Below are 112,193 nucleotides of genomic sequence, written 5' to 3'. Positions count from 1 at the left end.
GGCGGAGCGGGTGACCTTGACCGGGTCGATGACGCCGGCCTTCACCAGGTCGCCGTACTCGCCGGTGGCGGCGTTGTAGCCCTGGCCGGCCTCCAGCTCGGAGACCTTGGAGGTGATGACGTAACCCTCCAGGCCGGCGTTCTGGGCGATCCAGCGCAGCGGCTCGTGCAGCGCCTTGCGGACCACGGCGACACCGGTGGCCTCGTCGCCCGACAGGCCCAGGCCGTCCTCCAGCACCTTGGCGGCGTGGACCAGGGAGGCGCCACCACCGGCGACGATGCCCTCCTCGACCGCGGCGCGGGTCGCCGAGATGGCGTCCTCCAGGCGGTGCTTGCGCTCCTTCAGCTCCACCTCGGTGGCGGCGCCGACCTTGATGACGCAGACGCCGCCGGCCAGCTTGGCCAGGCGCTCCTGCAGCTTCTCGCGGTCCCAGTCGGAGTCGGTCGCGGCGATCTCGCCCTTGATCTGGGCGACGCGGCCGGCCACGGCCTCGGCGTCACCGGCACCGTCGACGACCGTGGTCTCGTCCTTGGTGATGGTCACGCGGCGGGCGGTGCCCAGCACGTCCAGGCCGACCTGGTCGAGCTTGAGGCCGACCTCCTCGGAGATGACCTGGCCACCGGTCAGGACGGCCAGGTCGCCGAGGATCGCCTTGCGGCGGTCGCCGAAGCCCGGGGCCTTGACGGCGACGGCGTTGAAGGTGCCACGGATCTTGTTCACGACCAGGGTCGACAGCGCCTCGCCGTCGACGTCCTCGGCGATGATCAGCAGCGGCTTGGAGGCACCGCCCTGGAGGATCTTCTCCAGCAGCGGCAGCAGCTCCTGGATGGAGGAGATCTTGCCCTGGTTGATCAGGATGTACGGGTCCTCCAGGACCGCCTCCTGCCGCTCCGCGTCGGTGACGAAGTACGGCGACAGGTAGCCCTTGTCGAACTGCATGCCCTCGGTGAAGTCCAGCTCCACGCCGAAGGTGTTCGACTCCTCGACGGTGATGACACCGTCCTTGCCGACCTTGTCGATCGCCTCGGCGATCAGCTCGCCGACCTGGGTGTCCTGCGCGGAGAGGGACGCGACGGCGGCGACGTCGTCCTTGCCCTCGATCTCGCGGGCGATGGACAGCAGGTGCTCGGAGACGGCGGCGACGGCCTTGTCGATGCCCTTCTTCAGGGCGGCCGGGCCGGCACCGGCGGCGACGTTGCGCAGACCCTCGTTGACCAGGGCCTGGGCCAGCACGGTGGCGGTGGTGGTGCCGTCACCCGCGACGTCGTTGGTCTTGGTGGCGACCTCCTTGACGAGCTGCGCGCCAAGGTTCTCGTACGGGTCGTCCAGCTCGACCTCACGGGCGATGGTGACACCGTCGTTGGTGATGGTCGGGGCGCCGAACTTCTTGTCGATGACGACGTTGCGGCCCTTGGGGCCGATGGTCACCTTGACGGTGTCGGCCAGCTTGTTGACACCGCGCTCCAGCGAGCGGCGGGCGTCCTCGTCGAACTGCAGGATCTTCGCCATGTTCCCTATTCCCTCGGGGCTGCGGCCGGCCCACCGGCCGCCGAACTACGTGAACCAACAACCACGCCCCGGGCCACTGTCACGGAGGACACGGATCCGGGGCGGGTCGGGACGTCTTACTTCTCGATGATCGCGAGAACGTCGCGGGCGGAGAGCACCAGGTACTCCTCGCCCTGGTACTTCACCTCGGTGCCGCCGTACTTCGAGTACAGGACGATGTCACCCACGGCGACGTCGAGCGGCAGACGCTGGCCGTCCTCGAAGCGGCCCGGGCCGACGGCCAGAACGACGCCCTCCTGGGGCTTCTCCTTGGCGGTGTCCGGGATAACCAGGCCGGAGGCCGTGGTGGTCTCGGCGTCGAGCGGCTGGACCACGATGCGGTCCTCGAGCGGCTTGATGGCAACCTTGCTGCTGGTGGTCACGTCCGAGCTCCCCTTCGGAGATTACGGGGTTTTCTAACGGGTAGGGGCGATCCTGCGGGTCTGCCGTCGCGGGGGTCAGACACGCGTCGTCGCGTTAGCACTCTCCTGGTGGGGAGTGCCAAGGACGACCATAGGGCCGTGTTAGCACTCAGTCAACCAGAGTGCCAACGACGCGCCCTGGGGCCCCCGGTTCCACAGGGTGAGTGGCCGCACTCGTGTGCGGTGCGGCCCGCCCCCGCCGTGGGCCTCGTGGTCGCGTCCCTCCCCGCCCGACCGGCGAGAATGGCCCCGTGGACACCGAGAACCTCCAGCCGCTGCTGACCCCCGAGGGCCAGGCCCTGCTCGCCGAGCTGCGCGAGTTCACCCCCGAGGAGGAACTGGCGCTGGCGACGCGCCTGCGGCGGGAGCACCCGGCGGAGCTGGTGTCGGCGGCGTTCGGGCAGGCGCGGCTGCGGCAGCGGGCGCGGGCGAAGTTCGGGGCGGACGCCGACCTGATGTACTTCACGCCCAACGGCGTCGAGCAGTCCACCCGGCGCAGCGTCGCCGAGTGGCGGGCGCGGCGGTTCGCCGACCTCGGCGTACGGCGGCTGGCCGACCTGTGCTGCGGCATCGGCGGCGACGTGCTGGCGCTGGCCCGGGCGGGCATCGAGGTGCTGGCCGTCGACAAGGACCCGGCGGCCTGCGCCGCCACCGCGGCCAACGCCGCCGCGCTGGGCCTGGCCGAGCTGGTCGAGGTGCGCTGCGCGGACGTCGCCGAGGTCTACGTCACCGGCTACGACGCGGTGTTCACCGACCCGGCCCGGCGCACCTCGCGCGGCCGGGTGTTCGACCCGGAGGCGTACGCCCCGCCGCTCTCCTGGGCGATCGAGGCGGGCCGGCGGACCCCGATCGGCGCGCTGAAGGTGGCCCCGGGCATCCCGCACGAGGCCGTGCCCGAGGACGCCGAGGCCGAGTGGGTCTCCGACCACGGCGACGTCAAGGAGGCGGTGCTCTGGTTCGGCACCGGGGCCGCGAGCCCGCACCGCGCCACCCTGCTGCCGCAGGGCGCCAGCCTGACCGGCGGCGACCTGCCCGACCCGCCGGCCGGCCCGGTCGGGCGCTACCTGTACGAGCCGGACGGCGCGGTGATCCGGGCCCACCTGGTGGCCGAGGTGGCCGGGCAGGTGGGCGGCCGGCTGATCGACCCGAAGATCGCCTACCTGACCTCGGACGAGCTGGTCGCCACCCCGTACGCGCACGCCTTCGAGCTCACCGACGTGCTGCCGTTCAACATCAAGAAGCTGAAGGCACTGCTGCGCGAGCGCGCGGTCGGCACGGTGGTGATCAAGAAGCGCGGGATGGCGATCACCCCGGAGGAGCTGCGCCGCCAGCTCAAGCCCTCCGGGCCGAACACCGTCACGGTGATCCTCAGCCGCACCGACCACGGACCGCTGATGATGCTGGGGCAGCCCGTACGGGCCGCTCAGGACGCGGGTGCCTGGATGTAGTCCTCCAGCCGGGCCACCGAGAAGCCCTGCTCCTGGATCCGGGCCAGCAGGTCGCCGAACATCTGGGTCATCGTGGCGCCCTTGAGCTCCTTGGGGCCGCGGAAGTGCGCCAGGATGATGTCGCCGGGCTTCAGCTTCTTGTCCCCCGACTGGTACTGCATGTCGTGGATCTGCATCGACTCGCGCCACAGCACGATCGCCCGCGGGCCGCACTGCTGGACGGAGGTGTTGAGCGTCGGGGTGTTGGCGCCGTCGCCGAACGGCGGGCGGAACAGCAGCGGCGCGGTGCCGTACTGCTGGGTGAGCGCGGACTGCGCGTCGCAGATCTCGGACTTCTGCTTCTCCGCCGGGATCTTGCTCATCACCGGGTGGTCGACGGTGTGGTTCTGGACGTGGTTGCCGAGTGCCTGGAGCGGCTTGAAGTAGCCGTAGTCGTTCTTGACGATGTCCCGGGTCAGGAACATCGATATCGGCACCTTGAGGTCGGTGAGCATCTCGACGAACTTCGGGTCCTTCTCGGCCCCGTCGTCGATGGTGATGAAGACGACCTTGTCGCTCGTCTTCACCTCGCTGAACACCGGTACGGGGCCGGTCCGTTCGAGCTTGATCGGCTTGTCGGCGGGCGGCGCCGGGGCGGGGGCGAGCGGGGTGAGGTTCCACTTGGCCCAGGCCGCCGCGGCCGCTCCCGCCGGGGCGCCGGCCGAGGGGGTCGCGGCCGCGCCGGTCGGCGCCGGCGCGGCGCTCTGGGGTGCGGTCGGCGCGCTCGTGGCGGCCGGGGCGGCGCTGCCGCCGCCCCCGTTGCCGCCGCAGGCGGTGGCGAGGGCCAGCACGGCCAGCGCCCCCACCGCGTACGTCCTGGTCCTGCTCCGCCCGTCCCTGATCACCGCAGCCCGCTCCCGGTTCCCGTTCAGCTTTCTATCAGCTAAGCACGGTAACGACCGGGCCCGCGGTTCCCGACCGGGGGCTACTCGAGGGACTACTCGACGGGCTGCTCGACGTGCTCGCGGGTGAAGGACCAGCGGTGCACCGGCCGGCCGAGCAGTTCGGCCGGCGGGTCGGCGACGGGCACCGGCTCGCCGTTCCACCAGGCGATCAGCAGCACCCTCTCACCCGGGGCGCAGAGCAGTTCGAGGCGCTCCAGCCCGGCCGAGCCGCGGAGTGCGGGCAGCGCCGACTCCCGTACCCAGGCGGCGAGTTCGGCCCCCCGACCGGCGGCCGCCCGGGCCTCCCACATCGCGGCGACGGTCATGCCACGCCACCGCCGAGGGCCTCGTAGGCCTGGCCGTGGAAGTCCGTGTGCGGCACGTGGACCTCGGTGACGGGCAGCGAGGAGTCCGCCGACAGGTCGAAGGCGGACGGCGTGCGGTCGCGCCACACCATCTCGGAGCCGAGCGCCGCGACCATCGCGCCGTTGTCGGTGCACAGGCCCGGCCGGGGCACCCGCAGCCGGATGCCGGCCCGGTCGCAGCGCTGCTGGGCCATCTCGCGCAGCCGCGAGTTGGCCGCCACGCCGCCGCCGATCATCAGGTGGTCGACGCCGTTGTCCTTGCACGCCTTGACGGCCTTGCGGGTGAGCACGTCGGTGACCGCCTCCTGGAAGGACGCCGCCACGTCGGCGACCGGCACCTCCTCGCCGGCCCGGCGCTTGGCCTCGACCCAGCGGGCGACGGCGGTCTTCAGGCCGGAGAAGGAGAAGTCGTACTCCGGGTCGTTCCTGCCGCTCAGGCCGCGCGGGAAGGCGATCGCCTTCGGGTCGCCCTCGCGGGCCGTGCGGTCGACGATCGGGCCGCCGGGGAAGCCGAGGCCGAGCACCCGGGCGACCTTGTCGAAGGCCTCGCCGGCCGCGTCGTCGATGGTCGCGCCGAGCGGGCGGACGTCGCTGGTGATGTCCTCGCTGAGCAGCAGCGAGGAGTGCCCGCCGGAGACCAGCAGGGCCATCGTCGGCGAGGGCAGCCGGCCGTGCTCCAGCTGGTCGACGCAGATGTGCGAGGCGAGGTGGTTGACCCCGTACAGCGGCTTGTCCAGCGCCCAGGCGTACGCCTTCGCGGCGCTGACGCCGACCAGCAGCGCGCCGGCCAGGCCGGGGCCGGCGGTGACGGCGATGCCGTCCAGGTCGGTCGCCTTGATCCCGGCGGTGTCCAGGGCGCGCTGGATGGTCGGGATCATCGCCTCCAGGTGCGCCCGGCTGGCGATCTCCGGGACGACCCCGCCGAAGCGGGCGTGGTCGTTGACGCTGGAGGCGACCGCGTCGGCCAGCAGCGTGGTGCCGCGCACGATGCCGACGCCGGTCTCGTCGCAGGAGGTCTCGATGCCGAGGACGAGCGGTTCGTCAGCCATGGCGGGTGTCCTCAATGTCCTTCGGGTCAGTGCTGTCAGTGCTCGGGTGGTCGAGGCGCATCACCAGCGCGTCGACGTTGGCGGGCTGGTAGTAGCCGCGCCGGATGCCCACCGGTTCGAAGCCGTGGCGCTCGTACAGCCGCTGGGCGCGCGGGTTGTCCACCCGCACCTCCAGCAGCAGCTCGGCGCACTCGCGCCGGGCGGCCTCCCGGATCAGGTCGGTGAGCAGCGCCGCGCCGAGGCCGGCGCCCTGGTGGCGCTCGTCGACGGCGATGGTCTGGACGTCGCCCTCGCCGGCGATCGCCATCAGCCCGGCGTAGCCGGCGATCCGGCCGTCCGGGGCGGTCGCGACGGTGTAGTGGCGGGTGCCGCCGGGGTGGGAGTCGGCCAGCTCGGACCAGAACATCCCGGCGGACCAGGCGTCCTCGGGGAAGAGCCGAAGCTCCAGCTCCAGCACCGGCGCGATGTCCCACCAGCGCATCGGGCGCAGGGTGGTGCCGTGGTTCACGCCGGGAGCACCGCCTTGTAGCCCGCGGGGACCTGGGCGTCCGGGCGGCGCAGGTACAGCGGGTGGTTCGGCAGCAGCTCGCGCCCGGCGGCCAGTTCGGCGGCGGCGAAGCCGGCCAGCGCGCCGGCCGAGACGTGCTCGGGGCCGTGGGCGCCGGGGAAGGCGTCGGGGTAGAGCCGCGCGCCGGCGCCGACGGAGCGCTCCCGCGGGGTCAGCTCGGCCGGGCGGTCCACGCCGGGGCCCTCGGTGCGGCGGCCCTCGGCGTCGTACGAGGCCCAGTAGACCTCCTTGCGGCGCGCGTCGGTGGCGACCGTGAACGGCTGCCCGGCCAGCCCCTCGGCGCGGGCCTGGAAGGCGATCGCGTCCAGGGTGCAGACGCCGTGCACCGGCAGCCCTAGGGCGTGGCCGAGCGCGGCGGCGGTCACCAGGCCGACCCGCAGGCCGGTGTACGGGCCGGGGCCGACGCCGACCGCGATGCCGGTCAGCCGGTGCTTGTCCACACCGGCGGCCCGCAGCACCTGGTCGATCGCGGGCAGCAGCAGTTCACCGTGGCGCCTGGCGTCGACCTGGTGGGTCTCGGCGAGGACGGCCGTGCCGTCGTGGACGGCGGCGGTGACGGCGGGGGTAGCGGTGTCGAACGCGAGCAGCAGCACGGGTCAAGGTTAGACCGACGTTGGGCCGACCGGCCGATCGGCAGGGTGTACCACCCAGGAACACACATCCGAGGCGCTGCGACCCGCGCGGATGAACCTGGCACGATGGGGCCGTACGTAAAGGGACGGCGGCGGGAGCGACAACGTGGCGAAGATGGGTCCTGGAGTGGTGGTCACGGGGTTGACCCTGGGGGCCCTGGCGATGGTGAGCCTGCTGGCCTTCCAGGCCAACGGCGCCCAGGACCGGGCGGGCGGCGCCAAGCCCACCGCCACCACCACGGCGACCGGCACGGCCACCGCCGCGGCGCCGACCGCCGCACCCACCCCGACCGTCCCGGCACTGCCGCCCGGCGCCGTCTCGGGCACCGGCATCCGGGTGGTGTACTCGGTCGGCAGCCACTACGTCTGGCTGGTCGACCCGAAGAAGACCCCGCAGGTCGCGGCCGCCTTCCCGGTCACCCCGGGCTCGGTCGAGCCGGCCCCCGGCAGCTACGCGGTGTACAGCCGCACCCAGACCACCACCGGGTCGGACGGCAAGCAGATCGAGCACGTGGTGCGCTTCGCGCAGCAGAACGGCGTGGTGTTCGGCTTCAGCGCGGCGGTGGACGGCGCGACGCCGACCGTCGACCCGAGCGCCAAGACCGGCGGCATCCGCAGCGGCCGCCCCGAAGGGCAGCTGCTCTGGGACTTCGCGCCCAAGGACACCAAGGTGGTCGTGATCGCCTGATCCGGGCGGCCCGCTCAGGGCCGGGGAGGACCGGACTCACGCGGCCCGGGGCGTCCGCGCCTCGGGCCGTTCGTGCTGCCCGGGCCGCGGTTCGGGCGGAGTGGACACCGCCTCGGCGGCCGCGCAGGCGGCCAGCAGCGCCCGCATCGGCTCTCCCGGAGCGCGGCGGGCGGAGTCTCCGGCCCCGGCGGCGGGGACCGCGCGCTTCGGGGCGGGGGTGGGGCTCGACATGGCGCCTCCCTAGTTAGGCAGACCTAACCGCAGCACCCATCCCACCACGCCCGGCACCCCGCCCGCAACATCTTGCCGACAGCTTGTCGGCAACGTGTCGGCAACGCGTCGGCTATCCGAGGTCCGCCAGCGCCGCGTCCGCCCAGCGCGGGCCGATGCCGGTCAGCACCACCCGGCGCGGGTCCTGGTCGTCGCCGTCCGCGGTGTCGCCGATGGCACGCTCGATCCGGACCTCCAGCCGGTCCTCGGACAGCCGCTCGACCTTGCCCTCGCCCCACTCGACCACGACCACCGACTCGGGCAGCGAGACGTCCAGGTCGAGGTCCTCCATCTCGTCCAGGTCCCCGCCCAGCCGGTACGCGTCCACGTGCACCAGCGCCGGGCCGCCGACCAGCGAGGGGTGCACCCGGGCGATCACGAAGGTCGGCGAGGTCACCGCCCCGCGGACCTGCAGGCCCTCCCCCAGGCCGCGGGTCAGCGTGGTCTTCCCCGCCCCCAGCTCGCCGGAGAGCAGCACCAGGTCCCCCGGCCGCAGCAGCGCGGCCAGCTCCCGGCCGAGCCGGCCCATCCGCTCCGGGGTTGGGACGGTGAGAGTGGCGTGCGAGCCCATGCGCGTGTCTTGCCCTTCGGTCCGTACCGGCGCACCGACCACCGGCCGCCACCGCTACCGTGCCACATCCGCGCGCCCCGGTGCGGCGGGCGGGGCCCCGAGCCGCGCCGGAGGTCACAGCGGATCGGCGACGCTCTCCGCGGCCCGCTCCCGGGCCAGGTCGAGGACGGCCGCGGGCAGCGGCGCCGCCCCGGCGAAGCCGGCGGCCCGGCGCAGCAGCCGCGCCAGCTCGTGGTCGACCAGCCCGGGGCGCTCCAGCATCACCAGGTGCCCGGCGCCCTCGGCGAGCACCAGCTCGGCGCCGGGCAGCCGCTCGGCGATCGCCTCGCTGTGCGTCGAGGGCGTCAGCAGGTCCTTCGTCCCGGCCACCACCAGCGCGGGCAGGCCGCGCAGGGCGGCCAGCGCCTCGTACTTCTCGTGCGCCCCGAACACCGGGTAGAACTCGGCGACCACGTCGATCGGGGTGGCGTCCAGCAGCTGCTCGGCGAAGCGCACCACGCCGGGATCGACGTCCCGGCCACCGAAGGAGAACCTCCGGTAGAACACCGCGGCCACGTCCGAGCCCAGCCGTCTGGTCGCCTCGACCAGGTCGACCTGGCGGCCCAGCAGCTTCACCATCCCGGGCGCGACCTTCTTGAACAGCTTCGCGCCGGCCTTCGGCAGGCCCAGGCTGACGTCGTTCCAGCCCCCGGCGAGGGTCCCGATCAGCGCCACGCCGGCGACGCGCTCGCGGAACAGCTCCGGGTGCTGGTCGGCCAGCGCCATCACCGTCATGCCGCCCATCGAGTGGCCCACCAGCACCAGCGGCCCGGTCGGGGCGACGGCGTCGATCACCGCCTTGAGGTCGCCGCCCAGCTGGTCGATGCCGGCCGGCTCCCCCGCCAGGAACGAGCGGGAGCGCTCGGCGCGGCCGTGGCTGCGCTGGTCCCAGAAGACCAGCCGCATGCCGTCGCGCAGCGTGGCCCGCTGGAAGTGCCAGCTGTCCTGGTTGAGGCAGTAGCCGTGGCAGAACACCACGGTCAGCGGCTCGGGGCCGCTACTCGCCCGCTCGCCTCCGGGGCGGATGCCCACCCCCTCGCGGCCGTCGCCGTCCGGCTCGATCCAGCCGGTGCCGTCCAGTTCGACGTACAGCTCGGTGCCGTCCGGCGCGGCCACCGTCCGCGGACGGCCGCGCAGCGAGCCGTACGGGGCGTTCGCGTCCAGCTCGGCCCGGGCCCGGCGGCGCATCGCCCGGCCGACGGTCAGCCGCTCGATCGCGACGCCCGCGGCCGCCCCGGCCGCCAGCACGCCGACCGAGATCCCGATCACTCCCGCCCGGCTCACCCCGGCCGCGCCGGCCGCCTTGGCGACCGCCGCGACCGGACCGCGCTCGACCGGTGCGTCGGTCATGTCGACGGGCCCTCGGCGTGGCTGCCGCCCAGGTAGCGGCGGGGCACCCGGGCGCCGATCCGGGTGATGATCTCGTACGAGATGGTGCCGCAGGCGCGGGCCCAGTCCTCGGCGGTGGGCTCGCCGCGCTCGCCGTTGCCGAACAGCAGCACCTCGTCGCCGATCTCCGGGATGTCGCCGCCGAGGTCCACCACGAACTGGTCCATCGCGACCCGGCCGGCCACCGTGCGCCACTTGCCGCCGATCTGCACCGGGCCGGTGCCGCTGGCGTGCCGGGGGATGCCGTCGCCGTAGCCGAGCGGCACCAGGCCCAGGGTGGTCTCGCCCGGCGTCGTGTAGTGGTGGCCGTAGCTGACCCCGTGTCCGCCGGGGACGTGCTTGACCAGCGCCAGTCGCGCGGTCAGCGCCATCACCGGGCGGAGCCCGAAGTCCGCCGGGGAGCCCACCTCGGGCACCGGCGACAGCCCGTACGCGGCCAGGCCGGTGCGGACCAGGTCGAAGTGCGCCTCGGGCAGCAGCAGGGTGGCCGGGGAGTTCGCCAGGTGCCGGACCTCGGGGCGCAGCCCGGCGGCCTCGGCCGTGGCCAGCGCGGTGCGGTAGGAGTCCAGCTGGGCCTGGATCGACGGGTGGCCGGGCTCGTCCGCCGCGGCGAAGTGCGACCAGACGCCGACGACCGTCAGCAGCCCCTCCGCCTCGGCCCGGCGGGCGGCGGCCACCAGCTGCGGCCAGTCGTGCGGCTGGCAGCCGTTGCGGCCGAGGCCGGTGTCGGCCTTCAGGTGCACCCGGGCGGGGATGCCGGTCTCGCGCACGGCGGGCAGCAGCTCGTCCAGCGCCCACCGGCCGCTGACCGAGATGTCCAGGTCCGCGCGCAGCGCCTCGCGCCACGGGCCGCCCGGCGTCCACAGCCAGCACAGGATGCGGGCCTGCTCGGGGCGGATGCCCGCGGCCCGCAGTGCCAGCGCCTCGTCCGGGGTCGCGCAGCCGAGCCAGCCGACGCCGTTCGCGACCGCCTCCCGGGCGCACTCGACCGCGCCGTGGCCGTAGGCGTTCGCCTTGACCGCGAGCATCACCGCCGCGTTGCCGACGCGCTCGCGCAGCGCCGCGAGGTTGCCGCGCAGGGCGGCGAGATCGATGGTCGCCTCGGCCCGTACGCCGTCGGTGAGGGTGGCCGTGCCGGTCGTGTTCGCAGTTGTCATCAGGGTCAGTCTCCCAGACGTCCCGGAGTCGTCGCCGAACGGCCCGTCGGCACGGCGCCCCCACGACGACGCGCCGACGTGCGGAGGGCCGCCCGTTCACCCCGTTCAGGACGCCGCGACCGGACGTTCCGGTTCCGGCGCCCACCCCTCGCGGACCGCCCGCCACACCGCCGGCAGTGCCCCGGCCACCGCGAGCGCCGTCGTCGGGGCGCCCGGAGCGCCCGCCGCCTCGCGGCCGGCCAGGCCGTGCAGGTAGGCGGCCACCGACGCGGCGTCCAGCGGCGCGAGGCCCGCCGCCAGCAGGGAGCCGGCCAGCCCGGCCAGGACGTCGCCGCTGCCCGCGGTGGCCAGCCAGGAGGTGCCGGTGGGGTTCACCCGGACGGCCCCGCCCGGGTCGGCGACCACCGTGGTGGAGCCCTTCAGCAGCACCGTCGCGCGGTAGTGCGCCGCCAGTCGGCGGGCGGTGGCCAGCCGGGCCGCGGCCAGGTCGTCGGCGACCGGCGGCGCGCCGCCCTCGGCGCCCGCGAGCAGCCGGGCCGCCTCGCCGGTGTGCGGAGTGAGCAGGGTGGGCGCGGTGCGGCCGGCCAGCGCGTCCGGGCCGAGCCGGCCCAGCTCGGTCAGCGCGTCCGCGTCCACCAGCACCGGGACGTCGCTCGCCAGCGCCTCGGTCAGCGCCTGCCGCGCCCCCTCGCCGCCGCCCGGCCCGACCACCCAGGCCTGCACCCGCCCGGCACCGGCCGGGCCGCCCTCGGTGACCAGCGTCTCCGGGAAGCGCCGCACCACCTCCTCGGCCGCCGTGCCCACGTACCGGACGGCGCCCGCGCCGCCGTGCAGCGCCCCCGCCACGGCCAGCAGCGCCGCCCCCGGGTAGGTCGCCGAGCCGGCCGCCACCCCGACGACGCCGCGCCGGTACTTGTCGCTCTCCGCGCCCGGCACCGGCAGCATCGCCGCCACGTCCGCGTGCTGGAGCGCCGTCACCTCCGCGGCGGGCGGCTCCAGCCCGATGCCGACCAACTGCACCACGCCCGCGTACGAGGCCCCCGGGTCGACCAGCAGCCCGGGCTTGTACGTGCCGAAGCAGACCGTGACGTCCGCCCGCAGCGCCGCGCCCGGCACCTCGCCGCTGTCGGCGTCCACCCCGCTCGGCAGGTCCACCGCCACCACGATCCCGGACCGCCCGGACCGCGCGTACGGCTCCGCCTCGGGGCGCAGCCCGCCCCGGCCGCCGATGCCGACGATGCCGTCCAGCACCAGGTCCGCGCGCGAGAAGTCGGCCAGGCCGACTTCCCGCTCCACCGTCACCCGCCCGCCGGCGGCCCGCAGCGCGGCCAGCCCGCCCGGGTGCGCCTTCTCCGGCGTCAGCAGCACCGCCGTCACCCGCGCCCCGCGCCGGGCCAGCGCGGCCCCGGCGTACAGGGCGTCACCCCCGTTGTCCCCACTGCCCGCCAGCACCGTCACCCGACCGCCGTACACCCGCCCCCGGCGCCGCGTCAGCAGCCGCGCACAGGTCGCCGCCAACCCCGCCGCCGCCCGCTGCATCAAGGTGCCCTCCGGCAGCCGCGCCATCAGCTCGGCCTCCGCGGCCCGGACGGTTTCCACAGGGTGTGCATGACGCATGGCGGGGCTCCTCCGGCAGTCGGCGTACCACCGACGCTAGCCCGCGCCGCGGCCCCACGGCAGGCCGGACTGCGGCACACTTTCGAGTGACACCCACTTCGATCCCCCGCCGGTGTCGATCCGTACGCCCACCTTGTGGCTCGGCACGGACCCACAGGAGGGAGAAGGGCCATGGTCGCCATGCCAGCTGTCGAGCGCCCGCTGGGCGAGGACGACGTCCTCCAGGCCTTTCTGGAGCTGGACACACCGACCGGCTTCAAGGCCGAGCTCATCGAAGGGGAGATCGTTGTGACACCACCGCCGGACGGTGATCACGAGGACGCGGTTGCCCGCTTTGCCCGCGCCGTCGCGCGAGAGGCAGCCGAGGAGCTGTACGTCAGCGGTGGAAAAGGGCTGATCACTCCCGAGGGACGGCTCCTCCCGGACGCCACGGTCGCCCCAGTGGGGCATTTCCGGGCCAAGCTGCCCGCCCCGTTCTCCTTCACGCTCGACACGGCGCCCCTGCGGTAGGGCACAGCCACCGCAGGGGCGCCGTGGAAACACCGGGTCACTACTCGACGGTGACCGACTTCGCCAGGTTGCGCGGCTGGTCGACCTCGTGGCCCTTGGCCGTGGCCAGCTCGCAGGCGAAGACCTGGAGCGGGACGGTGGAGACCAGCGGCTGGAGCAGGGTCGGGGTGACCGGGATGCGGATCAGGTGGTCCGCGTACGGGACGACGGCCTCGTCGCCCTCCTCGGCGATCACGATCGTGCGGGCGCCGCGGGCCCGGATCTCCTGGATGTTGGAGACGATCTTGTCGTGCAGGATCGACCGGCCGCGCGGCGAGGGCACGACCACCACGACCGGCAGCCCCTCCTCGATCAGCGCGATCGGGCCGTGCTTGAGCTCGCCCGCCGCGAAGCCCTCGGCGTGCATGTACGCCAGCTCCTTGAGCTTGAGCGCGCCCTCCAGGGCCACCGGGAAGCCGACGTGGCGGCCGAGGAACAGCACCGAGCGGGCGTCGGCCAGCGAGCGGGCCAGCTCGCGCACCGGCTCCATGGTCTCCAGGACCTGCTCGACCTGCTTCGGCGCGTCGCCGAGCTCCTTGATGACGGCGAAGATCTCGTCGCCCCACTTGGTGCCGCGCACCTGGCCCAGGTACAGGGCGACCAGGTAGCAGGCGACCAGCTGGGTCAGGAACGCCTTGGTGGAGGCGACCGCGACCTCCGGGCCGGCGTGGGTGTACAGCACCGCGTCCGACTCGCGCGGGATGGTGGAGCCGTTGGTGTTGCAGATCGCCAGCACCTTGGCGCCCTGCTCGCGGGCGTGCCGCAGGGCCATCAGGGTGTCCATGGTCTCGCCGGACTGCGAGATGGCGATGACCAGCGTGCCCGGGCCCATGATCGGGTCGCGGTAGCGGAACTCGGACGCGACCTCGACCTCGCAGGGGATGCGGGTCCAGTGCTCGATCGCGTACTTGGCGATCATGCCGGCGTGGAACGCCGTGCCGCAGGCCACGATGACGACCTTGTCGACCGAGCGCAGGTCGGCGTCGGAGATCCGCAGCTCGTCGAGGGTGAGCCGGCCGTCGGTGCCGATCCGGCCGAGCAGGGTGTCCGCGACCGCCTTCGGCTGCTCGGCGATCTCCTTGAGCATGAAGTAGTCGTAGCCGCCCTTCTCGGCGGCGGAGGCGTCCCAGTCGACGTGGTACTCGCGCACGTCGGCCGGGGTGCCGTCGAAGTTGGTGACGGTCACGCCCTCGCGGCGCAGCTCGACCACCTGGTCCTGGCCCAGCTCGATCGCCTCGCGGGTGTGGGCGATGAAGGCGGCGACGTCCGAGGCCAGGAAGTTCTCGCCCTCGCCGCGGCCGACCACCAGCGGCGAGTTGCGACGGGCGCCGACGACCACGTCCGGCGCGTCCGCGTGCACGGCCACCAGGGTGAAGGCGCCCTCCAGCTGACGGCAGACCACCCGCATGGCCTCGGCGAGGTCACCCGCGTAGGCCTCGCCCAGCAGGTGGGCGACGACCTCGGTGTCGGTCTCGGAGCGGAGGGTGTGGCCGCGCTCGGCGATCTCGGCGCGCAGCTGGGCGAAGTTCTCGATGATGCCGTTGTGCACCACGGCCACCCGCTGGCGGTCGTCCAGGTGGGGGTGGGCGTTGGCGTCCGTCGGGCCGCCGTGGGTGGCCCAGCGGGTGTGGCCGATGCCGGTGGTGCCGCCGGGCAGAGGGGACTCGGCGAGCGACTTCTCCAGGTTGGCGAGCTTGCCCGCCTTCTTGTCCGTGGCCAGGCTCCACTGTCCCTCGGAGTCCTGGACCTGCACCGCGACACCGGCCGAGTCGTAACCCCGGTACTCAAGGCGCTGCAAGCCTGCGATTACTACGTCGAGGGCGGACTGAGCGCCCACGTATCCAACAATTCCGCACATGCGTGCCAGCATAAGGGCGGTTCTGTGGCCGTTTTCCCGCCGCGCGCGAACGCTGCGTGACCGACACCACAGCAACCGTGAACGTCGCGACGGCTCACAATGGAGCATGTGCTGACCGAACTCTGTACGCGGGGCGCCGCCACGCCCGGCCCGTCCCCGTCCCCCTACGTGGACCTCAGCCGGGCCGAGTGGAGCGCACTGCGCGAGCGTACGCCACTGCCGCTGACCGCCGAGGAGGTGGAGCGGCTGCGCGGCCTCGGTACCGCCCTCGACCTGGACGAGGTCCGCGACGTCTACCTGCCGCTGTCGCGACTGCTGAACCTGTACATCCACGCCACGCACGAGCTGCGCGGCACGCTGGGCACCTTCCTGGACACCCCGGACACCGAGCGCACCCGCACCCCGTTCATCATCGGCGTGGCCGGTTCCGTCGCGGTCGGGAAGTCGACCACCGCCCGTCTGCTCCAGGCGCTGCTCGCCCGCTGGCCCGAGCACCCCCGGGTCGAACTGGTCACCACGGACGGCTTCCTGCTGCCCAACGCCGAGCTGCGCCGCCGCGGCCTGATGGCCCGCAAGGGCTTCCCGGAGTCGTACGACCGCCGGGCGCTGATGCGCTTCGTCGCGGACGTGAAGGCGGGCAAGGAGCGGGTCAGCGCGCCGGTCTACTCGCACCTGGTGTACGACATCGTGCAGGGCGAGCGGCTCACCGTGGAGCGCCCGGACATCCTGATCGTCGAGGGCCTGAACGTGCTTCAGCCGGCCCTGCCTGGCACCGACGGCCGCACCCGCCTCGCGGTGGCCGACTACTTCGACTTCTCGATCTACGTCGACGCCAGGACCGACGACATCGAGCACTGGTACCTGGACCGCTTCCGCAAGCTGCGGCAGACCGCCTTCCAGGACCCGAACTCCTACTTCCGCCGCTTCACCGAGGTGCCGGAGGAGGAGGCGATGGAGTACGGCCGACAGGTCTGGCGCACCATCAACAAGCCCAACCTGGTGGAGAACGTCCTGCCGACCCGCGGCCGGGCCACCCTGATCCTCCAGAAGGGCCAGGACCACAAGGTCCGCCGGGCGCTGCTGCGCAAGCTCTGAGGCATCCTCGAAGCAACGCCGACGGCCCCCACCGGAAACCCGGTGGGGGCCTCGTGCCGTACGGGGGCTCAGCCCAGGTGGGTGCGCACCGCCTCGGCCAGCCGCTGCGCGACCGCCTCGGCCTGCACCGGGTCGGCGGCCTCGACCATCACCCGGACCAGCGGCTCGGTGCCCGACGGGCGCAGCAGCACCCGGCCGGTGGAACCCAGCTCGGCCTCGGCGGCGGCGACCGCGGCGGCCAGCTCGGTGCTGGTCCGCACCCGGGACTTGTCGACGCCCTTGACGTTGATCAGCACCTGCGGCAGCCGGGTCATCACGGCGGCCAGGTCGGCCAGCGGCTGCTTGGTGGCGGCCAGCCGGGCGCCCAGCATCAGGCCGGTCAGGGTGCCGTCACCGGTGGTGGCGTGGTCCAGCAGGATCACGTGGCCGGACTGCTCGCCGCCCAGCGCGAAGCCGTGCCCCTTCATCGCCTCCAGCACGTAGCGGTCGCCGACGGCGGTCTCCACCAGCTCGACGCCCTCGCGCTCCATCGCCAGCTTGAAGCCGAGGTTGGACATCACGGTGGCGACCGCGGTGTTGCGGCGCAGGGTGCCGGCCTCCTTCATGGCGACGGCGAGGATGGCGATGATCTGGTCGCCGTCCACCTCGTTGCCGTCGGCGTCGGCGGCCAGGCAGCGGTCGGCGTCGCCGTCCAGGGCGATGCCCAGGTCGGCCTTGTGCTCCTTCATCGCGACGCGCAGCCGGTCCAGGTGGGTGGAGCCGACGCCGTCGTTGATGTTGAGGCCGGTGGGCTCGGCCCCCAGGGTGTGGACCACCTCGGCGCCGGCCCGGGCGAAGGCCTCGGGGGCGACGTAGGCGGCCGCGCCGTGGGCGCCGTCGATGACGACCTTGACGCCGTCCAGGCGGTTGGGCAGCACGCCGATCAGGTGGGCGACGTACTTGTCGAAGCCCTCGGTGTACTCGCGCACCCGGCCGACGGCCGCGCCGGTCGGACGGTTCCAGTCCTCGTCGCCGAGCGAGTGCTTGCGGTAGTGGGTCTCGATCGCGTCCTCGATCCGGTCGTCCAGCTTGTGGCCGCCGCGGGCGAGGAACTTGATGCCGTTGTCCGGCATGGCGTTGTGACTGGCGGACAGCATCACGCCGAAGTCGGCGCCGAGCGCGCCGGTGAGGTACGCCACGGCCGGGGTGGGCAGGACGCCGACCCGCAGGACGTCGACGCCGGCGCTCGCCAGACCGGCGATGACGGCGGCCTCGAGGAACTCGCCCGAGGCGCGCGGGTCACGGCCGACCACCGCGACCGGCCGGTGGCCGTCGAAGGCGCCGGCCTCGCCGAGCACATGGGCCGCCGCGACCGACAGGCCCAGGGCCAGCTCCGCCGTCAGGCCCTCGTTGGCCACCCCGCGCACGCCGTCCGTACCGAAGAGTCGTCCCACTGTCCCGTCCTCCATCACCACTGCTCGGAACCAACCGATGATCCCGGCCGCCGCACAGTAGCCGGGGAACACGTCGCCCCGGAGTACGCGAGGTACTCCGGGGCGACGGTTTCGCGCAACCAGGGGGTGCGCCGCCAGGGCGGACCGCACCCCCGGGGAGGCGATTAGCGCTTGCTGTACTGCGGCGCCTTGCGGGCCTTCTTCAGACCGGCCTTCTTGCGCTCGACGGCGCGGGCGTCACGGGTCAGGAAGCCGGCCTTCTTCAGCGCGCCGCGGTTGTTGTCCACGTCGGCCTCGTTCAGGGCACGGGCGACGCCGAGGCGCAGCGCGTAGGCCTGGCCGGAGACGCCGCCACCGCTGATGCGGGCGACGACGTCGTAACGGCCGTCCAGCTCAAGGAGCTTGAAGGGCTCGTTCACGGTCTGCTGGTGCACCTTGTTCGGGAAGTAGCCCTCGAGGGTGCGACCGTTGATCTTCCACACGCCCGTGCCGGGGACGATGCGCACGCGGGCGATCGCCTCCTTGCGACGGCCCAGGCCGGCGCCGGGGACGGCCTCGCCGAAGCGGCCGGCCAGGGACTCGGAGGTGTAGCTCTCCTCGGAGGTGTACTCGCCCTCGACGACGGTCTCGTCGAAGTCGACCTCAAGGGTTTCAGTGGTCTCGGCCACGGTGTTCCTCAGCTCTTTTCAGTGTTGGGGGGCTTGGTGGCCGAATTACTGCGCGACCTGGGTGATCTCGAACGGCACCGGCTGCTGGGCAGTGTGCGGGTGCTGGTCGCCCGAGTAGACCTTCAGCTTCGAGAGCATCTGGCGGCCCAGGCTGTTCTTGGGGATCATGCCCTTGATGGCCTTCTCGACGGCCTTCTCCGGGTTGTTCGCCAGCAGGTCGTCGTAGCGCACCGAGCGCAGACCGCCCGGGAAGCCCGAGTGGCGGTAGGCCAGCTTCTGGGTCTTCTTGTTACCGGACAGGTGCACCTTGTCGGCGTTGATGATGATGACGAAGTCACCAGTGTCAACGTGCGGCGCGTAGATCGCCTTGTGCTTGCCCCGGAGGAGGTTGGCGGCCTGGGAGGCCAGGCGGCCCAGCACGACGTCGGTCGCGTCGATGACGTGCCACTGACGCTGGACGTCGCCGGGCTTGGGGCTGTACGTACGCACGGTCGTAGCCTTCGCTTTTCAGTGAGTGAGTCCTGACAGGAGCACCCGGACGGAAGAGCAGCCTGGCCATCCTTGGACGCAATTCAAGGGGGACCGCTGGTCGACGACCTGATGTCTCCGGCGTACCGACCTCTCACGTGAGATAGAGCGAGCCAATACGCACATCAAGCGTCCAGGTTACCGGCAGGGCGGGGGCGGGTCAAAAAAGCCCGGGACCGGCCCCCGCCGTCACTCAGCGTTCGCGCTCCACCCGGGTCACGTCCCAGACCGGCTCCGGCGACTCGTACACCCGGCCGTCCGCGCCGAACACCAGGAAGCGGTCGAAGGTCTTGGCGAACCAGCGGTCGTGGGTGACGCACAGCACGGTGCCCTCGAAGGCCTCCAGGCCGGCCTGCAGGGCCTCGGCGCTCTCCAGGTCCAGGTTGTCGGTCGGCTCGTCGAGCAACAGGGCCGTCACGCCGGAGAGTTCGAGCTTGAGGATCATCAGCCGGGCCTGCTGCCCGCCGGACAGCGACTCGAACTTCTGCTCCTCCTGGCGGTCCAGCTCGTACCGGCGCAGCGCGCCCATCGCGGCGCCGCGGCTGAGCGCGTGCTCCTCCTCGACGATCGACCGCACGGTGCGGCCGAACAGCTCCGGGTGGGCGTGGGTCTGCCGGAAGTGGCCGGGCACGACCCGGGCGCCGAGCTTCCAGTCGCCGGTGTGGGCGACCGACTCGTCGCCGGCCAGCAGCCGCAGGAGGTGCGACTTGCCAGCACCGTTGGCGCCCAGCACCGCGACCCGCTCGCCGTAGAAGACCTCCAGGTCGAAGGGCTGCATCAGGCCGGTGAGCTCCAGCCGCTCCATGGTGAAGGCGCGCACGCCGGTGCGCCCGCCCTTGAGCCGCATGGTGATGGTCTGCTCGCGCGGCGGCGTCTCCGGCGGGCCGGCGTCCTCGAACCTCTTCAGCCTGGTCTGGGCGGCGGCGTAACGGGAGGCCATCTCGTGGCTGACCGCGGCGGCCTGGCGCAGGGTGACGACCAGCTTCTTGAGCTTGGCGTGCTCCTCGTCCCAGCGGCGGCGCAGCTCCTCGAAGCGCTCGAAGCGGGCCTTGCGGGCCTCGTGGAAGGTGTCGAAGCCGCCGCCGTGCACCCAGACGCTGCTGCCGGTGGCGCCGGTCTCCACGGCGATGATCTTGTCCGCCGTCCTGGAGAGCAGCTCGCGGTCGTGCGAGATGAACAGGACGGTCTTCGAGGTGGCCTTGATGGCCTCCTCCAGCCAGCGCTTGGCGGGGACGTCCAGGTAGTTGTCGGGCTCGTCGAGCAGCAGCACCTCGTCGGGGCCGCGCAGCAGCGCCTCCAGCACGAGCCGCTTCTGCTCGCCGCCGGAGAGGGTGTTCAGGCCGCGCCACTGGGCCTTGTCGAAGGGCATCCCCAGGGCCGCCATGGTGCAGACGTCCCAGTCGGTCTCGTAGTCGTAGCCGCCGACGTCAGCCCAGTCGGAGAGCGCCTGGGCGTAGGCCATCTGCGTCTTCTCGTCGTCCTGGGCGATCATCGCCAGCTCGGCGGCGTCCACCGCGCGGGCCGCCCTGGCGATCCGCTCCGGGGCGACCGACACCAGCAGGTCGCGCACCGAGGCGTCGGCCGGCAGCGCGCCGGGCGTGGACTGCTGGTCCTCGCGGCCCGTGGTGCCGACGAACTGGCGCATCACGCCGAGCCCGCCGCTGATCGTCACCGAGCCGCCGTGTGGCTGGATGTCCCCCGCGATCATGCGCAGCAGGGTGGTCTTGCCGGCACCGTTGGCGCCGACCAGGGCGACCGCGGCGCCCTCGCCCACCCGGAAGGACGCGTCGTCGAACAAGACGCGCCCGTCCGGCAGGTAGTACTCCAGGTGCGAAATCTCGACGTGTCCCATGGGAGCGATTCTCCCAAGCGGACGCGCCGGGCCAAAACGGATTACCTCACTACGCGCTCTGCCCGGGCAGGGTGCGCATCCGCCGGGCCGCGCGGTTGCGCTCGGCCAGCTGGTCGTCCGGCGGGTAGCCGACCTCCTCCAGCGTGAGCCCGTACGGCCGGATCACGTTGACGGCGGAGTTGCGCACCCCGCCGGCCAGCACCTCGCCCGGGAACTCCACCGGCCGGTGCCCGTCGCCGACCAGCAGCATCGCGCCGACCAGCGCCCGGACCATGTTGTGGCAGAAGGCGTCGGCCCGGACGGTGGCGACCGCGAGCGAGCCCTCCTGGGCGGCGTAGGAGTCCACCGGGACGCGGTCCCAGTGCAGCTCCAGCAGGGTGCGGATGGTGGTGGCGCCCTCGCGCTTCTTGCAGTACGCGGCGAAGTCGTGCTCGCCGAGCAGCAGCTCGGCCGCCCGGTTCATCCGGTCCACGTCCAGCGGGCGGTCGTGCCAGAGCACGTGGCCGCGCAGCAGCGGGTCGACCCCGCCGGGGTGGTCGGCGACCCGGTACGCGTACCGGCGCCAGATCGCCGAGAAGCGGGCGTCGAACCCGGCCGGCGCCTCGCCGACCCGGTAGATCCGGACGTCCCCGGGCAGCCGGCCGGCCAGCCGGCGCAGCAGCTTCTCCCGGTGCGCCTCCCACAGCTCGGCCGGCAGGTCGACGTGGGCGACCTGGCCCCGGGCGTGCACCCCGGCATCGGTGCGCCCGGCCACGGTCAGCGGGAACAGCTCCGAGCTGCGGGTGACGATCTGGAGCGCGGTCTCGATCTCCTCCTGGACCGTCCGCCGGCCGCCCTTCTGGCGGGCCCAGCCGGAGAACTCGGCGCCCTGGTAGGCGAGGTCCAGCCGGACCCTGACGTACCCGTCGGCCGGGCCGTCCTTCACCGGCGGCCGCTCGGCGCAATCGTTGACCACTGCTCTTCACTCCCTGGACATGAGGAACGGGCCCGCTCCCCCATCGCTGGGGAAGCGGGCCCGCAACACACCTAGTGGTGTCAGGCCTGCTCGGCGGCCTCGGTCTCGGCGGCCTCGACCTTGGCGTCGGCCTCCTTGACGGCACGCTTGGTGGCGGCCTCGGCCTCGCCGACGGCGGTCTGCGCGACGGTCAGCGCCTCGACCAGCTCGATCACGGCCATCGGGGCGTTGTCGCCACGACGGGGACCGATCTTGGTGATACGGGTGTAGCCACCCGGGCGGTTCTCGTAGCGCGGCGCGATCTCGGTGAAGAGGGTGTGCAGCACCGACACGTCGGTGATGGTCTTGCGCACCAGGCGACGGTTGTGGATGTCGCCCTTCTTCGCCTTGGTGATCAGCTTCTCCGCCAGCGGGCGCATCCGACGGGCCTTGGCCTCGGTCGTGGTGATGCGGCCGTACTGGAACAGCTCACGGCACAGGCCGGCGAGCAGCAGCGGCTCGTGGTGCGGGCCACCGCCCAGGCGGGCACCCTTGGTGGGACGCGGCATGGAATTACTCCTCGAATCTCCGACTGCGGCCGTACCAGGTACCGCAGCGGGCGTACGGGCACTGTGCCCGTACGGCTTTCAGGACGACGGGGGCGGTTCCGTGGAACCGCCCCCGCGGCCAATTCTCTTAGTACTGCTCGGTCTCGGCGAAGTGCGAGTCGTCGAGGTCGTCGGCGCCGAAGGCGTCGGCGGCAGCGGTCGGGTCGAACCCGGGCGGGCTGTCCTTGAGGGCCAGGCCCATGCCGGCCAGCTTCGCCTTGACCTCGTCGATCGACTTCGCACCGAAGTTGCGGATGTCGAGCAGGTCGGCCTCGGAGCGGGCCACGAGCTCACCCACGGTGTGGATGCCCTCGCGCTTGAGGCAGTTGTAGGAGCGGACGGTGAGCTCCAGCTCCTCGATCGGCAGCGCCAGGTCGGCGGCCAGGGCGGCGTCCGTCGGGGACGGGCCCATGTCGATGCCCTCGGCGTCGATGTTCAGCTCGCGGGCGAGGCCGAACAGCTCCACCAGGGTCTTGCCGGCCGAGGCCATGGCGTCGCGCGGACGCATGGCGGGCTTGGTCTCGACGTCGACGATCAGCTTGTCGAAGTCGGTCCGCTGCTCGACACGGGTGGCCTCGACCTTGTAGGTGACCTTCAGCACGGGGCTGTAGATCGAGTCGACCGGGATGCGGCCGATCTCCTGGCCGGAGGCCTTGTTCTGGACGGCGGAGACGTAGCCGCGACCGCGCTCGACGGTCAGCTCCATCTCCAGCTTGCCCTTGCCGTTCAGCGTGGCGAGGACCAGCTCGGGGTTGTGCACCTCGACACCCGCCGGCGGGGCGATGTCGGCGGCGGTGACGACGCCCGGGCCCTGCTTGCGCAGGTACATCACGACCGGCTCGTCGTGCTCCGAGGAGACGACCAGCTGCTTGATGTTGAGGATGAGGTCGGTCACGTCCTCCTTGACGCCCGGCACGGTGGTGAACTCGTGCAGGACGCCGTCGATGCGGATGCTGGTGACAGCGGCACCCGGGATCGACGACAGGAGCGTGCGGCGCAGGGAGTTGCCGAGGGTGTAGCCGAAGCCCGGCTCCAGCGGCTCGATCACGAACCGCGAGCGGAACTCGTCGACGACCTCTTCGGTCAGCGAAGGACGCTGAGCGATAAGCATGGGGGAAATCCTCCGGTTGTCTTCGGCACCCACTATTTGATGCCGACAGGACCAAGCGTACGGGGTCCCGCCGCGAAGCAGGACCCCGTACGAGGTTTACAGCAGGTACTGCGAGCCCGAAGGCGCTGCGTCAGACGCGGCGGCGCTTCGGCGGGCGGCAGCCGTTGTGCGGGGTGGGGGTGACGTCCTGGATCGAGCCGACCTCCAGGCCGGTGGCCTGGAGCGAACGGATCGCGGTCTCGCGGCCGGAGCCCGGACCCTTCACGAAGACGTCAACCTTGCGCATGCCGTGCTCCTGCGCGCGACGGGCAGCGGCCTCGGCGGCCATCTGCGCGGCGAACGGGGTGGACTTGCGCGAGCCCTTGAAGCCGACGTGGCCGGCGGAGGCCCAGGAGATCACGTTGCCCGCGGGGTCGGTGATCGAAACGATGGTGTTGTTGAACGTGCTCTTGATGTGCGCGTGGCCGTGAGCGACGTTCTTCTTTTCCTTGCGGCGGATCTTCTTCGCGCCGGCAGCCTGACGACCCTTGGGGGGCATAAGTCTGTTCTCCTACTGAGGTGGTCGGTCCGCTGACCCGCGGGCCGGAGGGATGTCCGGTTACGGGACGGACTACTTCTTGCCCGGCTTCTTCTTGCCGGCGATCGCGCGACGCGGGCCCTTGCGGGTACGCGCGTTGGTGTGGGTGCGCTGACCGCGGACCGGCAGGCCACGGCGGTGACGCAGACCCTCGTAGCAGCCGATCTCGACCTTGCGGCGGATGTCGGCGGCCACCTCACGGCGGAGGTCACCCTCGACCGTGTAGTTGGCGTCGATGTACTGGCTCAGCTTGACGAGGTCGTCCTCGGAGATGTCGCGAACGCGGACATCCGGGTTGACACCGGTCTCGGCCAGGGTCTGCTGGGCGCGGGTACGGCCGATGCCGTACACGTAGGTGAGGGCGATCTCGATCCGCTTCTCACGGGGGAGATCAACGCCGGCGAGGCGTGCCATTCAAGGCTCCTGTGGTTCTTCAGAGGTCTTGCGTGCTACCTACTCCTTCGCCTCTCGACGATGGAGCCCCGGCCTCTGACCGGGGGTGGCAGTCCGTCCACCAGGGGACGGATCGGGTAGCCCGCTTATGACGTTTTCGCGTCGCGCGAAGTACTACGAGAAATGCTGGAGAGCGATCAGCCCTGGCGCTGCTTGTGGCGCAGGTTGTCGCAGATCACCATGACCCGACCGTGGCGGCGGATCACCTTGCACTTGTCGCAGATCTTCTTGACGCTCGGCTTGACCTTCATGTTTCAGGTTCTCCGGGTCTAGATCTGACGTTCTTACTTGTAGCGGTAGACGATCCGCCCGCGCGTGAGGTCGTAGGGGCTGAGCTCCACGACGACCCGGTCGTCCGGCAGGATGCGGATGTAGTGCATGCGCATCTTGCCACTGATGTGCGCGAGGACCTTGTGACCGTTCTGCAGCTCGACCTTGAACATCGCGTTCGGAAGAGACTCGATCACGGTGCCCTCGATCTCAATGGCGCCTTGCTTCTTAGCCATGAACTGCGAGATCCACCTTCCGGGACCGGCTACCGTATGCGGAACGCTCGTGCGAACCTGGGTTCACCCCTCCCCCGGAGGGAAGAGGGCGCGCTGAAGCACGCTACGAGTGAGCCGACGGTCCATCCTACGCCAGCGCGTGCGGTGGACCAAAACGGCGGCCCCGGAAAGCGGTAGCCGTCACACCCGTTCCGTCAGGCCCCGGTGGTGACGGTCAGCGGCTCGACGTGGGCAGTGCAGGCCGAGCAGCGACGGGCGGCCTGGGGGATCTCGGTCAGGCACTCGGGGCACGGGCGCTTCGGCGCCTTCGGCTTCTTCGGCATGTAGCGCGCGGTCGCCTTGGTGATCGGCAGCACCACGCAGAAGTACAGCACCGCGGCGGTCATGAAGAACGCGATCAGCACGTTGAGGAACTGCCCGTACGGGAAGGTCACTCCGGCGATGTGCGCCTTGTACGAGCTGAAGTCGCCGGCCGCGCCGACCACCACGCCCACCAGCGGGGTGAGGAAGGCGGACACGAAGCCGGTCACCACCGCGGTGAACGCGGCACCGATGACCACACCGACCGCCATGTCGACGACGTTGCCGCGCATCATGAAGTCGCGGAATCCCTTGAGCACCTGTTGTCTCCTGCTCGCTCGTAAGCCACTGCTGACCACTACTGACCACTGCCAGCGGATAAAAATAGGACAAAAGCCCTGGAGGTCCAAACCTCCAGGGCTCTGATCCCTTGTCAGTGGCGGCAGTTGGGCGCCGCCGTGACTACGCGAGGGGGTCCGGAGCTGCGGTGATGCCCAGCTTGGCCAGTTCCGCCTTGCCGCCGTCGAAGGCGGTCAGCACCAGCGGGCCCTGCTCGGTGACGGCCACCGAGTGCTCCCAGTGCGAGGCCCAGGTGCCGTCGTTGGTGACGACCGTCCAGTCGTCCTCCAGCACGGTGGTGTGCGGGGTGCCGAGCGAGACCATCGGCTCGATCGCCAGCACGGTGCCCGGCACCAGCTTCGGGCCCTTGCCGCGGCCGCGCTCGACGTAGTTCAGCACGTGCGGCTCCATGTGCATCGCGGTGCCGATGCCGTGGCCGCCGTAGCCCTCGGTGATGCCCCACTTGCCCTTCGGCGGGAGCGGCTGGCGGCGGATGTAGCCCTCGATCGCCTTGGAGACGTCGACCAGGCGGTTGTTCTTCTTCATCTGGGCGATGCCGGCCCACATCGAGCCCTCGGTGACCCGGCTCAGCATCTCGACCTCCGGGCGGACCTCGCCGACCGCCACCGTGATGGCCGAGTCGCCGTGCCAGCCGTCCAGGATGGCGCCGCAGTCGATCGAGATGACGTCGCCCTCCTGGAGCACCCGGTCGCCGGGGATGCCGTGCACGACCTCGTTGTTCACCGAGGCGCAGATCACGCCCGGGAACCAGAGCCCGCCGTGGTGGGCGCGGAAGTTCGAGGTGGCGCCGTGGTCGGTGATGACCTTGTCCGCGATGTCGTTGAGCTCCTGGGTGGTCACCCCCGGGACGACCGCCTCGCGGCAGGCCTTCAGGGCCTCGGCGACGACCAGCCCGGCCGCTCGCATCTTCGCGATCTGCTCGGGGGTCTTGATCTCCACCATCTGGTCACGCCTTCCAAGTCCGGATTACCACTGCTACCACCGTACGACGCCGAAACGGCCGGGCCACCCGCTTCACGGGCGACCCGGCCGTACCGTCGTACGTTCGCCGAGAGACTCAGCTGTCCTGCTTCAACGCCTCGATCGAGCGGGCGGTGACCTCGTCCACCTTGCCGAGGGCCGAGATCGTCGCCACCAGGCCCTGCTGGACGTAGTAGTCGATGATCGGCTCGGTCTCCGTGTGGTAGACCTCCAGGCGCGTACGCACCTTCTCCTCGGTGTCGTCCGAGCGCTGGTACAGCTCGCCGCCGCACTCGTCGCAGACGCCCTCGACCTTCGGCGGGTTGTAGTCCACGTGGAAGACGTGGCCGCCGTCGTTGCGGCACAGGCGACGGCCGGCGATCCGGCGGACGACCTCGTCCTCGGGGACCTCCAGGTCCAGCACACCGTCCAGCTTTATGCCCTGCTCGGCGAGGAACTCGTCCAGCGCCTTGGCCTGCCCCAGGTTGCGGGGGAAGCCGTCGAGCAGGAAGCCGTTGGCGGCGTCCTCCTGGAGCATTCGGTCCTTGGCCATCCCGATGGTGACCTCGTCCGGCACCAGGTGTCCCGCGTCCATGTAGCTCTTGGCCTCGAGGCCGAGCGGGGTGCCCTGGCTGATGTTCGCACGGAACAGGTCGCCGGTGGAGATGTGGGGGATGGACAGGGTCTTGGCGAGCAGGTGCGCCTGAGTACCCTTCCCGGCCCCGGGAGGACCAACGAGGACGATACGCATCAGCGGAGGAACCCTTCGTAATTGCGCTGCTGGAGCTGGCTCTCGATCTGCTTCACAGTTTCGAGTCCGACGCCGACGACGATGAGCACGCTGGTGCCGCCGAACGGGAAGTTGGTCTGCTGTCCGAAGGCGACCAGGGCGATCATCGGGATCAACGCGATCAGGCCCAGGTAGAGCGAACCCGGCCACGTGATTCGGGTCAGCACGTAGTTCAGGTACTCGGCCGTCGGTCGGCCGGCCCGGATACCCGGGATGAACCCACCATACTTCTTCATGTTGTCGGCAACTTCTTCGGGGTTGAAGGAGATGGCGACGTAGAAGAAGGCGAAGAAGACGATCAGCAGGAAGTAGGTGGCCATGTAGATCGGGTGGTCACCCTTGACGAAGTTCGTCCGGATCCACGTGGCCCAGCCCGCCTGGCTGTTGGTCAGCTGGACCACCAGGGCGGGGATGTACAGCAGCGACGAGGCGAAGATGACCGGGATGACACCGGCCTGGTTCACCTTGAGCGGGATGTAGGTCGAGGTCCCGCCGAACGCCCGGCGGCCGATCATCCGCTTCGCGTACTGGACCGGGATCCGGCGCTGGGCCTGCTCGACGAAGATGACCAGCATCACGACGATGATGCCGACCGCGACCACGGAGAGGAACTCGACCCAGCCGCCGCCGATGGTGCCGGACTGCTTGATCGCCCACATCGAGGACGGGAACTGCGCCGCGATCGAGGTGAAGATCAGCAGCGACATGCCGTTGCCGATGCCGCGGTCGGTGATCAGCTCGCCCAGCCACATGATGACCGTGGTGCCCGCGGTCATGGTGAGGACCATGACGGCGATCCGGAACACACTGGTGTCCGGGACGATCTGGTTGGCCAGCGGGCAGCCGGAGAACAGCGCGCCGCTGGAGGCCGTCGCCACGATGCCGGTGCCCTGGAGCACCGCGAGGGCGATGGTCAGGTACCGGGTGTACTGGGTGATCTTCGCCTGGCCGGCCTGTCCCTCCTTCTTCAGCATCTCCAGTCGCGGGATCACGACGGTGAGGAGCTGGAGGATGATGCTCGCCGTGATGTACGGCATGATGCCGAGGGCGAAGATCGTCAACTGGAGGAGCGCGCCACCGCTGAACAGGTTGACGAGTCCGAAGAGGCCACTGTTCTTGGTCTCCTTCACGCACTCGTTCACGGCCGTGAAGCTCACGCCCGGAATCGGGATGTGCGAGCCCAGCCGGAACAGCACCATGATGCCCAGCGTGAACAGCAGCTTCTTGCGCAGGTCGGGCGTCTGGAACGCCCGCGCGAACGCACTGAGCACGGTGCCTCCTGCGCCTCCCGCGCGTCGTCGGCGGGAGGGTCGGTCCTGAATGGGGAGTTTTGCGGTACGGGCTCCCGTACAGACGGCACAGGCGAGCCTACGCGCAGCCTACAAGGGAACTCCACGGACTCTAACAGTGCGCGGCCACTCGGAAGAAGCGCGTACCGCCGCTCCCCCACTCATGGGGTACGGGATGCCCGGTTTTGCCACACAAAAGAACGAGCGCCATCCGGCCGGATATCCCCGGAAACGACACGAGCCCCGCACCTCCCGAAGGAGGTGCGGGGCTCGTGGGCGGAATTCAGCGGGCTCAGATGAGCTCGGTGACCGTACCGCCGGCGGCCTTGATCTTCTCGGCGGCCGAACCGGAGACGGCGTCCACCGCAACCTGGAGCGCGACCGAGATCTCGCCGGTGCCGAGCACCTTGACGAGGGAGTTCTTGCGAACCGCGCCCTTGGCGACCAGGTCCTCGACGGTGACCTCGCCACCCTGCGGGTAGAGCTCGGCCAGCTTGTCGAGGTTGACAACCTGGAACGTGATCTTGAACGGGTTCTTGAAGCCCTTCAGCTTCGGCAGACGCATGTGGAGCGGCATCTGGCCACCCTCGAAGCGCTGCGGAACCTGGTAGCGGGCCTTGGTGCCCTTGGTACCACGACCGGCGGTCTTACCCTTGGAGCCCTCACCACGACCCACACGGATCTTGTCGGTCTTGGCACCCGGGGCGGGCCGCAGGTTGTGGATCTTGATCGGGTTGTCGCCCATGATCAGTCCACCTCCTCAACCGTCACCAGGTGACGGACCGTGTGGGCCATCCCGCGGATCTCGGGACGGTCCTCCTTCACCACGACGTCGTGCATGCGCTTGAGACCAAGCGAACGCAGGGTGTCACGGTGATTCTGCTTGCTGCCGATGTACGACTTGGTCTGCGTGATCTTCAGGCGAGCCATCAGGCGCTCACCCCAGCAGCACGCGCCCGCAGCAGAGCGGCGGGGGCCACGTCCTCCAGCGGCAGGCCACGACGGGCGGCGATCTCCTCGGGGCGCACGAGGCCCTTCAGAGCGGCCACGGTGGCGTGCACGATGTTGATCGCGTTGTCCGAGCCGAGCGACTTCGACAGGATGTCGTGGATGCCGGCGCACTCCAGGACGGCGCGCACCGGACCACCGGCGATAACACCGGTACCGGGGGCGGCGGGCTTCAGCAGCACGACGCCGGCGGCCTTCTCACCCTGGATCGGGTGGGGGATGGTGCCCTGGATACGGGGGACCTTGAAGAAGTTCTTCTTGGCCTCCTCAACGCCCTTGGCGATGGCGGCCGGAACCTCCTTCGCCTTGCCGTAACCGACACCCACGGTGCCCTCGCCATCGCCCACCACGACGAGCGCGGTGAAGCTGAAGCGACGGCCACCCTTGACAACCTTGGCGACACGGTTGATCGCGACGACGCGCTCGACGTAAGCGGTCTTCTCGACGGCGGGGGCGTTGCCCCGGTCGTCACGCTTACGGTCGCGCCGCTCGCCACCGGTGCCGCCACCGGCGCCGCTGCCGCGGCGCTGGGGTCCAGCCATTGGATTTACCTCTCTCGTTTACGTCCGTCGACAGAGTCGACGAGCGGCTTAGAAGTCGAGCCCGGCCTCACGGGCCGCGTCCGCCAGGGCGGCGATGCGGCCGGCGTACCGGTTGCCCGCGCGGTCGAAGACGACCGACTCGATGCCGGCGGCCTTGGCGCGCTCGGCGACCAGGCTCCCGACCTTCTTGGCCAGCTCGGTCTTGTCGCCCTCGGCGCCCTTGATGGACACGTCGAGGGTGGACGCCGACGCCAGGGTGTGACCCTTGGCGTCGTCGATGACCTGGGCGACCATGTGACGGTTCGAGCGCGTCACGACGAGACGCGGACGCACCTCGGTGCCGACGACGCGCTTGCGAACGCGGATCGCGCGGCGCTTGCGAGCGGCGCTCTTGTAGGCGTTGCCCTTGCCGATCTTGACAGAGACACTCATCGCTTACTTACCACTCTTTCCGACCTTGCGGCGGATGACCTCGCCCGCGTACTTGACACCCTTGGCCTTGTACGGGTCGGGCTTGCGCAGCTTGCGGATGTTCGCGGCGACCTCGCCGACCTTCTGCTTGTCGATGCCGTCCACGTGGAACTTGGTGGGCGACTCGACGACGAAGGAGATGCCCTCCGGCGCGGTGATCAGGATCGGGTGGCTGTAACCGAGCGCGAACTCCATGTCGGAGCCCTTCGCGGTCACACGGTAACCAACACCGCTGATCTCCAGCGACTTGCGGTAGCCCGCGGTCACGCCGGTGATCATGTTCGCCACCAGCGTGCGGGTCAGGCCGTGCAGGGCCTTCGAGCGACGCTCGTCGTTCGGACGAGAGACGAGCACAGTGCCGTCCTCGGCCTTGCCGATCCCGATCGGCTCGGCGACGACGTGGGTGAGCGAGCCCTTCGGGCCCTTCACCGAGACCGCCTGGCCATCGATGGTGACGTCCACGCCAGCGGGGACCTGGATGGGCAGCCGTCCAATGCGCGACATTGCTGTACCTCCGTTTCCCGAATTACCAGACGTAGGCGAGAACTTCTCCGCCTACGCCCTTCTTGGCGGCCTGCTTGTCGGTCAGGAGGCCGGAGGACGTGGAGATGATCGCCACGCCCAGGCCGCCGAGAACCTTCGGCAGGTTGGTGGACTTTGCGTAAACGCGCAGACCCGGCTTGCTGATGCGCTTGATGCCGGCGATGGAGCGCTCACGGTTGGGGCCGAACTTGAGCTCGATGGTCAGCTTCTTGCCGACCTCGCCCTCAGCCGGCTCCTCAACCTTGTAAGAGGAGATGTACCCCTCCTGCTGCAGGATCTGGGCGACGTGCGCCTTGATCTTGCTGGCCGGCATCGCCACGGTGTCGTGGTACGCCGAGTTCGCGTTACGCAGACGCGTGAGCATGTCTGCGATGGGGTCGGTCATGGTCATGATGGCCTCAGGCCTCTCTCGCCGTGGTTTCTCCGCACCAGGTCCCCCTTCCGCACTCTTCCGAGTTCGTCAGGGGCACAAGCGCAGGGGACCTACGACGTAGTAAGACTGGGTGCGAGCCCTTCCTCTGAAGGGCCACGGACATCCATGGGGAAGCCGCGGCAGGGGGCCCGACCCCACTACCTTACGGGACTCCGTAGGCAGGCCCAAAACGGACCGGTGTGGGATCGGGCACCTCTGCGTCGCTGTGTGCCTAAAGCGCCTGGATTACCAGGAGCTCTTGGTCACGCCCGGCAGCTCGCCGCGGTGCGCCATCTCACGGAGGCAGACACGGCACAGGCCGAACTTGCGGTACACCGAGTGCGGACGGCCGCAGCGCTGGCACCGGGTGTAGGCCCGGACGCCGAACTTCGGCTTACGCTCGGCCTTCGCGATGAGGGACTTCTTCGCCATTGGCTCACGCCTCCTTGAACGGGAAGCCCAGAGCGCGCAGGAGCGCCCGGCCCTCGTCGTCGGTCTGAGCGGTGGTCACGACGGTGATGTCCATACCGCGCTGACGGTCGACCTTGTCCTGGTCGATCTCGTGGAACATAACCTGCTCGGTCAGACCGAAGGTGTAGTTGCCACGGCCGTCGAACTGCTTCGGGGAGAGACCACGGAAGTCACGGATACGCGGCAGGGCCAGCGAAACCAGACGGTCCAGGAACTCCCACATGCGGTCACCACGGAGGGTGACGTGGGTGCCGATCGGCTGGCCCTCGCGCAGCTTGAACTGCGCGATGGACTTGCGAGCCTTGGTCACGGCCGGCTTCTGACCGGTGATCGCGGTCAGGTCGCGGATCGCGCCCTCGATCAGCTTGCTGTCACGGGCAGCCTCGCCGACACCCATGTTGACGACGACCTTGACCAGGCCGGGCGTCAGCATGACGTTCTCGTACTTGAACTGCTCCTGCAGCTGACCCTTGATCTCGGAGTTGTAACGCTCCTTGAGGCGGGGGGTCACCTTCTCAACAGACGTCTCAGACATCAGATGTCCTCACCGGTTCGCTTGGCAACACGGATCTTGTTGCCCTCGTCGTCGAAGCGGTAGCCAACGCGGGTGACGACCTTCTTGCCGTCCTTCTCCACGACCAGCTGGACGTTGGAGACGTGCACCGGGGCCTCGACGGTGACAATGCCACCCTGAGTACCCGGGCCCGGCTTGGTGTGCTTCTTGACCCGGTTCACACCCTCGACCAGGACCTTGTTCTCAGCCGGCATGGCCTGGATGACCTTGCCCTGCTTGCCCTTGTCCTTGCCGGTGATGACCTGAACCAGGTCACCCTTCTTGATCTTCATGCTGTTCGCCATGAGTTAGAGCACCTCCGGCGCAAGCGAGATGATCTTCATGAACTTCTTGTCACGCAGCTCGCGGCCCACCGGGCCGAAGATGCGGGTGCCACGGGGGTCACCATCGGTGTTCTTCAGAACGACCGCGGCGTTCTCGTCGAAACGGATGTACGAGCCATCCGGACGACGACGCTCCTTGACGGTGCGGACGACGACGCACTTGACGACGTCACCCTTCTTCACCGAACCACCGGGGATCGCGTCCTTGACGGTGGCGACGATGACGTCCCCGATACCGGCGTAGCGGCGACCGGAGCCACCGAGAACACGGATGCAAAGGATCTCCTTGGCACCAGTGTTGTCGGCGACGCGCAGTCGCGACTCCTGCTGGATCACAGCTTTCTCCTGATCGTCAACGAGAGTCGACGGGCCGGCCGCTGCTCACATCGGCGTCCCACTGGGACCCGCTGCACATACGGCCGTACCACATCGGCTTCGTTACTTGGCCTTCTCGAGGATCTCGACGACGCGCCAGCGCTTCGTCGCGGACAGCGGGCGGGTCTCCGCGAGGAGGACCCGGTCGCCCACGCCGCACGCGTTCTGCTCGTCGTGCGCCTTCAGCTTGTTCGTACGGCGGATGACCTTGCCGTACAGAGCGTGCTTGACGCGGTCCTCGACGGCGACGACGACGGTCTTGTCCATCTTGTCGCTGACGACGAGACCCTCACGGGTCTTGCGGAAACCGCGCGTCTCGTTGGTGTTCTCAGTCATCAGGCGTTCTCCACCGTCTCGATGCCCAGCTCGCGCTCGCGCATCAGGGTGTAGATCCGCGCGATGTCCTTACGGACGAGCTTGAGCCGTCCGTGGTTGTCGAGCTGCCCGGTCGCCGCCTGGAAGCGGAGGTTGAACAGCTCCTCCTTGGCCTCGCGCAGCTTGGCAACGAGACCCTCGTTGTCCAGCGAACGAAGCTCAGCAGCCTTGGTAGCGGCCGACATCAGCTCTCACCGTCCTCGCGCCGGACGATCCGGCACTTCATCGGCAGCTTGTGCGCGGCGCGGGTGAGCGCCTCGCGAGCAACCTTCTCGTTCGGGTACGACAGCTCGAACATGACCCGACCCGGGTGCACGTTCGCGATCCACCACTCCGGCGAACCCTTACCGGAACCCATGCGGGTCTCGGCCGGCTTCTTGGTGAGCGGACGGTCCGGGTAGATGTTGATCCAGACCTTGCCGCCACGGCGGATGTGACGGGTGATCGCGATACGAGCGGACTCGATCTGACGGTTCGTCACGTAGGCCGGGGTCACGGCCTGGATGCCGAACTGGCCGAACGCCAGCTCGGTGCCACCCTTGGCAGCGCCACGACGCTTGGGGTGGTGCTGCTTGCGGTGCTTGACCCGACGGGGGATCAGCATTGGGGTCAGGCCTCCGTTCCGGTGTTCTCGGCAGCCGGAGCCTCGACCGCCGGGGCCGCGGGGGCCTCGGCAGCGGCGGGACGACGGCCACGGCCACCGCGCTCGCCACCACGGCGGTCGCCACCGCGGGCGGGACGACCACCCTCGGGACGGGCCGGGCGGTTGCCCGAGCGGGCAGCGGCGTTCTCAGCGCGGACCTCGGCGATGTTCTTGACGTCGCCCTTGTAGATCCAGACCTTCACGCCGATGCGGCCGAAGGTGGTCTTGGCCTCGAAGAAGCCGTAGTCGACGTTCGCACGGAGGGTGTGCAGCGGCACGCGACCCTCGCGGTAGAACTCCGAACGGCTCATCTCGGCGCCGCCGAGACGACCGGAGCACTGGACCTTGATGCCCTTGGCGCCGGACTTCATGGTGCCCTGCATCGACTTGCGCATGGCACGGCGGAAGGAGACGCGGGAGGACAGCTGCTCCGCGACGCCCTGAGCCACGAGCTGGGCGTCCAGCTCGGGGTTCTTGACCTCGAGGATGTTCAGCTGGACCTGCTTGCCGGTCAGCTTCTCGAGGTCGCCGCGGATGCGGTCGGCCTCGGTGCCACGGCGACCGATGACGATGCCGGGGCGGGCGGTGTGGATGTCGACGCGGACGCGGTCGCGGGTGCGCTCGATCTCGACCTTGGAGATGCCGGCGCGCTCCATGCCCTTCGTCATCATGCGACGAATGGCAACGTCTTCCTTGACGTAGTCCTTGTACAGCTTGTCGGCGTACCAGCGGGACTTGAAGTCCGTGCTGATGCCGAGGCGGAACCCGTGCGGGTTAACCTTCTGGCCCATTACCGGGTCCCTTCCTTGCTGCTGACGACCACGGTGATGTGGCTGGTCCGCTTGCGGATCCGGTAGGCGCGGCCCTGGGCGCGCGGACGGAACCGCTTCAGGGTCGGGCCCTCGTCAACGTACGCCTCGGAGATGTAGAGGTCGTCCACGTTGGAGTGGTTGTAGTTGTGCGCGGCGTTGGCAATGGCGCTGTCGAGCACCTTGCCGACCGGCACGGTGGCGGCCTGCGGAGCGAAACGCAGGACGGCCTGGGCCTCCGTGGCATTCATGCCTCGGATGAGGTCCACCACGCGGCGGGCCTTCATGGGCGTCACGCGGATGTACCGCGCCTGTGCCCTGGCTTCCATGGTTGTCCCCTTAATGGAGTAAGTCATCTGAGTCTTTTTGGCGCGCAAGCTCAGGCTTAGCGGCGCTTCGACTTCCGGTCATCCTTCACGTGGCCACGGAAGGTGCGGGTCGGAGCGAACTCGCCGAGCTTGTGGCCGACCATCGACTCGGTGACGAACACCGGGACGTGCTTACGGCCATCGTGAACCGCGATCGTGTGACCGAGCATGCTCGGGGAGATCACGGAACGACGGGACCAGGTCTTGATGACGTTCTGGGTACCCGCCTCGTTCTGAGCGTCCACCTTCTTGATGAGGTGGCCGTCGATGAAGGGGCCCTTCTTGAGACTGCGCGGCATCTGACCTGCTCCTAGCGCTTCTTGTTGGTCTTGCGGCGGCGCACGATGAGCTTGTCCGACGCCTTGTTCGGGCGACGGGTACGGCCCTCGGGCTTACCCCACGGCGAGACCGGGTGGCGACCACCGGAGGTCTTACCCTCACCACCACCGTGCGGGTGGTCGATCGGGTTCATGGCCACACCACGCACGGTCGGGCGGACGCCCTTCCAGCGCATACGGCCGGCCTTGCCCCAGTTGATGTTCGACTGCTCGGCGTTGCCGACCTCGCCGACGGTGGCGCGGCAGCGCGCGTCGACCAGGCGGATCTCACCGGAGGGCATGCGCAGGTGCGCCATCTTGCCCTCACGCGCCAGCAGCTGGATGCCGGAGCCCGCCGAGCGGGCCAGCTTGGCACCGCCACCGGGACGCAGCTCCACCGCGTGGATGGTGGTACCGACCGGGATGTTGCGCAGCGGCAGGTTGTTGCCCGGCTTGATGTCGGCGCCAGCGCCGTTCTCGATCCGGTCACCCTGCGCGATGCCGCGCGGCGCGATGATGTAGCGCTTCTCGCCGTCCGCGTAGTGCAGGAGCGCGATGCGCGCGGTGCGGTTCGGGTCGTACTCGATGTGAGCGACCTTGGCCGGCACGCCGTCCTTGTCGTGACGACGGAAGTCGATCACGCGGTAGGCGCGCTTGTGACCGCCACCCTGGTGGCGAGCGGTGACACGACCGGCGTTGTTGCGGCCGCCCTTGCTGTGCAGGGGGCGAACCAGCGACTTCTCCGGGGTGGACCGCGTGATTTCTACGAAGTCGGCCACGCTGGAGCCACGACGGCCCGGCGTAGTCGGCTTGTACTTGCGGATGCCCATTTGGCTCTCTCGTCCTCGTCCTAATCGACGATCACGATCTCCCGATTCAGGAGACCGGACCACCGAAGATGTCGATGCGGTTGCCCTCGGCCAGCGTCACGATGGCGCGCTTGGTGTCCTTGCGCTTGCCAAAGCCCGTCTTGGAGCGCTTGCGCTTGCCCTGACGGTTGATCGTGTTGACAGCCTCGACCTTGACCGAGAAGACCGCCTCGACGGCCTGCTTGATCTGGGTCTTGTTGGCGCCCGGCGACACGATGAACGTGTACTTGTTCTCGTCGAGGAGCGAGTAGCTCTTCTCCGAGATGACCGGCTTCACCAGGACGTCACGGGGGTCCGTGAACGTCTTGCTCGTAACGTCGCTCATCAGGCGGCGCTCCCTTCGAGCTCGCCCTCAGCGGCAACGGCCTTGGCGGACGCGGCCGGACCGGCCACGAAACGCTCGAAGGCGGCCTGGGTGAAGACCACATCGTCGGAGACGAGCACGTCGTAGGTGTTCAGCTGACCGGCGTCCAGGATGTGCACGTGCGGCAGGTTGCGAGCGGACTTGAGGCCCAGCTCGTCCTCGCGCTCGACGACCAGGAGGACGTTCTTGCGCTCGGTGATCTTGCCGAACAGGCTCTTGGCGGCCTTGGTCGACGGCGCCTCGGTCGCGGTCACGCCGGTGACGACGTGGATGCGGTTGTGGCGGGCCCGGTCGGTGAGCGCACCGCGCAGGGCGGCGGCGATCATCTTCTTCGGGGTCCGCTGCGAGTAGTCGCGCGGCACGGGACCGTGCACGACGCCACCGCCGGCGAACTGCGGCGCACGGGTCGAGCCCTGACGGGCGCGGCCGGTGCCCTTCTGGCGGTACGGCTTCTTGCCGCCGCCACGGACCTCGCCGCGAGTCTTGGTCTTGTGGGTGCCCTGACGGGCCGCAGCGAGCTGCGCCACGACGACCTGGTGCATCAGCGGAACGCTGACCTTCGCGTCGAAGATCTCAGCCGGCAGCTCGAGGCTGCCGGTCTTGTCGCCAGCCGGCGACAGGATGTCAATGGTGCTCATATCCTTCACAGCCCCTTCGCCGCGGTGCGGACGAGGACGAGGCCGCCGTTCGGGCCCGGGACGGCGCCCTTGATGAGCAGCAGGCCCTTCTCCGCGTCGACCGCGTGCACGGTCAGGTTCTGGGTGGTCACACGCTCGTGGCCCATCCGACCGGCCATGCGCAGGCCCTTGAACACACGGCCCGGGGTGGCGCAGCCACCGATGGAACCGGGCGAGCGGTGCTTGCGCTGGGTGCCGTGACCGGCGCCGAGACCACGGAAGTTGTGGCGCTTCATGACACCGGCGAAGCCCTTGCCCTTGGAGGTGCCGGTCACGTCGACCTTGACACCCGCCTCGAACAGCTCGGCGGTGATCTCCTGGCCCAGGGTGTACTCGGACGCGTCCGAGGTACGCAGCTCGACCAGGTGACGGCGCGGGGTGACACCGGCCTTGGCGAAGTGGCCCGCGAGGGGCTTGTTCACCTTGCGGGGGTCGATCTCGCCGAAGCCGATCTGGACGGCGTCGTAGCCGGCCGGGCTGTCAGCGGTGTGGACCTGGGTCACGACATTCGGCCCAGCCTTGACGACGGTCACCGGGACGACCCGGTTGTTCTCGTCCCAGACCTGGGTCATGCCGAGCTTCTCGCCCAGGATGCCCTTAATCTGCTTAGCCATCTTCGGTGCGCCTCTCAGAGCTTGATCTCGATGTCGACGCCCGCCGGCAGGTCGAGACGCATCAGCGAGTCAACCGTCTTCGGCGTGGGGTCGAGGATGTCGATCAGACGCTTGTGAGTACGCATCTCGAAGTGCTCGCGCGAGTCCTTGTACTTGTGCGGCGAGCGGATGACGCAGTACACGTTCTTCTCAGTGGGCAGCGGCACCGGGCCCGCGACCTGCGCACCAGTACGAATCACCGTCTCGACGATCTTCTTCGCCGAGGAGTCGATGACCTCGTGGTCGTAGGCCTTGAGCCGGATGCGGATCTTCTGTCCCGCCATGGCTACTCAGTAGTCCTTTGTCCTTAGTCACTGCACGACTCCCTCCGACCCCCGCGCTCGGGCGTGTCGCACTCGCGCTTGCAAAAAACCGGCGAAGTACTTCGTCGGTTTCGAACTTTCGGGGTGGGGGGTGCCGGATCGAGGCCCCGCTCACGCTTCCCGGAAGATTCCCGTACTTTCGCCCCGCAGCTGCCGTGGCGTAGAACTCACGCTTGACGGCCATCACGGGAACGACGAGTACGTGGGACTCGCTTCCGGTCCTCCCGGCGGGAGGCGCGCAGCATCGGCACTCAACCGAGCAACTTGGACATACTGCCACATGGAGCAGCCCGGATGCCAATCGGGGCCGGTGAGGCGCTCCTCACCGGCCCCGACGGGGTGACGGCCCAGGTCAGTCCCTGCGCCAGAGCACCCAGCCCTTGTCCTTGTTGAACTTCGCGATGTGCCAGCCGGGCCTCGCGTCCGGCCAGCTGGCCTGGGGCAGGGCGCCCTTGGCCCAGCCGGCCAGGTACGCGGTGGCCTGCTCCGGCGGGGTGGAACCGTCCTTCAGGTCGTCCGACCAGACCCGGCCCCAGTAGACCTCGTAGGCCATCGACATCCGGGCGTCCCAGTCGAGGTCCATGTCCAGGACGACGTTGTCGCCCTTGCGCAGGCCCGCCTCCTTGGCCATTCCGACCGCCTGGTACTTGCGCTCCTTGGCGTGCGGTTCGGCGACGTTGCCGGTGACGGAGACCGTCGCGTAGGCGGCGAACAGCGTCACGCACCCCACCACGGCTGCGATCACCCGGCGCCCGCCGGCCACCCGCAGCAGCAGGCACGCGGCCAGCACCGCCAGCGCCCCGAAGGTCGTCCGGATCATGTGCAGGCCCTCCCAGGTGGAGGCCAGGAACATCGCGTCCGGCACCGTCCACGGACTGACCCAGAGCTTGAGCGCGGAACCCGCGTACGCGCCGACCGACAGCTGGATGACCCCGATCAGCACGGTGCCGGCCAGCGCCGACCACAGCAGCGCGCGGACCCCGGCCCGCCACAGCGCGGCCAGGCCGACCACCAGGAACAGCGGCACCAGCACCGCGCAGTACCGGGCGTACACCCAGTTGTCGGTCCGGTCGTTGTCCGCCAGGCCGGCCGCGGAGGCCAGCGCGGTGCCGAACAGCAGCGCCACCATGGTGAAGGCCACCACCCGCTCGGCCACCGTGTACCGGCGCCGGAACACCACCACCACGCACAGCACCAGGGCGATCGCCCCGAAGCCGTACGTGGAGGTCATGAAGTACCACAGCTGGCCGAACGTGCGGGCGATGATCGTGCCGATGTACTTGCTGTCCCCGAGGTTCTCGAAGACCTTGTTGCCGACGTCGCTCGGCGGCACGTCCTTGAACCGGCTCTTGACGAAGCCGGCCAGCAGCTGCGCGCCCAGGTACGACACCCCGAGCGCGCCGACGCCGGCCAGCGAGGCGAGTCTCGGCGCCCAGCCGAAGGCCAGCACCACGACCAGGACCAGTGCGGTCAGCGCCACGACCACGCCGCCGCGGTCGTGGGTGGCCAGCGAGTAGCCGGCCGCCAGGCCCATCCCCGCCGCGTACAGCGCGCGGCGGCCCGTCGTACCGGGCGAGAGCCAGCCGTGCATCGCGAGCACCCAGGCCAGCAGGAGCACCGGGAGCACGGTGTCCGACATGGCGAACTGGGAGTAGAAGACCACCGGCGGCACCAGCGCCACGGTGGTGCCCACCAGGTAGGAGTGCGGCCGGGACAGACCCAGCCGGCGCGCCGCCACCACGGCCAGCGGGAACACCAGCGCGTTGAGCACCGCGTTGATGCCCATGACCAGGTGGTACGCCATGGCCGGGCTGTCGGCGATCCGCAGCGCCGGCGAGATCAGCAGCGGGTACCCGCCGGGGATCACCACGCCGACCGGCAGCTCGGTGGCCGACCGGCCGGCCAGCACCCGCGCGATCACCAGGTAGGAGTCCTCGTCGGCGTGCACCGACGGGAAGTAGTTGTGGATCGACAGCACCAGGCGGAACACCACCTGCCCGCCGTACCCGAGCAGCAGGGCCGCCGGCCAGAACCAGCGGTGGGCGGCGAGCGCCCGCAGCCGGGCGGGCGCGACCGGGGTGTCGGGCGCGTTGGTGCCGCCGTCCTCACCCCGGTCCGGACCGTCGGACGTGTGGGCAGAGTCGATCAGCGGCTGCACCGGGACACTTCCCTACTTGTATGAGTTTGACGATCTCGTCATGGCCGGCTCCGGGCCGCGCGCCTCGATTCCCGCCACCACTCGTCGAAGCGCATCGGCAGTGTGCCACGCGGCGATCTGCCGGAGCCAACGCACTCCTCCCTCGCGGACGACAACGGCCCGCTGGGGCAGGGCGGTTCGGCCCCTGATGATCCCGTGCCCGGGGTCCTGGCAGAATCGCGGTGTCCGGCACCGAAACCACACACCGCCTCCGCACCGAATCGCTGCGGACGGCAGAAGGACCGAACAGTGACGACGAGCGTGCAGCCCGCCTCCACCCCGGGCATGCAACAGGGCATACCGTCCAGCCGAACGAGACGGGCAGCCCTGCGCCGGCCCGCCGTCCTCTGGGCCGCGGAGATCCTGACCGCGGTCACGGCGGCCCTGCTCATGACGGGCCTGGCGACGTCCGTCCAGCTGAACCCCATGTCGCGGATCGGCCAGGTCAGCGGCCTCGCCGCGCTGCAGCTCCGGCTCCTGCTGCTGCTCGGCGTCGTCGTCGTGGTCCTGGTGCCGGCGATGCGCCGCTGGGCGGACGTCCCGGTCCGGTTCGCCGCCGCCGCGGTCGCGGGCCTGTCCTCCGGCGTCCTGGCGGCCGGCGTCTCGCTCGCGCTGCGCGGCACCGACTGGCCGCTGTACGCCCAGTCGGGTGACTCCGGCAACCTCCAGGCCTGGGTCAGCGCCCTGATGGACGGCAAGCCCCTCGACGGCGCCTACCCGCCGTTGTTCCCGCACATCGTCGCCTTCGTCGCCGAGCACCTCACCCACGGCCAGATCGGCTACGCGCTCAAGCTCGTCGACCTGGTGTTCGTCGCGCTGCTCGGCCCGATCGCCTACCTGTCCTGGCGACTGCTGCTGCCCCCGCTCTGGGCGCTCGGGATCGGCGTCACCGCCGCGCTGCCGATGGCGCAGCCGTACAAGCCGTACACCACCTTCGTGCTCGTCGCCTTCGTCCCCCTGCTGGCGAAGCTGATGCAGCTCCTCCAGCGCGCCCCGGAGCTCCCGCGCCGTACCGTCGCCGTCCGCGGCGCCGTGCTCGGCCTCGGCATCGCGCTGCTGTTCAACCTCTACTCCGGCTGGTTCGTGTGGTCCGCCGTCGGAGTGGTGGTGCTCACCGTGGCGCTGCTGCTGCGTGCCCGCCGCACCGGCGGGACCCCCGGCCTGCTGAACGCCCTGACGGCGATCGGCGCCGCCGGCGGGGTCTTCCTGGCCGCCGCCTCCCTCTACCTGGTCCGGCTGCTCGGATCCGCCGGAAGCACGGTCGACCGCTACTGCTACTTCGACACCTACACCGAGCCGACCTACTTCGCGATGTGGCGCGACGACCTTCCCGGCACCGACGGCCAGAGCACCTGGCCGCTGCCCGGCGAGCTCGGCGGGGTCGGTCTCTTCACGATCCTGCTGCTGGTCGGCCTGGGCGTGGCGCTGGCCCTCGGGATCGGCCGGGCGGCCGTCCTGACCGCCGCCGCCTGCTCGGCGAGCGCCCTGCTGATGCGCTACTGGTACGCCTCCCACATGGAGCGCGACCAGGCCGTCATGCTCTACCCGCGCACCAGCGCGCAGCTGCTCTACTGCCTGCTGGTCCTGGTCGGCCTGGCGTGCTACCTGATCGCCCGCCGCCGGAGCACCGTCTCGGCCCCCACCGCCGAGACCGCCGAGGAGACCGGCCGCCGTCTGCCGCTGCGCTTCAACCCGCGCGCCGTGGCCATCGGCTCCATCTGCGCGCTGGGCCTGCTCTTCGGTATGGCCGGCTCCGCCACCGCCAGCAAGTACATGCCCGACCCGCACGAGGGCACCGGCATGCTGGCCTGGATCTCGCAGACCACCGCCGACACCGACGGGCACTGCTCCCGCTACGCGCCCAAGTGCAACGAGGCCCCTGGGCTGCTGAACCCCTCGGACCCGAAGGTCGACCTCGGGAAGCTGATCTGCCCGAAGGTCAACCCGTACCCGCGCAAGGGTGAACTGCTCCCCGGGTTCTCGGCGGACCTGCCCGAGTGACCCTCACCCGACCCTGAGACGGCAGTGGGCCGGTAGTCCGATTCGGACTACCGGCCCACTGCCGTATCAGGACTCGCGCGGCGTCAGTGCCGCTCTCCGCCGGTCAGCGCGTGGCGGACCAGCACCTTGGCGCCGGCCCGCTGGCCGCGCTTCAGCGCGCCCGGCAGCATGGTCAGCGCGTGCAGCCGGGAGGCGCTGCGGAACCGGGCCGCACGGGCGGCCTTCGGCCAGCCACGGGCGTCCATCCGCTCGGCCACCGCGTTGAAGTACCGCTCCGCCTCGGTGAACCGGGTGCCGGAGAAGGCCTGCACCGAGGACTCGCTGACGGCGTGCCGGCGGTACTGGAAGACGACGGTGGTGTTGTCCACCATCATCTGCTCCCCGCGCTCCAGCAGGTCGACGACCAGGGCCAGGTCCTGGATCACCGAGTACTCGTCACGGAAGTTGACCGCGCGCAGCGCCTCGCCCCGCCAGCAGATCGACGGGAAGTAGAGCCAGTTGCCGCGCAGCACGCTCGCGGCCAGCTCCTCGCCGCCCATCAGCCGCCGGCCCTTGACGGTCGGCGCGTAGATCTTCTCCTTGACGTTGTCCGCCAGGCCGGAACGGCTGACCTCGCCGTTGCCGTCGATGACCTCGACGCCCGGCTGGACCATGCCCAGGTCCGGGTTGGCCTTGAGGACCGAGCGGACGGTCTCCAGGTAGTGCGGGTGCAGCAGGTCGTCGCAGCCCATGATGACCACGTGGTCGGCCGTGGACAGCTCCACGCACTTCTGGAAGTTCTTGGTGATGCCCAGGTTCTGCTCGTTGCGCAGGTACGTCACCCGGTCGTCGCCGAGCGAGGCGAACCAGCCCGGGACGTCCGGCTCCTTGCCGTCGTCGATGACGGTCAGCCGGAAGTCCCGGTCGGTCTGCGCGAGGATGCTCCGCACCGCGGCCTGCATCAGCGCCACGTCGCCGTAGTACGGCAGCATGAACTCGAAGGTCGCCACGGGATCAGGCCTTGCTGCGGTCGACCGGCGCCGAGACCGGCAGGTCCAGGTCGAAGCGCTCCTCGTTCAGGCGGGCGCCCTCGTTGATCGCCACGGTGCGCGCCAGGTCGGTGAGCTTCTTCTCCAGCGAGCGGAAGCGCAGGAAGGTGTTCAGGGTCAGGAAGCCCATCGCCAGCACCATCACGTACAGCACCAGGTCGGTGCCGCGGCCGACGCCGAGCTGGTGGGCCAGCCAGGTCACGTCGGTGGGACGCAGCACCGCGTAGATGTTCACCAGCACGAAGACCGAGAACGCGATGCGCTTCCAGGCGCGGGTGTTGGCACGGTCCCAACGCCGGATGAACATGAAGGCGAGAGAGACCGAGCCGAGAATGAGAACCAGCTGGATCCAGAAGAATTTCATCGGCGGCTACGCTCCCGCAGCGAGATGTCGAAGATGATGTTGACGCCGTTGATCAGGGACTGACCCTTGGCGCGTGAGTAGTCGGTGTACAGGATGTCCACCGGGAGTTCGGCGACCCGGAGGTCCGAGCCGGCGAGGTAGCTGACGATCTCCGACGCGTGCGCCATGCCGTTCATGGTGATCCGCAGCCGACCGGCGGCCTCGCGGTTGAGCACGCGCAGGCCGTTGTGGGCGTCGGTCAGCTTGAGCTTGCGAGCGGTCGGGCTGACGGTCGCCGCGGTCCGCAGGACGACCCGCTTGATCCACGGCACCTGCCCGTTCTGCTCGATGAAGCGCGAGCCGAGGACGACGTCCACGTCGCCCTCCCGCAGCAGGGCGACCATCTTCTCGACGTCGGCGGTCTGGTGCTGGCCGTCGGCGTCGAAGGTGGCGAAGTACTTGGAACCGGGCTGGGCCAGGGCGTAGGCGAGGCCGGTCTGGAGGGCGGCACCCTGGCCGAGGTTGACCGGGTGGCGCACCAGGTGCGCGCCCGTCTCCATGATGTGCTTGGCCGAGTCGTCGCCGCTGCCGTCATCGACCACCACGATGTTCGGGAACGTCTTTCGCGCCCCCTCCACAACGTCGGCGATCACCTGGCCCTCGTTGTAGGCCGGGATCACCAGCCAAACATCGTCGTACTGGGACACGGAGGCTCCATCAATGGGGTCTGGCCCGCGCTGCTGCGCGGCGATCTGAAGATGAGGGGCGGACACGGTCACTCACCGGCCGTCCGGCTGCTCAACACCGCGGCGTTCGAGTCCCCCGGCTGCTGGACGAGGCCTGCGGAATTCGTCGCCGAACGGGCGAAACTCTGCCTCAGGACCGCCAGCATACCGAGGACCGTGGCCACGGAACCCGCGGTGTACGCGAGGATCACGCGGGTGGACACGTCGCCGGGCAGGAAGGTCACCCCGGCGAGGACCACGGTGCCGATCGCCCAGCAGAGCAGCTGAAGGTTGTGACGCTTGAATACCATCAGCGCCTGGCCGAGCACCATCGCGAACATGTACGCCACGGTTCCGGCGGACAACCAGAAGAAGTCGAGGCAGCCGAGCACCGGCTTGGCGCCGAACAGCACCTGGATCAGCCACGGGCCGAGGGCGACCGCCGGGATCCCGCCGAGCAGGCCGAGCGCGCCCACCACGGCGCCGATCTTCTTGAGCATCCCGGTGAACGCGGCCCGGTCACCGACCGCGATCGCGGCGGAGAGGCCGTTCAGCAGCGAGGCCTGGAGCGAACCGAAGACGAACAGCGGCACCCGGGCCAGCACCAGCGCGTTGAGCAGGGCGGCGATCAACGCGGAGTCGGACGGCGCGAGCAGCTTGGTGCTCACCACGGCCGCGTTCACCACGACCTGCGAGAGCAGGGTCGAGCAGATCAACAGGCCGAGGCCGGAGCAGAGTTCGGACCAGCGGATCTGCTCGCCGGGCTTCACCGCGCGCAGCAGCGGCGGCAGTGTGAGGATCGTGGCCAGGATCGGCGCGACGGCGAGGATCAGGCTGAACGCGAGCGCCGAGTGCACCCCGGCCACGCCGCAGGCGAAGGCCAAGCCGATCCGCAGGCCGCCGTCCAGGCCGAGCTGGGTGCCGTACGCGCCGAAGCGGCCGAGGCCGGCCAGCACGCCGCGGGTGAGGTAGCAGACGGCCATGCCGGTGAAGGCGCCGCCGAGGGCCAGCACCAGCGAGCGGTCCCCGTGGAACATGGCCCGGGCGATCGGGCCGGAGGCGGCGCCGAGGACGGCCAGGGTCGCCGCGAGGATCCCGCCGGTGAGCAGGGTCGCGCGGCGCAGCACCGGCGCGGCACCGTGGCCGAGCGCCGCCCGCGCCGCGACGATCCGGGTGAGCTCCTGCTCGATCGGGAAGAAGACGCCGATGCCGACGGACATCACGATCGTCCACAGCAGCGAGACGTTCGCCATGTCGTCGACGGACAGGCTGTGGCCCGCCACCCCGAGGTGGATGTAGGAGGCGGCACCCAATACGACGGTGCCGCCGGCCACCGCCAGGGTTCCCGGCGGTAGCGCGGCAGCCACCTTCGTCAGTGCTTTCTTCACTGAGGTCTGTCGCCCTCCGTGGTCCGGGCCGTGGCGGCCAGTTCGGCGAAGACGGGCCGGGCCAGGGCCTCGGCCAGCATGGCCCGCCACTCGGGCAGCGGGGCCAGCCCGGCGGCGGCCCAGCGGTCGTGCGCCAGGACGCTGAAGGCCGGACGGGCGGCCGGGCGGACGAAGGCCTCCGACGTGGTCGGGCGGATCCGCTCCGGGTCCAGCCCGCTCAGCGCGTAGCTCTCGCGGGCCAGCCCGCACCAGGTGGTGCGGCCGCTCGCGGTGCCGTGGTAGATCCCGGCCGGGGCCTGCCCGGCGAGCGCGGCCCGGCCGAGCTCGACCAGGCGGCCGGCCAGCGCGTACGACCAGGTCGGCTGGCCGTGCTGGTCGTCCACCACGTCCAGGGTGTCCCGCTGGGCGGCGAGCTTGAGCATGGTGGCCACGAAGTTCGGGCCGTGCTCGCCGTACAGCCAGGCGGTGCGCACCACGTAGCCGTGCTCGGGGAGCAGTTCGGCGACCGCCCGCTCCCCCACCAGCTTGCTGCGGCCGTACGCGTTCACCGGCGCGGTCGGGGCGTCCTCCGGGCAGGGCTCGGTGGCGTCACCCGGAAGGACGTAGTCGGTGGAGACGTGCAGCAGCCGCGCGCCGGTCTTGGCGCACGCCGCGGCGAGGAGGCGCACGCCGGTGCCGTTGACGGCGGTGGCGGCGTCCTCCTCCGTCTCCGCGGCGTCGACGTTCGTCCAGGCGGCGCAGTTGACCACGATGTCGTGGCCTTCGACGGCGGCCTGGACGGCCGCCGCGTCGGTGATGTCGAGGTCCGCCCGGCGCAGCGCGGTGACCTCGGCGGCCTCGTCGGCGCCCAGCACCGACAGCAGGTCCTGCCCGAGCATCCCGGCCGCGCCGGTGACCAGCCAGCGCACGGGCGCGGCGGCGTTCGCGGTCACTTGGCCAGGGCCGCCTTCTGCTTCAGCGGCTCCCACCAGGCGCGGTTCTCGCGGTACCAGGCGATGGTCGCGGCGAGGCCGTCCTCGAAGCGGACCTGCGGCTCGTAGCCGAGCTCCTCGCGGATCTTGCTGATGTCGATGGAGTAGCGGAGGTCGTGGCCCTTGCGGTCCTCGACGTGCTCGACCATGTCCCAGCCGGCGCCCGCGGCCTCGAGCAGCAGGCCGGTCAGCTCCTTGTTGGTGGCCTCGGTGCCGCCGCCGATGTTGTAGACCTCACCGGCCCGGCCGCCGCGCATGACCAGCTCGATGCCCCGGCAGTGGTCCGAGACGTGCAGCCAGTCGCGGACGTTGCCACCGTCGCCGTACAGCGGCACCTTCTTGCCGTCGATCAGGTTGGTGGTGAACAGCGGGATGACCTTCTCCGGGAACTGGTAGTGCCCGTAGTTGTTGGAGCAGCGGGTCACCACGACGTCCATGCCGTGGGTGCGGTGGTAGGCCAGCGCCAGCAGGTCGGAGGAGGCCTTCGAGGCGGAGTACGGGGAGTTCGGCTCCAGCGGCCAGGTCTCGGTCCAGGAGCCCTCGTTGATCGAGCCGTACACCTCGTCGGTGGAAATGTGCACGAAGCGGCCGACGCCGTGCTTGCGGGCCGCGTCGAGCAGCACCTGGGTGCCCACGACGTTGGTCAGCACGAACGGGCCCGCACCGGCGATCGAGCGGTCCACGTGGGACTCGGCGGCGAAGTGCACCACCACGTCGTGACCCGGCATGACCTGGTCGACGGCGTCCACGTCGCAGATGTCGCCCTGGACGAAGGTGTAGCCCTGGTGTCCGGCCACCGGGGCCAGGTTCTCCAGGACACCCGAGTAGGTGAGCTTGTCAAAGACGGTGATCCGGGCATTCTCGTCAGCCCCGAGGAGCTGACGGACGAACTCCGAACCGATGAATCCGGCGCCGCCGGTCACGAGGATGCGCATAATGCGCGTAGTCTACCGCCGCCCGAACACCCTCCCGACCCGGCCCCTCCCGCGTTCACCGATCTCGAATAGGGTGCACCCATGCGTGGAATCCTCCTGGCCGGCGGCACCGGCTCGCGGCTGTGGCCGCTGACCCGTGCGGTGTCGAAGCAGCTCCTCCCGGTCTTCGACAAGCCGATGATCTACTACCCCCTCTCGACCCTCGTGATGGCCGGGATAAGCGAAATCCTGATCATCACCACCCCGAACGACCGGGACCAGTTCGAACGGCTGCTGGGCGACGGTTCCCAGTTCGGCCTGAAGCTCCAGTACGCCGTCCAGGAGAAGCCCGAGGGCATCGCCCAGGCCTTCGTGCTCGGCGCGGACTTCATCGGTGACGAGCCGGTGGCCCTGATCCTCGGCGACAACATCTTCCACGGCAGCGGCCTGGGCACCCGGCTCACCGAGCACTCGGACATCAAGGGCGGCCGGGTCTTCGCCTACCCGGTGGCCGACCCGACCGCGTACGGCGTGGTCGAGTTCGACGAGAGCGGCCAGGTCCTCTCCATCGAGGAGAAGCCGACCGAGCCCAAGTCCCGTTACGCCGTCCCGGGCCTGTACTTCTACGACAACCGGGTGGTCGAGATCGCCCGCAACCTGCGGCCGAGCGCCCGCGGCGAGCTGGAGATCACCGCCGTCAACGACGCCTACCTGCAGACCGGCGACCTGCACGTGACGATCCTCGACCGCGGCACCGCCTGGCTGGACACCGGCACGTTCGTGTCGATGGTCCAGGCCTCGGAGTTCGTCCGGGTCATCGAGGAGCGCCAGGGCTTCAAGATCGGCTGCATCGAGGAGGCCGTCTGGCGGGCCGGCCTGATCGACGACACCCAGCTGCGCGAGCTCGCCGAGCCGCTGCTGAAGAGCGGCTACGGCCAGTACCTGCTGGGCCTGCTCGAAGAGGCGGCCGCCAAGTGAAGTTCCGCGAGCTCTCCATCGAGGGCGCCTTCGAGATCACCCCGCAGGTGCACGGCGACGCCCGCGGCCACTTCACCGAGTGGTACCGCTTCGACCGGCTCGCCGAGGTCGTCGGCCACCCGCTGAACCTGGCCCAGGCCAACCTGTCGCTCTCCGCCAAGGACGTCGTCCGCGGCATCCACTTCGCCGACGTCCCGCCCGGCCAGGCCAAGTACGTGGCCTGCACCCGCGGCGCGGTGCTGGACGTCATCGTCGACCTGCGGGTCGGCTCGCCGAACTTCGGCAAGTGGGAGTTCGTCCGGCTGGACGACACCGAGCGCAAGGCCGTCTACATCCCCGAGGGCCTCGGCCACGGCTTCTGCGCCCTCACCGACGACGCCACGCTGACCTACCTCTGCTCGGCGACGTACAACCCGACCGGCGAGCACGGCGTGCACCCGCTGGACCCGGAGCTCGGCATCGAGTGGCCGACCGACGCCCCGCAGCTCTCTGCCCGCGACGCGGTGGCGCCCTCCCTCTCGGAGGCCCTCGCCACCGGCCTGCTGCCGGACTACCAGGCCTGCAAGGCCTACACGGACTCGCTGAAGCAGCAGTAGCGGAGCCCGACCGGCCGAGGGGACGAGCGCAGGTGCACCCGTCCCCTCAGCCGTTCCCCCTGCCCCCATCACAGGCCCATTCCCAGGCCGCTCCCCAGCCGGCCGGATCGGACGGACCATGACCCACCCCGCGGGACCCTCACACGGCATACGTGGGGGCGTCGACACCCGACGCCCCGCGTGGCTGAGGGGAGGAAGTCTGTCCGGCCGCGTGAACAGCTTCGGCGCGATCCGGACGACCCTCGCGGTAGCCGTCGTCTACTCCCACGCCTACCCGCTCGGGTTCGGCCGGCCCGCCCCGCTCTCCCAGTTCAGCGGCGGCCAGATCGACCTCGGCCGGCTCGCGGTGGTCGGCTTCTTCGCGCTCTCCGGGTTCATGATCACCGGAAGTGCCATGCGCAGCACGATCGGCCGGTACTCCTGGCACCGCGCCCTGCGCATCCTGCCCGGGCTCTGGGCGTCGCTCCTGGTATGCGTCCTGCTGGTGGCACCCGCCCTGTACTACCGGACCCACCACTCGCTCGACGGCTACTGGTCGCACTCGCACGGGCCGCTGAGGTACCTGAAGGGTGCCTGGAACGCCTCGCTCTCCACCGGGTTCGACATCTCGAACGTGATCGACGACGGCGTGAAGGCCGGCACCAATTACGACCCCGGCATCAACGGCTCCCTCTGGTCGCTCGACTACGAGATGCTCTGCTACGTCATGATGGGCCTGCTGGCCGCCGGCGGCGTGCTGCTGCGCGCGAAGAAGACGGTGCCGCTGCTGACCCTGGTCGGCTGGATCCTGGTCTTCGAGGACTGGCGGACGACCCCCGGCTTCGTCAACTACCCGCACCACATGGGCTTCTACATCCATGTGCCGGTCTTCGGCCAGGTCTACACCCAGTACTTCGTCTACCTGGCGTTCGTGTTCCTGCTCGGCGCCACGGTGCAGCTCTACAAGGAGCGGATCCCGATCCACGCCGGGCTCGCCCTGCTGTCGGCCGTGGTGCTCGTCGCCAGCCTGCGCTACGGCGGGCTGTTCGCGTTCGGCTACCCGGCCTTCGCCTACCTGCTCTTCTGGCTGGCGGTCCGGCTGCCCCGGCCGTTCCAGCGGATCGGCGTCAAGCGGGACTTCTCGTACGGCATCTACGTGTACGGCTTCACCGTCGAGCAGGCCGTCGCCGCGCTCGGGGGCAACGCGCACGGCATGAAGGTCTACCTCCTGCTGTCCCTCGGCGGGACGGTCCTCCTCGCCGCGCTCTCCTGGTACCTGGTCGAGAAGCCCGCGCTGAAGGCGAAGGACTGGACGCCGCGGCCGGTGCGCGCGCTGGCCGAACGCCGGGCCCGCAGGGCCGCCGTCCCGGTGCCGGCCGAGCCGGCCGGGAAGCCGGTCCCCACGCCCTGACGACCGTACGACGCCAGGCCCCCGGTGGCCCGGTCCGTCCTCCTCAACGGGTCCTGAAGACCCACACCTTGAGGAGGACGAACCGGGCCACCGTCGCGAGGCCGTTGGCCACGATCAGGCCGGCCACCTCGACCACCCGCGAGGCGTGCGGCGCGAGCAGGGCCAGCAGGGCGAGCGCGCCGCTGCTCAGGCCCAGGCCGATCAGGAAGGCGACGGCGCCCTGGAGCTGGTGGCGCACCGCGCCCTCCGAGCCGGTGATGCCGAAGGTGAAGCGCCGGTTGGCGGCGGTGTTGGCGACCGCACTCACCGCCAGGGCGATCAGGTTGGCCGCCTGCTGGTCGACGACCTGGCGGGCCACCACGTACAGGCCGAGGTAGAAGAGCGTGCTGAGCACGCCGATGACCAGGAACGACGGCAACTGCCGCTTGGCGGTGCCGGCCGGCGCGGCGGCCCGGCCGTCGGGGGCCGGCGCCGGTGCGTTGTCGGTGGAGACCATGGGTTGCCCACTGCTTCGTTCGTCGGGTCAGGAGAGCTCGTACACGGCCACCCGGCCGTTGTCGAACACCTGCTTGGCGAGGTTCCTGAGCTGCGGAGACTCCTCGCCCGCCTTCCGCTGGACCACCAGGTAGCGGACCTTGTGGTCACGGTGCAGCCGCTTCAGGATGTCCGGCGTCGGCGCGTAGAACGCGGCCTCGTTGAGCTGGAACAGCTCGGTGTCCCAGAACGGCGAGCCGGAGGCCGACGCCCCGTTCGCGGTGGCCATCAGCCTCGGCGCGTAGGCCCAGCCCTCGATCAGGACCGAGCGCTCCGAGTAGCCGCTGAGCCAGTGCGAACGGTAGTTGGCGCACGGCAGGCCGTCCGCGTAGTCCTCGTACTGCCAGCAGTGGCTGTTCGTCGCCAGGATGTCCGAGGGCGCGCTGTGCGAGCGGATCCAGCGGGCGGCGTTCACCTGGCTCGCCGGCATCACCCAGCTGCCGTCCCACATCATCTCCTGGGCCTGGACGGCGTCGAGGGCCAGACCCGGGGTGCCGAGCGTCAGTCCGGCGGTCAGCAGGACGACCCCGCCCCGGCGCCGCAGGCCGCGCGCCCCCCGGGAGAGCAGCCGCCAGAGCAGCCCCAGGAGGAGCGCCAGCACCGCGAACGCGGCCGCCACGCCCAGCGCCGGCAGCAGCGGCGTGTACGGCTCGGTGCCGGTGCCGTCGCCGGTGTGCTCGTGCAGGAAGGTCTCCCAGGTCGCCGAGTACCGGTACGAGAGCCAGGTGAGCAGCCCGGTCAGGGCCACCGCGCCGACGGCCAGGGCGGCCTTGCCGGCCCTGGGCAGCCTGGCCCGCTCGAAGGCCTCGCAGTACCCCCAGGCGGACAGCACCGCCCCGAAGGGCATCGCGGAGATGGTGAAGTAGCTGGCGTTGTAGCCGTTGACCACCAGGTAGGCCGCCGGTCCGGCCACCGCCGCGCCGAGCAGGAACCACTGCGCCGGCTCCAGCCGCAGGCGGCGGCGCCACAGCAGCGGCACCGCGCCCAGGAGCTTGATCTGGTGGTTCAGGAAGAAGGCGATCAGGACGGCCACGACCAGGCCGCTCTGGGCCAGCACCGGCCGGCCCTCCAGGGGTTCGGCCCAGTACTTCTGGATGTTGCCGAAGGGGATGACCTCCAGGCCGTAGCTCTCGAAGTCGAAGATCACCGCCGTCGCGAAGAGCTGCGCTCCCGCGATGGCCCCGCCCAGCCCGACGACCGTCCAGGGGATGCACCTGCTCCTGATCACGACCGCCAGACCGGCGACGGCCAGACCCGCGAGGGCCACCGGGAGGGTGCTCGCCTTGGCCGCGCTGGAGGCGGTCGCGAACATCGCCGTCAGGACGAAGACGCCCCGCCCGAACTGCGGTGCCCGGAACGGCCCGTCCTCGCCGCCCGGACCGCCGACCCGTCGGAGCCCGTCGGCGACCACGCCGACCAGCGCGATCAGCAGCGGCTGGCTGTACGTCAGCGACATGCTCGACCAGGACATCAGCCGGACGGCCGGCGCGCCGAAGGTCCAGCTCATCACGGTGTTCGGGTAGACCGCGGTGAACTCCCCCACCGCGAAGAGCAGCAGCGCGGCCAGCGGTCCCGCCCACGCCCGACCGGTGATCCGCTGGGCCACCACGGTCATGATCAGCACACCGAGCGCGGCGAACGCGGGGACGAGCAGCCTGGTCTCGACCACCGGCAGGTCGATGTGGCCGACCATGTCGGTCATCGCCATGTGCGCGAACGTGAACCAGTGGTAGTGGAGCGGCTCCCCCGCCACCTGCGGCACGGTCAGCGGCACGTGCTGCTTGGCGTCGGCCGCCAGCGACAGCATGTACGGCATGTCACCGAACAGCCGGGACCGCTCGTCCGTCGCCAGGACCGGGAACTTCGACAGGAAGACCTGGTAGTAGTACAGGCTGGTCAGACCCACCACCGCGGCCGTCGACCAGGAACAGCCGAGGGACAGCCGCCGGTAGCCACCGGGGCGCCAGTGCCGGCGCAGGCCCGGGACGAGCGCGAACGGGACGACCACCGCGAGCGGCCAGCCGACGGCCACCGACTGCAGGCCGGCGCGGACGAGGACCGCCCACGCCGCCAGTTCCAGCACCAGCCCGGTCACCGCGCCGAAGACGAGGTCCTCCAGCAGGGTGTGCGGACGCCTGCGCAGGGCCCGGAAGACCAGGGTGCCCGGGAGCACCACGCCCCAGCCCGCGTAGAAGGTGTACCGGGCGATGTCGCCGACCCTGGTGTCCGCGGCCAGCAGCAGCCCCACCAGGAGCAGGTAGGCCGAGACGGCGGGCAGGAAGCGCCAGAGGGCGTGCGCCCCGGAGCCCCCGTCCGTCGCGCCGCCGGACAGCCCGCCCGACGGCGCCGGGACCCCCGGACGTCCTCCGGTGGCCGGGGCGGCTCCGGTCGCGGTGCTGTTCGTATGCATGGTGTCCGTTCTCTCGTCCGAGCTCACAGCTCGCAGCACGGCAGCCTGGCGGAGGCCGGCCGCGGTCCGTCGACCGGCGGCGGAACGACTCCGGGTCAGCCCGTGTAGGAGGCGCTGCGACGAGCCATCGCGGGGTCGGGCCCGTCCGCCGAGTCGTAGCCGACGAAGTAGGCCGGTCTGGCCTGGGCCGCCGAGTAGATACGCCCGACGTACTCACCCAGCAGACCCATGCAGACGAGCTGGACGGCGCCGAGGAACAGCATGCCCATGAACAGCGAGGACCAGCCGGGGACGGTCTTGTCGAGCGCGTACGCGACCACGGTGTAGACACCGAGGGCGAAGCAGACCAGGAAGCTCAGCAGGCCGAGCCAGGTGGCGAGCCGCAGCGGGCTCGCCGAGAAGTTGGTGACGCTGTCGACGGCCAGGCGGACCATCTTGGACAGCGGGTAGTGGGTCGAACCGGCGACCCGCTCCTCGCGCACGTAGACGACCTCGCCGCTCGGGAAGCCGAGCCACGGCACCAGCAGCCGGTAGACCGGCTGGTGCTCGGGCATCGCCTTGAGCGCGTCCACCGCGGCACGGCTGAGCAGACGGAAGTCGCCCGCCTGGTTCGGCATCTTCTTGCCGACGAGCTTGCGCATCAGCCAGTAGTAGCCGCCGGCGGTGCGGCGCTTGAAGACCGTGTCGGTGCCGCGGTCGCCGCGCACGCCGTAGACCACGTCGAGGCCCTGCTCCCGCGCGAGCGAGAGCATCTCGGGGATCTTCTCCGGCGGGTCCTGGAGGTCGGCGTCGATGGAGACGACGTAGTCGCCGAAGGCGCGGTGGATGCCGGCCGTGAGCGCGGCCTGGTGCCCGGAGTTGCGGGCGAAGCGGACGATCCGGAACTCCGGCCAGTCCTGGCGGATCTTCTGCATCAGCACCGGGGTGGCGTCCGTGCTGCCGTCGTCGATGCCGACCACCTCGTACGTGATCCCCAACCCGTCGAGGATCGGGCGCAGGCGGTGCACGGTCAGCGGCAGCGCCTCCTGCTCGTTGTAGATCGGCATGACGACCGACAAGAGCGGCGCCGGCTCGCCGGCCGACCCGACTCCCTGATCTCCTGCGTTGAGCATCCTTCTTCGCCTGTCCCCATGTGATCCGAAAGCGGTTGGGAGGCTTGGACCGCCGAGTCGACCCCACCGGCCGGAACCTTCTCCCTCCGCACCCGGAGCATCGCGGACGGCGGCGAGGGAGAGCCAATGAGCGGCAGGATAGCAGTCTGCTCTGAGCGCACTCTCAACGGACCTGTTACCTGATCGCCGTCGATTCGATATCCCGACACGCCGAAGGGCCCCGCTCACTCGGAGTGCGCGGGGCCCTTCGGACCGAGCCTGTACGAGGCAGGCAGGTCAGAGCATCAGATTACTTGATGATCTTGGTGACCTGGCCGGCGCCGACGGTGCGGCCACCCTCACGGATGGCGAACTTCAGGCCCTCCTCCATGGCGATGGGCTGGATCAGCGCAACGGTCATGGCGGTGTTGTCGCCCGGCATGACCATCTCGGTGCCCTCGGGGAGGGTCACGACGCCGGTCACGTCCGTGGTGCGGAAGTAGAACTGCGGGCGGTAGTTGTTGAAGAACGGGGTGTGGCGGCCACCCTCGTCCTTCGACAGGATGTAGGCCTGGGCCTCGAAGTCGGTGTGCGGGGTAACCGAACCCGGCTTGATGATGACCTGGCCGCGCTCGACGTCCTCGCGCTTGATGCCACGGAGCAGCAGACCGACGTTCTCACCGGCCTGGCCCTCGTCGAGCAGCTTGCGGAACATCTCGATGCCGGTGACCGTGGTGGTGGTCTTGGTCTCCTTGATGCCGATGATGTCGACAGTCTCGTTGACCTTGAGGATACCGCGCTCGATACGACCGGTGACGACGGTGCCACGACCGGTGATCGTGAAGACGTCCTCGATCGGCATCAGGAACGGCTGGTCCACGGCGCGGGCCGGGGTCGGGATGGCCTCGTCGACGGCGTGCATCAGGCCGAGGAGCTTCTCGCCCCACTCCTTGTCGCCCTCCAGCGCCTTCAGCGCGGAGACGCGGACGACCGGCAGGTCGTCGCCCGGGAACTCGTACTCGGAGAGCAGCTCGCGGACCTCGAGCTCGACGAGCTCCAGGATCTCCTCGTCGTCCACCATGTCGGCCTTGTTCAGGGCGACGACGATGTACGGAACGCCGACCTGGCGGGCCAGGAGGACGTGCTCCTTGGTCTGCGGCATCGGGCCGTCGGTGGCGGCGACCACGAGGATGGCGCCGTCCATCTGGGCGGCACCGGTGATCATGTTCTTGATGTAGTCGGCGTGACCCGGGCAGTCGACGTGGGCGTAGTGGCGCGCCTCGGTCTGGTACTCGACGTGCGCGATCGAGATGGTGATACCGCGCTGACGCTCCTCCGGGGCCTTGTCGATCTGGTCGAACGGCGTGAAGGGGTTGATCTCCGGGTACGCGTCGTGCAGCACCTTGGTGATGGCCGCGGTCAGCGTGGTCTTGCCGTGGTCGATGTGACCGATGGTGCCGATGTTGACGTGGGGCTTCGTCCGCTCGAACTTCGCCTTCGCCACTGAGTCCTCCTGAGGACAGTTCCTGTACGCCGTGCTGACGCCAGTTGGTCTGAAATCGGTTTTGGTGCGGGTTGTCCGGAGGACATCCCGTGCCGTCCCGCTGCTGGGGGGGGCCGGAGGCCCCGGGAGGATCCGACCGGATCCTCCCGGATTGCCTCCTAATAGCCTAAGGCTTCGTAATCGTCCCGATTATCGGGACGTCACTCGCCCTTGGCCTTGGCGATGATGTCGTCCGCCACGTTCTTCGGAACCTCGGCGTACGAGTCGAACTGCATCGAGTAGCTCGCGCGACCAGAGGTCTTGCTGCGCAGGTCACCGACGTAGCCGAACATCTCGGAGAGGGGCACCAGCGCCGAGACGACGCGGGCACCGTGACGCTCGTCCATGGACCGGATCTGGCCACGGCGAGAGTTGATGTCGCCGATCACGTCGCCCATGTAGTCCTCGGGCGTGGTGACCTCGACGGCCATCATCGGCTCGAGAAGGACCGGCTTGGCCTTCTTCGCGCCTTCCTTGAAGGCCATCGAACCGGCGATCTTGAACGCGAGCTCGGAGGAGTCGACGTCGTGGGCCTGGCCGTCGAGCAGGCTCACGCGGACACCCTGCAGCGGGTAGCCGGCGAGGATGCCGAACTCCATGGCCTCCTGGCAACCGGCGTCGACCGACGGGATGTACTCCCGCGGAACGCGGCCACCGGTGACCTTGTTGACGAACTCGTAGCCCTCGGCCTGCTCGAGCGGCTCGATCGCGATCTGCACCTTGGCGAACTGACCGGAACCACCGGTCTGCTTCTTGTGGGTGTAGTCGATGCGCTCGACCGCCTGGCGGATGGTCTCGCGGTACGCGACCTGCGGCTTGCCGACGTTGGCCTCGACCTTGAACTCACGGCGCATACGGTCGACCAGCACCTCGAGGTGCAGCTCGCCCATACCCGCGATGATGGTCTGGCCGGTCTCCTCGTCCGTGTTGACCTGGAAGGACGGGTCCTCCTCGGCGAGACGCTGGATGGCGACACCCAGCTTCTCCTGGTCACCCTTGGACTTGGGCTCGATCGCGACGCGGATGACCGGGGCCGGGAAGTCCATGGACTCCAGGATGACCGGGTTCTTCTCGTCGGACAGCGTCTCACCGGTGGTGGTCTGCTTCAGGCCCATGACGGCGATGATGTCGCCGGCGCCCACCGACTCGATCTCCTCACGCTTGTTCGCGTGCATGCGGTAGATCTTGCCGATGCGCTCCTTCTTGCCCTTGACGGCGTTCAGCACCGAGGTGCCGGACTCCAGGCGGCCCGAGTAGACCCGGACGAAGGTGAGCTTGCCGAGGTGCGGGTCCGACATGATCTTGAACGCGAGCGCGGCGAGCGGCTCGTCGTCCGAGGCCTTGCGGGAGATCTTGACGGTGTCGTCGCCCGGCTTGGTGCCCTCGATGGACTCGATGTCCAGCGGGGACGGCAGGTACTTGACGACCGCGTCGAGCAGGGGCTGAACGCCCTTGTTCTTGAAGGCGGTACCGCAGAAGATCGGGGTGAAGTCCGAGTTCAGGGTGCCCTTGCGGATCGCGTCCTGCAGCAGCTCGACCGGGATCTCCTCGCCCTCGAGGGCGAGCTCCATGATCTCGTCGCTGACGTTCGAGACCGTGTCGATGAGCGCCTCGCGGTACTCGTCGGCCTGCTCCTGCAGGTCGGCCGGGATGTCGACGACGTCGTACATCTCGCCCTTGGCGGCCTCGGCGGACCAGACCAGCGCCTTCATGCGGACCAGGTCGACAACGCCCTGGAAGTCCGACTCGGCACCGATCGGGAGCTGCATGACCAGCGGGGTGGCGCCGAGGCGGTCCACGATGGTCTGCACGCAGAAGAAGAAGTTCGCGCCCGTGCGGTCCAGCTTGTTGATGAAGCAGATGCGCGGGACGCCGTAGCGGTCAGCCTGCCGCCACACGGTCTCGGACTGGGGCTCGACACCGGCGACACCGTCGAACACCGTCACGGCACCGTCGAGGACGCGCAGCGAACGCTCCACCTCGACGGTGAAGTCGACGTGACCCGGGGTGTCGATGATGTTGATGGTGTTGTCGACGCCGTCGACCGTCCAGTGACAGGTCGTCGCGGCCGACGTGATCGTGATGCCGCGCTCCTGCTCCTGCTCCATCCAGTCCATGGTGGCAGCGCCATCGTGGACCTCACCGATCTTGTACGAGACACCGGTGTAGAACAGGATCCGCTCGGTGGTGGTGGTCTTGCCCGCGTCGATGTGCGCCATGATCCCGATGTTGCGGACCCTGGCGAGGTCAAGGGAGGTTGCAGCCATGGTGGCTCGTTCTCTCTCTGTCTAGTGACGGGGTACGGACTACCAGCGGTAGTGCGCGAAGGCCTTGTTGGACTCGGCCATCTTGTGGGTGTCCTCGCGACGCTTCACGGAAGCGCCCAGGCCGTTGCTGGCGTCGAGGATCTCGTTCATCAGGCGCTCGGTCATGGTCTTCTCGCGACGGGCGCGGGAGTAACCGACCATCCAGCGCAGCGCCAGGGTGCTGGCGCGGCCCGGACGGACCTCGACCGGAACCTGGTAGGTCGCGCCACCGACACGGCGGGACTTGACCTCGAGGGCCGGCTTGACGTTCTCCAGCGCGCGCTTCAGCGTCACGACCGGGTCCGAGCCGGTCTTCTCACGGACGCCCTCGAGGGCGCCGTAGACGATCCGCTCGGCGGTGGAGCGCTTGCCGTGCAGCAGGATCTTGTTGACCAGCTGGGTGACGACCGGGGAGCCGTAAACCGGGTCGATGATGACCGGGCGCTTCGGGGCGGGGCCCTTACGAGGCATTCTTACTTCTCCTTCTTGGCGCCGTAGCGGCTGCGAGCCTGCTTGCGGTTCTTGACACCCTGGGTGTCGAGGGAACCGCGGATGATCTTGTAGCGGACACCAGGAAGGTCCTTCACACGACCACCGCGCACCAGCACGATGGAGTGCTCCTGCAGGTTGTGGCCCTCGCCCGGGATGTAAGCGGTGACCTCGATCCCGCTGGTGAGGCGCACACGGGCGACCTTGCGGAGAGCCGAGTTCGGCTTCTTCGGGGTGGTCGTGTACACACGCGTGCAGACCCCACGGCGCTGCGGGGAGCCCTTCAGCGCGGGAGTCTTGTTCTTCTCGACCTTGTCCTGCCGGCCCTTTCGGACCAGCTGCTGGATCGTAGGCACCGTTTCTCCGTTTTCTGTGTGCCAAGGCTTGGTGAAACTAACCTGCGGTGTCTCCCTCGCACACGGCCCCGTGGTCGACCCACGCGGTCGGGTGTGTTGGGCTTGTTACGACACGGAATCCCATGGCTGATGTACAGCGACGGCGCTCTACGCGCGGCGCGCTGGGAGGCGCTCCGGCTCGGCGCGGCGACCGGTGTGCATGCACGCACAAGGACCCGGGGACACCCCAGGCACAAGGTCAGAGCGTACCTAGCGCATCGGGCGCGGTCAAAACAAATGCAACGCCGCAGGTCGCGGGGCCTGGCCTCGAAACGGGACGGGAACCGGCGCCGGCGCCGCCCATATCACGACCGAGAGCCCCCCGCAGGGCGAAACCCTACGCCTCCGCACGGGCGGCGGCGAGCGGGGTACTCCCGTCGTCGGCACCGTCCCCGGACGTCCCGGCCGACTCCGACTCGTCCTGCGGCCGGTCCGTCCCCTTCCGGTCCGACAGGGCGACGAGCAGCCCCAGCGCCAGCACGCCCGCCCCGTACACCAGCACCCAGGGCTGCCAGCCCACGAACGGCGGCGACCAGTGGGCCGGGCTGATGAAGAACGAACCGCCGGTACCGACCGTGTTGCGGCGCAGTGCCCAGATGAACCCCGCGAAGTCGGCCAGGGCCAGCGCGAGGGAGCAGAGCACCATCAGCCGGCGCCAGGCGAAACCGCCCCGCGGCAGCCGCTCGTGGCAGATCGCGGCGCAGACGATCGGCAACCCGACGGCGAACGGCAGCAGGTAGCGGCCCTGCCAGATCATGCCGACCTTCTCCGCCTGCATGGCCTGGGCCACCAGGGGTATGGCCACGATCCCGACCAGGATCCCCAGGACGGCCAGGGTCTCCCTGAGCCGCGCGTAGCAGAGCGCCAGCAGCACCAGGGCGATCGCCACGGCGCACCACAGCAGCAGCGTCGCGGCCGGGGGTTCGGCGTCCAGCCAGCCGAAGTAGCCGATCATCTGCTTCATGTACAGCAGGCCGTTGTCGAAGGTCTGACGGGCCGCGGACAGCGGGGTGAAGTTGCTCGGGGCGTTGATGGTCGAGTTGTCCGGATGGGTCGAGGACCAGACGAGGGCCACGACGGCCGAGACCGCGGCCACGGCGCCCCAGGCCCAGGTCGCCCGATGGCGCAGGATGTCGCCCAGCACGCCCCTGCGCCCGAGCAGCAGGGCGAAGAAGACCGCCCCGCTGAGCCAGATCAGGCCCAACGGCCGGATGCTGATCAGCACCACCGCGCCGATGCCGAGCCGGGCGACGCGGCGGCTCAGGAGCTGTGGGTCCGGGTTCATCAGCAGCGCCACGGCGGCGCTCCAGACCAGGATGCCCGCGGCGATCTCCGGGCCGCTCGGGTTGACCACGCCGAACATGAACAGCGACATCGGGGTGGCGGCCGCCACCACGCCGAGGATGCTGAGGGACCGCCGGCGCCACTCGGCCGCCGAGACCACCGCGCTCGCCACCAGGGCGGAGCAGATCGCGGCCGAGATCAGCCGCATCAGGTAGAAGGCCGTCTTGCCCGGGAGCAGCAGGCTGGGCCAGCCGACGGCGAAGTAGTACGCCGGGTGGTAGCGGCCCGCCGAGGTGGTCACCTGGGCCGTCCCCGAGCGCTGCTTGAGCGGGGGCGCGCAGTCGGCCGACTGCCAGGACTTGAAGGCGTAGCACCAGTGGGTCTCCGCCAGGTCCTCGTAGATCCGCGGAAGCTCCACCCCGCTCTCGGCCCAGTAGCCCTGGATCCCGCCGACCGTGTGCGGGGTCATGACCTCCACGCCGTTGACCTGGCCCCGGGCGACCGCGCCCGCCCGGATGATGTGCGCGGGTTCGTCGGGCGCGCCGCCGATCGGAGTCGTCAGCGACCAGGAGGCGCTCAGCGCGAAGAGGATCGCGAACGCGACCGCCCACAGCCGCCGGGGTGAGGACGCGAGCCGCTCGGCGATGCTCTTGACGGCAGTGATCATCATCTGGAAATGGGCCTTCGGGGTCGGTCCGAACTCGGCGTGCGACGCCCACGGCCGGGCGCGGTAGGTGCTCGCATCGACGAGATGTAACAGGCAACGGTCAGCCATGGACGAGAAGACCGTACCGAACCGAGCCCTGAGGGACTAATGGCACCCTCCCGGTGGCGGCCCGTCGAGTCGGTCCGGCCCGGTGCGATCCACCACCGACGGAGGCGGTACCGGCGGGTCAGACGGTACCCAGCAGGATCAACAAGGTCCAGAAAGCGGTGCCCATGTAACCGATGACCAGGCCGAGGACGGCCGCCCAGTCGCCGTCCATGTTGCGCTGGCGGATCTGCGACCGGGCGATGTGACCGGTGACCACCGCGGGCAGCGAGAAGCAGACCAGGCTGAGCACCAGCGACGTGACCGCGAGCACATTGGTGGGGCGGGGCGCCGGCGGGGGCGGGGGCGGCGGGAGGAAGGTCGCCGGGACCGGCTGCGGCGCCGTCAGCGGCGGCGCCGTCATCGGCCCGGAGGGCAGGTCGGCCACCAGCGCGGCCAGCTGGCCGTAGGTCTGCGCCGCGGCCGCCGCCTCGTGGCGCTGCTCGTACTCCTGGATGGTGAGCCGCCCCTCGGCGAACGCGGCCTTGAGGACGTCCAGCGCGCGGTCCCGGTCGGCGTGGCCCGCCCGCATCACGGCCTGCGGGGACACCGGAGGCACCGGCTGCCAGCCCGCCGCCGGCTGCCTGCCGGGCGGATGGCCGGAACCGGGCTCGCCCCATGGTTGTACGGACATCCGCCACCTCCCGGTAGCGCGGCACCCCCGCGCACGTCACTGCTCACTCATAGTGCAGGACGAACGACAGGACCGAGTAGTTGCCGAATCGGACCAGTGACCGGGAAGAGGATGTCGGGCGGCGCGCCTGGGCCGTTCGGCGGACGGTCTCAAGGGATGCTCAACTCGGGCGACAGCCCGTTCGAGCAGTGCCAGGCTGGTCTCCAGCCAGGACGATGTCCCACCACGAGCAGAGAAGGCCGCCATGCAGGCGTCAGCGCCGCCGTCCCCCGACCTCCCCGGGCCGGGAACCCCGTCCGCCGTCAGCATCCAGGGGCTCTGGAAGCACTTCGGCACCCAGGCAGCCGTGGCCGGGCTGAGCCTGGAGCTTCCGGCCGGGGCGTTCGTCGGCCTGGTCGGGCCGAACGGCGCCGGCAAGACCACCACGCTGTCGATGGTCACCGGGCTGCTCCGGCCCGACCAGGGCACCGTCCTGGTCCACGGCACCGACGTGTGGGCGGACCCGGTCACGGTCAAGGCCCGAATAGGCATCCTGCCCGAGGGCCTGCGGATGTTCGAGCGGCTCAGCGGGCGCGAGCTGCTGCAGTACACCGGGCGGCTGCGCGGCCTGCCCGGCGCCGAGGTGGACCGGCGGGCCGAGGAGCTGCTGGCCGTCCTGGACCTCGGCCGGGACGCCGACAAGCTGGTCGCCGACTACTCCACCGGCATGCGCAAGAAGATCGGCCTCGCCGCCGCCCTGCTGCACAACCCGGACGTGCTGTTCCTGGACGAACCCTTCGAGGGCGTCGACCCGGTCTCCGCCCAGACCATCCGCGGCGTGCTCAAGCGGTACGCGGCGGCCGGTTCCACGGTGGTCTTCTCCAGCCACGTCATGGAGCTGGTCGAACAGCTCTGCGACTGGGTCGCGGTGGTCAACGCCGGCCGGGTGATCGCCCAGGGCCCGCTGGACTCCGTCCGGGGCGGGCGCAGCCTGCACGAGGCCTTCCTGGAGCTGATCGGCGTGCGCGAGGACGACGGACAGGTGCTCGGCTGGCTCGGCGGCGGCCAGGCCGGAGGCGACCGGTGACCGGACGGGGCGGGGTCACGGCTGCGGTGCCGGACGGGCGGACGGTGGTCCGGGCCCTGGTGGCGCTCAAGCTGCGGCTGCTGCGCAACGGGCTGCGGCGCAGCCCCGGCCGGACCACCGTCTACGTGATCGGCGGCGTCGTGGGCCTGGCCTTCGCGGCCGGCGTCGCCGTCGCGATGGCCGCGCTGAACGGGCGGTACGCCGGCTCCGGGGACGCCGGGGTGATGCTGCTCGGCGTACTGACCCTGGGCTGGGCCGCGCTGCCGCTGTTCCTCTTCTCCAGCGACGAGAGCGCCGACCCGACCCGGCTGACCATGCTGCCGCTGCGGCCCGGCCCGCTGCTGCGCGGCTCGCTGCTGGCCGCCCTGATCGGGCCCGGGCCGCTGATCACCCTGGTGCTGGTGACCGGCGCGGTGCTGGCCGGCGCGACGGGAGGCGCCTCGGCCGCGGTCGCGGTGGCGGGCGTGCCGCTCGCGGTGCTCTGCCTGGTCACGCTCTCCCGGGCGGTCGCGGCGGGCAACGCCCGGATGCTCTCCAGCCGCCGCGGCAAGGACTTCGCGATCTTCGGCGGGCTGGCCTTCGCACTGCTGGTGCAGGTCGCCAACGTCGGCTCGCAGAGCATCCTCGGCCGCCGGGGCGGGCCGATCGACCTCACCCCGCTGAAGCCGATCGCCTCGGTGCTGCGCTGGATCCCGCCGATCAGCGCGGCGGACGCGCCGCGCACCGCCGGCGAGGGCCGGTACGGGCTCGCGCTGCTCCAGCTCGCCGCGACCGCCGCACTGCTGGCGCTGCTGCTGCGCTGGTGGCGGCGGAGCCTGCAGGAGCTGATGGTGACGGCCGACTCCTCGACCCTGGAGGTGGCCCGCGGGGTGCGGAACGCGCGCGGGTGGGGCTTCCTGCCCCAGGGCCGGACCGGCGCGGTGATGCAGCGCCACCTGCGGTACGCCTGGCGTGAGCCGCGGGCCAAGGCGGCGCTGTTCACCAGCATCGGGATGACGCTGGTGATCTGCGTGCTGTCGATGGTCCAGGGCTGGGCGAGCGTGTACCTGCTGGCGATGACCGGGGTGTTCCTCGGGCTGCAGATGCTCAACCTGTTCGGCATGGACGGCTCGGCGTTCTGGATGGTCGCCGCCACCCTGCGCACCCCGGCCGACGCCCGGTCCGAGCTGCGCGGCCGGGCGTACGCGGTGCTGTCGTACGCCGTCCCGGTGACGGTGGTGCTCGGGCTGGTGCTGGCGGCCGTCACCGGCCGGTGGGGCGAGCTGCCGTCGGCGCTCGGCCTGGCGCTGGCGCTGCTCGGCTGCGGGATCGCGCTGGGCTCGCTGTTCAGCGTGCTGGCGCCGTACACCATGCCGGCCGACAGCAACCCGATGCGCAACGCCGCCCCGGGGCAGGGCGGGCTGATCCTGCTCAACCAGTTCGGTTCGATGTTCGGCGTCACGGTGCTGGCGCTGCCGGTCGGCGGCTACCTCGCCTGGGCGCTGGCCTCGGACGGGCCGAGCTGGCCGGTGCTGCTGATCGGCCCGCTGTACGGCGCCCTGGTCGCGGCGCTGGGCGTACGGATGGCGGCGCGCCGGCTGCTGGAGCGCACGCCGGAGATCCTGGCCAAGGCCATCGAGCGCTGAGCCGGGCCGCCGCCGCACTCCCGGCCCGGCCCGCTCCCCGGCGGGTTCCCACCGCGGCTCCGGCATCATGGGCAGGAGGCCGGACCGTCGAGGAGAGCAGGAACAGACCGTGGGCGAGCGCGCGCAGCAGGCCGGGACCGCCGGACCGCTGCTGGAGCAGGCGGTGCGGTCGGTGCTGACGGCCCCCGAGGACGCACTGGACCTCGCCCTGGACACCGGGGCGTCGCTGCTGGCCGCCTCGGCCGGGCAGTGGCCCGAGGTCGGCCGGGCGCTGCTCGGCCACGCGGACACCGCCGTCGGCCGCTGCTGGTCCGCCGGGTGGCGGCCGGCCGACCTGGCCCGGGTGGTGCGGCGCGAGCTGAAGCCCGTCCACCTGGCCCTCGCGGTGGACCTGATCGCCGCCGAGGGCCGCCGCCACCCGGCGGCCGCCCTGGACCGGCGCTGGCTGGAGCAGCTGCGCGAGCTGGAGGCCGAGGTGTGGTGGTCCGGTGACGAGGAGTACCTCGGCGCCTTCGCCGACCGGCACCGGCTGGACCGCTTCGCGCTCGCCACCGCCGTCCTGGAGCTGCTGCGCACCTGGGGCCGGCTGCCGCCGATCGCCCCGGTGGGGCCCGCCCCAGGACAGGCCGTGCGGCCGCGGCGCTCGGCGCCGACGGCCGACGAGCCGCGGATGCTGGCGCGGATCCGGGCGCTGCTGGCCAAGGCCGAGTCCACCGAGTACCCGGAGGAGGCCGAAGCACTGACCGCCAAGGCCCAGCAGCTGATGGCCCAGCACAGCATCGACGACGCGCTGCTGGCCGTGGACGGCACCGACCGCGACACCCCGGCGGCGCTGCGGATCGGGGTGGACAACCCGTACGAGGGCCCCAAGACGATGCTGCTGGACGCGGTCGCGGCGGCCAACCGATGCCGGGTGGTGTGGGCGAAGGAGTTCGGCTTCTGCACCGTGGTCGGCTTCGACGGCGACCTGGACGGCGTCGAGCTGCTCTACACCTCGCTGCTGGTGCAGGCCACCCACGCGATGAACAAGGCGGGCTCCCGCAGGGACTCGCGCAGCAAGGCGTTCCGGCAGTCCTTCCTGGTCGCGTACGCGGCGCGGATCCGGGAGCGGCTGACCGCCGCGACCGAGCGCGCCACCAGCGCCGCCGCGGCCGGGCGGCACCTGCGCGAGGACGGCACCGAGGAGCAGCTGCTGCCCGACGAGCGGCTGCTGCCCGTGCTCGCCGCCCGCTCCGAGGCGGTGGACGAGGAGGTCGGCCGGCTGTTCCCGAAGCTGGTCTCGCAGCGGGTGCGGGTCAGCGACGGGGTGGGCTGGGCGGCTGGACGCGCCGCCGCCGACCGGGCCACGCTCCACGGGCGCGCCGGGGCGATCCGCCGCTGAGGGCGCCGGGCGGGCCCGGCCTGCCCACCGGTCCCGGCCCGACCCGCGCAAGATCCACAAGAGCCACCCCGCTTCCCGGGGACCTGATAGAACGTAGTCCGCCAGGAACGAAGGGGGACTCGACGTGACGGAACCGGCGGCGGAATCGGGGTACCGGGACCGGGTGCGCGGAGCACTGCTCGGCGGAGCGATCGGCGACGCGCTGGGCTGGCCGGTGGAGTTCCAGCAGCTCCACCAGATCCAGGACCGGTACGGGCCGCAGGGCGTGACCACGCTGCCGGCCGGGCCCGGCCCGGTCGAGGTGACCGACGACACCCAGATGACGCTGTTCACCGCCGAGGGGCTGATCCGCGGCTTCGTCCGCGGCTGGACGGGCGGCGGCGGCTCGGTGCCGGAGGCCGTGCACGGCGCCTACCGCCGCTGGCTGCGGACCCAGTACCAGGGCGCGCCGGACACCGGGCCGCAGCCCCACCCGTACGACGGCTGGCTGCTGAGCCGGCCCTTCCTGTACGCACGGCGGGCGCCGGGCAACGCCTGCCTGAGCGGGGTGTCCGAGCACCCGGTGTTCGAGGCGCCGTCGGCGATCGGGCTGACCGGGCCGATCAACCCGGGCTCCAAGGGCTGCGGCACGGTGATGCGCTCGGCGCCGTTCGGGCTGGCCCGGCTGGGCGTCGAGCAGTCCTTCGGGCTGGCGGTGCAGTGCGCCCAGCTCACCCACGGCCACCCGACCGGCTACCTCGCGGCGGGCGCCTTCGCGGCGCTCGTCGAGCGGCTCGCGGACGGCACCGAGCCGTGGGCGGCGGTCGGCGAGACGGTGGAGCAGATCCGCGAGCTGCCGAGCTCCAAGGAGACCGTCCAGGCGCTGGCCCGGGCGGTGCGACTCGCCCAGGAGGCGGAGCCGGCCGCGGAGACGGTGGAGCGGGTCGGGCTCGGCTGGATCGCCGAGGAGTGCCTGGCCATCGCGGTGTACTCGCTGCTGGCGGCCACCCTGGACCCCGACCCGGTGCGCACCGCGCTGCTGCTGTCGGTGAACCACTCCGGGGACAGCGACTCGACCGGCGCGGTCTGCGGCAACCTGGTCGGGGCCGCGTACGGCGCCGCGGCGCTGCCCGCCGAGTGGGCCTCGGCGGTCGAGGGCCGGGCGGAGCTGCGGCAGGTCGCGGACGACCTGCTGGTGCTGTTCGGCAGCCGCGACCCGCTGCACCCCGGGCTCGGCGGGCGCTACCCGGCCTGGTAGCGCGGGCGCGAGTTCGAAGACGGGCCCTACGGCGCCTGCGGGTCGGTGACCTGCCCGAGGAACAGCGGCGCCCCGCTCCGGGTGTCCCGGATCAGGAACAGGAACGGCCGGTCGAGGTGCATCTCGACCGGCCGTTCGACGTTCGGCGCCGCCGCCACGTCGATCCCGGCACCGCTGCCGGCCGCCGCGACCGTGCCCTGCTCGCCGACCTCGATGGTGGCCTTCTGCACCACCGTGCCGACGGCCAGCGGGTCCTTGGCGACGCCGCCGAGGTCGGCCCGGTCGAAGGCCGCCTCCACCCCGAGCGAGCGCAGCGCGGGGGTGAGCTCCTTCGAGGTGCCGAAGTGGAAGCGCGGCAGCCGCAGGTCGACCGGCCGCTCGGCGAGCGCGCCGAGGATGCGGTCCAGCTGGGGCTGGTCCAGGCCCTTGGCGAAGGCGGTGAAGCCGCCCTGCCCGGGGAGGATCAGGTCCATCGCCAACCCGCCGTCCGCGTACGGGAGTTCGACGGCCTGCCAGGGCTCGCCGACGATCCCGCCGGAGCCGTCGGCGTACCTGAACTCCCCGGTCTGCCCCATCGTGGGGACGGCCGGGGTGGAGCCGTCGAGCTTGTGGAACGGGCGGTCGGCGGTGAGCGAGGGCTTGAAGGCGGAGGCCCACTCAGCCTTGAGGTACAGCGCGTCGGTGAGCACCAGCCGGGTGTTCGAGGTGATCGCGTCCCGGCCGAAGAGGTCCTTGATCCGGCCGTCTGTGGCCTTCTCCACGGCCGCGTTGACGGTCCTGCGGGCTCCGTCCGGGTCCTTGGCGAAGTCGGCCTGGTGCACGCCGGTGTCGAAGGCGGCGGCGAGGGTGGCCAGGTAGTCCGGTTCGACGGCCAGGCCCTGCTGCGTCCAGAGGTCGTCGCTGCGGCGCAGGGTGAGCTTGCCGGTGGCCGGGACCTGCCGGTTCAGCGCGCCGGTGGCGTAGGCGTACTGCCGCGGGTCGAGCCCGGTGTGCAGGGCCTTGGCCAGTTCCCCGGCGGTGGTGCCGCGGGCGCCGGGCAGCAGCATGGCGAGCAGGGTGGCCAGGCCGGACGGGGAGACCACGAGGTTGCTCCCGGCGGCGTCCGGCTGGGCGGTCAGGACGTGCAGGAGGTCCAGGCCGAAGGCGTCGGTGGCCGCCGCCGTGGCGGCCACCTGGGCCGGGTCCACGGCCGGCCGGCTCGCGGGCGCGGACGCCCGGAGCTCCACGGGCGCGGCGGCTCCGGTGCTGCCGCAGCCGGCGAGCAGCGGCGCGGCGAGCGCGGCCACGAGGAGCAGCGCCGCCGGGCGGCGGAGGGTGCGACGGGGTGCGGTGCTGCGGTTCGTCATGGCCCTTCGACGCGCCGCCCCGCCGACCGGTTCCGCCCGGCCCGCCCGCCCGGCGGGGCCCGGATCAGTCCCAGAGCGCCCCGAACTCCAGCAGTTCGTCCCGGTGCTCGATCCGCTCCACCCAGTCGGCCGGCCAGGCCGCCTCACCGTGGTGGGCGCCCGCGAAGGCGCCGGTCAGGCAGGCCAGCGAGTCGGAGTCGCCGCTGGAGTACGCGGCCCGGCGGACGGCCGCCACCGGGTCGTCGGGCAGCAGCAGGAAGCAGAGCAGGCCGGTGCCGAGGGCCTCCTCGGCGATCCAGCCCTCTCCGGTGGCCAGGCACGGGTCGGCCTCGACGTCGGGCGCGGCGAGCGCGGCGTCCAGTCGGTCGAGCACCGTGAGGCACTCCTCCCAGCCCCGGGCCGTGCCGGCCTGCGGGGAGGGGTCGTGCCAGCGGTCGGCGAGGTCGCCGAGCCAGAACCCGTCGTACCGCTCCCGGCTCGCCAGCGCGTACGCCCGCAGCGCCGCGGGCAGGTCGCCCGGCCGGACGCCCTCGGCCAGCCGCCGCACGGCGTACGCGGTGAGGTCGCCGGCGGCGAGGGCGGTCGGGTGGCCGTGGGTGAGCGCGGACTGCAGCTGGGCGGCGCCGGAGAGCTGCCGGGCGTCCAGGCCGCGGACCAGTCCGACCGGGGCGACCCGCATGTTGGCGCCGCAGCCCTTGGAGCCGACGTCGCTGGCCTGCTGCCAGCGGTACTCGGGGTGGCTGAGCCGCTGGCAGGCGCGCAGGCAGGTCATGCCGGGGGCGCGGTTGTTCTGCGGGGAGCGCCACCAGTCGACGAACTCCTCGCGGACCGGCCGCTCCAGCCGCAGCGGGGTGAGCGGCCCGCGCTCCAGGGCGGTGCGCAGGCCGCGGGCGAGGGCGAGCGTCATCTGGGTGTCGTCGGTGACCAGCGCCCGCTCGGGCAGCGGGAGCCGCCGCCAGTCGGGATGGTTCCAGGCGATCTCCTCGATCTCGTGGAACTCGGTCTCCTTGCCCAGCGCGTCCCCGATCGCCAGGCCCAGCAGCGCCCCCGTCGCCTTGCCCACGGCAGCTCCCCCTCCTCCGTCACACCTCGACCAGCAGCTCCTTGAGCCCGCGGATCACGTAGCCCGGGTTCCACTCGGGCTCGCGGACCAGCCGCAGGCCCGGGGCCCGGCGCAGCAGCGTGCCGTAGGACTCGGTGAGCTCCAGTCTGGCAAGCGGGGCGCCGAGGCAGAAGTGGATTCCGGCGCCGAAGGTGATGTGCGGGTTGTCGGTGCGGCCGAGGTCGAGGCGGTCCGGGTCGGCGAAGCGCTCGGGGTCGCGGTTGGCGGAGCCGAAGAGCAGGGCGATCTCGGCGCCGCGCGGGATGGTGACGCCGCGGACCTCGATGTCCTCCAGCACCCAGCGCTCGAACATCTGCAGCGGGGTGTCCCAGCGCATCAGCTCCTCGACGGCGGTGGGCAGCAGCTCGTCGACCGAGCCGCGCAGCCGGGCGAGCTCCCCGGGGTTGCGGAACAGCGCCCACCAGCCGTTGCCGGTGGTGTTGACGGTCGCCTCGTGGCCGGCGTTGAGCAGCAGCACGCAGGTGGAGATCATCTCCTGCTCGCTGAGCGCGTCGGAGCCCTCCTGGGCCTGGATGAGCGCGCTGATCAGGTCCGTGCCCGGGTTCGCCCGGCGTTCGCGGATCAGGGTGCGCAGGTAGTCGGAGAACTCGATGCTGGCGGTGACGGCCCGGCGGGCGACCTCCTCGCTCGGGTTGAGCTCGAACATCCCGGTGATGTCGGCGGACCACGGCCGCAGCAGGTGCCGGTCGCCCTCCGGCACGCCGAGCATCTCGGCGATCACGGCGACGGGCAGCGGCTCGGCGACGGCGGCGATCAGGTCGCCGCCGCCGGCCGCGAGCAGCCCGTCGACCAGTTCCCCGGCCAGCCGGCGCACGGTGGGGCGCAGGCCCTCGACCATGCGCGGGGTGAAGGCCTTGGAGACCAGCCGGCGCAGCCGGGTGTGGTCCGGCCCCTCGAGGTCCAGCAGCCCGTGGTCGTTCAGGGTGTGGAAGGGCTCGTGCGCCGGGTCGGGCGCGGTGCGGCCGAACTCCTCGTGGCTGAAGCGGTGGGTGTAGGTGCGGCCCAGCCGCCGGTCGCGCAGCAGGGCGCTGACGTCCTCGAAGCGCGAGACGAGCCACTGGTTCGTCGGCTCGAAGTACGTCACCGGCGCGTGCTCGCGCAGCTCGGCGTACGCGTCGTACGGGTGGGCCACGAACTCCGCCGACCAGGGGTCGAACTTCGCCGTCGTCGTCATCGGTCGATCACTCCAGGCCAGAAGGGGGAAGCCGGAACGATCATCGTACGCACGCGGTACATCCGGGAATACGACCTTCCGGCCCCTGATCAGGCCCGTTCCCGTACAAGTCGGCGCACCAGCTTCGGCAGCGCCTCCGAGATCGGCTCCCGGATCACCTCGGCCGCGGCCTCGTCGTACGGGGTGGGCTCGCCGTTCACGATGATCAGCTTCGCCCCGGTCTTCACCGCGTTGTACGGCAGCGCCGCCACCGGGAACACCTGGAGGCTGGTGCCGACCGCGATGAAGACGTCACAGGCCCGGACGATCGAGTCGGCCTGCCCGAGCACCTCCGGGTCCAGGTTCTCGCCGAACATCACGATGTGCGGCTTGAGGATCCCCCCGCACTCCTGGCACTCCGGGTCCGGCTCCCCCGCCTCGACCCGCGCCAGCGCCTCCGCCATCGAACCGACCACCCTGCAGCGCAGGCACTGCGTCTCCCGGAGGTTGCCGTGCAGTTCGAGCACCTTGCGGGCGGTCAGCCCGGACTTCTGGTGCAGCCCGTCGATGTTCTGGGTGAGCACCCGCGTCGGCAGCCCGGAGCGCTCCAGGTCGACCAGCGCGCGGTGCCCGGCGTTCGGCTCGGCGGCCAGGGCGGCCGTCTCCAGCCGCATCCGCCAGGCCCGCCGGCGCACCCCCGGATCGTCCCGGTACGGCTCGATGGTGACCAGCTCCTGCGCCGACGGGTCCTTCTGCCACAGCCCCTTCGGGCCGCGGTAGTCGGGGATGCCGGAGTCCGTCGAGATGCCCGCGCCGGTGAGCACGGCGACCAGGGGGCGCTTCGCGTTCATACCCCGGACGGTACGGCCGGCGGCCCGTCGGCGGCCACCGAAAATCCGGTGGGGGCCGTTTCGGGCCGAAGCGCGCGTTTCAGGCCAGCGCGGCCCGCGGCGCGGCGGCCGGGCGGGCCAGCGGGGCCAGGGCGAGCAGGTAGCAGGCGGCGGCCGGCGGGATGAGGGCCAGGTCGACTCCGGCGGCCAGGGTGCCGAGCAGCGCCAGCGCCGGGCTCCACCAGCGCAGCGCCCGGGAGCGGCCCGCCACGGCGGCGGTCAGCAGCGCCAGCAGGCCGACGTAGAAGAGCAGCGGCCCGACCTGGTAGACGGCCGGCAGCACCCCGGGAACGCCCTGCACCCGGTCGAACAGCCGGGACTGCTCGGCCTTGTCCGCCGCCATCAGCCCGACCACCAGGTCGATGCCGATCTGCACCAGCGAGCAGAGCAACCCCGCGAAGGCCGTCCCCAGGGCCGCCCCGGCCCCGACCCGCCCGGCCGTGCCGCGCGGGGCGAGCCGCCGGTGCAGGGCGAGCAGGACCGGGACGAACAGCAGCAGCCCGGCGAACATCGCGGCGTGGCCGGCCGTCCAGCCGGGGCCCGGCGCCCGGGAGCCCGGCACCAGCCGGATGCCGCCGTAGAGCGCCATCAGCGCGGGGGCGCCGACGACGGCGTACGGGGTGAGGCGGGCGAGGCGGGTGGTTCGGGCGTCCGGGGTGGCGTTCATCCTGACCTCCAGTGGTGTGGTCCGTTCCGACACCGCAGAGCCTGGCCGCCCGGGCCCTCGTCCCGGATCGCCCGCACCGGCGAAAGGGCCGCCTCCCCCGCACGGGGGAGCCCGTCAGGACTCCCCCGCCACCACCGCTCCGGCCTCGTACGCGAACACCACCGCGTGCACCCGGTCCCGCAGCCCGAGCTTGCTCAGCACATTGCTGACGTGCGTCTTCACCGTGTGCTCGCTGACCACCAGCTCGGCCGCGATCTCCGCGTTGGACAGCCCGCGGGCGATCAGCCGCAGCGTCTCCTGCTCGCGCAGGGTCAGCTGCTCCAGCAGCCGCGACGGCGGCCGCACCGCCCGCTCCGGCGCCCCCGGCCGGCGGGCCGCGAACTCGCCGATCAGCCGCCTGGTCACCGAGGGCGCGAGCAGTGCCTCCCCCGAGGCGACCATCCGCACCCCGTGCACCAGGTCGTCCCGCCGGACGTCCTTGAGCAGGAAGCCGCTGGCGCCCGCGTACAGCGCGTCGAAGACGTAGTCGTCGATGTCGAAGGTGGTCAGCATGATCACCTTGGTGGCCGGGAACCCGGCGCACACCCGGCGGGCCGCCTCCAGCCCGTCCATCACCGGCATCCGGACGTCCAGCAGCAGCACGTCCGGTCCGTGCGCGCGCACCGCCTCGACCGCCTCGGCGCCGTCGCGGGCCTCGGCCACCACCTCGATGTCCGGCTGCGCGTCCAGGATCATCCCGAACCCGGCCCGCACCAGCTCCTGGTCGTCCGCGACGACCACCCGGATCGGCGTCATCCGCCCACTCCCTCCACCACGTCGCCCGTGCCCAGCGGCAACCGGGCGCTCACCAGGAAACCCCTGCCCTCCGGGCCCGGCCCGGCCTCGGCCCGCCCGCCGCAGGCCGCCGCCCGCTCCCGGATGCCGACCAGCCCGCGGCCGCCGGACCAGCCGACCACGGTACGGCCGGCCGGCGCCGGCACCCCACGGCCGTTGTCCGAGACCACGACCTCCAGCACCTCCCCGGCCCGCCGGACCCGGATCGCCGCCCGGTCCGCCCCGGCGTGCTTGACCGTGTTGGTCAGCGCCTCCTGCACGATCCGGAAAGCCGCCGCCTCCACCTCGGCCGGCAGCGGGTCCTGCTCCGCCGGGAGTTCGAGGTCCACCCGCAGCCCCGCCGCGCGCACCCGCTCGGCCACCCCGGCGAGCTCGGCCAGCCGGGGCTGGGGCGCCAGCTGCCGGCCCGCCTCCGGGTCCTTCAGCACCCCGAGCACCCGCCGCAGCTGGACCATCGCGTCCCGGCCCGCGTCGGCGATGGTGTCGAACGCGCGGACCGCCCGGTCCGGATCGCTGCGCACCACCACCGGCCCGGCCTCGGCCTGGATCACCATCAACGAGACGGCGTGCGCCAGGATGTCGTGCATCTCCCGGGCGATCCGGGCCCGCTCCTCCGCCACCGCCCGGGCCGCGTCGCTCGCCGCCCGCTCACCGGCCTCCCTGGCCCGCTCCGCCTGCACCCGGGCCAGCTGCCGCTGGGCGCGCACCAGCGAGCCGAACACGAAGGAGCCGGCCGAGGTGAGCACGCTGAACAGCGCGCCGTTCGGCGAATGGGTGCCGATCACGTTGGCGACCACCACGAACGCCAGCACCGGCCAGCGCTGCCGGTCCGGGAAGCGCTCCGCCACGGTGTACATCCCGATCACCGCGTACAGCGGCATCTGCGGGTTCGCCGAGTGCGCGAGCACCGACACCAGCACCGCGGGCACGCTGCCCACGACCATGAGGGGCAGCGTGATCCGCCGCCGCCAGGGCAGGAACAGCGCGGTGGACACCGCCAGCAGGTAGACCCACCAGGGCCAGTCCGTGTCGTCGTGGTAGACCGACCAGACCGACACCGCCGCCGAGCAGACCGCCAGGAAGGTGTCCAGGACGTACGGGCTCGGGCCGGTCGCCCACTCCTGCCGGATCCGCCCCGTCCGCCACCGCTCCGCGCGCTCCACCACCGCACCTCCCCCGTAGCCGGGGACGCCGCCCCCGCGGAGAAGATCATGCCCCAGCGGCAGGACCTCCGGAACGGCCCGGTCAGGCACCGGTGACCGTCACACCGCCGGTGTCCGCGCGCGCGGTGATCCGGCGCTCCGCACCCGGCTTCGACGGGATGCCCACGTCCACCCCGCCGACCGAGGCCCGGGCGTCCACCGCGTAGGCCTCCCCGGCCGGCACCCGCAGCCGCACCCCGCCGTTCGTGGTGCTCGCCTCGACCGTCGACGGCGCCACCGCGAAGTCGGCCCTCACCCCGCCGTTCACCGCGGTCAGCCGCACCTTCGGGGACCGCAGCCCGTCGGCCTCGACGCCGCCGTTGGTCACCTCGGCCTCCGCCTCGCCGGCCAGGCCGGACAGCCTGACGCCGCCGTTGCCCTCCTTGACCCGCACCGTGGTCCCGGCCGGCACCTGCACGGTGTAGCCGATGCCGCAGTGATCGCAGTCGTACGTCAGCTTCAGCACGCCGTCCGCCACCTCGTGGCTGCTCCTCGGCACGTCCCCCGAGTAGTTCTGCCGCTCGACCACGTGCACGCCGTCGCCGCCGCCGTTCACCACCACGCCGCCGTTGAGCCCCTCGACGACGAGTTCCCGGACCGGCTCCGCCACCCCGTAGCTCAGCGTCCGGTGCTCGTCCTCGCCCCCGAACGGCAGGCACCCCTGCATCCCCAGCACGACCCCCGCCGTGATCGCCACCGCGCCCAGCACCCGCTTCATCCCCGGCCCCTTCGAAAGCCCTCGTCCCGACGCCGAGAACCCTCCCGCGGCCGCCTCCCCCACCGCCTCCCCCGCCGGAGCGGTTCCCGCCCCTCCCCCGCACGACGGAGTCGCCCGCTCCGGGAACGCCGAAGGGCCCGGAGGCTGAATGCCTCCGGGCCCTTCGTACTGAGTAGCGGGGACAGGATTTGAACCTGCGACCTCTGGGTTATGAGCCCAGCGAGCTACCGAGCTGCTCCACCCCGCGTCGGTGAACAGAAGCTTACGCGACTTCGGCCGAATGACCTAATCGGATTCCGTCCGCCGCCCGCGCGGCCCCGGAAGGGGCCGGGGAACGCCGCAGGGCGGTCACCCCGATCGGGGTGACCGCCCTGCGGTCGGTGCTACGCGACTCAGCCGGTGTACGGGCCGTAGTCGTAGTCGTCCAGCGGGACCGCCTGGCCGGAGCCGGCGCCGAAGGGCGACAGGTCGTAGTCGTCGTAGCCGACGGCCGAGTACATCGCGGCCTTGGCCTCCTCGGTCGGCTCGACCCGGATGTTGCGGTAGCGGGGCAGACCCGTACCGGCCGGGATGAGCTTACCGAGGATGACGTTCTCCTTGAGGCCCAGCAGCGGGTCCGACTTGGCGTGGATCGCCGCGTCGGTGAGGACCCGGGTCGTCTCCTGGAAGGAGGCGGCCGACAGCCAGGACTCGGTGGCCAGCGAGGCCTTGGTGATACCCATCAGCTGCGGACGGCCGGAGGCGGGGTGACCGCCCTCGGCGACGACGCGGCGGTTCTCCTGCTCGAAGCGACCGCGCTCGACCAGCTCGCCGGGCAGCAGCTCGGCGTCGCCCGACTCGATGATCGTCACGCGGCGGAGCATCTGCCGGATGATGATCTCGATGTGCTTGTCGTGGATCGACACACCCTGCGAGTTGTAGACCTTCTGGACCTCGGCGACCAGGTGGATCTGGACGGCACGCTGGCCCATGATCCGCAGGACGTCGTGCGGGTTGGTGGCACCCATGGTCAGCTTCTGGCCGACCTCGACCGCCTCGCCCTCGCTGACCAGCAGCTTCACGCGCTTCGAGACCGGGTAGGCGATCTCCTCGCTGCCGTCGTCCGGCGTGATGACCAGCTTGCGGGTCTTCTCGGTGTCCTCGATGCGGACCCGGCCCTGCGCCTCCGAGATCGGGGCCACACCCTTGGGGGTACGCGCCTCGAAGAGCTCGACGACACGCGGCAGACCCTGGGTGATGTCGTCACCGGCCACACCACCGGTGTGGAAGGTACGCATGGTCAGCTGGGTACCGGGCTCACCGATGGACTGGGCGGCGATGATGCCGACCGCCTCACCGATGTCGACCAGCTTGCCGGTGGCCAGCGAACGCCCGTAGCACATGGCACAGGTGCCGACGGCCGACTCACAGGTCAGGATCGAGCGGGTCTTGACCTCGCCGATGCCGTGGCGGATCAGCTCGTCGATCAGGACGTCACCGAGGTCGGTGTTGGCGGTGGCAAGGAGCTTGCCGTCCACCGTGATGTCCTCGGCGAGCATGCGGGCGTAGACGCTGGTCTCGACGTCGTCGGCCTTGCGCAGCACGCCGTCCGCACCCACGGAGCCGATCGCCAGCTTCAGGCCGCGCTCGGTGCCGCAGTCCTCCTCGCGAATGATGACGTCCTGGGAGACGTCGACCAGACGACGGGTGAGGTAACCGGAGTCGGCGGTACGGAGGGCGGTGTCGGCCAGACCCTTACGGGCACCGTGGGTGGAGATGAAGTACTCCAGCACGGACAGACCCTCACGGAACGACGCCTTGATGGGTCGCGGGATGGTCTCGTTCTTGGCGTTCGACACCAGACCACGCATACCGGCGATCTGGCGCATCTGCATCATGTTTCCACGTGCACCCGAGTCGACCATCATGAAGATGGGGTTCGTCTTCGGGAAGTTCACGTTCATGGCCTCGGCGACCTCGTTGGTCGCCTGGGTCCAGATGCCGATGAGCTCCTGCTTGCGCTCGTCGTTGGTGATCAGACCGCGCTCGTACTGGCGCTGGACCTTCTCCGCCTTCGCCTCGTAGCCCTCCAGGATCTGGGGCTTGCTCGGCGGGACGACGACGTCCGAGATCGAGACGGTGACACCCGAACGGGTCGACCAGTGGAAGCCGGCCGCCTTCAGGTTGTCCAGGGTCGCCGCGACGACGACCTTGGGGTAGCGCTCCGCCAGGTCGTTGACGATCGCGGAGAGCTGCTTCTTGCCCACCTCGTAGTCGACGAACGGGTAGTCCTCGGGCAGCAGCTCGTTGAAGAGCGCGCGGCCCAGGGTGGTGCTCAGGCGGAAGGGCTCGCCGTCGAACCAGGTCGACTGGCCGTCCTCGTCCACCGGGGCGGTCCAGCCGCGCGGCGGGACGGTGCCGGCCGGCAGGCGCAGCTCGATCGGGGCCTGGACGTCCAGGTCCCGGGCGTCGAAGGCCATGATCGCCTCGGCGGTCGACGAGAAGGTGCGACCGGCGCCCTTCACGTTCTCGCGGTCCGAGGTCAGGAAGAACAGACCGAGCACCATGTCCTGGGTCGGCATGGTGACGGGGCGACCGTCGGCCGGCTTCAGGATGTTGTTCGAGGACAGCATCAGGATGCGGGCCTCGGCCTGCGCCTCCGCGGAGAGCGGCAGGTGGACGGCCATCTGGTCACCGTCGAAGTCCGCGTTGAACGCGGTGCAGACGAGCGGGTGGATCTGGATGGCCTTGCCCTCGACCAGCTGCGGCTCGAAGGCCTGGATGCCGAGGCGGTGCAGGGTGGGCGCACGGTTCAGCAGGACCGGGTGCTCGGCGATGACCTCTTCGAGCACGTCCCACACGACCGGACGGGCACGCTCGACCATGCGCTTGGCCGACTTGATGTTCTGCGCGTGGTTCAGGTCGACCAGGCGCTTCATCACGAACGGCTTGAAGAGCTCCAGCGCCATGGCCTTCGGCAGACCGCACTGGTGCAGCTTGAGCTGCGGGCCGACGACGATGACCGAACGGGCCGAGTAGTCGACTCGCTTGCCGAGCAGGTTCTGACGGAAACGACCCTGCTTGCCCTTCAGCATGTCGCTGAGGGACTTCAGCGGGCGGTTGCCCGGGCCGGTGACCGGACGGCCGCGGCGGCCGTTGTCGAACAGCGCGTCGACGGCCTCCTGGAGCATGCGCTTCTCGTTGTTCACGATGATCTCGGGGGCACCGAGGTCGAGCAGGCGCTTCAGGCGGTTGTTGCGGTTGATCACGCGGCGGTACAGGTCGTTCAGGTCGGAGGTCGCGAAGCGGCCACCGTCCAGCTGCACCATCGGACGCAGGTCCGGCGGGATGACCGGGACGCAGTCCAGCACCATGCCGTTGGGCTTGTTGGTGGTCTGCAGGAACGCGGAGACGACCTTGAGGCGCTTGAGCGCACGGGTCTTCTTCTGGCCCTTGCCGGTGCGGATGATCTCGCGCAGGCGCTCGGACTCCTCCGCCAGGTCGAAGGTCTCGAGGCGGTCCTTGAGGGCCGCCGCGCCCATCGAGCCGGAGAAGTAGGTGCCGAAGCGGTCGCGCAGCTCGCGGTAGAGCAGCTCGTCGCCCTCGAGGTCCTGGACCTTGAGGTTCTTGAAGCGGGCCCACACCTCGTCGAGGCGGTCGAGCTCGCGCTGCGCGCGGTCGCGCAGCTGCTTCATCTCGCGCTCGGCGCCCTCGCGCACCTTGCGGCGCACGTCGGCCTTGGCGCCCTCGGCCTCCAGCTCGGCCAGGTCGGTCTCGGCCTTCTTGGCGCGGGCCTCGAGGTCGGAGTCGCGACGGTTCTCGATCTGCTGGCGCTCGACCGAGACGTGCGCCTCCAGGGACGGCAGGTCGCGCTGGCGGCGCTCGTCGTCGACCCAGGTGATCATGTAGGCGGCGAAGTAGATGACCTTCTCGAGGTCCTTCGGCGCCAGGTCGAGCAGGTAGCCCAGACGGGACGGCACGCCCTTGAAGTACCAGATGTGGGTGACCGGGGCGGCCAGCTCGATGTGGCCCATCCGCTCGCGGCGCACCTTGGCGCGGGTCACCTCGACGCCGCAGCGCTCGCAGATGATGCCCTTGAAGCGGACGCGCTTGTACTTACCGCAGTAGCACTCCCAGTCCCGGGTGGGGCCGAAGATCTTCTCGCAGAAGAGGCCGTCCTTTTCGGGCTTCAGGGTGCGGTAGTTGATGGTCTCCGGCTTCTTGACCTCGCCGTGCGACCACTGGCGGATGTCGTCGGCGGTGGCCAGGCCGATGCGGAGCTCGTCGAAGAAGTTGACGTCAAGCACTGGTCGTCAAGCCCTCTTTCGTAAGTCGAGAGTCGTTCATGTGGTCTGAGGGGGGCCTGGGGGCGGGCCGGCCGCTGCTGCGGCCGGCCCAACCTCCGTCAGACCTCTTCGACGCTGCTCGGCTCGCGCCGGGACAGGTCGATGCCGAGCTCCTCGGCGGCGCGGAACACGTCCTCGTCGGAGTCCCGCATCTCGATGGACTGGCCGTCCGAGGACAGCACCTCCACGTTGAGGCAGAGCGACTGCATTTCCTTGATGAGGACCTTGAAGGACTCGGGAATGCCGGGCTCGGGGATGTTCTCGCCCTTGACGATGGCCTCGTAGACCTTGACTCGGCCGAGGACGTCGTCGGACTTGATGGTGAGCAGCTCCTGGAGCGCGTAGGCCGCGCCGTACGCCTCGAGGGCCCACACCTCCATCTCACCGAAGCGCTGACCACCGAACTGCGCCTTACCACCGAGCGGCTGCTGGGTGATCATCGAGTACGGACCGGTCGAACGGGCGTGCAGCTTGTCGTCGACCAGGTGGTGCAGCTTGAGGATGTACATGTAGCCGACCGAGACCGGCATCGGGAACGGCTCGCCGGAGCGGCCGTCGAACAGGCGGGCCTTGCCGGTGGAGTTCACCAGGCGCTCACCGTCACGGGTGAGGGTGGTGTTGTCCAGCAGGCCGGTGATCTCGTCCTCGCGGGCGCCGTCGAAGACCGGGGTGGCGAGGTTGGTGCCGCCCTGGACGGTGTCGGCGCCGATCGCCTGGAGCCGCTGGGCCCACTCGTCGGCGAGGCCGGAGACGTCCCAGCCCTGCTTGGCGAGCCAGCCGAGGTGGATCTCCAGGACCTGTCCCGGGTTCATTCGGGACGGGACACCCAGCGGGTTGAGGATGATGTCGACCGGGGTGCCGTCCTCGAGGAACGGCATGTCCTCGACCGGGAGGATCTTGGAGATGACACCCTTGTTGCCGTGACGGCCGGCGAGCTTGTCACCGTTGGTGATCTTGCGCTTCTGGGCCACGTAGACGCGGACCAGCTGGTTGACACCCGGGGGAAGCTCGTCGCCCTCCTCGCGGTCGAACACGCGCACGCCGATGACCTTGCCGGACTCACCGTGCGGGACCTTCAGCGAGGTGTCGCGGACCTCACGGGCCTTCTCACCGAAGATCGCGCGGAGCAGGCGCTCCTCCGGGGTCAGCTCGGTCTCACCCTTCGGGGTGACCTTGCCGACCAGGATGTCGCCGGTGACGACGTCGGCGCCGATGCGGATGATGCCGCGCTCGTCGAGGTCCGCCAGGACCTCCTCGGAGACGTTCGGGATGTCCCGGGTGATCTCCTCGGGGCCGAGCTTGGTGTCACGGGCGTCGACCTCGTGCTCCTCGATGTGGATCGAGGAGAGGACGTCGTCCTGCACGAGGCGCTGCGACAGGATGATCGCGTCCTCGTAGTTGTGACCCTCCCACGACATGAACGCCACGAGCAGGTTCTTGCCGAGGGCCATCTCGCCCTCGTCGGTGCACGGGCCGTCGGCCAGCACCTGGCCGGACTCGACCCGGGCGCCCTCGTCCACGAGCACCTTCTGGTTGAAGGCGGTGCCCTGGTTGGAGCGGGTGAACTTGGCGGCGCGGTACGTGGTGTACGTGCCGTCGTCGTTGGCCACGGTGACGTAGTCGGCCGAGACCTCCTGGACGACACCGGCCTTCTCGGCGGTGATGACGTCCGCGGCGTCGACGGCGCAGCGGTACTCCATGCCGGTACCGACCAGCGGAGCCTCGCTCTTCAGCAGCGGCACCGCCTGGCGCATCATGTTCGAGCCCATGAGCGCGCGGTTGGCGTCGTCGTGCTCGAGGAAGGGGATCATGGCGGTCGCGACCGACACCATCTGGCGCGGCGAGACGTCCATGTAGTCGATCTCGGTGCCCGGGATGTAGTCGATCTCGCCACCACGGCGGCGGACCAGGACGCGCGGCTCCGCGAAGTGCAGGTCCTCGGTCAGCGGGGCGTTCGCCTGGGCGATGACGTAGCGGTCCTCCTCGTCGGCGGTGAGGTAGTCCACCTTCTCGGTGACCACACCGTCGACGACCTTGCGGTACGGCGTCTCGATGAAGCCGAACGCGTTGACCCGGCCGTACGAGGCCAGCGAGCCGATCAGACCGATGTTCGGGCCTTCGGGGGTCTCGATCGGACACATGCGGCCGTAGTGCGAGGGGTGCACGTCACGGACCTCGAAGCCGGCCCGCTCACGGGACAGACCACCGGGGCCCAGCGCGGACAGACGACGCTTGTGGGTCAGGCCCGACAGCGGGTTCGTCTGGTCCATGAACTGCGACAGCTGGCTGGTGCCGAAGAACTCCTTGATGGAGGCGACGACCGGCCGGATGTTGATCAGGGTCTGCGGCGTGATCGCCTCGACGTCCTGGGTGGTCATGCGCTCGCGCACGACGCGCTCCATACGGGCGAGACCCGTACGGACCTGGTTCTGGATGAGCTCGCCGACGTTGCGCAGGCGGCGGTTGCCGAAGTGGTCGATGTCGTCGACCTCGACCACGATGTCGCGGCCCTCGTCGTCACGCCACTCGGTCTCGCCCGCGTGCAGCTTCACCAGGTACTTGATCGCACCGATGATGTCGGGCTCGGTGAGCACGCCGGAGTCCAGCGACTCGGCGTTGCCCAGCTTGCGGTTGACCTTGTAACGGCCGACCTTGGCGAGGTCGTAGCGCTTCGGGTTGAAGTAGAGGTTCTCCAGAAGCGTCTGCGCGGCCTCGCGCGTGGGCGGCTCGCCCGGGCGCAGCTTGCGGTAGATGTCCAGCAGCGCGTCGTCCTGGCCCTGGGTGTGGTCCTTCTCCAGGGTGGCGCGCATCGACTCGTACTCGCCGAACTCCTCGAGAATCATCTCGTTGGTCCAGCCGAGCGCCTTGAGCAGCACGGTGACGGACTGCTTGCGCTTGCGGTCGATGCGGACGCCGACCATGTCGCGCTTGTCGATCTCCATCTCCAGCCAGGCACCACGCGAGGGGATGACCTTGCAGGAGTAGATGTCCTTGTCGGACACCTTGTCCAGGGTGGAGTCGAAGTACACACCCGGGGAGCGGACCAGCTGCGACACGACGACACGCTCGGTGCCGTTGATCACGAACGTGCCCTTGTGGGTCATGAGCGGGAAATCGCCCATGAAGACCGTCTGAGACTTGATCTCACCGGTCTCGTTGTTGGTGAACTCGGCCGTGACGAAGAGCGGGGCCGCGAACGTGAAGTCGCGGTCCTTGCACTCGTCAATGGAGTTCTTCGGCGGCTCGAAACGGTGGTCGCGGAAGGTCAGCGACATCGACCCACTGAAGTCCTCGATCGGGGAGATCTCCTCGAAGATCTCCTCCAGACCGGACTTGGTGGGGACGTCCTGACCACTCTCCAACGCCGCCTCGACCCGGGCCTTCCAGGCCGCATTGCCGAGCAGCCAGTCAAAGCTCTCGGTCTGCAGGGCCAGGAGGTTCGGGACCTCGAGGGGCTCCTTGATCTTCGCGAAGGAGACGCGGAGCGGGGCGGTGGATGCGGCGGAATTGTTCGAGGCGTTGCGCGGCGCGGCCAAGAGGGGGGTCCTTCCGAGGGCTCGGAGCTCACTACGCGCGTACCAGCCGGGCCTGCTTGGGCTTGGTGCCGCCTCCCTCGCCACTGGCCTCTGCCGGGGTCGAAACCCCAGGTCAGAGCCGCTTTGCGGAGGCGGTGCCAGACCCCTTCAGGGCAACGCAAACTCCGGGCGACGAGTCACGGAGCAGCTAACAGGCAGCGCAAAGGGACAGTGTAGCCAAAGGCGACACTGCTGTCCAGCTCTGATTCGGAGACCGAATCGGAGACTCCTCCCGGTAGCCGGCGAGCGCGGGCGCCCACCGGGTACTGCTCTAACTCACGTGGAGTCATTTCCCGCCGGAGCCACTGGTTATGCATCCAGCAGCGGACCAACCGGGCGGACTCGCGCCTTGAGAATCGCGCGCCCGCGCCGGGTTCGTCAAGGGCCCACCGGCAGTGCGGGCCTCGACCGGTCTATCGATCCGGACCGCCTCCGCGTTACAGAAACCGTGGTGGGGCCGCCCTCGACGACGGTGATCACCATACCCTCCGGCACCGACGGTGCCGAGTGGGCTGTCGGCCACACCGGCGGGCCGGAGCGGCCGGTCGGGGGAACCGGGCCGTGGACGTCCCGACGGGGCCCGAGCCCGGCCCGGAGACGCGAAAAAGCCGGGCCGACCACCCGCAAGGGTGATCGGCCCGGCTTCAGGCCCCCTCAGAGGGGGCGAGAAGTCACTTGACGGTGACCTTGGCGCCGGCACCCTCGAGGGCGGCCTTGGCCTTCTCGGCAACGTCCTTGGCAACCTTCTCCAGGACCTTGGCACCAGCGGTGTCAACGAGGTCCTTGGCCTCCTTCAGGCCGAGGGAGGTCAGGGTGCGCACCTCCTTGATGACCTGGATCTTCTTGTCGCCAGCGGCCTCGAGGATGACGTCGAACTCGTCCTGCTCCTCAGCGGCCTCGGCGGCCGGGCCGGCAACGCCGGCGGCGGCAACGGCGACCGGGGCGGCGGCGGTGACGTCGAACTTCTCCTCGAAGGCCTTCACGAAGGCGGCCAGCTCGATGAGGGTGAGCTCCTCGAACTGCGCGAGCAGCTCGTCCTGGGACAGCTTCGCCATGATGGCGTCCTTCCACTAAATCGGCAGGTTGGTGCCGGATGTACGGGTGGGGCGGGCGTACGGGCCCGCAGCGAGGCGTGAGCCTGCCGAATTACTCGGCGGCAGCGTCCTCGGCGGCGGGAGCCGGCGTACCGGCACCGCCCTGCTCGACCTTGTCGCGCAGCGCGTCCACAGTGCGGACGAGCTTCGACGGCAGGGCCTGGAAGAGCGCGGCAGCCTGGGACTGCTTGGCCTTCAGGGCACCCGCCAGCTTGGCGAGCAGCACCTCGCGGGACTCGAGGTCCGCGAGCTTCTTGATCTCATCGGCGGACAGCGCCTTGCCGTCAAGGACACCGCCCTTGATGATGAGAGCGGGGTTCTCCTTGGCGAAGTCACGCAGAGCCTTCGCCGACTCCACCGGGTCACCGGTGACGAAGGCAACAGCCGTCGGACCGTTGAACAGGTCGTCGAGCTCCGTGATCCCGACCTCATTGGCCGCGATCTTGGTCAGCGTGTTCTTCACCACGGCGTACTCGGCGTTGTCGCCGAGCGAGCGACGCAGGGTCTTGACCTGCTTCACCGAGAGACCGCGGTACTCGGTGAGCAGCGCCGCGGAGGAGCCACGGAACTTGTCCGTGATCTCGGCGACGGCAGCAGCCTTGTCGGGCCTGGCCATAGGCTTACGCCTCCTTCCGTGATGTCGAAGTCGGGCCGACCGCGAAAGTCGACCTGGGTCGCCGCGGACCGACCGGACGGAAGGAAAGCTCCTGCTAAATGCAACGAGCCCCGGTGCGCAGGGGCACGGGGCTCGGAACGACCTCGACGGGCGGCCGCGCGAACGCGGAACCCGGAAGTCGAAGCTCCAGACACACCTGCGCGGGCTGCCTGCGACGAAACGCAGATCCTTCGGCCACCTGCTCCCTGACGGGCGCGTGGTGACAACCAGCGGTCTTTGGCTTCCGCCAGATTAGCCGGAGGCGTTCGCAAGGTGCAAATCGCCCCCGGACGGAGCGGGCCCGGCGCCGCTCAGCGGGCCAGCGGGGGGACCGTCCGGACGCCGCTGTCCACGGTGTCCGACTCGGCCGGCGCCTGCGCCGAGAGCAGCGCCCCGGCGAGGTCGGTGTAGAGCACCGAGTCGTCCGCCCGGCCGCTGTCCCCGCTGCCGCTGCGCTGCAGCCGGACCAGCTGGTCCTTGTCGTTGAGCCAGAGGTCCAGGGTGAGGGAGAGCGAGCCGCCGGGCGCGAGCGCGGTCCGCAGGCCGTCCCGGCGGGACTGGGTCAGCTGGGTCTGGGCGGCCGCGTACCTCTCGGCGGTGGTGGCGACCCGGTAGTGCTCGACGGTCGAGTCCTCGAACCTCTCCTCGCCGACGAAGACCGGGTCCGTCCCCTCGGCGGTGGCCGCGGTCAGCGCCTCGACCGGGTTCAGCAGGTCGATCAGCCCGGCGTACGGGATCTCCTTGTGGCCGTCCGCGTCCGGCGGGACGGTGAAGCGTTCCCAGTGCTTCCCGCCCTGCCGGGCGGCGGTGGCGGCGTCCCCGCCCTGGTAGGCGACGGTGTCCACGACGATCAGCTGCTCGGCCTCGGCCGGGGTGGAGCGCTTGATCTGGAGCGCGGTCTTGGGCTGCCAGAACAGCGGGCCGGACCCGGCGTCCGCGCCGAGCCGGTAGCTGACCTTCGCCCGGCGGGCGGTCTGCATGGCCAGCTGGGCGGAGAGCAGCACCCCGTGCGGCGAGCGGTCGGTCGGCTTGGCCTGGGCGCTCGGGGAGGCGGTGGGGGCCGGGGCGCTGGTCGGGCTCGGACTCCCGGACGGCGTGGTGGCCGCGCCGTCGCCCCCGCCGCACCCGCTCAGGCCGCTCGCCAGAAGGACGACGACGGCCACTGCCGCCAACCGCTGCCGTCCCGCCATCGCCCGTTCCCCTCTCGCCCGGCCCCTCCGACGGCGGCCTCGCTCCGGCCACCTTGCCACCCGTTCCCGGTCCGCCCGGCGGCGGCCCCCCTGGGGCCCGCGGATTCCGCCGGGTCGGCGGAGCCGGTGTCCCGGTAGCGGGACACCGGCCGCGGGGATCAGCTGCCGGTGGCGGCCTTCTGGAGCTCGGCGAGGTCCATGGAGTCCGCCGGGGCGGTGGTGTTCACCGGGGTGCCGTAGTCCGAGTAGCTGACGGAGACGTTCATCGTCCCGGCCTTGGTCTCGGCCTGCTCGGTCCGCTTGACGACGAGCTTGTCGGCGTCGACCCAGATGTCGATCTTGTCGGTGGTGACGCCGGCCGTGTCCAGGCTCTGCTTGATCTTGTCGACCTGCGCCTGGGTCATGCCCTGGCTGGTGGCGTTGGCCACGTCGGCCGCGCTGAGCACGCCGGCGTAGTGGGTGGTGGCCTTGCCGTTCACCGTTTCCGGTCCGACCTCGGTGACCTTGCCGCTGGCGATCAGCGTCCGGACGGCCTGCACCGGGTCCGCGCTCTGGAGCTGGTCGGTCGCGCCGCCGGACGCCTTGGCCAGGTCGGCCTTGCTGTAGCGCACCCAGCTCGGGCCGCCGCTCTCCACCACCTTGCCGCCGAGGTGCATGAACATCGCGTCCTTGGTGTACAGGTAGCGCACCTTCGGCCCGCCGGTGAGCGGCTCCAGGACCTTGGCCATCGGGGAGCCCGTCAGGTCCATCGTGAGGTCGGCCTCCAGGCCGTCGGCCCAGGACGCGGCGCCCTGGCCCTTCATGGTGACCTCGCCGATCTCGATCAGCTCGTCGATCTTGGCCGACTTGGCCGCGCTGGTCTTCTGGGTGACCTGCTCCAGGAAGACCGCCGGGCTGACCTTCGCCGGCGTCGCGGCGGTCGTCGGGGCGGCGGCCGACGGGGTGGCCGGGGCGGCGGCCGTGGTCGGCGCGGCCGGGGCGGCCTTCTTGTCGTCGTTGTTGTCGCACGCGGTCGCGGTCAGCGCCAGGGCGGCGATGACGACGGCGACGGCGGCGGTGTTGCGGGTTCCAGCCATGATTCCCCCCTTGAGGACCCCGGGCGCGTGGTGCGCCCGGGGGTGCAGCCGGTCGGTGCGGTGGGCTCGGTGTCCGGTCCGGCCGGATCAGCCGAGCAGCTTGAGCAGGTCGGACTCCTTGCCGAGCTCGCTCGCGGCGGGTGCGGTGACCGCGGCGGCCTTGCCGAGGTCGGAGTACTTGATGGTGACGGCCTTCTTCTCGCCGTTGGTGTCGCCGTACTCCTTGTACTGGACGAGCTCCTGCTTGGCGTTCAGCCAGAAGTCGATGGTGAGGGTCTTGCCGTCCTCCTCCAGCGTCTTCTGGGCGGACTTGCGCTGGTCCGCCGAGAGCGACGTCATCCCGGCCACCAGTGCGGCGGTGTCCTGCTCCGCCCGCAGGTGGATGGTCTGGACTCCGTCCACGGCCTCCTGGCCGACCTTGGAGAGCTTGCCGCTCTGGGCCCCGACGGTGAGCAGGACGACCGGGTTGGTCATCTGGCCGACCATCCGGAAGCTGTCGCCCGTCTGGTCGGCGGGCATCTTGATCCAGTGCTTGCCGCCCAGGGCCGGGGCGATGTCGTCGCCGCCGCCGAGGTAGGCGTCCGACCCGAGCACCCGGATCCGGAGCTTCTTGCCCTCGATGTCGCTGGCCATGTCCACGGCCGCCTTGGCCGGGTCCTTCCAGTCCGCGTCGCCGGTGCCGCCCGGGTCGGTGGGGTCGGTCGGGGTCATGGTGATCTTGCCGTTTCCGGCCTTCTGCATCACCACGGCCGCGGCGGCCAGTGCGGCCTTCGGGTCCGCGTTCAGGGCCGCGGCGAGCGGGTCGGCGGGCTTGGCGTCGGCGGGCTTGGTCTCAGCGGGCTTGGCCTCGCCGGTCTTGGTGTCGCCGGCCTTGGCGTCGCCGCTCTTGGCGTCACTGCCGCAGGCGGTGGCCGCACCGAGCAGGACGGCCGCCGTCGCGACGGCCGAGGCGAGGCGCAGAGCGCGCATGGAGCTACCCCCGAGAGTTTCCTGATACCCCATGGAAGAACTGATTGTCAGCTCTTCTCAGGTTCTTTTCACGCGGACTCTAACGGATCACCGGATTACCCACACACCGGATATCCCCTCCCCCGCCGGCCCCCGCCGGCCTCCCTCGGCCTCCCCGTCAGCCGGCCAGGGCCGTCGGTGCCGTGTCCGCCGCCCCCGGAGCCGAGACATCGGTGGTGGTCACCGTGGTTCCCGCGCTCCCCCGGACCGTCTCACGCAGCCGCAGCAGCTGCATGCCGGGCCCGATCCAGACGTCGTAGGCGATCGCCGTCACCCCGTGCTGCCGGTACCAGTCCAGTGTGGCGGTGCGCTGCTTCGGACTCAACTCGTCGTCCTTGCCGAACAGTTCGGCCAGCGGCGCGGATCCCTGGTAGTGCGCCACGGTCACCCCGGCCAGCTGCTCGCCGCCGAGCGAGCGGAGTGTGACGCCCTGGGCGACCTCGTAGGCCCGGCTGCCCGGGCTGGTGATCAGCGCCGTCGTCCAGCCGCCCGCGAAGCCCTCCGGGTCGGGGCCCGCCGCCGGGTCGACCGCCTCGGCGGTCCGCCGCTCCGCGTGCTTGGCCGCGCCGCCCTGGTAGACGAGGTCGAGCGCGCCGTCCTTGACGGTCAGCAGTCCACTGCCGAGCTCGTCGGTGACGGCCAGTCGGGCCTCGTCCGCGGCGCCCCAGACCAGGGAGCCGCTCGCGGTGCGCCGGCCCGCCGGGCCCTCCTGGACCACGTCGATCCGGGCGCTGCCCGAGTCGTCCAGTGCCTGCGCGGCCGTGAGCACCACCTGCTTGGGCGGCACCGGCGCCGGCCCGCCGGGGGTGCCGGTGGTCGGGGCGGCCAGCAGGCTGCACCCGGTGGTGGTGGCGAGCAGCAGGGCTGCCACGAGAACGGTGGGGCGGGGGGCGGGCGGCACGGCACACTCCGGCGGTCACAGGTTCTCCACGTGCTGACCGGCAGAGCGTACGACGGTTCGGCCCGCCGTTCCCATCCGCCGGTGTCCCGATCGGGCAACCGTTGCGGCCCACCGGCCCCGCCCGGCCGCGCCCGGGAACGACGGCGGGCCCGCACCCCCGGTGAAGGGGGTGCGGGCCCGCCGTACGGACTGCTCTAGAGCGCTGGGGCTCAGACCGCGGCCGGGTCCTCCTCGACGAGGAGGTTGCGGGTGCGGTTCGGGTCCACCAGGATGCCGGGGCCCATGGTGGTGGAGAAGGCGGTCTTCTTGATGTACCGGCCCTTGGCGGCGGACGGCTTGGCGCGGAGCACCTCGTCCAGCGCGGCGGCGTAGTTCTCGACCAGCTGCTCGTCGGTGAAGGAGGCCTTACCGATGATGAAGTGCAGGTTCGAGTGCTTGTCGACGCGGAACTCGATCTTGCCGCCCTTGATGTCGTTGACAGCCTTGGCGACGTCCGGGGTCACGGTGCCGGTCTTCGGGTTCGGCATCAGACCACGGGGGCCGAGCACGCGGCCGAGGCGGCCGACCTTGCCCATGAGGTCCGGGGTGGCGACGACGGCGTCGAAGTCCAGCTTGCCCTTCGCGACCTCGTCGATCAGCTCGTCGGCACCGACGATGTCGGCGCCCGCAGCACGCGCGGCCTCGGCACGCTCGCCGGTCGCGAAGACCAGGACCCGAGCGGTCTTACCGGTGCCGTGCGGGAGGATCACGGTGCTGCGGACCATCTGGTCGGCCTTGCGCGGGTCGACGCCCAGACGCATGGCGACCTCAACGGTGCCGTCGAACTTGGTGGTGCTGGTCGCCTTGGCGAGGCGGACGGCCTCGAGGGGGGCGTAAAGGCGCTCGCGGTCGACCTGGGCGTCCGCGGCCTTCAGGGCCTTGCTGCGCTTCATGGCTGCTCCTGAATGGTGATTGGAGTTGTGGTGTTCGACGGGCCTGCGCAGGCCCTACCACGGGGGACGGCTGAGCCGTTTTGTCCCTGGAGGGACGGGGGCGCTCAGCCCTCGACGGTGATGCCCATCGACCGGGCGGTGCCGGCGATGATCTTCTCCGCGGCGTCCAGGTCGTTGGCGTTCAGGTCGGGCATCTTCGTGGTGGCGATCTCACGGACCTGGGCGCTGGTGAGCTTGGCGACCTTGGTCTTGTGCGGCTCGCTGGAGCCCTTGTCGACACCGGCGGCCTTCAGGATGAGGCGCGCGGCCGGCGGCGTCTTCGTGATGAAGGTGAAGGAACGGTCCTCGTAGACCGTGATCTCCACCGGCACGATCATGCCGCGCTGCGACTCGGTCGCAGCGTTGTAGGCCTTGCAGAACTCCATGATGTTGACGCCGTGCTGGCCCAGCGCGGGGCCGACCGGCGGCGCCGGGTTGGCCGCGCCGGCGTTGATCTGGAGCTTGATAAGCCCCGTGATCTTCTTCTTCTTGGGAGGCATGTCTCTCCGGGTCCTTCCGAGAGGTGATTGCTGGTGCGTGCGGAACCGGGGCGACACCCGACCGCCAGCACACACATCGAACCAGGCTAACGCGTCCGCGCCGCTGGACCAAAACGGATTCGGGGCAGAGCCCGCGGCCCTGCCCCGAATCCGAAGACCGTATGACTAGTTCTTCTGGATCTGGTCGAAGGAGAGCTCGACCGGGGTCTCCCGGCCGAAGATCTCGACCAGGCCCTTGACCTTCTTCGAGTCCGGGTTGATCTCGTTGATGGTCGCCTGGAGGGTCGCGAACGGGCCGTCGGTGACGGTGACCGAGTCGCCGACCTCGAAGTCCAGGACCTGGATCTCGCTCGGCTTGACCGGCGACGGCTTGCCGGCCTCCTTGGCGGCCTGGCGCTCGACGTCGGGGGCGAGCATCTTGACGACCTCGTCCAGGGTCAGCGGGTACGGGTCGTAGGCGTTGCCCACGAAGCCGGTGACGCCGGGGGTGTTGCGCACGACGCCCCAGGACTCGGGGGTGAGGTCCATGCGCACCAGGACGTAGCCGGGGAGCTTGTTCTGGCGGATGGTCTTGCGGTCGCCGTTCTTGATCTGGACGACCTCCTCCTGCGGCACCTCGGCCTGGAAGATGTACTCCTCGACGTTCAGCGAGACGGCGCGCTGCTCCAGGTTCTGCTTCACCCGGTTCTCGTAGCCGGCGTAAGTGTGGATCACGTACCACTCGCCCGGCATGAAGCGCAGGTCCTCGCGGAACTTGGCGACCGGGTCGACCTCGTCGGCCGGCTCCTCCTCGACGGACTCCTCGGCGACGGCGGGCTCGGTGTCGCCCTCCACGTGCAGCGCGGCCTCCTCGGCGGGCTCGCCGGCCTCGGCCTCGTCGTACGCCTCGACCTCGTCCTCGTCGCTGTCCGCGGCGTCCACGATCTGCTCGGCGGACTCGGTGTCGTCAGCCAGCTCGGCCGCGTCCAGCTCGGCGGCGACATCCGCCTCGCGGACGGTCTCGTCGGCGTCGTACAGGGGGGACTCAGACACGGTGGCGGCTTCTTTCCTGGAGATGGTGAAGGTGGCGCGCTCCTCGACCGGCCCGGCGTACGACCGCTCGCGCGGGCGCCAGGTGAGGTCTCGGAGACTTCAACAGTACCGAGTCCACGGTAACCGCGCGTACGTCCGGCGCCGACAGCTCGACCCGGGCCGAGGATTCGGCCCGGGTCGGGAAGCTGTTCGAGAGGTGGTGCGGCCGGTCAGCCGAAGACCAGGAGGCTGAGCTTGGAGAAGCCGTAGTCCAGCCCGGCCACGAAGGCCATCACGACCACCACGAAGGTGACCACGACGGCGGTGTAGTTGGTGAGCTCGTTGCGAGTCGGCCAGACGACCTTGCGCAGCTCGGCGATGATCTGACGGTAGAAGAGGGCCATCCTGGCGAAGAGGCCCTTCTTGGCCCGCTTGCCGGACTTCTTCTGCTTGCCCGACTTCTTGTCGCCCTCGGCCGATGCCATCTCGGCGGCGCCGTCGGCACCCTCGGGGTTGCCGCTCTCAGGCGTTGCGGTGGAGCCCGTGGTCTCCGTCACTCGTCCTCACCTGAATCCGGGTCCTGCCGAACTTCGCCGCGCACCCGGTTTGGGCACGACCAGTCGGCTAGCGGTGCTGATCGGTGCCATCTCCGCATCAAGCCCGCTCACTCCTGTGGAGCGAACGGGCTGAAAACGGATCTAGCAGCAGGGCAAGAGGGACTCGAACCCCCAACCGCCGGTTTTGGAGACCGGTGCTCTACCAATTGAGCTATTGCCCTACGGTGCCTCGCGGCTCCGGTGGCGACCAACCTACCGTATCTCCCCCCGCTGTCTGCACAGGCGGTGAAAGCTCCGGTCTTTTCGGCGGGCCGTCGAGCAGCGAGTGTACGTGGTCGAGGGGCGTTTGGTCGAACATCTTCTTCCGGAGCCGCCGTCCGGCGGCGGACGTCCGGCCCTGGGGGACCCTTTCCGACGCACCGCCGGGGCCGCGATCCGGACGGGAACGTACGGATCGCGATACCCCGATGCCCGGTAGGTCCCGGTTCTGCGACGATGCAGGCATGAGCGCTTCCACCCCGCAGCCCGACCAGTCCATCCGCCCCGCCGACCGCCGGGTCTCCGCCCGGATCGGTGCGATCGCCGAGTCCGCGACCCTCGCCGTGGACGCGAAGGCCAAGGCCCTCAAGGCCGCCGGCCGTCCGGTCATCGGCTTCGGCGCCGGCGAGCCCGACTTCCCCACCCCGGACTACATCGTCGAGGCGGCCGTCGAGGCCTGCCGCGACCCGAAGAACCACCGCTACACCCCGGCGGGCGGCCTGCCCGAGCTGAAGGCCGCGATCGCCGCCAAGACGCTGCGCGACTCCGGCTACCAGGTGGACGCCTCGCAGGTGCTGGTCACCAACGGCGGCAAGCAGGCCATCTACGAGGCCTTCGCCGCGATCCTCGACCCGGGCGACGAGGTCATCGTCCCGGCGCCGTACTGGACCACCTACCCGGAGTCGATCCAGCTGGCCGGCGGCGTCCCGGTGGAGGTCGTGGCCGACGAGACCACCGGCTACAAGGTCTCGGTCGAGCAGCTGGAGGCCGCCCGCACCGAGAACACCAAGGTGGTGCTGTTCGTCTCGCCGTCCAACCCGACCGGCGCGGTGTACACCGAGGCCGAGGCCGAGGCGATCGGCCGCTGGGCGCTGGAGCACGGCCTGTGGGTGCTCACCGACGAGATCTACGAGCACCTGGTCTACGGCGACGCGAAGTTCACCTCGCTGCCCGCCCTGCTGCCCGAGCTGGCCGACAAGTGCATCGTGGTCAACGGCGTGGCCAAGACCTACGCGATGACCGGCTGGCGGGTGGGCTGGGTGATCGGCCCCAAGGACGTCATCAAGGCCGCGACCAACCTGCAGTCGCACGCCACCTCGAACGTCTCCAACGTCGCCCAGCGCGCCGCGATCGCCGCCGTCGCCGGCGACCTGTCCGCGGTGCACGAGATGCGCACCGCCTTCGACCGCCGCCGCCGGACCATCGTGCGGATGCTCAACGAGATCGAGGGCGTCCTCTGCCCCGAGCCCGAGGGCGCCTTCTACGCCTACCCGTCGGTCAAGGGCCTGCTGGGCAAGGAGATCCGCGGGCGGCGTCCGCAGACCTCCGCCGAGCTGGCGAGCCTGATCCTGGACGAGGTCGAGGTCGCCGCCGTCCCGGGCGAGGCCTTCGGCACCCCCGGCTACCTGCGGTTCTCCTACGCGCTCGGCGACGAGGACCTGGTCGAGGGCATCAGCCGGATCCAGAAGCTGCTCGGCGAGGCCCGCGACTGACGTCGCTCCGGCACTGACGTCAATCCGACATACGGGATTCACCCGGCACGCCGCCTCCTTTCACCCCTTCGGGGGATCGAAAGGAGGCGGTTCCCGTCTGGGGGTCGCATACGGCAGTATCGGTGAATGGAACGCCTGTTGAACCCGCGAGACGTGAGGGGCCTCCCGAAGGCCCACCTGCACCTGCACTTCACCGGATCGATGCGGCCCGCCACCCTCCTGGAGCTGGCCGAGAAGCACGGCGTCCGGCTGCCGGAGGCGCTCAGCTCCGGCGAACCGCCCCGACTGCGGGCGACCGACGAACGGGGCTGGTTCCGCTTCCAGCGGCTGTACGACACCGCCCGCTCGGTGCTGCGGGACGAGCAGGACATCCGCCGGCTGGTCCTGGAGACCGCCGAGGACGAGCGGCGGGACGGCTCCCGCTGGCTGGAGATCCAGGTCGACCCGACCTCGTACGCGCCCCGGCTGGGCGGGCTGATCCCCGCCCTGGAGCTGATCCTGGACGCGGTGGAGCACGCCGCCGCGGCGACCGGCGTGGGCATCCGGGTCCTGGTCGCGGCCAACCGGATGAAGTCCCCGATGGACGCCCGGACGCTGGCCCGGCTGGCCGTCCGCTACGCCGACCACGGGGTGGTCGGCTTCGGCCTCTCCAACGACGAGCGCCGGGGCATGGCCCGGGACTTCGACCGGGCCTTCGCGATCGCCCGCAACGGCGGGCTGCTGGCGGCCCCGCACGGCGGCGAGCTGTCCGGCCCGGATTCCGTCCGGGACTGCCTGGACGACCTGGGCGCCGGCCGGATCGGCCACGGCGTGCGGGCCTCCGAGGACCCCCGGTTGATGGAGCGGCTGGCGGACCGGCAGGTCACCTGCGAGGTCTGCCCGTCCTCCAACGTCTCGCTCGGCGTCTACGAGCGCCCCGAGGAGGTCCCGCTGCGCCGGCTCTTCGACGCCGGGGTCCCGCTCGCCCTGGGCGCCGACGACCCGCTGCTGTTCGGCAGCCGGCTGGCCGCCCAGTACGAGCTGGTCCGGGACGTGCTGGGCTTCTCCGATGCCGAACTCGCCGAGCTGGCGCGGCAGTCGGTGCGCGGCTCGGTCGCGCCGGAGGCCGTCCGCAAGGAGCTGCTGGCGGACATCGACGCCTGGCTGGTGGGCGACCGCGCCCCCGCCGAGCCGGCCGCCGTGCCCGCCTAGCCCCGCTCGGCGCCCGCTCAGAGCGTGACGCCCACCATCACCGGCTCGTTCACCAGCTCCACCCCGAAGGCCTCGCGGACCCCGTCCCGGATCTCCCGGGCCAGTGCCAGCAGGTCCTCGGCGGTGGCCGAGCCGCGGTTGGTGAGCGCCAGGGTGTGCTTGGTGGAGAGCGTCGCCGGGCCGCTGCCGTAGCCCTTGCCGAAGCCCGCCCGGTCGATCAGCCAGGCCGCCGAGGTCTTGGTGCAGCCCTCCGGGGCCGGGTAGGCGGGGGCGTCCGCGGCGCCCGGGCGGGTGCGGAAGGACTCGTACTGGGCGGCCGTCAGCACCGGGTTGGTGAAGAAGGAACCGGCCGACCAGGTGTCGTGGTCCGCCGGGTCCAGCACCATGCCCTTGCCGGCGCGCAGCAGCAGCACCGTCTTCCAGGCCGTGTCGACCGCCACCCGGTCGCCCTGCTCGACGCCCAGGTGCCGGGCGGTCTCGGCGTAGCGGACGGGGGTGGAGAGCCCGTCGGCGTCCTCCAGCCGGAACCGCACCCGCAGCACCACGTAGCGGTCCGGCTCGGCCTTGAAGCGGCTGTGCCGGTAGGAGAACGCGCACTCGGCGTTCGGGAGCACGACCACCTCGTCGGCGGTGCGGTCGTACGCGACCACCTCGGTGATCGCCTGCGCGACCTCCTGGCCGTACGCGCCCACGTTCTGCACCGGGGTGGCGCCGGCCGAGCCGGGGATGCCGGCCAGGAACTCGATGCCCGCCAGGTGGTGGTCCAGCACGGTCCGGCGGACCACCTCGGACCAGGTCTCGCCGGCCGCGACCTCCAGCGCGGTGCCGTCCAGGGCGAAGCCCTCGGTGGCGATCCGCAGCGCGGTGCCGGAGAAGCCGGCGTCGCCGATCACCAGGTTGGAGCCGCCGCCGAGGACCAGCAGCGGCTCGCCGGCCGCGTCGGCCTCGCGGACGGCCGCGATCACCTCGTCGTCGGTGTGGGCGGTCACCAGGCGGCGGGCCGGGCCGCCGAGCCGGAGCGTGGTCAGCGGGGCGAGGGGGGCGTCGTTTTCTACCAGCACGCCCACCAGCGTACGGGGGCGGCGGGAAGCCGCTTCCCGGGGAAGGCCCTTCCCCGGGAAGCGGCTCGCGGTGCCGCTCTCAGGCCTTGACCATCTCGGGCGCCGGCCGTTCCACCGCGGCCGCGGCCGGCGCCTCGCCCCGCCGCGGGATGAGCACCGCGGCGAGCGCGCCGAGCCCGACGGCGGCCCCGCCGACGTACAGCGCGGGCACCAGCCCGTCCGTGAAGGCCCGGGCCGACTGGTAGCCGCCCCGCGCCGAGAACACCGCGGCGAGCACGGCCACCCCGAGCGCCCCGCCGACCTCGCGCAGCGCGTTGTTGGCGCCGGAGGCGATCCCCTGCTCCTGCGGCCGGACACCGACCATCACCAGCTGGGCGGTCGGGCCGAAGTACAGCGACATGCCGACCCCGCAGATCACGATGGCCGGGATCAGGGCGAGGTAGTCGAGGCCGGTGCTCCCGTCCGCGACCAGCCCGAACAGCACCAGGCCCACGGCCTGCAGCACCAGCCCGGCGACCACGATCGGGCGGCCGCCGATCCGGTCGGAGACGATGCCCGCGACCGGCGAGACCAGCAGCGGCATCGCCGTCCACGGCAGCATCCGGATGCCCGCCTCCTGGGGGCTGAAGCCGCCGACGCCCTGGAGGTACTGGCTGATCAGGAAGATCGAGCCGAACATCCCCAGGTACATCAGCAGGCTCGCCGCGTTGACGGCGGAGAAGGTCCGGCTGTGGAACAGCCGCATCGGCAGCATCGGGTGGGCGGCCACCCGCTGCTCGTACCAGACGAAGGCGGTCAGCAGCAGGGCGCCGCCGATCAGGGCGCCGAGGACCGGCGGGCTGGTCCAGCCGTCCGGGTTGCCGCGGATCAGGCCGAGGACGACCCCGAACATCCCCAGGCTGACCAGCAGGGTTCCGGGCACGTCCAGGGCCCGGCCCGCGCCCCGGCTCTCGCCGAGCCGCAGGAGGGCCAGCGGCAGCAGGACGAGGCCCACCGGGACGTTCACCCAGAAGATCCACTGCCAGGAGAAGTGCTCGGTCAGCGCGCCGCCGATCAGCGGCCCGGCCGCGACGGCGAGGCCGCTGACGCCCGACCAGACGCCGAAGGCCAGCCCCCGCCTGGCCGGGGGCACCGCGGTGGTGAGCAGGGTGAGGGTGAGCGGCATCATCACCGCGGCCCCGGCCCCCTGGACGGCGCGGGCGGCGATCAGCTCGCCGATGCCGGGGGACAGCGCGGCCGCGGCGGAGCCGGCGGTGAAGACCGTCAGGCCGGCCAGGAAGATCCGGCGGCGGCCGAAGCGGTCGCCGAGGGCGGCGCCGAACATCAGCAGCACGGCGAAGCTCAGGGTGTAGGCGCTGACCGTCCATTCGAGGTCGGACAGCCCGCCGCCGAGCTCCTCACGGATCGACGGCAGCGCGGTGGTGACCACCAGGTTGTCCAGAGCGGCCATGAAGCCGGCCGCGCTGACGATCACCAGGGTCCAGATCGCGGCTCTGCCCATGGCCGGTTTCTCCGTCATGACATCCCCCGGGTTCCACTAGGTAGTTATTGCTCAATAACTTTCATGGGCCAAAAAGAGGCCGCCCTGACGCACCGCGCGGCCGCCCGTCCGCTACTCCGGGTCCTCGCACTCGTCGAAGCCGGTCCAGATCCGGTGGTCCTGCGGATAGCCCAGCGCCACCAGGGTGTTGATCAGCATCCCGTGCGCGAAGAACCGCGTGGCGTCCCTCATGTCCCCGCCGATCCGCATCCTGACCCGCTCGAACAGGCCCTCCCAGAGCCGCCGGGCGGTCTCCCCGATCTCCTCCTCGCCGACCGAGCGGGCCGCGAAGACCGAGACGTAGATCTGCATCTGCATCATGAGCTGGTCACTGTCCTCGACCAGGCCCATGTACGCGCCGGACATCGCGTCGGCGGCCTCCGCGCCGGACAGCCCGGCCGAGGCCTCGTCGAACACCCGCCAGGTCTCCTCGACGCAGCGCTCGGCGGCCGCGGCGAAGATCGCCTGCTTGCCCGGGAACAGCCGGAACAGGTACGGCTGCGAGACGCCCACCCGGCGGGCGATCGCCTCGGTGGAGGTGCCGTGGTACCCGCCCCGGGCGAACTCGACCAGGGCGGCGCGGACGACGCTCTCGCGCCGCTCCTCCGCACTCATCCGGATGCTCGACTTCGCCATGGGTCACAAGTTAGTGGCCGATCACTAGCTATGCAAGGCCCGCGGCCGCGGCCGGAGCTCCCGGTGCGGGCACTCCGGCCGCGGCCGCCGTCGCGCGGAAGCGGCTCAGCCGAGCCGGACGACGGCCCGGGACATGCCGAGCACCTTCTGGCCGCCGGTGGTGGCCAGCAGGTCGACCTGCACCCTGCGGTCGTCCAGCTTCTTGGCGACCTTGGCCGAGACCTCGACCACCGCGCCGACCCCGTCGTTCGGCACCGGCACCGGCCGGGTGAAGCGCACGCCGTACTCGACCACCGCGGCCGGGTCGCCGACCCAGTCGGTGACCACCCGGATCGCCTCGGCCATGGTGAACATGCCGTGCGCGATGACGTCCGGCAGGCCGACCTCCAGGGCGAACTTCTCGTTCCAGTGGATCGGGTTGAAGTCGCCCGAGGCACCCGCGTAGCGCACCAGCGTGTCGCGGGTCACCGGGAAGGACTGCGCCGGCAGCTCGGTGCCGACCTCGACCTCGTCGTAGCTGATCGCCATCGCGCTCACTCCCCCGCCTCGTCGGCGGCCCGGGCCACCAGGGTCATGACCGACGTCACAACGTGCTCGCCGGTCGCGTCCGTCACCTCGCCACGCACGGTGAGCACGTCGTTGCCCGCCAGCGACTTGATGTTGTCGATGGTCACCGCGACCGACAGCCGGTCACCGGCCCGCACCGGGCGGGTGTAGACGAACTTCTGGTCGCCGTGCACCACCCGGCTGAAGTCCAGACCCAGCTCCGGGTCCTCGATCACCTGGGCGGCCGCCCGGTAGGTGACCACGAAGGGGAAGGTCGGCGGGGCGATCACGTCGGAGTGACCCAGCGCCTTCGCCGCCTCCGGGTCGGCATACGCCGGGTTGGCGTCCCCGATCGCGGTCGCGAACTCGCGGATCTTCTCCCGGCCGACCTCGTACGGCTCGGTGGGCGGGTAACTACGCCCGATGAAGGAGGGGTCGAGCGCCATGGCAGCTCCTCGGAACGCGGGTGGATACGAAAAAACTCCGGGCCGCACCCCCCAGTGAGGGATGCGGCCCGGAGTAGAAGACCTGAATTCACACAGGCCCGGCGCCCTACGGGAGGGTCAGCGGGTCTCGCGGTGCGCGGTGTGCGAGTTGCAGCGGGGGCAGTGCTTCTTCATCTCAAGACGGTCCGGGTCGTTACGCCGGTTCTTCTTGGTGATGTAGTTCCGCTCCTTGCACTCCACGCAGGCCAGCGTGATCTTCGGGCGGACATCGGTGGCAGCCACGGGAGTGCCTTCCTTGGACAACGAATAAGAACACGACAAGAGTAGCCGACCGGGAGTGCGATCTCCCGACCGACTACGCGGGGTAGCGGTGACCGGACTTGAACCGGTGACACAGCGATTATGAGCCGCTTGCTCTACCAACTGAGCTACACCGCCACAGTGATCTGCAGCACAGCCGGAGCTGACCGCTTCTCACCCGAGCCCCCATGCGGAATCGAACCGCAGACCTTCTCCTTACCATGGAGACGCTCTACCGACTGAGCTATAGGGGCGAACGAGGAAGAGATTACACGTTTCGCGGCCGGAGGTGAAATCCGTATCCCGCGGCGAAGACCGCAGGTGGGCGACGGGTACGGACGGACGATCCAAGGCTGGGCGTTCGATCGGCCCGCGAGCCCCACGGCCCGACCCGATACGACTATTGCCCGCCTCCCGGCGACCCGCCTCCCGGGCCCATAGGCTCGTCGCTCATTGATCGGGAGGACTGGCCGGCGGTACGGGCCAGCCGTACGGGGCCGACCGCACGGGCCGGCCCGAGAAGGAGCCGGCGATGGACAGCGCAGCCGCCGACGGGCCGCAGCCCTGGCCCGGCCCGGCGGCCAACCCGCTCGGGCACGGCCCGGTCCTGCTGCTCACCGGCGCCCGGCTCGCCGACGGGCGGGTGGTGGACGTCCGGATCAGCGGCGACCGCATCCAGGCGGTCGGCACCGTCGGCAGCCTCGGCCCGCTGCCCGCCCTGCCCGGCACCCCCACCGTCACCACCGGCGCCCGGATCGACCTGCGCGGCTACCTGCTGCTCCCGGCCCCCGCCGAGGCGCACGCCCACTACGACGCCGCCTTCTCCGCCGCCCTGCCCACCCCGCCGCCGGACACCCCGGCCGACCTCACCCGGCGGATCACCGAGGCCGCGCTGACCTCGCTCGGCTACGGCGCCACCGCCCAGCGCACCCACGTCCGGATCGGCGACGTGCACGGGCTGCGCCGGCTGGAGGCCGTGCTCACCGCCCGGCAGGCGCTGAGCGGGCTGGCCGAGCTCCAGGCGGTGGCGATGCCCCGGCTGCTCACCGGGCGGGCCGGCGCGGACGGCCGGGCGCAGCTGCGCGAAGCGCTCAAGCTGGGCGCCACCGCGGCCGGCGGCTGCCCGGAGCTGGACCCGGACCCCTCCGGCTACGTGCAGCTGCTGCTGGAGGCGGCCCGCGAGGCGGACTGCTCGGTGGACCTGCACACCAGTGCCGCCGACGCCGCCCAACTCGCCCGGATGGCCGGGGCGTTGGCGCCGCTGCGGCCACGGGTGACGCTCGGCCCGTGCGGGGCGCTGGCCCGCGGCGCGTCGACGGTGCTGGCGACCAGCGGGGTGCGGGTGGTCTGCCTGCCGCAGAACGGCTGCTGCACCGGGCTGGAGGGCCGGGCGGCGGGCCTGCGGCCGGGCCTGGTGCGGGAGTTGGCGGCGGCCAGGGTGCCGTTGGCGGCGGGCAGCGGGGCGCTGCGCGACCCGTCCAACCCGGTCGGCCGGGCGGATCCGTTGGAGTCGGCCTATCTGCTGGCGGCCGGTGGGGAGTTGGACCCGGAGGCGGCGTACGACGCGGTGGCGAACCAGGCCCGGGCGGCGCTCGGACTGGCGCCGGTCCGGGTGGACGCCGGGTTCCCGGCGGAGCTGCTGGCGGTGCGCGGGGACAGCCTGGCCGGGGCGCTCGCGGGCGGGCACAGCCGGCTGGTGGTGCACAGCGGCCGGGTGGTCAGCCGGACCAGCGCGGTCCGGGAGTTCGCGGACACGGTGGCGCTGGCGCTGCCCCGCCAGTGCGGGGGCGGGGAGGGCTGAGCGGGCCGGACCGGCCCCGGCGACAGATGGGGGCGCGCGACGGTTGTCGCGCGCCCCTCCCCCACCTGCCGGCCGTCCGTGGACGGCTGTCGAAGCGGCCCCAGGCCTCCCCCACACGGAGCAGGGCCGCTCGTTCGACACCGACACTACGCCCACGGAGCACCGCCCCCGCGCGGCCTTGACGCCCTCCTGTCGTCCGCCGGGGCGCTCTTGACGTGCCGTTGACGGCGGTGGCGCCGGCCCCGGTGCGCGGGCCCGTCACGGCACGTAGCGGTATCCGATCCCCGGCTCGGTGACCAGGTGCCGCGGCCGGGCCGGGTCGCGCTCCAACTTGCGGCGCAGCCCTGCGAAGTAGACCCGCAGGTAGTTGCCGCGCCCCTCCTGGGCCGGGCCCCACACCTCGCGCAGGATCTGCCGGCCGGGCACCAGCCGGCCGGGGTTGGCGAGCAGCAGGGAGAGGATGCGCCACTCGGTCGGGGTGAGCCGGACCGGGCCGTTCGGGCCGTTCACGGCGGTGGCCGCGAGGTCCACGGTGTGGTCGCCGATCACCGGCCGGCTCAGCGGCACACCGCCCAGCGGCCGGCGCAGCACGGCGCGCAGCCGGGCCAGCAACTCGTCCATCAGGAACGGCTTGGTGAGGTAGTCGTCGGCGCCCGCGTCCAGGGCACCGACCTTGTCGGCCGCGTCGGTCCGGCCGGAGAGCACGATGATCGGCACCGCGCTGTGGGTGCGCAGGCCGCGCAGCACGTCCATCCCGTCGAGGTCGGGCAGGCCGAGGTCGAGCAGGACGGCGTCCGGGGCGCTGTGCGCGGCGCGGTCGAGCGCCTCGCCGCCGGTGGCCGCGGTGCGGACGGCGTACTGCCGGGCGCTGAGGTTGATCCGCAGGGTGCGCAGGAGGGCCGGCTCGTCGTCGACGACCAGGATCTCGCTCACGTGTCCGCCTCGCTTCGCTCGATGGTGGGGTTGGCGGCGGGCAGGGTGAGCAGCATGGTGGTGCCGCCGCCCGGGGTGTCCTCGACCTCCAGGCTGCCGCCCATCGCCTCGGCGAGGCCGCGGGAGAGGGCGAGTCCGAGGCCGACGCCGGTGGTGTTGTCGGTGTCGCCGAGGCGCTGGAAGGGCAGGAAGACCCGGTCGCGGTCCTCGGGGGCGATGCCGGGGCCGCGGTCGATCACCCGGATCTCGACCTGGTCGGCGTGGTGGCTGCCGGCGACCAGGACGGGCGCGCCGGGGGCGTTGTACCGCAGCGCGTTGGTGATCACGTTGGCGAGCACCCGCTCCAGCAGCGGCGGGTCGGCGAGCACCGGCGGGGTCGTGTCCAGGTCCAGCGGCTGGATCGGCGCGTACGGGTCGGGGAGGCTGTCGAGCGCCCGGGGCAGGATCTCGTCCAGGTGGGTCTCGGTGAGGTGCAGGGTGAGCGCGCCGGCCTGGAGGCGGCTCATGTCGAGCAGGTTGTCGACCAGCCGGGTGAGCTTGACCAGCGACTCGTCGGCGGTGGCGAGGAGTTCGGCCTGGTCCTCGGGCGAGAACTCGACGTCGGGGCTGCGCAGCGAGCCGACCGAGGCCCGGGCGGCGGCCAGCGGGGTGCGCAGGTCGTGGCTGACGGCGGCGAGCAGGGCGGTGCGCATCCGGTCGGCGGCCTTGATCGGCTCGACCTCGGCGGCGGCCACCGCCAGCCGGTCGCGTTCCAGCGCGGCGCCGACGTGGGCGGCGAAGGCGGTCAGCACCCGCTGGTCGGCGGCGGGCAGCCGGCGGCCGGTGAGCACCAGGAGGGCGTCCCGGCCGACCGGGACCTCGGTGGTCTCGTGCGGCCCGTCGCCGTCACTCTGGTGGTCCCCCTCGCTGTGCGCGAGCACCTCGCCGTCGGCCCGGGAGAGCAACGCGACGGTCCGCATCCCGAAGGCCGTCCGGGACTTCTCGAGCAGGGCGGGCAGCGCGTCGGCGCCGCGCAGCACGCTGCCGGCCAGGGTGGAGAGGGTCTCGGCCTCGGCGGTGGCGCGGGCGGCCCGGCTGGTGAGCCGGCCGGCGTGGTCGACCACGGTGGAGACGGTGAGCGCGATGGCGGCGAAGACCACCAGGGCGACGATGTTGTTGGTCTCGCCGATGGTCAGGCTGTGGATCGGCGGGATGAAGTAGTAGTTGAGCAGCACCGAGGCGACGAACGAGGCCAGCAGGGCCGACACCGCGCCGCCGAGCAGGGCGACGATGACCACGCCGAGCTGGAAGATCAGCGCATCGGTGGTCAGGTTGATGCTGTGGTGCGCCTGCGAGAGCAGGGCGGTGAGCAGCCAGGGCACCGCCAGGCCGGCCAGGTAGCCGGCGACGGTGCGGCGCCGGGAGTGGCGGCGGCCGAGCGAGGGCAGCCGGCCGCGCCCGGTGAACTCGTGGGTGACCATGTGGACGTCGATGTCCTCGGAGTCGTCCACGGTGGTCTGCCCGGTGCCGGGGCCGGTGAGGAAGCGGTTGATCCGGCCGCGGCGGCTGGTGCCGAGCACCAGCTGGGTGGCGTCGTGGGCGCGGGCGAAGGCGAGCAGCGCGGTGGGGACGTCGTCGCCGACCACCACGTGGTAGCTGCCGCCGAGGGTCTCCACCAGCTGCCGCTGCTGGGCGAGCGCGCCGGAGGAGGCGCCGGCCAGGCCGTCGCTGCGGGAGATGTGGACGGCCAGCAGGTCGCCGCCGGCCGTGCGGTCGGCGATCCGGGCGGCGCGGCGGATCAGGGTCTCGCCCTCGGGGCCGCCGGTGAGGGCGACCACGACCCGCTCGCGGGCCTCCCAGACCCGGTCGATGTTGTGGCTGGCCCGGTAGTCGCGCAGGCCCTCGTCCACCCGCCCGGCCACCCAGAGCAGGGCGAGTTCGCGCAGGGCGGTGAGGTTGCCGACCCGGAAGTAGTTGGAGAGCGCGGCGTCCACCTTCTCGGCCCTGTAGACGTTGCCGTGGGCCATCCGGCGGCGCAGCGCCTGGGGGGCCATGTCGACGAGTTCGATCTGGTCGGCCCGGCGGACCACCTCGTCCGGGACGGTCTCGCGCTGCGGGATACCGGTGATCTTCCGGACGACGTCGTTCAGCGACTCCAGGTGCTGGATGTTGACGGTGGTGACGACGTCGATCCCGGCGGCGAGCAGTTCCTCGACGTCCTGCCAGCGCTTGGCGTGCCGGCCGCCGGGGATGTTGGTGTGCGCCAGCTCGTCCACGAGCACGACGGACGGGCGGCGGGCGAGCACGCCGTCGAGGTCCATCTCCTCGAACTCGGCGTCCCGGTAGGAGCGCCGGGCGCGCGGCAGGACCTCCAGGCCGGCCAGCATGGCCTCGGTGTGCCGTCTGCCGTGGCACTCGATGTACCCGACCACGACGTCGGCCCCACGCTGCTGTCTGCGCCGGGCCTCGTCCAGCATGCGGTAGGTCTTGCCTACCCCCGGCGCGGAGCCGAGGTACACCCTCAGCCGGCCGCCGCGGGTGCCGGCGCCGGGGGTGAGGTCGCGAGCCATGGGCGCTGCTCTTTCCATCGGGAGGTGGTGCACGTCTGCGGACGCGGGTCGGCCGGCCCGGGCCCGGGAGACGTGCTCCCGCGCCCGGGCCGGCCCGGTCACCCGTATGTGTGATGTGGTGTCACTTCTGCTCGCTGAGCGCCTTGTTGAGCAACACGACGTTGACACCCTCGTTGCCGAGGAAGCCGAGCGAACGGCTCTCGGTGTACTCGTCGACCAGCTTGGTCACCGTCTCCACCGGCAGACCGCGGTTCTTCGCGACCCGGTCGACCTGCTCCTTGGCGTACGCGACCGAGATGTGCGGGTCGAGGCCGGAGCCGGAGGCGGTCAGCGCGTCGGCCGGGACGCTCGCCGGGTCGACGCCGTCGAAGGAGGCGACGGCGGCGCGGCGGTCGTTGACGGCCTTCAGCAGGTCCTCGCTGTTCGGGCCGAGGTTGCTGGCACTGGAGGAGGAGGCGTCGTAGCCGGTCCCGGCCGCCGAGGGGCGGGGCTGGAACCACTTCGGGTCCGGCTGGGCCTCCTCGTTCGGGTCGTCGGGGTTCTTCTTCGGGAGGTTGAAGCTCTGGCCGATCAGGCTGGAGCCGATCTCCTTGCCGTCGGTCTTCACCGGCGAGCCGTTCGCCTTGTCGGTGAAGGCGACCTGGGAGATCCCGGTGATCAGCAACGGGTAGGCGATCCCGAGGATCACGGTCAGCACCAGCAGCGCGCGCAGCGCGGTGAAGTGGGTGCGGAGGGTCGTCGGCAGGGGCTTGGACATGGTTTTCTCTCCTTTCCCGCGTCAGCTGAGGCCGGGGATGAACTGGACGATCAGGTCGATCAGTTTGATGCCGACGAACGGCACCACGAGGCCGCCGAAGCCGTAGACCCCGATGTTGCGGCGCAGCAGCGAGCTGGCGTCGGACGGGCGGTAGCGCACGCCGCGCAGGGCGAGCGGGATCAGGCCGATGATGACCAGGGCGTTGAAGACGATCGCCGAGGTGATCGCGGACTGGGGGCTGTGCAGGCCCATGATGTTGAGGTGGCTCAGGCCCGGGTAGACCCCGGCGAACATCGCGGGGATGATCGCGAAGTACTTGGCCACGTCGTTGGCGATCGAGAAGGTGGTCAGCGCGCCACGGGTGATCAGCAACTGCTTGCCGATCTCCACGATCTCGATCAGCTTGGTCGGGTTGGAGTCCAGGTCGACCATGTTGCCGGCCTCCTTGGCCGCCATGGTCCCGGTGTTCATCGCGACGCCGACGTCGGCCTGGGCGAGGGCGGGGGCGTCGTTGGTGCCGTCGCCGGTCATCGCGACCAGCTTGCCGCCCTCCTGCTCCTTCTTGATCAGGGCCATCTTGTCCTCGGGCGTGGCCTCGGCGAGGAAGTCGTCCACGCCGGCCTCCTCCGCGATCGCCTTGGCGGTCAGCGGGTTGTCGCCCGTGATCATGACGGTCTTGATGCCCATCCGGCGGAGCTCGTCGAAGCGCTCCCGCATGCCCTCCTTGACGACGTCCTTGAGGTGGATGACCCCGAGGACGCGGGCGGGCTCGGCGCCGATCCGCTCGGCGACGACCAGCGGGGTGCCGCCGGCCGCCGAGATCCCGTCGACCAGGGTGGACACCTCGGCACCGACCGAACCGTCGTTCTCGGTGACCCAGTTGGAGACCGCGCCGGCCGCGCCCTTGCGGACCTGGTGCACTCCTGCGGCCTCGTCGAGATCCACGCCCGACATCCGGGTCTGGGCGGTGAACGGGACCCAGGTGGCGTGCGTCAGCTCGCCCTGTGCGCGGGCCCGCAGGCCGTACTCGGTCTTGGCGAGGACCACGATCGAGCGGCCCTCCGGGGTCTCGTCCGCGAGCGAGGAGAGCTGCGCCGCGCCGGCCAGGTCCTCGGTGGACACGCCCGGGGCGGCCAGGAACTCGGCGGCCTGGCGGTTGCCCAGGGTGATGGTGCCGGTCTTGTCGAGCAGCAGGGTGTTGACGTCGCCGGCGGCCTCGACGGCGCGGCCGGACATCGCCAGCACGTTGCGCTGCACCAGGCGGTCCATGCCGGCGATGCCGATCGCGGAGAGCAGCGCGCCGATGGTGGTCGGGATGAGCGCCACGATCAGGGCGACCAGGACGATCATCGACTGCGGGGCACCCGCGTAGGTGGCCATCGGCTGGAGCGTGACGACCGCGACCAGGAAGACGATGGTCAGCGAGGCCAGCAGGATGTTCAGCGCGATCTCGTTCGGCGTCTTCTGCCGGGCGGCGCCCTCGACCAGGGCGATCATCCGGTCGATGAAGGTCTTGCCGGGCTCGGAGGAGATCTTCACCACGATCCGGTCGGACAGCACCTTGGTGCCGCCGGTGACGGCACTGCGGTCGCCGCCGGACTCGCGGATGACGGGCGCGGACTCACCGGTGATCGCCGACTCGTCGACGCTCGCGACGCCCTCGACCACGTCGCCGTCGCCGGGGATGACCTGACCGGCCTCGACCACCACGTGGTCGCCGAGCCTCAGCGCGGTGCCGGGCACCTCCTCCTCGGCACCGGTGGCCGGCCAGTCGGTGAGCCGGCGGGCCATGGTGTCGCTCTTGGTCTTGCGCAGCGTGTCGGCCTGCGCCTTGCCGCGACCCTCGGCCACGGCCTCGGCCAGGTTGGCGAAGATCGTGGTGAGCCAGAGCCAGACGGTGATGGCCCAGGCGAACACGGACGGGTCGGCGATCGCGGCGATGGTGGTGACCACCGAACCGACCTCGACCACGAACATCACCGGGTTCTTGATCATCACCCGGGGGTCGAGCTTCTTCACCGCGTCCGGCAGGGACGCGACGATCAGCTTCGGGTCGAGCAGGCCGCTCGCCACTCTGTGCGGTGCGGCGGCCTCCGCCTTGTCGGCCGGTGCGGGGTTGAGCGTGGGGGTGGACATCAGGAGGACAGACCTTCCGCGATCGGCCCGAGAGCCAGGGCCGGGAAGTAGGTGAGGCCGACGACGATCAGGATCACGCCCGACAGCAGGCCCACGAACAGCGGCTTGTGGGTGGGCAGGGTGCCCGGAGTGGCCGGGACCGGCTGCTGCTGGGCGAGCGAGCCGGCCAGCGCGAGGACGAAGACGATCGGCAGCAGCCGGCCGAAGATCATCGCCAGGCCGAGCGCGGTGTCGTACCAGTCGGTGTTGACGGTGATGCCGCCGAAGGCCGAGCCGTTGTTGTTGGAGGCCGAGGTGAAGGCGTACAGCACCTCGGAGAAGCCGTGGGCGCCCGAGTTGAGCATCCCGGCGCGCTCGCCCGGCAGGGCCATCGCCACGCCCGTGCCGACCAGCACGATCGTCGGCGTGGTGAGGATGTACAGCGAGGCGAACTTCATCTCCCGGCCGCCGAGCTTCTTGCCCAGGTACTCGGGGGTGCGGCCGACCATCAGGCCGGCGACGAACACCGCGACGACCGCCAGCACCAGCATGCCGTACAGGCCGGAGCCCACACCGCCGGGCGCGATCTCGCCCAGCATCATGTTGAAGACCGTCAGCCCGCCGCCGAACGGCGTGTACGAGTCGTGGAAGGAGTCCACCGCACCGGTCGAGGTCAGCGTGGTCGAGGCGGCGAACAGCGAGCTGGCGGCGATGCCGAAGCGCTGTTCCTTGCCCTCCATCGCGGCGCCCGCGGCCTGCAGGGCGCTGCCCTGGTGCTGCGACTCCGCGAAGGTCATCAGGGCCACCGAGGCGGCCCAGAACAGGCCCATCACCGCGACGATCGCGTAGCCCTGGCGGTTGTCCCCCACCATCCGGCCGAAGGTCCGCGGCAGCGCGAACGGGATCAGCAGGATCAGGAAGATCTCGACCAGGTTGGTGAAGCCGGTCGGGTTCTCGAACGGGTGCGCCGAGTTGGCGTTGAAGAAGCCGCCGCCGTTGGTGCCCAGCTCCTTGATGACCTCCTGGGAGGCCACCGGGCCGCCCGGGATCTTCTGCACCTCGCCCGCGAGGGTGGTCACCTCGTGGAAGCCGTGGAAGTTCTGGACCACGCCGTTGGCGACCAGCACCAGGGCGAAGACGATCGAGATCGGCAGCAGCAGGCGCAGGTTGATCCGGGTGAGGTCCACCCAGAAGTTGCCGACCCGGTCGGTCCGGTTGCGGGTGAAGCCCCGGATCAGCGCGGCGACCACGGAGATCCCGACGGCCGCGGAGACGAAGTTCTGCACGGCCAGGCCCGCCATCTGCGCCACCTGGCCCATCGCGGACTCGCCCGCGTAGGACTGCCAGTTGGTGTTGGCGACGAACGAGATGGCGGTGTTCCAGGCCTGGTGGCCCTCCATCTGCGGAACGCCCAGGCTCAGCAGCAGGTAGCCCTGGAGGCGGATCAGGCCGTAGAGGAAGAGGACGGAGACGGCCGAGAAGGCCAGCACCGAGCGGAGGTACACCGGCCACCGCTGGTCGGCGTCGCCGTCCACGCCGATCAGCTTGTAGATGCCGCGCTCGACTCTGAGGTGCCTGGCGGAGGTGAGGAGCTTGGCCATGTAGTCGCCGAGGGGGCGGTAGCACAGGGCCAGCGCGCCGACGAGAGCGAGCACCTGCAGCCAGCCCGCGAGAGTGGATCCCATGTCAGAACTTCTCCGGGAAGATCAGCGCCACGACGAGATAGCCGACGAGCGCGACGGCAACGACCAGACCAGCGATGTTCTCGGCGCTCACAGCTTCTCCACCCCCCGCGCGATCAGGGCGATGACGGCGAACACGGCGACCGTGACACCGACGTAGATGAGATCGGACATGGGCTCCACCAGAGTGGTTCGGGAGATGCCGCGACCTGGGCCGGAGGGGCCCGCGCGGCACCGGCGGAAGACCGGCAGATGCAGCAAACCAGCCGTCAGGGGCGCGTTATGGGGCCCTGACGCCCTCCATACGGGTGATAGCGCGACGTTGACGCGACGTTGACGGGTGCTTCACCGGACCGAGACCGTCGTGATCGGGCCGAGATCCGGGGCGGGGTCCGGCCCGGAGCCGGTCCGGAGCCGGAAAGCCGCGGGCCCCGGACGGCGGGCTGCCGTCCGGGGCCGTACTCCCCCTGCTGTTCCCGTCCCCGTACCCGTCCCCCGTTCCGGTCACATCCGCATGCGCAGCCGGCAGACCACCGCGTCGGTGTGCCGCCGCAGGGCGCGGTCGATCACGGCGCCACGCCGGTTCTGGAGCGCCCGCTGCCACCAGCGGGCCGGTTCCACCTCGGGGATGAGCACGGTCAGCCGGTCGTAGACGTGCTCCGCCCCCAGCTCGTTGACGAAGTCCGCGATCGGCCGGCCCAGCCGGCGGTGGACGTCCGGGATCTCCACCAGCGGCACGCCCGGCCGCCACAGCTCCCAGTCCCGGCGCAGCGCCTCCGCGGCGGCCGGCTCGTGCACCACGGTCACCGCCATGACCTCGTCGCCGAGCGAGAGCGCCGCCGACAGGCCGTCCCTGGTCAGCCGGGTGATCGCGGTCACCGGGACGACGACCAGGCTGCGCTGCCTGGTCACCGGGCCGGGCACCCGGCCCAGCTCCAACCGCTCGCCGATCCGCCCGTAGCTGCGGTGGACCGCCTCGAACAGCACCACCAGCAACGGCAGGGCCACCACGATGCCCCAGGCGCCCTCGGTGAACCTGGTGCCGGTGACGACCAGCGCCGCGACGCCGGTGAGCAGCGCGCCGAAGCCGTTCAGCGCGGCCTTCCACCGCCAACCGGACGGCCGGTGCAGCAGCCAGTGCCGGACCATGCCGACCTGGCAGACGGTGAAGCCGACGAACACGCCGATCGAGAACAGCGGCACCAGGCTGTTGACGTCCCCGCCGGAGCCGACCAGCAGCGCCGCCGAGACCGCGGCCAGGAACAGCACCCCGTACCGGTACACCTGGCGGTCGGCGCGCAGCGCGAACAGGTGCGGCAGGTGGTTGTCCCGGGCGAGCAGGTCGAGCAGCACCGGCAGCCCGCCGAAGGAGGTGTTGGCGGCGAGCCCGAGCAGCACCACGGTGGCGAACTGGACGACGTAGAAGCCGAACCCGTGGCCGAGCGAGGCGTCGGCGAGCTGGGCCAGCACCGTGACGCCCTCGACCGGCTGGAGGTGGAAGCGGCCGATCAGCACCGCCAGCCCGATCAGCATCACGCCGAGCAGGGCGCCGAGCGCGACCTCGGTGTGCTGCGCGCGCTTGACCCGCGGGGTGCGGAAGGAGGGGACGGCGTTGGCCACCGCCTCCACGCCGGTCAGCGCGGAGCAGCCGGCCGCGAAGGCCCTGAGCAGCAGCAGAGCACCGACGGTGGTGGCGTTCTCGGCGAGGGTCGAGGCGTGTCCGGCGGCGGCCGCGGTGCTGACCGGACCGTCCCGGAACAGGCCGACCACGACGATCGCCAGGATGGAGAGCACGAAGACGGCCGTCGGCGCCATGAACCAGCGCGCCGACTCGGCGATCCCGCGCAGGTTCACCGCGGTGACCAGCGTCAGCACGCCCAGGCAGAGCCAGACGCGGTCGTCGTACAGGCCCGGGACGGCCGAGGTGAGCGCGGCGACGCCGGCGGTGACCGAGACCGCGACGTTCAGGACGTAGTCGACGACCAGCGAGGCGGCCGCGGTCAGCGCGGTCCGGCGGCCCAGGTGCGCCTTGGCCACCGCGTAGGAGCCGCCGCCGTCCGGAAACGCCGCGATCACCT

113 protein-coding genes and 4 tRNA genes (2 of these 117 only partly in view) are annotated in these 112,193 nt (G+C 71.0%); 15 read left to right on the top strand and 102 right to left on the bottom strand.

The annotated features are described in order from the left end of the window. Both groL and groES read right to left on the bottom strand, forming a co-directional pair. Window positions 1–1,509 carry the 5' portion of a chaperonin GroEL gene (groL, locus tag ACIQ87_RS15125; protein WP_402406096.1) on the bottom strand. 123 nt of this gene lie to the left of the window's left edge, so 1,509 of the gene's 1,632 nt are visible here — the first part of the coding sequence; it begins with the start codon at window positions 1,507–1,509; its stop codon lies beyond the left edge, outside the window. Between the two features lie 116 nt (window positions 1,510–1,625). Beyond that, window positions 1,626–1,931, bottom strand: a complete 306-nt coding sequence (gene groES, locus ACIQ87_RS15120) for a co-chaperone GroES (RefSeq protein WP_014136232.1) — start codon at window positions 1,929–1,931, stop codon at window positions 1,626–1,628. A gap of 290 nt (window positions 1,932–2,221) precedes the next feature. On the opposite strand from groES, the gene ACIQ87_RS15115 reads away from it, so the two are divergent. After that, on the top strand, window positions 2,222–3,418 hold the full coding sequence (locus tag ACIQ87_RS15115; RefSeq protein WP_402406094.1) for an SAM-dependent methyltransferase: 1,197 nt from the start codon (window positions 2,222–2,224) through the stop codon (window positions 3,416–3,418). Here the strand turns inward: ACIQ87_RS15115 and ACIQ87_RS15110 are convergent. The 5 genes from ACIQ87_RS15110 to tsaB all read right to left on the bottom strand — a co-directional run bounded on the left by ACIQ87_RS15110 (window position 3,394) and on the right by tsaB (window position 6,916). Next, window positions 3,394–4,302 carry a polysaccharide deacetylase family protein gene (locus tag ACIQ87_RS15110; protein WP_402406092.1) on the bottom strand — a complete coding sequence of 303 codons (909 nt, stop codon included), beginning with the start codon at window positions 4,300–4,302 and terminating at the stop codon, window positions 3,394–3,396. The two genes, ACIQ87_RS15115 and ACIQ87_RS15110, sit on opposite strands and share 25 nt — an antisense overlap. Before the next feature lie 92 nt (window positions 4,303–4,394). Next, a complete protein-coding gene (locus ACIQ87_RS15105; protein WP_402406090.1) occupies window positions 4,395–4,667 on the bottom strand; it encodes a hypothetical protein in 273 nt (90 codons plus the stop codon). Then, window positions 4,664–5,755 (bottom strand): tRNA (adenosine(37)-N6)-threonylcarbamoyltransferase complex transferase subunit TsaD, encoded by a 1,092-nt coding sequence (gene tsaD, locus ACIQ87_RS15100; protein WP_402406088.1) that lies wholly within the window; start codon window positions 5,753–5,755, stop codon window positions 4,664–4,666. Before tsaD ends, ACIQ87_RS15105 begins: the two co-directional genes overlap by 4 nt. Further along, complete coding sequence (rimI, locus tag ACIQ87_RS15095) at window positions 5,748–6,236, bottom strand: ribosomal protein S18-alanine N-acetyltransferase (RefSeq protein WP_402406121.1); 489 nt, start codon at window positions 6,234–6,236, stop codon at window positions 5,748–5,750. The genes tsaD and rimI overlap by 8 nt, the downstream gene beginning before the upstream one ends. A gap of 23 nt (window positions 6,237–6,259) precedes the next feature. Continuing rightward, on the bottom strand, window positions 6,260–6,916 hold the full coding sequence (gene tsaB / locus ACIQ87_RS15090) for a tRNA (adenosine(37)-N6)-threonylcarbamoyltransferase complex dimerization subunit type 1 TsaB (RefSeq protein WP_402406087.1): 657 nt from the start codon (window positions 6,914–6,916) through the stop codon (window positions 6,260–6,262). 154 nt (window positions 6,917–7,070) lie between these two features. Between tsaB and ACIQ87_RS15085 the strand changes: the two genes are divergently transcribed. Continuing rightward, window positions 7,071–7,643, top strand: a complete 573-nt coding sequence (locus tag ACIQ87_RS15085) for a hypothetical protein (RefSeq protein WP_402406120.1) — start codon at window positions 7,071–7,073, stop codon at window positions 7,641–7,643. Window positions 7,644–7,679: 36 nt separating this feature from the next. Here ACIQ87_RS15085 and ACIQ87_RS15080 read toward each other — a convergent pair whose 3' ends face one another. The 5 genes from ACIQ87_RS15080 to ACIQ87_RS15060 form a co-directional block, all read right to left on the bottom strand. Next, a complete protein-coding gene (locus ACIQ87_RS15080) occupies window positions 7,680–7,874 on the bottom strand; it encodes a hypothetical protein (RefSeq protein WP_402406085.1) in 195 nt (64 codons plus the stop codon). Window positions 7,875–7,986: 112 nt separating this feature from the next. Then, window positions 7,987–8,484 carry a tRNA (adenosine(37)-N6)-threonylcarbamoyltransferase complex ATPase subunit type 1 TsaE gene (gene tsaE, locus ACIQ87_RS15075; RefSeq protein ID WP_392867290.1) on the bottom strand — a complete coding sequence of 166 codons (498 nt, stop codon included), beginning with the start codon at window positions 8,482–8,484 and terminating at the stop codon, window positions 7,987–7,989. A gap of 114 nt (window positions 8,485–8,598) precedes the next feature. Further along, window positions 8,599–9,873 carry an alpha/beta fold hydrolase gene (locus ACIQ87_RS15070; RefSeq protein WP_402406083.1) on the bottom strand — a complete coding sequence of 425 codons (1,275 nt, stop codon included), beginning with the start codon at window positions 9,871–9,873 and terminating at the stop codon, window positions 8,599–8,601. After that, window positions 9,870–11,069, bottom strand: a complete 1,200-nt coding sequence (gene alr, locus ACIQ87_RS15065) for an alanine racemase (protein WP_402406081.1) — start codon at window positions 11,067–11,069, stop codon at window positions 9,870–9,872. The genes ACIQ87_RS15070 and alr overlap by 4 nt, the downstream gene beginning before the upstream one ends. Before the next feature lie 105 nt (window positions 11,070–11,174). After that, window positions 11,175–12,686 carry an NAD(P)H-hydrate dehydratase gene (locus tag ACIQ87_RS15060; RefSeq protein WP_402406080.1) on the bottom strand — a complete coding sequence of 504 codons (1,512 nt, stop codon included), beginning with the start codon at window positions 12,684–12,686 and terminating at the stop codon, window positions 11,175–11,177. 171 nt (window positions 12,687–12,857) lie between these two features. Between ACIQ87_RS15060 and ACIQ87_RS15055 the strand changes: the two genes are divergently transcribed. Continuing rightward, window positions 12,858–13,196 (top strand): Uma2 family endonuclease, encoded by a 339-nt coding sequence (locus tag ACIQ87_RS15055; protein ID WP_402406078.1) that lies wholly within the window; start codon window positions 12,858–12,860, stop codon window positions 13,194–13,196. 40 nt (window positions 13,197–13,236) lie between these two features. On the opposite strand, the gene glmS is transcribed toward ACIQ87_RS15055, so the two are convergent. Beyond that, a complete protein-coding gene (gene glmS, locus ACIQ87_RS15050; protein ID WP_402406076.1) occupies window positions 13,237–15,093 on the bottom strand; it encodes a glutamine--fructose-6-phosphate transaminase (isomerizing) in 1,857 nt (618 codons plus the stop codon). 99 nt (window positions 15,094–15,192) lie between these two features. Between glmS and coaA the strand changes: the two genes are divergently transcribed. Further along, window positions 15,193–16,188: a type I pantothenate kinase gene (gene coaA / locus ACIQ87_RS15045; protein WP_402406074.1), complete on the top strand. Its 996-nt coding sequence runs from the start codon at window positions 15,193–15,195 to the stop codon at window positions 16,186–16,188. 68 nt (window positions 16,189–16,256) lie between these two features. On the opposite strand, the gene glmM is transcribed toward coaA, so the two are convergent. The 37 genes from glmM to ACIQ87_RS14860 form a co-directional block, all read right to left on the bottom strand. Then, window positions 16,257–17,621 carry a phosphoglucosamine mutase gene (gene glmM, locus ACIQ87_RS15040; RefSeq protein ID WP_402406072.1) on the bottom strand — a complete coding sequence of 455 codons (1,365 nt, stop codon included), beginning with the start codon at window positions 17,619–17,621 and terminating at the stop codon, window positions 16,257–16,259. Window positions 17,622–17,785: 164 nt separating this feature from the next. Beyond that, window positions 17,786–18,289: a 30S ribosomal protein S9 gene (gene rpsI / locus ACIQ87_RS15035; RefSeq protein WP_392867313.1), complete on the bottom strand. Its 504-nt coding sequence runs from the start codon at window positions 18,287–18,289 to the stop codon at window positions 17,786–17,788. 45 nt (window positions 18,290–18,334) lie between these two features. After that, entirely contained in the window at window positions 18,335–18,778 is a 444-nt protein-coding gene (gene rplM, locus ACIQ87_RS15030; RefSeq protein WP_402406070.1) for a 50S ribosomal protein L13, read from the bottom strand. Window positions 18,779–19,010: 232 nt separating this feature from the next. Further along, on the bottom strand, window positions 19,011–20,669 hold the full coding sequence (locus ACIQ87_RS15025) for an ABC-F family ATP-binding cassette domain-containing protein (protein ID WP_402406068.1): 1,659 nt from the start codon (window positions 20,667–20,669) through the stop codon (window positions 19,011–19,013). A gap of 49 nt (window positions 20,670–20,718) precedes the next feature. Beyond that, window positions 20,719–21,624, bottom strand: a complete 906-nt coding sequence (gene truA / locus ACIQ87_RS15020; protein WP_392867319.1) for a tRNA pseudouridine(38-40) synthase TruA — start codon at window positions 21,622–21,624, stop codon at window positions 20,719–20,721. Between the two features lie 80 nt (window positions 21,625–21,704). Continuing rightward, window positions 21,705–22,172: a 50S ribosomal protein L17 gene (gene rplQ, locus ACIQ87_RS15015; RefSeq protein ID WP_402406066.1), complete on the bottom strand. Its 468-nt coding sequence runs from the start codon at window positions 22,170–22,172 to the stop codon at window positions 21,705–21,707. Window positions 22,173–22,299: 127 nt separating this feature from the next. Continuing rightward, window positions 22,300–23,322, bottom strand: coding sequence for a DNA-directed RNA polymerase subunit alpha (locus ACIQ87_RS15010; protein ID WP_049649049.1), 1,023 nt, complete (start codon window positions 23,320–23,322; stop codon window positions 22,300–22,302). Window positions 23,323–23,452: 130 nt separating this feature from the next. Next, window positions 23,453–23,860, bottom strand: coding sequence for a 30S ribosomal protein S11 (gene rpsK / locus ACIQ87_RS15005; protein WP_030232513.1), 408 nt, complete (start codon window positions 23,858–23,860; stop codon window positions 23,453–23,455). Window positions 23,861–23,932: 72 nt separating this feature from the next. Beyond that, entirely contained in the window at window positions 23,933–24,313 is a 381-nt protein-coding gene (gene rpsM, locus ACIQ87_RS15000) for a 30S ribosomal protein S13 (protein ID WP_188306769.1), read from the bottom strand. Window positions 24,314–24,489: 176 nt separating this feature from the next. Further along, on the bottom strand, window positions 24,490–24,603 hold the full coding sequence (rpmJ, locus tag ACIQ87_RS14995; protein ID WP_003956441.1) for a 50S ribosomal protein L36: 114 nt from the start codon (window positions 24,601–24,603) through the stop codon (window positions 24,490–24,492). 33 nt (window positions 24,604–24,636) lie between these two features. Further along, window positions 24,637–24,858, bottom strand: coding sequence for a translation initiation factor IF-1 (gene infA / locus ACIQ87_RS14990; RefSeq protein ID WP_003956442.1), 222 nt, complete (start codon window positions 24,856–24,858; stop codon window positions 24,637–24,639). Window positions 24,859–25,052: 194 nt separating this feature from the next. Continuing rightward, window positions 25,053–25,478 (bottom strand): large conductance mechanosensitive channel protein MscL, encoded by a 426-nt coding sequence (mscL, locus tag ACIQ87_RS14985; RefSeq protein WP_402406063.1) that lies wholly within the window; start codon window positions 25,476–25,478, stop codon window positions 25,053–25,055. 142 nt (window positions 25,479–25,620) lie between these two features. Then, complete coding sequence (gene map, locus ACIQ87_RS14980; protein WP_380728078.1) at window positions 25,621–26,460, bottom strand: type I methionyl aminopeptidase; 840 nt, start codon at window positions 26,458–26,460, stop codon at window positions 25,621–25,623. Window positions 26,461–26,575: 115 nt separating this feature from the next. Next, window positions 26,576–27,229 carry an adenylate kinase gene (locus ACIQ87_RS14975; protein WP_402406061.1) on the bottom strand — a complete coding sequence of 218 codons (654 nt, stop codon included), beginning with the start codon at window positions 27,227–27,229 and terminating at the stop codon, window positions 26,576–26,578. Beyond that, window positions 27,229–28,539 (bottom strand): preprotein translocase subunit SecY, encoded by a 1,311-nt coding sequence (secY, locus tag ACIQ87_RS14970; protein ID WP_402406059.1) that lies wholly within the window; start codon window positions 28,537–28,539, stop codon window positions 27,229–27,231. Before secY ends, ACIQ87_RS14975 begins: the two co-directional genes overlap by 1 nt. Window positions 28,540–28,849: 310 nt before the next feature. After that, window positions 28,850–29,302: a 50S ribosomal protein L15 gene (gene rplO / locus ACIQ87_RS14965; protein ID WP_392867334.1), complete on the bottom strand. Its 453-nt coding sequence runs from the start codon at window positions 29,300–29,302 to the stop codon at window positions 28,850–28,852. Window positions 29,303–29,304: 2 nt separating this feature from the next. Next, window positions 29,305–29,487: a 50S ribosomal protein L30 gene (gene rpmD / locus ACIQ87_RS14960; protein WP_030055835.1), complete on the bottom strand. Its 183-nt coding sequence runs from the start codon at window positions 29,485–29,487 to the stop codon at window positions 29,305–29,307. Then, window positions 29,487–30,107 carry a 30S ribosomal protein S5 gene (gene rpsE / locus ACIQ87_RS14955; RefSeq protein ID WP_350573992.1) on the bottom strand — a complete coding sequence of 207 codons (621 nt, stop codon included), beginning with the start codon at window positions 30,105–30,107 and terminating at the stop codon, window positions 29,487–29,489. Before rpsE ends, rpmD begins: the two co-directional genes overlap by 1 nt. A gap of 48 nt (window positions 30,108–30,155) precedes the next feature. Then, entirely contained in the window at window positions 30,156–30,539 is a 384-nt protein-coding gene (rplR, locus tag ACIQ87_RS14950) for a 50S ribosomal protein L18 (protein ID WP_030280785.1), read from the bottom strand. 3 nt (window positions 30,540–30,542) lie between these two features. Next, a complete protein-coding gene (gene rplF, locus ACIQ87_RS14945) occupies window positions 30,543–31,082 on the bottom strand; it encodes a 50S ribosomal protein L6 (protein WP_392867340.1) in 540 nt (179 codons plus the stop codon). Window positions 31,083–31,104: 22 nt separating this feature from the next. After that, window positions 31,105–31,512 carry a 30S ribosomal protein S8 gene (gene rpsH, locus ACIQ87_RS14940; protein WP_350503566.1) on the bottom strand — a complete coding sequence of 136 codons (408 nt, stop codon included), beginning with the start codon at window positions 31,510–31,512 and terminating at the stop codon, window positions 31,105–31,107. A gap of 267 nt (window positions 31,513–31,779) precedes the next feature. Next, a complete protein-coding gene (locus tag ACIQ87_RS14935) occupies window positions 31,780–31,965 on the bottom strand; it encodes a type Z 30S ribosomal protein S14 (protein ID WP_030393303.1) in 186 nt (61 codons plus the stop codon). A 4-nt stretch (window positions 31,966–31,969) separates the two neighbouring features. Beyond that, complete coding sequence (gene rplE, locus ACIQ87_RS14930; RefSeq protein ID WP_359820418.1) at window positions 31,970–32,539, bottom strand: 50S ribosomal protein L5; 570 nt, start codon at window positions 32,537–32,539, stop codon at window positions 31,970–31,972. Next, on the bottom strand, window positions 32,539–32,850 hold the full coding sequence (rplX, locus tag ACIQ87_RS14925; protein WP_030232484.1) for a 50S ribosomal protein L24: 312 nt from the start codon (window positions 32,848–32,850) through the stop codon (window positions 32,539–32,541). The genes rplE and rplX overlap by 1 nt, the downstream gene beginning before the upstream one ends. 15 nt (window positions 32,851–32,865) lie before the next feature. Then, entirely contained in the window at window positions 32,866–33,237 is a 372-nt protein-coding gene (rplN, locus tag ACIQ87_RS14920) for a 50S ribosomal protein L14 (RefSeq protein ID WP_030300391.1), read from the bottom strand. A 102-nt stretch (window positions 33,238–33,339) separates the two neighbouring features. Further along, the gene (rpsQ, locus tag ACIQ87_RS14915; RefSeq protein WP_030280777.1) at window positions 33,340–33,612 is read right to left on the bottom strand and encodes a 30S ribosomal protein S17; all 273 of its coding nucleotides are present in this window, start codon (window positions 33,610–33,612) and stop codon (window positions 33,340–33,342) included. Beyond that, complete coding sequence (gene rpmC, locus ACIQ87_RS14910; protein WP_030232478.1) at window positions 33,612–33,836, bottom strand: 50S ribosomal protein L29; 225 nt, start codon at window positions 33,834–33,836, stop codon at window positions 33,612–33,614. The genes rpsQ and rpmC overlap by 1 nt, the downstream gene beginning before the upstream one ends. After that, a complete protein-coding gene (gene rplP, locus ACIQ87_RS14905) occupies window positions 33,836–34,255 on the bottom strand; it encodes a 50S ribosomal protein L16 (protein ID WP_030232476.1) in 420 nt (139 codons plus the stop codon). Before rplP ends, rpmC begins: the two co-directional genes overlap by 1 nt. A 5-nt stretch (window positions 34,256–34,260) precedes the next feature. Further along, complete coding sequence (gene rpsC / locus ACIQ87_RS14900) at window positions 34,261–35,085, bottom strand: 30S ribosomal protein S3 (RefSeq protein ID WP_355253411.1); 825 nt, start codon at window positions 35,083–35,085, stop codon at window positions 34,261–34,263. Further along, complete coding sequence (rplV, locus tag ACIQ87_RS14895) at window positions 35,085–35,432, bottom strand: 50S ribosomal protein L22 (protein WP_030280773.1); 348 nt, start codon at window positions 35,430–35,432, stop codon at window positions 35,085–35,087. Before rplV ends, rpsC begins: the two co-directional genes overlap by 1 nt. A 56-nt stretch (window positions 35,433–35,488) precedes the next feature. Next, on the bottom strand, window positions 35,489–35,770 hold the full coding sequence (rpsS, locus tag ACIQ87_RS14890) for a 30S ribosomal protein S19 (RefSeq protein WP_035848164.1): 282 nt from the start codon (window positions 35,768–35,770) through the stop codon (window positions 35,489–35,491). An 11-nt stretch (window positions 35,771–35,781) separates the two neighbouring features. Beyond that, window positions 35,782–36,618, bottom strand: a complete 837-nt coding sequence (gene rplB, locus ACIQ87_RS14885) for a 50S ribosomal protein L2 (protein ID WP_030232466.1) — start codon at window positions 36,616–36,618, stop codon at window positions 35,782–35,784. Between the two features lie 46 nt (window positions 36,619–36,664). Beyond that, a complete protein-coding gene (rplW, locus tag ACIQ87_RS14880; RefSeq protein ID WP_030280768.1) occupies window positions 36,665–36,982 on the bottom strand; it encodes a 50S ribosomal protein L23 in 318 nt (105 codons plus the stop codon). Beyond that, window positions 36,982–37,659 carry a 50S ribosomal protein L4 gene (gene rplD, locus ACIQ87_RS14875; RefSeq protein WP_031063053.1) on the bottom strand — a complete coding sequence of 226 codons (678 nt, stop codon included), beginning with the start codon at window positions 37,657–37,659 and terminating at the stop codon, window positions 36,982–36,984. The genes rplW and rplD overlap by 1 nt, the downstream gene beginning before the upstream one ends. A gap of 5 nt (window positions 37,660–37,664) precedes the next feature. Continuing rightward, complete coding sequence (rplC, locus tag ACIQ87_RS14870; protein WP_153460994.1) at window positions 37,665–38,312, bottom strand: 50S ribosomal protein L3; 648 nt, start codon at window positions 38,310–38,312, stop codon at window positions 37,665–37,667. Window positions 38,313–38,326: 14 nt separating this feature from the next. Next, a complete protein-coding gene (rpsJ, locus tag ACIQ87_RS14865) occupies window positions 38,327–38,635 on the bottom strand; it encodes a 30S ribosomal protein S10 (protein WP_012785157.1) in 309 nt (102 codons plus the stop codon). A gap of 391 nt (window positions 38,636–39,026) precedes the next feature. Continuing rightward, window positions 39,027–40,832 (bottom strand): hypothetical protein, encoded by a 1,806-nt coding sequence (locus tag ACIQ87_RS14860; protein ID WP_402406056.1) that lies wholly within the window; start codon window positions 40,830–40,832, stop codon window positions 39,027–39,029. Window positions 40,833–41,120: 288 nt separating this feature from the next. Here ACIQ87_RS14860 and ACIQ87_RS14855 point away from each other — a divergent pair, with 288 nt between their 5' ends. Then, on the top strand, window positions 41,121–42,872 hold the full coding sequence (locus tag ACIQ87_RS14855; protein ID WP_402406054.1) for a hypothetical protein: 1,752 nt from the start codon (window positions 41,121–41,123) through the stop codon (window positions 42,870–42,872). Window positions 42,873–42,955: 83 nt separating this feature from the next. On the opposite strand, the gene ACIQ87_RS14850 is transcribed toward ACIQ87_RS14855, so the two are convergent. The 6 genes from ACIQ87_RS14850 to rfbB all read right to left on the bottom strand — a co-directional run bounded on the left by ACIQ87_RS14850 (window position 42,956) and on the right by rfbB (window position 48,262). Further along, window positions 42,956–43,861: a glycosyltransferase family 2 protein gene (locus ACIQ87_RS14850; RefSeq protein WP_392867356.1), complete on the bottom strand. Its 906-nt coding sequence runs from the start codon at window positions 43,859–43,861 to the stop codon at window positions 42,956–42,958. Window positions 43,862–43,865: 4 nt separating this feature from the next. Beyond that, window positions 43,866–44,264: a DUF2304 domain-containing protein gene (locus ACIQ87_RS14845; RefSeq protein WP_402406052.1), complete on the bottom strand. Its 399-nt coding sequence runs from the start codon at window positions 44,262–44,264 to the stop codon at window positions 43,866–43,868. Next, entirely contained in the window at window positions 44,261–44,950 is a 690-nt protein-coding gene (locus ACIQ87_RS14840) for a glycosyltransferase family 2 protein (protein ID WP_402406050.1), read from the bottom strand. Before ACIQ87_RS14840 ends, ACIQ87_RS14845 begins: the two co-directional genes overlap by 4 nt. Before the next feature lie 68 nt (window positions 44,951–45,018). Further along, complete coding sequence (locus ACIQ87_RS14835; protein WP_402406048.1) at window positions 45,019–46,356, bottom strand: lipopolysaccharide biosynthesis protein; 1,338 nt, start codon at window positions 46,354–46,356, stop codon at window positions 45,019–45,021. Then, window positions 46,353–47,234: a dTDP-4-dehydrorhamnose reductase gene (gene rfbD / locus ACIQ87_RS14830; RefSeq protein WP_402406118.1), complete on the bottom strand. Its 882-nt coding sequence runs from the start codon at window positions 47,232–47,234 to the stop codon at window positions 46,353–46,355. The genes ACIQ87_RS14835 and rfbD overlap by 4 nt, the downstream gene beginning before the upstream one ends. 50 nt (window positions 47,235–47,284) lie before the next feature. Continuing rightward, the gene (rfbB, locus tag ACIQ87_RS14825) at window positions 47,285–48,262 is read right to left on the bottom strand and encodes a dTDP-glucose 4,6-dehydratase (RefSeq protein WP_392867370.1); all 978 of its coding nucleotides are present in this window, start codon (window positions 48,260–48,262) and stop codon (window positions 47,285–47,287) included. An 81-nt stretch (window positions 48,263–48,343) separates the two neighbouring features. On the opposite strand from rfbB, the gene rfbA reads away from it, so the two are divergent. The 3 genes from rfbA (at window position 48,344) to ACIQ87_RS14810 (ending at window position 51,205) form a co-directional block, all read left to right on the top strand. Next, the gene (gene rfbA, locus ACIQ87_RS14820) at window positions 48,344–49,219 is read left to right on the top strand and encodes a glucose-1-phosphate thymidylyltransferase RfbA (RefSeq protein WP_402406046.1); all 876 of its coding nucleotides are present in this window, start codon (window positions 48,344–48,346) and stop codon (window positions 49,217–49,219) included. After that, entirely contained in the window at window positions 49,216–49,815 is a 600-nt protein-coding gene (gene rfbC / locus ACIQ87_RS14815) for a dTDP-4-dehydrorhamnose 3,5-epimerase (RefSeq protein WP_402406044.1), read from the top strand. Before rfbA ends, rfbC begins: the two co-directional genes overlap by 4 nt. A gap of 211 nt (window positions 49,816–50,026) precedes the next feature. Then, window positions 50,027–51,205 carry an acyltransferase family protein gene (locus tag ACIQ87_RS14810; RefSeq protein WP_402406042.1) on the top strand — a complete coding sequence of 393 codons (1,179 nt, stop codon included), beginning with the start codon at window positions 50,027–50,029 and terminating at the stop codon, window positions 51,203–51,205. A 43-nt stretch (window positions 51,206–51,248) separates the two neighbouring features. On the opposite strand, the gene ACIQ87_RS14805 is transcribed toward ACIQ87_RS14810, so the two are convergent. The 9 genes from ACIQ87_RS14805 to ACIQ87_RS14765 form a co-directional block, all read right to left on the bottom strand. Further along, window positions 51,249–51,701 carry a GtrA family protein gene (locus ACIQ87_RS14805; protein WP_392914377.1) on the bottom strand — a complete coding sequence of 151 codons (453 nt, stop codon included), beginning with the start codon at window positions 51,699–51,701 and terminating at the stop codon, window positions 51,249–51,251. A gap of 27 nt (window positions 51,702–51,728) precedes the next feature. Beyond that, the gene (locus ACIQ87_RS14800; RefSeq protein ID WP_402406040.1) at window positions 51,729–54,149 is read right to left on the bottom strand and encodes a hypothetical protein; all 2,421 of its coding nucleotides are present in this window, start codon (window positions 54,147–54,149) and stop codon (window positions 51,729–51,731) included. Between the two features lie 95 nt (window positions 54,150–54,244). Continuing rightward, entirely contained in the window at window positions 54,245–55,195 is a 951-nt protein-coding gene (locus ACIQ87_RS14795; RefSeq protein WP_402406038.1) for a glycosyltransferase family 2 protein, read from the bottom strand. A gap of 355 nt (window positions 55,196–55,550) precedes the next feature. Further along, entirely contained in the window at window positions 55,551–56,744 is a 1,194-nt protein-coding gene (gene tuf, locus ACIQ87_RS14790) for an elongation factor Tu (protein ID WP_380608275.1), read from the bottom strand. Window positions 56,745–56,944: 200 nt separating this feature from the next. Continuing rightward, window positions 56,945–59,050: an elongation factor G gene (gene fusA / locus ACIQ87_RS14785; RefSeq protein WP_402406036.1), complete on the bottom strand. Its 2,106-nt coding sequence runs from the start codon at window positions 59,048–59,050 to the stop codon at window positions 56,945–56,947. Between the two features lie 39 nt (window positions 59,051–59,089). After that, window positions 59,090–59,560 (bottom strand): 30S ribosomal protein S7, encoded by a 471-nt coding sequence (gene rpsG / locus ACIQ87_RS14780; RefSeq protein WP_030055803.1) that lies wholly within the window; start codon window positions 59,558–59,560, stop codon window positions 59,090–59,092. Between the two features lie 2 nt (window positions 59,561–59,562). Further along, window positions 59,563–59,934, bottom strand: a complete 372-nt coding sequence (rpsL, locus tag ACIQ87_RS14775) for a 30S ribosomal protein S12 (RefSeq protein WP_014144289.1) — start codon at window positions 59,932–59,934, stop codon at window positions 59,563–59,565. Between the two features lie 376 nt (window positions 59,935–60,310). Then, on the bottom strand, window positions 60,311–62,032 hold the full coding sequence (locus tag ACIQ87_RS14770; RefSeq protein WP_402406034.1) for a DUF2142 domain-containing protein: 1,722 nt from the start codon (window positions 62,030–62,032) through the stop codon (window positions 60,311–60,313). Window positions 62,033–62,150: 118 nt separating this feature from the next. Then, entirely contained in the window at window positions 62,151–62,702 is a 552-nt protein-coding gene (locus tag ACIQ87_RS14765) for a DUF1707 and DUF4190 domain-containing protein (protein ID WP_402406032.1), read from the bottom strand. Window positions 62,703–62,946: 244 nt separating this feature from the next. Here ACIQ87_RS14765 and ACIQ87_RS14760 point away from each other — a divergent pair, with 244 nt between their 5' ends. The 4 genes from ACIQ87_RS14760 to ACIQ87_RS14745 all read left to right on the top strand — a co-directional run bounded on the left by ACIQ87_RS14760 (window position 62,947) and on the right by ACIQ87_RS14745 (window position 68,011). Further along, window positions 62,947–63,768 (top strand): ABC transporter ATP-binding protein, encoded by an 822-nt coding sequence (locus ACIQ87_RS14760; RefSeq protein ID WP_402406030.1) that lies wholly within the window; start codon window positions 62,947–62,949, stop codon window positions 63,766–63,768. Next, window positions 63,765–65,393, top strand: a complete 1,629-nt coding sequence (locus ACIQ87_RS14755) for a transporter (RefSeq protein ID WP_402406029.1) — start codon at window positions 63,765–63,767, stop codon at window positions 65,391–65,393. Before ACIQ87_RS14760 ends, ACIQ87_RS14755 begins: the two co-directional genes overlap by 4 nt. A gap of 109 nt (window positions 65,394–65,502) precedes the next feature. Further along, window positions 65,503–66,774, top strand: coding sequence for a DUF2786 domain-containing protein (locus ACIQ87_RS14750; protein ID WP_402406028.1), 1,272 nt, complete (start codon window positions 65,503–65,505; stop codon window positions 66,772–66,774). Between the two features lie 124 nt (window positions 66,775–66,898). Further along, window positions 66,899–68,011, top strand: coding sequence for an ADP-ribosylglycohydrolase family protein (locus tag ACIQ87_RS14745; protein ID WP_402406026.1), 1,113 nt, complete (start codon window positions 66,899–66,901; stop codon window positions 68,009–68,011). Window positions 68,012–68,037: 26 nt separating this feature from the next. On the opposite strand, the gene ACIQ87_RS14740 is transcribed toward ACIQ87_RS14745, so the two are convergent. The 22 genes from ACIQ87_RS14740 to ACIQ87_RS14635 form a co-directional block, all read right to left on the bottom strand. Further along, window positions 68,038–69,357, bottom strand: a complete 1,320-nt coding sequence (locus ACIQ87_RS14740; protein ID WP_402406024.1) for a serpin family protein — start codon at window positions 69,355–69,357, stop codon at window positions 68,038–68,040. A gap of 64 nt (window positions 69,358–69,421) precedes the next feature. Then, a complete protein-coding gene (locus tag ACIQ87_RS14735) occupies window positions 69,422–70,420 on the bottom strand; it encodes an ADP-ribosylglycohydrolase family protein (RefSeq protein ID WP_402406023.1) in 999 nt (332 codons plus the stop codon). A 19-nt stretch (window positions 70,421–70,439) separates the two neighbouring features. Continuing rightward, window positions 70,440–71,654, bottom strand: coding sequence for a cytochrome P450 (locus ACIQ87_RS14730; protein WP_402406021.1), 1,215 nt, complete (start codon window positions 71,652–71,654; stop codon window positions 70,440–70,442). An 89-nt stretch (window positions 71,655–71,743) separates the two neighbouring features. Beyond that, window positions 71,744–72,484 (bottom strand): SIR2 family NAD-dependent protein deacylase, encoded by a 741-nt coding sequence (locus ACIQ87_RS14725; RefSeq protein ID WP_402406019.1) that lies wholly within the window; start codon window positions 72,482–72,484, stop codon window positions 71,744–71,746. Window positions 72,485–72,563: 79 nt separating this feature from the next. Next, window positions 72,564–73,190, bottom strand: a complete 627-nt coding sequence (locus ACIQ87_RS14720) for a hypothetical protein (RefSeq protein WP_402406017.1) — start codon at window positions 73,188–73,190, stop codon at window positions 72,564–72,566. Window positions 73,191–73,304: 114 nt separating this feature from the next. Continuing rightward, window positions 73,305–73,985, bottom strand: a complete 681-nt coding sequence (locus ACIQ87_RS14715) for a response regulator (RefSeq protein WP_402406016.1) — start codon at window positions 73,983–73,985, stop codon at window positions 73,305–73,307. Beyond that, entirely contained in the window at window positions 73,982–75,190 is a 1,209-nt protein-coding gene (locus ACIQ87_RS14710; protein WP_402406014.1) for a sensor histidine kinase, read from the bottom strand. The genes ACIQ87_RS14715 and ACIQ87_RS14710 overlap by 4 nt, the downstream gene beginning before the upstream one ends. 79 nt (window positions 75,191–75,269) lie before the next feature. Continuing rightward, window positions 75,270–75,944 carry a DUF4097 family beta strand repeat-containing protein gene (locus tag ACIQ87_RS14705; RefSeq protein WP_402406012.1) on the bottom strand — a complete coding sequence of 225 codons (675 nt, stop codon included), beginning with the start codon at window positions 75,942–75,944 and terminating at the stop codon, window positions 75,270–75,272. Between the two features lie 173 nt (window positions 75,945–76,117). Beyond that, a tRNA-Met gene (locus tag ACIQ87_RS14700) sits at window positions 76,118–76,191 on the bottom strand. A gap of 145 nt (window positions 76,192–76,336) precedes the next feature. Continuing rightward, a complete protein-coding gene (locus ACIQ87_RS14695) occupies window positions 76,337–80,230 on the bottom strand; it encodes a DNA-directed RNA polymerase subunit beta' (RefSeq protein WP_402406010.1) in 3,894 nt (1,297 codons plus the stop codon). A 98-nt stretch (window positions 80,231–80,328) separates the two neighbouring features. After that, complete coding sequence (rpoB, locus tag ACIQ87_RS14690; RefSeq protein WP_392867437.1) at window positions 80,329–83,805, bottom strand: DNA-directed RNA polymerase subunit beta; 3,477 nt, start codon at window positions 83,803–83,805, stop codon at window positions 80,329–80,331. A 710-nt stretch (window positions 83,806–84,515) separates the two neighbouring features. Further along, a complete protein-coding gene (gene rplL, locus ACIQ87_RS14685) occupies window positions 84,516–84,899 on the bottom strand; it encodes a 50S ribosomal protein L7/L12 (protein ID WP_359823749.1) in 384 nt (127 codons plus the stop codon). 91 nt (window positions 84,900–84,990) lie between these two features. Beyond that, a complete protein-coding gene (gene rplJ, locus ACIQ87_RS14680) occupies window positions 84,991–85,554 on the bottom strand; it encodes a 50S ribosomal protein L10 (RefSeq protein ID WP_045693068.1) in 564 nt (187 codons plus the stop codon). Between the two features lie 350 nt (window positions 85,555–85,904). Then, window positions 85,905–86,783: a hypothetical protein gene (locus ACIQ87_RS14675; protein WP_402406008.1), complete on the bottom strand. Its 879-nt coding sequence runs from the start codon at window positions 86,781–86,783 to the stop codon at window positions 85,905–85,907. Between the two features lie 158 nt (window positions 86,784–86,941). After that, window positions 86,942–87,859, bottom strand: coding sequence for a hypothetical protein (locus ACIQ87_RS14670; protein WP_402406006.1), 918 nt, complete (start codon window positions 87,857–87,859; stop codon window positions 86,942–86,944). Between the two features lie 87 nt (window positions 87,860–87,946). Then, window positions 87,947–88,828 carry a hypothetical protein gene (locus ACIQ87_RS14665; RefSeq protein ID WP_402406004.1) on the bottom strand — a complete coding sequence of 294 codons (882 nt, stop codon included), beginning with the start codon at window positions 88,826–88,828 and terminating at the stop codon, window positions 87,947–87,949. 157 nt (window positions 88,829–88,985) lie between these two features. Further along, complete coding sequence (locus ACIQ87_RS14660; RefSeq protein ID WP_402406002.1) at window positions 88,986–89,768, bottom strand: hypothetical protein; 783 nt, start codon at window positions 89,766–89,768, stop codon at window positions 88,986–88,988. A gap of 209 nt (window positions 89,769–89,977) precedes the next feature. Then, complete coding sequence (gene rplA / locus ACIQ87_RS14655; protein ID WP_218198318.1) at window positions 89,978–90,700, bottom strand: 50S ribosomal protein L1; 723 nt, start codon at window positions 90,698–90,700, stop codon at window positions 89,978–89,980. A gap of 104 nt (window positions 90,701–90,804) precedes the next feature. Continuing rightward, window positions 90,805–91,239 (bottom strand): 50S ribosomal protein L11, encoded by a 435-nt coding sequence (rplK, locus tag ACIQ87_RS14650; RefSeq protein ID WP_359897545.1) that lies wholly within the window; start codon window positions 91,237–91,239, stop codon window positions 90,805–90,807. 165 nt (window positions 91,240–91,404) lie between these two features. After that, window positions 91,405–92,271 (bottom strand): transcription termination/antitermination protein NusG, encoded by an 867-nt coding sequence (gene nusG / locus ACIQ87_RS14645; protein WP_402406000.1) that lies wholly within the window; start codon window positions 92,269–92,271, stop codon window positions 91,405–91,407. 209 nt (window positions 92,272–92,480) lie between these two features. Then, entirely contained in the window at window positions 92,481–92,807 is a 327-nt protein-coding gene (gene secE, locus ACIQ87_RS14640; protein ID WP_392867450.1) for a preprotein translocase subunit SecE, read from the bottom strand. A gap of 148 nt (window positions 92,808–92,955) precedes the next feature. After that, window positions 92,956–93,028, bottom strand: a tRNA-Trp gene (locus tag ACIQ87_RS14635). 282 nt (window positions 93,029–93,310) lie between these two features. Between ACIQ87_RS14635 and ACIQ87_RS14630 the strand changes: the two genes are divergently transcribed. Both ACIQ87_RS14630 and ACIQ87_RS14625 read left to right on the top strand, forming a co-directional pair. Next, on the top strand, window positions 93,311–94,558 hold the full coding sequence (locus tag ACIQ87_RS14630; protein WP_402405998.1) for a pyridoxal phosphate-dependent aminotransferase: 1,248 nt from the start codon (window positions 93,311–93,313) through the stop codon (window positions 94,556–94,558). Window positions 94,559–94,684: 126 nt separating this feature from the next. Further along, window positions 94,685–95,749, top strand: coding sequence for an adenosine deaminase (locus tag ACIQ87_RS14625; RefSeq protein ID WP_402405996.1), 1,065 nt, complete (start codon window positions 94,685–94,687; stop codon window positions 95,747–95,749). 17 nt (window positions 95,750–95,766) lie between these two features. Here the strand turns inward: ACIQ87_RS14625 and ACIQ87_RS14620 are convergent, their stop codons facing one another. The 8 genes from ACIQ87_RS14620 to ACIQ87_RS14585 form a co-directional block, all read right to left on the bottom strand. Beyond that, complete coding sequence (locus ACIQ87_RS14620; RefSeq protein WP_402405995.1) at window positions 95,767–96,816, bottom strand: UDP-N-acetylmuramate dehydrogenase; 1,050 nt, start codon at window positions 96,814–96,816, stop codon at window positions 95,767–95,769. A gap of 73 nt (window positions 96,817–96,889) precedes the next feature. After that, window positions 96,890–98,329, bottom strand: coding sequence for an MFS transporter (locus ACIQ87_RS14615; RefSeq protein ID WP_402405993.1), 1,440 nt, complete (start codon window positions 98,327–98,329; stop codon window positions 96,890–96,892). Window positions 98,330–98,422: 93 nt separating this feature from the next. Then, window positions 98,423–98,986: a TetR/AcrR family transcriptional regulator gene (locus tag ACIQ87_RS14610; RefSeq protein ID WP_402405991.1), complete on the bottom strand. Its 564-nt coding sequence runs from the start codon at window positions 98,984–98,986 to the stop codon at window positions 98,423–98,425. A gap of 105 nt (window positions 98,987–99,091) precedes the next feature. Next, window positions 99,092–99,514 (bottom strand): MaoC family dehydratase, encoded by a 423-nt coding sequence (locus ACIQ87_RS14605; protein WP_097237453.1) that lies wholly within the window; start codon window positions 99,512–99,514, stop codon window positions 99,092–99,094. Window positions 99,515–99,519: 5 nt separating this feature from the next. After that, a complete protein-coding gene (locus tag ACIQ87_RS14600) occupies window positions 99,520–99,978 on the bottom strand; it encodes a MaoC family dehydratase N-terminal domain-containing protein (RefSeq protein ID WP_392867466.1) in 459 nt (152 codons plus the stop codon). 117 nt (window positions 99,979–100,095) lie between these two features. Continuing rightward, window positions 100,096–100,260 (bottom strand): 50S ribosomal protein L33, encoded by a 165-nt coding sequence (gene rpmG, locus ACIQ87_RS14595; protein ID WP_006604855.1) that lies wholly within the window; start codon window positions 100,258–100,260, stop codon window positions 100,096–100,098. 83 nt (window positions 100,261–100,343) lie between these two features. After that, a tRNA-Met gene (locus ACIQ87_RS14590) sits at window positions 100,344–100,416 on the bottom strand. Between the two features lie 43 nt (window positions 100,417–100,459). Continuing rightward, window positions 100,460–100,532 (bottom strand) — tRNA-Thr (locus ACIQ87_RS14585). 278 nt (window positions 100,533–100,810) lie between these two features. Between ACIQ87_RS14585 and ACIQ87_RS14580 the strand changes: the two genes are divergently transcribed. Then, on the top strand, window positions 100,811–102,079 hold the full coding sequence (locus ACIQ87_RS14580; RefSeq protein WP_402405989.1) for a hydrolase: 1,269 nt from the start codon (window positions 100,811–100,813) through the stop codon (window positions 102,077–102,079). Window positions 102,080–102,337: 258 nt separating this feature from the next. On the opposite strand, the gene ACIQ87_RS14575 is transcribed toward ACIQ87_RS14580, so the two are convergent. The 7 genes from ACIQ87_RS14575 to ACIQ87_RS14545 form a co-directional block, all read right to left on the bottom strand. Next, the gene (locus tag ACIQ87_RS14575) at window positions 102,338–103,012 is read right to left on the bottom strand and encodes a response regulator (RefSeq protein ID WP_402405987.1); all 675 of its coding nucleotides are present in this window, start codon (window positions 103,010–103,012) and stop codon (window positions 102,338–102,340) included. Beyond that, entirely contained in the window at window positions 103,009–105,561 is a 2,553-nt protein-coding gene (locus tag ACIQ87_RS14570) for an ATP-binding protein (protein WP_402405985.1), read from the bottom strand. The genes ACIQ87_RS14575 and ACIQ87_RS14570 overlap by 4 nt, the downstream gene beginning before the upstream one ends. 121 nt (window positions 105,562–105,682) lie before the next feature. Then, entirely contained in the window at window positions 105,683–106,318 is a 636-nt protein-coding gene (gene kdpC / locus ACIQ87_RS14565) for a potassium-transporting ATPase subunit KdpC (protein ID WP_402405983.1), read from the bottom strand. A 21-nt stretch (window positions 106,319–106,339) separates the two neighbouring features. Further along, window positions 106,340–108,454: a potassium-transporting ATPase subunit KdpB gene (gene kdpB / locus ACIQ87_RS14560; protein WP_402405981.1), complete on the bottom strand. Its 2,115-nt coding sequence runs from the start codon at window positions 108,452–108,454 to the stop codon at window positions 106,340–106,342. Continuing rightward, window positions 108,454–110,118: a potassium-transporting ATPase subunit KdpA gene (gene kdpA, locus ACIQ87_RS14555; protein ID WP_402405979.1), complete on the bottom strand. Its 1,665-nt coding sequence runs from the start codon at window positions 110,116–110,118 to the stop codon at window positions 108,454–108,456. The genes kdpB and kdpA overlap by 1 nt, the downstream gene beginning before the upstream one ends. A 1-nt stretch (window position 110,119) precedes the next feature. After that, window positions 110,120–110,209: a K(+)-transporting ATPase subunit F gene (gene kdpF, locus ACIQ87_RS14550; protein ID WP_045693083.1), complete on the bottom strand. Its 90-nt coding sequence runs from the start codon at window positions 110,207–110,209 to the stop codon at window positions 110,120–110,122. A 410-nt stretch (window positions 110,210–110,619) separates the two neighbouring features. Continuing rightward, window positions 110,620–112,193, bottom strand: partial view of an APC family permease gene (locus ACIQ87_RS14545; RefSeq protein WP_402405977.1) — the 3' portion only. The gene runs 256 nt beyond the window's last position; the window shows 1,574 of its 1,830 coding nt (coding positions 257–1,830); the start codon falls outside the window, past its right edge; its stop codon occupies window positions 110,620–110,622.

Origin of the sequence: Kitasatospora sp. NPDC096204 (genome assembly GCF_044763205.1) — a bacterium.
GTDB lineage: Bacteria > Actinomycetota > Actinomycetes > Streptomycetales > Streptomycetaceae > Kitasatospora.
The sequence above is the reverse complement of the archived record's forward strand: the minus strand, read 5'-3'. Positions and strand labels throughout refer to the sequence as shown.

Bases quoted from the DNA above. Each gene is read 5' to 3' on its own strand.
- ACIQ87_RS15105 (WP_402406090.1), bottom strand. From the start codon at position 4,667: ATGACCGTCGCCGCGATGTGGGAGGCCCGGGCGGCCGCCGGTCGGGGG.
- tsaD (WP_402406088.1), bottom strand. From the start codon at position 5,755: ATGGCTGACGAACCGCTCGTCCTCGGCATCGAGACCTCCTGCGACGAG.
- rimI (WP_402406121.1), bottom strand. From the start codon at position 6,236: ATGCGCTGGTGGGACATCGCGCCGGTGCTGGAGCTGGAGCTTCGGCTC.
- ACIQ87_RS15085 (WP_402406120.1), top strand. From the start codon at position 7,071: ATGGGTCCTGGAGTGGTGGTCACGGGGTTGACCCTGGGGGCCCTGGCG.
- ACIQ87_RS15080 (WP_402406085.1), bottom strand. From the start codon at position 7,874: ATGTCGAGCCCCACCCCCGCCCCGAAGCGCGCGGTCCCCGCCGCCGGG.
- tsaE (WP_392867290.1), bottom strand. From the start codon at position 8,484: ATGGGCTCGCACGCCACTCTCACCGTCCCAACCCCGGAGCGGATGGGC.
- ACIQ87_RS15070 (WP_402406083.1), bottom strand. From the start codon at position 9,873: ATGACCGACGCACCGGTCGAGCGCGGTCCGGTCGCGGCGGTCGCCAAG.
- alr (WP_402406081.1), bottom strand. From the start codon at position 11,069: ATGACAACTGCGAACACGACCGGCACGGCCACCCTCACCGACGGCGTA.
- ACIQ87_RS15060 (WP_402406080.1), bottom strand. From the start codon at position 12,686: ATGCGTCATGCACACCCTGTGGAAACCGTCCGGGCCGCGGAGGCCGAG.
- ACIQ87_RS15055 (WP_402406078.1), top strand. From the start codon at position 12,858: ATGGTCGCCATGCCAGCTGTCGAGCGCCCGCTGGGCGAGGACGACGTC.
- glmS (WP_402406076.1), bottom strand. From the start codon at position 15,093: ATGTGCGGAATTGTTGGATACGTGGGCGCTCAGTCCGCCCTCGACGTA.
- coaA (WP_402406074.1), top strand. From the start codon at position 15,193: ATGGAGCATGTGCTGACCGAACTCTGTACGCGGGGCGCCGCCACGCCC.
- ACIQ87_RS15025 (WP_402406068.1), bottom strand. From the start codon at position 20,669: ATGGGACACGTCGAGATTTCGCACCTGGAGTACTACCTGCCGGACGGG.
- rplQ (WP_402406066.1), bottom strand. From the start codon at position 22,172: ATGCCGCGTCCCACCAAGGGTGCCCGCCTGGGCGGTGGCCCGCACCAC.
- ACIQ87_RS15010 (WP_049649049.1), bottom strand. From the start codon at position 23,322: ATGCTTATCGCTCAGCGTCCTTCGCTGACCGAAGAGGTCGTCGACGAG.
- rpsK (WP_030232513.1), bottom strand. From the start codon at position 23,860: ATGCCCCCCAAGGGTCGTCAGGCTGCCGGCGCGAAGAAGATCCGCCGC.
- rpsM (WP_188306769.1), bottom strand. From the start codon at position 24,313: ATGGCACGCCTCGCCGGCGTTGATCTCCCCCGTGAGAAGCGGATCGAG.
- rpmJ (WP_003956441.1), bottom strand. From the start codon at position 24,603: ATGAAGGTCAAGCCGAGCGTCAAGAAGATCTGCGACAAGTGCAAGGTG.
- infA (WP_003956442.1), bottom strand. From the start codon at position 24,858: ATGGCTAAGAAGCAAGGCGCCATTGAGATCGAGGGCACCGTGATCGAG.
- map (WP_380728078.1), bottom strand. From the start codon at position 26,460: ATGGTGGAGATCAAGACCCCCGAGCAGATCGCGAAGATGCGAGCGGCC.
- ACIQ87_RS14975 (WP_402406061.1), bottom strand. From the start codon at position 27,229: ATGCGTATCGTCCTCGTTGGTCCTCCCGGGGCCGGGAAGGGTACTCAG.
- rplO (WP_392867334.1), bottom strand. From the start codon at position 29,302: ATGGGCGACAACCCGATCAAGATCCACAACCTGCGGCCCGCCCCGGGT.
- rpmD (WP_030055835.1), bottom strand. From the start codon at position 29,487: ATGGCTCGCCTGAAGATCACGCAGACCAAGTCGTACATCGGCAGCAAG.
- rpsE (WP_350573992.1), bottom strand. From the start codon at position 30,107: ATGGCTGGACCCCAGCGCCGCGGCAGCGGCGCCGGTGGCGGCACCGGT.
- rplR (WP_030280785.1), bottom strand. From the start codon at position 30,539: ATGAGTGTCTCTGTCAAGATCGGCAAGGGCAACGCCTACAAGAGCGCC.
- rplF (WP_392867340.1), bottom strand. From the start codon at position 31,082: ATGTCGCGCATTGGACGGCTGCCCATCCAGGTCCCCGCTGGCGTGGAC.
- rpsH (WP_350503566.1), bottom strand. From the start codon at position 31,512: ATGACCATGACCGACCCCATCGCAGACATGCTCACGCGTCTGCGTAAC.
- ACIQ87_RS14935 (WP_030393303.1), bottom strand. From the start codon at position 31,965: ATGGCGAAGAAGTCCCTCATCGCGAAGGCCGAGCGTAAGCCGAAGTTC.
- rplE (WP_359820418.1), bottom strand. From the start codon at position 32,539: ATGTCTGAGACGTCTGTTGAGAAGGTGACCCCCCGCCTCAAGGAGCGT.
- rplX (WP_030232484.1), bottom strand. From the start codon at position 32,850: ATGAAGATCAAGAAGGGTGACCTGGTTCAGGTCATCACCGGCAAGGAC.
- rpsQ (WP_030280777.1), bottom strand. From the start codon at position 33,612: ATGACTGAGAACACCAACGAGACGCGCGGTTTCCGCAAGACCCGTGAG.
- rpmC (WP_030232478.1), bottom strand. From the start codon at position 33,836: ATGTCGGCCGCTACCAAGGCTGCTGAGCTTCGTTCGCTGGACAACGAG.
- rplP (WP_030232476.1), bottom strand. From the start codon at position 34,255: ATGCTGATCCCCCGTCGGGTCAAGCACCGCAAGCAGCACCACCCCAAG.
- rpsC (WP_355253411.1), bottom strand. From the start codon at position 35,085: ATGGGCCAGAAGGTTAACCCGCACGGGTTCCGCCTCGGCATCAGCACG.
- rplV (WP_030280773.1), bottom strand. From the start codon at position 35,432: ATGGAAGCCAGGGCACAGGCGCGGTACATCCGCGTGACGCCCATGAAG.
- rpsS (WP_035848164.1), bottom strand. From the start codon at position 35,770: ATGCCGCGCAGTCTCAAGAAGGGCCCCTTCATCGACGGCCACCTCATC.
- rplB (WP_030232466.1), bottom strand. From the start codon at position 36,618: ATGGGCATCCGCAAGTACAAGCCGACTACGCCGGGCCGTCGTGGCTCC.
- rplW (WP_030280768.1), bottom strand. From the start codon at position 36,982: ATGAGCGACGTTACGAGCAAGACGTTCACGGACCCCCGTGACGTCCTG.
- rplD (WP_031063053.1), bottom strand. From the start codon at position 37,659: ATGAGCACCATTGACATCCTGTCGCCGGCTGGCGACAAGACCGGCAGC.
- rplC (WP_153460994.1), bottom strand. From the start codon at position 38,312: ATGGCTAAGCAGATTAAGGGCATCCTGGGCGAGAAGCTCGGCATGACC.
- rpsJ (WP_012785157.1), bottom strand. From the start codon at position 38,635: ATGGCGGGACAGAAGATCCGCATCCGGCTCAAGGCCTACGACCACGAG.
- ACIQ87_RS14845 (WP_402406052.1), bottom strand. From the start codon at position 44,264: ATGAAATTCTTCTGGATCCAGCTGGTTCTCATTCTCGGCTCGGTCTCT.
- rfbD (WP_402406118.1), bottom strand. From the start codon at position 47,234: ATGCTCGGGCAGGACCTGCTGTCGGTGCTGGGCGCCGACGAGGCCGCC.
- rfbB (WP_392867370.1), bottom strand. From the start codon at position 48,262: ATGCGCATCCTCGTGACCGGCGGCGCCGGATTCATCGGTTCGGAGTTC.
- rfbA (WP_402406046.1), top strand. From the start codon at position 48,344: ATGCGTGGAATCCTCCTGGCCGGCGGCACCGGCTCGCGGCTGTGGCCG.
- ACIQ87_RS14805 (WP_392914377.1), bottom strand. From the start codon at position 51,701: ATGGTCTCCACCGACAACGCACCGGCGCCGGCCCCCGACGGCCGGGCC.
- ACIQ87_RS14800 (WP_402406040.1), bottom strand. From the start codon at position 54,149: ATGCATACGAACAGCACCGCGACCGGAGCCGCCCCGGCCACCGGAGGA.
- ACIQ87_RS14795 (WP_402406038.1), bottom strand. From the start codon at position 55,195: ATGCCGATCTACAACGAGCAGGAGGCGCTGCCGCTGACCGTGCACCGC.
- fusA (WP_402406036.1), bottom strand. From the start codon at position 59,050: ATGGCTGCAACCTCCCTTGACCTCGCCAGGGTCCGCAACATCGGGATC.
- rpsG (WP_030055803.1), bottom strand. From the start codon at position 59,560: ATGCCTCGTAAGGGCCCCGCCCCGAAGCGCCCGGTCATCATCGACCCG.
- ACIQ87_RS14770 (WP_402406034.1), bottom strand. From the start codon at position 62,032: ATGGCTGACCGTTGCCTGTTACATCTCGTCGATGCGAGCACCTACCGC.
- ACIQ87_RS14765 (WP_402406032.1), bottom strand. From the start codon at position 62,702: ATGTCCGTACAACCATGGGGCGAGCCCGGTTCCGGCCATCCGCCCGGC.
- ACIQ87_RS14760 (WP_402406030.1), top strand. From the start codon at position 62,947: ATGCAGGCGTCAGCGCCGCCGTCCCCCGACCTCCCCGGGCCGGGAACC.
- ACIQ87_RS14740 (WP_402406024.1), bottom strand. From the start codon at position 69,357: ATGACGAACCGCAGCACCGCACCCCGTCGCACCCTCCGCCGCCCGGCG.
- ACIQ87_RS14730 (WP_402406021.1), bottom strand. From the start codon at position 71,654: ATGACGACGACGGCGAAGTTCGACCCCTGGTCGGCGGAGTTCGTGGCC.
- ACIQ87_RS14725 (WP_402406019.1), bottom strand. From the start codon at position 72,484: ATGAACGCGAAGCGCCCCCTGGTCGCCGTGCTCACCGGCGCGGGCATC.
- ACIQ87_RS14720 (WP_402406017.1), bottom strand. From the start codon at position 73,190: ATGAACGCCACCCCGGACGCCCGAACCACCCGCCTCGCCCGCCTCACC.
- ACIQ87_RS14715 (WP_402406016.1), bottom strand. From the start codon at position 73,985: ATGACGCCGATCCGGGTGGTCGTCGCGGACGACCAGGAGCTGGTGCGG.
- ACIQ87_RS14705 (WP_402406012.1), bottom strand. From the start codon at position 75,944: ATGAAGCGGGTGCTGGGCGCGGTGGCGATCACGGCGGGGGTCGTGCTG.
- rplL (WP_359823749.1), bottom strand. From the start codon at position 84,899: ATGGCGAAGCTGTCCCAGGACGAGCTGCTCGCGCAGTTCGAGGAGCTC.
- rplJ (WP_045693068.1), bottom strand. From the start codon at position 85,554: ATGGCCAGGCCCGACAAGGCTGCTGCCGTCGCCGAGATCACGGACAAG.
- ACIQ87_RS14675 (WP_402406008.1), bottom strand. From the start codon at position 86,783: ATGGCGGGACGGCAGCGGTTGGCGGCAGTGGCCGTCGTCGTCCTTCTG.
- ACIQ87_RS14670 (WP_402406006.1), bottom strand. From the start codon at position 87,859: ATGGCTGGAACCCGCAACACCGCCGCCGTCGCCGTCGTCATCGCCGCC.
- ACIQ87_RS14665 (WP_402406004.1), bottom strand. From the start codon at position 88,828: ATGCGCGCTCTGCGCCTCGCCTCGGCCGTCGCGACGGCGGCCGTCCTG.
- rplA (WP_218198318.1), bottom strand. From the start codon at position 90,700: ATGAAGCGCAGCAAGGCCCTGAAGGCCGCGGACGCCCAGGTCGACCGC.
- rplK (WP_359897545.1), bottom strand. From the start codon at position 91,239: ATGCCTCCCAAGAAGAAGAAGATCACGGGGCTTATCAAGCTCCAGATC.
- ACIQ87_RS14630 (WP_402405998.1), top strand. From the start codon at position 93,311: ATGAGCGCTTCCACCCCGCAGCCCGACCAGTCCATCCGCCCCGCCGAC.
- ACIQ87_RS14625 (WP_402405996.1), top strand. From the start codon at position 94,685: ATGGAACGCCTGTTGAACCCGCGAGACGTGAGGGGCCTCCCGAAGGCC.
- ACIQ87_RS14615 (WP_402405993.1), bottom strand. From the start codon at position 98,329: ATGACGGAGAAACCGGCCATGGGCAGAGCCGCGATCTGGACCCTGGTG.
- ACIQ87_RS14610 (WP_402405991.1), bottom strand. From the start codon at position 98,986: ATGGCGAAGTCGAGCATCCGGATGAGTGCGGAGGAGCGGCGCGAGAGC.
- ACIQ87_RS14605 (WP_097237453.1), bottom strand. From the start codon at position 99,514: ATGGCGATCAGCTACGACGAGGTCGAGGTCGGCACCGAGCTGCCGGCG.
- ACIQ87_RS14600 (WP_392867466.1), bottom strand. From the start codon at position 99,978: ATGGCGCTCGACCCCTCCTTCATCGGGCGTAGTTACCCGCCCACCGAG.
- ACIQ87_RS14580 (WP_402405989.1), top strand. From the start codon at position 100,811: ATGGACAGCGCAGCCGCCGACGGGCCGCAGCCCTGGCCCGGCCCGGCG.
- ACIQ87_RS14570 (WP_402405985.1), bottom strand. From the start codon at position 105,561: ATGGCTCGCGACCTCACCCCCGGCGCCGGCACCCGCGGCGGCCGGCTG.
- kdpC (WP_402405983.1), bottom strand. From the start codon at position 106,318: ATGTCCAAGCCCCTGCCGACGACCCTCCGCACCCACTTCACCGCGCTG.
- kdpB (WP_402405981.1), bottom strand. From the start codon at position 108,454: ATGTCCACCCCCACGCTCAACCCCGCACCGGCCGACAAGGCGGAGGCC.
- kdpA (WP_402405979.1), bottom strand. From the start codon at position 110,118: ATGGGATCCACTCTCGCGGGCTGGCTGCAGGTGCTCGCTCTCGTCGGC.